Here is a 115,343-nt window from a genome sequence, read left to right as displayed (position 1 = left end):
CGACCTCTACTACCGCGACCGCTACGACGCCATCGGCATCGGCTACTACGGCCACCGCCCGATGCCGATCTCGGCCGACGACATCCTCTCGTTCGGCGAGGCGGACGCGGCCGGCGGAATGCCCTCGGTCCTGAAGTTCACCGAGGACGACTTCGCGGAAGCCTGGACGGAGACGCAGTCCCTGCTCCCCTCCACCAAGGACGCGAAGGTCGAGGAGGGCATCAACGGCCTGTTCTCCTTCACCACCGACAACTTCCCGCTGCTGGGCGAGTCCCCGGACGTCAAGGGCTTCTGGGTCGCCGAGGCGGTATGGGTGACCCACTCGGCGGGCGTGGGCCGGGCGATGGCCGAGCTGCTGGTCGACGGTTTCTGCTCGTCCTTCGACCTGCACGAGTGCGACCTCAACCGCTTCGAGCCGCACCAGCTCGCCCCCGAGTACGTCCTGGCCCGCGACTGCCAGAACTTCGTCGAGGTCTACGACATCCTGCATCCCCTCCAGCCGTCGGGGGACCCGCGCCCGATCCGCACCAGCCCCTTCCATACCCGGCAGAAGGAACTGGGCGCCTTCTTCCTGGAGGCGAACGGCTGGGAGCGCCCGCAGTGGTACGAGGCCAACGCGCCCCTGGTGGAAGGCCGTTCGGTCCCGACCCCCAACGACTGGGCGGCGCAGTACTGGTCGCCGATCGTCGGCGCCGAGGCCCAGGCGACCCGCGAGACGGTCGCGATGTACGACATGACGGCCCTGAAGCGCCTGGAGGTGGCCGGCCCCGGCGCCGGCGCGTTCCTCGAAGGCCTAACCACCAGCAAGGTCGCCAAGTCGGTCGGCTCGGTGACGTACACCCTGCTGCTCGACCACGACGGCGGCATCCGCAGCGACGTCACGGTGGCCCGCCTCGGCCGCGACCTCTTCCAGGTCGGCGCCAACGGCAACCTCGACCTCGACTGGTTCACCCGCCACCTCCCGGCCGACGGCACGGTCCAGGTCCGCGACATCACCCCCGGCACCTGCTGCATCGGCCTGTGGGGACCGCTGGCCCGCAAGGTCCTCCAGCCCCTGACGGACGAGGACTTCTCGAACGACGGCCTGAAGTACTTCCGCGCCAAGCGCGCCTACATCGGCAGCGTCCCGGTGACGGCGATGCGCCTGTCGTACGTCGGCGAACTCGGCTGGGAGCTCTACACCACCGCCGACCAGGGCCAGAAGCTGTGGGACACCCTGTGGCGGGCGGCGCAGCCGCTGGGCGGCATCGTGGCGGGCCGAGGCGCCTTCAACAGCCTCCGCCTGGAGAAGGGTTACCGCTCCTTCGGCACCGACATGACGTACGAGCACGACCCGTACGAGGCCGGCGTCGGCTTCGCGGTGAAGCTCGACAAGGGCGACTTCGTCGGCAAGGCGGCACTGGAACGCCGTAAGGACGATGTACGCCGGAAGCTCACCTGCCTGACCATCGAGGACCCGAGGTCGGTGGTGATGGGCAAGGAGCCGGTCTACGAGGGTGACCGTGCCGTCGGCTACGTCACCAGCGCCGCCTACGGCTACACGATCGGCAAGGGCATCGCCTACGCCTGGCTCCCGGCCGAACTGGCCACGCCTGGACGGGAGTTGCACATCGGCTACTTCGACCAGCGGGTGGCGGCAGTGGTCGCTGAGGAGCCCCTGTTCGACCCGACGATGTCCCGCCTCCGTGGGTAGGGCTGTTCCGACCTCCGGTCGACTCACCGCAGAAGACGTGGATGACGTAGAAGACGCAGAAGGCGGAGACGCGCGATGAGCCCCCGTAACCCCCGTACCCCCGGCGCCGAGTTGCCGGAGCATCCCGACTGGCTGTGGCGTACGCCCGAGCCGAAGCGGTCGTACGACGTGATCGTCGTGGGCGGCGGCGGACACGGGCTCGCCACCGCGCACTATCTGGCGAAGAACCACGGCATCACCAACGTCGCCGTGCTGGAGAAGGGGTGGCTGGCGGGCGGCAACATGGCCCGCAACACCACGATCATCCGTTCCAACTACCTGTGGGACGAGAGCGCCGGCATCTACGAGCACGCGCTGAAGCTGTGGGAGGGCCTGGAGGGGGAGCTGGACTACCCCATCCTCTTCTCCCAGCGCGGCGTGCTGAACCTCGCCCACAGTCTCCAGGACGTCCGCGACAGTGTGCGCCGGGTGGAGGCGAACCGCCTGAACGGCGTCGACGCGGAGTGGCTCGACGCGGACCGGGTCAAGGAGGTCTGCCCGATCGTCAACACCTCACCGGACGTGCGCTATCCGGTGCTGGGCGGCACCTACCAGCCGCGCGCGGGCATCGCCAAGCACGACCACGTGGCGTGGGGCCTGGCCCGCTCGGCGGACGCGGCGGGCATCGACATCATCCAGAACTGCGAGGTGACCGGCCTGGACGTGGTCGGCGGCCGGGTGGTCGGGGTCCAGACGACCCTGGGTCCGATCGCGGCGGGCAAGGTGGCCCTGTGCTCGGCGGGCCACACATCGGTCCTGGCGGCGATGGCGGGCATCGAACTCCCGCTCCAGAGCCACCCGTTGCAGGCGCTGGTCTCCGAACTCCTCGAACCCGTGCACCCGACCGTGGTGATGTCCAACGCGGTCCACGTGTACGTCAGCCAGGCGCACAAGGGCGAGTTGGTGATGGGCGCGGGCATCGACTCGTACAACTCGTACACGCAGCGCGGGGCGTTCCACATCATCGAGGAACAGATGTCGGCGGCCCTGGAACTCTTCCCGGTCTTCGCGCGGGCCCATGTGCTGCGTACGTGGGGAGGCATCGTGGACGTGAGCCCCGACGCCTCGCCCATCGTGGGCCTCTCCCCGGTGGACAACCTCTACCTCAACTGCGGCTGGGGGACCGGGGGCTTCAAAGCCACCCCGGGCGTCGGCTGGGTCTACGCCCACACCATCGCCCACGACAGCCCCCACCCCCTCAACGCCCCCTTCTCGCTCGACCGTTTCACCACCGGCGCGCTCGTCGACGAGCACGGCGCGGCCGCGGTGGCCCACTAGGGATCCCCAAGGGAGCCGAACGACATGCTGCTCATCCCCTGCCCGTGGTGCGGGCCCCGCGACGAGGCCGAGTTCCACTACGGCGGCCAGGCACATGTGCCGTACCCGCAGGACCCGTCGGCCCTCACCGACGAGGAGTGGGCCCGGTACCTGTTCTTCCGCGACAACCCGAAGGGCCCCTTCGCCGAACGCTGGAACCACGGCGCGGGCTGCCGCCGCTGGTTCAACGCGGTCCGGGACACGGGGACCAACGAGATCCTGGCGGTGTACCGGGCGGGTGAGGAACGCCCGGTCATAGAGGAGGCGCGGCGCACGCAAACTACGGCTTCGGCTGTTGCTTCGCCTCGGCCGGCACCCTCTGTGCCTACGGCAACTGTCGAACCCCGGCCGGCACCTCCAGCCCGTCCGGCGTTTGAGGACGAGGCCCCTTCAGGGCCGACCGGGGGCCTGGGGGCAGAGCCCCCAGAACTTTCGGGAAGGGGTGGGGTGGGGGAAGAGACCCAGCCGTTCCGCCTCCCCACAGCCGGCCGAATCAACAGAAACACCCACCTCACCTTCACCTTCGACGGCACCGAATACCAGGGCTACCAAGGCGACACCCTCGCCTCAGCCCTCCTCGCCAACGGCATCATCCAAACCGGCACCAGCATCAAACTCGGCCGCCCCCGAGGCATCTTCTCCGCAGGCCCGGAAGAGCCCAACGCCGTCATCCAGATCGAGGCCCCGTTCCCCGAGCCGATGCTCCCCGCCACCACCGTGGAGCTGTACGACGGCCTGGTGGCAACCAGCCTCCCCGGCCAGGGCCGCCTGGCGACCACGCCCGACCCCGCCCGCTACGACGCCGTACACGCCCACTGTGACCTGCTGATCGTCGGCGCGGGCCCCGCAGGCCTCGCAGCCGCGGCCGCCGCCGCCCGTACGGGTGCCCGGGTCATCCTCGCCGACGACCGCCCGGAGCCGGGCGGCAGCCTCCTGGGCACGGGCGAACACCTCGACTGGGTGGCGGAGACCACGGGCCGTCTCGAAGCGGCCCCGGACGTACGGGTCCTGTCCCGCACCACGGTCTTCGGCTACTACGACGACAACCACCTCCTCGCCGTGGAACGCCGCACCAACCACCTCGGCGCGGCCGCCCCCGAGAACGTCTCCCGCGAACGCGTCTGGCGCATCCGCGCCCGCCGGGTCGTCCTCGCGACCGGCGCCCACGAACGCTCCCTGGCCTTCGCGGACAACGACCGCCCCGGCGTGATGCTGGCCGCCTCGGCGCGTACGTACGTGAACCGGCACGGCGTCCTGCCCGGCCGCAGGGCGGTCGTGTTCACGACGAACGACAGCGCGTACGCGGCCGCACTCGACCTCGCTGCGGCGGGCGTCGAGGTGCCGGCGATCGTCGACACCCGCCCCTACCCGGGGGAGTGGGCCGAGCGGGCGAGGGCCGCCGGCATCGAGGTCCTGCCGGGCCACGCCGTGATCGGCACGAAAGCCGACACGACAGGCGACGCGACACCCGATGCGACAGCCGACACGCGCCTGACCGCCGTAAGGGTTGCCCCGTACGAGGGCGAGCCCACAGAGTCCGGCGGAAGCGCGGAGTCCGGCGCAAGCGCGGGCCGGCGGGAGTTCGCCGCCGACCTGCTCCTCGTCTCGGGCGGCTGGAACCCGGTGGCCCACCTGTTCAGCCAGGCGGGCGGCAAGCTCCGCTACGACAACGCGCTCGGCACCTTCGTCCCCGACAGCTGCCGTCAGGCCGTCGAGGTCGCGGGCAGCGCGGCCGGAGCCCTGGACCTGCCCTCGGTCCTCGCCCAGGGCGTGAGCGCGGCCTCCAACGCACTCGCGGCGGAGGGCTACACCCCCGAGGCATCCCACCTCCCCACCCCGGCCGCCGTACCGCCCACCACCCCGCCCATGCACGTGTACGCCATCCCCGACGCCTCCGACACGCACTCCTTCGTCGACCTCCAGCGTGACGTCAGCGTGGACGACCTGGCCCGGGCGACCGGCGCCGGTATGCGGTCGGTCGAGCACACCAAGCGCTACACGACCGCGGGCACCGCCAACGACCAGGGCAAGACGTCCGGCGTGCTGGCCAGCGGTATCGTCGCCGCGCTGCTCGGCGTCGACATCTCGGCGCTCGGCACGACCACGTTCCGGCCGCCGTACACGCCCGTCTCCTTCGCCACCCTCGCGGGCCGCGACCGGGGCGCGCTGCACGACCCGATCCGGACGACCGCACTGCACGCCTGGCACGTCGAGCACGGCGCGCTCTTCGAGAACGTCGGCCAGTGGAAGCGCCCCTGGTACTACCCCCGGGCCGGCGAGGACATGGAGGCGGCCGTCCTGCGCGAGTGCGCCGCCGCCCGCGACAGCGTCGCCTTCATGGACGCCTCCACCCTCGGCAAGATCGACGTCCAGGGCCCGGACGCGGGCGCCTTCCTCGACCTGCTCTACACCAACATGATGAGCACCCTGAAGGTCGGCATGATCCGCTACGGCGTGATGTGCCGCCCGGACGGCATGGTCTTCGACGACGGAACCGTCATCCGGGTCGCCCCCGACCGCTTCCTGGTCACCACGACGACGGGCAACGCCGCCGCCGTACTGGACTGGATGGAGGAGTGGTCCCAGACCGAGTGGCCGGACCTGCGCGTCCACTGCACGTCCGTCACCGAACAGTGGGCCACGGTGGCTCTCGTCGGCCCGCGCTCCCGGGACGTCCTCGGCTCCCTCGCGCCCCAACTGGCCGTGGAGAACGCCGACTTCCCGTTCATGGCGTGGCGCGAGACGCCGGTCGCGGGCATCGACGCCCGGGTCTGCAGGATCAGCTTCTCCGGCGAACTGGCCTACGAGATCAACGTGTCGCCGTGGGAGGCCCGCGCCCTCTGGGAAGCGCTGTACGAGGCCGGCGCCCCGTACGGCATCACCCCCTACGGCACGGAGACCATGCACGTCCTGCGCGCCGAGAAGGGCTACCCGATCATCGGCCAGGACACCGACGGCACCGTCACCCCGCAGGACCTCGGCATGAGCTGGGTGGTGTCGAAGAAGAAGCCCGACTTCATCGGCAAGCGGTCGTACGCCCGTGCCGACGCCGTCCGCCCCGACCGCAAGCACCTGGTCGGCCTGCTCCCGGACGACCCCGGCGCCTTCCTCCCCGAGGGCACACAGCTGGTTGCCGACAGCGAGCTGCCCGCGCCGCCCGTGCCGATGCTCGGCCATGTGACCTCCAGCTACCGCAGCGCGGCCCTCGGCCGGACCTTCGCGCTCGCCCTGATCAAGGGCGGCCGGGAACGCGTCGGCGAACGCCTGTACGCACCCGTGGGTGACCGGCTGGTCCCGGTGACCGTCGCGAGCCCTGTCCTCTACGACCCCGAGGGAGCCCGCCGAGATGGCTGACACCACCACCCTGAGCGCCGCCCGGCCCTCCTTGTCCGCCCCGTCCCCCCTGTCCGCCGTGTCGCCGGTGTCACCTCTGGCCGACGCCGCCGACCGGCTGGCTGCCGCGACCCGCGCCTCCGGGGGTGCGATCCGGCTGGCGGAACTCCCCTTCCTGACCCAGCTCGACGTGCGCCTCGACGCCAAGGGCGCGGCGGCGGACGCCATCGGGCTCGCGCTGGACCTCCCGCTGCCCCCTGCCCCCAACACCGTCGTCCACGCGGGGGAGTTGGTCGCCCTGTGGCTGGGCCCGGACGAGTGGCTGCTCGTGGGCCCGCCCGGCGGCGAACGGGACCTGGAGAGCCGTGTCAGAGAGGCGGCCGGAGACGAGCCGGTCTCCGTCGTCGACGTCTCCGCCCAGCGCACCACCCTCCTCGTCACGGGCCCCCGAGCCCGCGATCTGCTGGCCCATGGCTGCGCCCTGGACCTCCACCCGCGTGCCTTCGGACCCGGCCGCTGTGCCCAGACGACGCTGGGCCGCACCCAGGTGGTACTGGTCGCCCGGGACGAGGCCAGGGCCGGATTCTGGGTGCTGGTCCGCTCGTCCTTCGCCGGCTACCTGACGGACTGGCTGCTCGACGCGGCCATGGAGTACGTGGGGACGTAGTATGCGGGGCCGGTTCGTGGGGCCGGAGTTCATGGATCGACGCGGCGCACGCAGACCGCCGGGTGGCGCGGGGCGGGGCCCGCTGGCGTACCGCGGGCGGGCTGGGGCGTCGGAGCGGCGCGGTGGAGGCGGTGCCGTCGACGGCGGCGCCGATCGTCGCCGACCTGGCCTCGCGGGCACCGGAGTTGCAATACCAGGTGCGCCTCAGCTTGTTCTTGCGAGGAACCCCAGGGCTTCAGCCCTGGGAGGAACCGCATCCTCGTGTTCGCGGCGCGGAGCGCCGCGGTACCCGTGCATGTTTGGCGGCGAAGCGGCTGAGCATCGTGTCCGGCGGAGCCGGTACTGCGTCCATGTGGTGGCGGGTTCACTCGGTCGGGTGATGCATGGTGAACGCACGGTGGGCAGTCGTACACATATATAGATTAGTGATCGTGAAGCTGGTGGTGCAGATCAGGCTGTTGCCGACGCCGGGGCAGGCGGCGGCACCTGAGGCGACCCTGCGCGCCTGCAACGAGGCGGCCACCTGGGCCAGTGAAGTCGCGTTCGAGAAGGATGTGAAGCGGAACTTCGCGCTGCGTGAACACACCTACGGCGAGATCAAGGCTCGCTGGGGACTGGGCGCGCAGGCCGCCCAACACGTCGTGAAGAAGACGTGCGATGCGTATGCCACGCTCAAGGCCAACCTCAAGGCCGGGAACCTCGGCAGGCGCGGCTCGAAGCGCTACCGCCGGGCCACCGAGAAACCGATCGCCTTCCGTCCGGAAGGGGCGCAGCCGTACGACGACCGAATGCTGTCCTGGCAGGTTCCCGAGCGGCGGATCTCGATCTGGACCGTCTGCGGACGGGTCAAGGACGTCGCGTTCACCGCCTCACCGGAGCAGCTGGCCACCCTGGCCCTGTACCGCAAGGGCGAATCGGACCTGCTGTGCCGGGACGGCATGTGGTTCCTGAACGCCACCTGCGAGGTGCCCGAAGCCCCACCGAACACCGAACCGCATGACTTCCTCGGTATCGACCTGGGCATCGTCAACATCGCCACCACCAGTGACGGCGAGATCATGGCAGGGCGCGACCTCAACCGCATCCGCACCCGGGAGCGGAAGCTGCGCACCAAGCTGCAGAAGAAGAACACCCCGTCCGCCAGGCGCCGGCTGAAGAAACGGCGCCGCAAAGAGGCGCGGCGGGCACGGGACATCAACCACAAGATCGCGAAACATGTGGTGGCCGAGGCAGAACGCACCGGTCGCGGAATCGCCCTGGAGAACCTGACGGGCATCCACGAGCGGGTACGGCTTCGCAAGCCCCAACGGGCCACCCACTCCAGCTGGGCCTTCGCCCAGCTCGGCAGCTTCATCGCGTACAAGGCCCGCAAGGCCGGGGTGCCGGTGGTGCACGTCGATCCGGCGTACACCTCGCGCACCTGCGCCGAGTGCGGCCACATCGACAAGGCGAACCGGGTCTCCCAGGCCTGGTTCGCGTGCCGGTCCTGCGGATTCGTTGATCACGCGGACCGGAACGGCTCCCGCAACATCCGCGCGAGAGCGTGGGAGTTGTGGCGACGCGGGGCGCAGTCAACCGCCCCAGGCCCACCCCCGGAACCGAGGCGTGGGACAGGACGCAAACGCAGCGCCACAGCCAGTGACGCCCGTTGTGCAAGCCCCGGACTTTAGTCCTGGGTCGTTGACCAGTACCGGGACCTTCCCGGTCACCGTCTTCCGGCTGCCGTCGCTCGACGAGCGGGGGCAGCGGCGGCTGGCGGTGTCGCTCGACGACCAGCCGGTGACGGTCCTGTCCGGACAGTCCGTCGCCACCGGAAACCGGGGCGACGCCTGGGCCCGCAACGTGGAGGACGGCGTCGAGAGACTCACGGCCACGGTGACCGTCACCGAACCCGGCGAGCGCGAACTGCGCCTCTTCATGGTCGATGCGGCGATCGCCGTGGACCAGGTCGTCATCGACACGGGAGGCCTGCCGGTCAGCTATCTGGCTCCGCCGGAGAGCTGGCACCCTGTGTTCAGCCCCGGTCCGCGAGTGGAGTAGCCGGACAGCGAGCCGGGCAGCGGGCTGGCGTACATCGGATCTATCTTCGGCTTGACCTTTATATTGACGCACCCATGGTCTAGTCCTACGCTCCACCCGGAAGATAGATCCGATGAATCGCCATTCCCGGAAAGGTCATTTGGCATGCCCATGACCCCATCGAGGCGCACGGTTCTGACGGCCGGAGGCTTACTCGCCTCGGGCGCGTTCTGGTCGACGACCGGATCGACGGCCTCCGCGACTCCTGCGGCCGTCACTGCGTCCCCCACGGACGGCTGGACGAAGACGGCGTTCACGTACGCCATGCAGAAGCCGTGGAACCTGGACCTGAGCGACCGCTACAGCAACAGCGGCGGTGTCCACCGCATGTGGGTGTACGACACCGACGAGCCCCTCTCGCAGGGCAGTTCCACCGACCCGCGCACCGAGATGCGCTGGCAGCAGCAGTACACCTCCGGCCGGCACATGTGGGACGCCGACGTGTACCTCCCGGCCGGTACGAACGGCGCGACCTTCGTGCAGATCCTCCGCGTGATCCACCCCGACGGCACCCCGGCCACGGACTTCATGCTCAACGCGTACAGCGCGAACGGCGGCACCGTACGGGCGTACGACAGCACGGTCCTCAGGACCGGCGCGTACGACACCTGGTTCAACGTCAAGCTCGCGCACGACGCCTCGGCCGGCAGCGTCAAGGTCTACTTCGACGACGCGCTGGTGCTGACCCGGGATGATCGCGGCCCGGCCACCCGCCACTTCAAGAACGGCGTCTACCACCACGGCAGCGGCCGGGCCGAGGCCCGCTTCCGCAACATCACCTACTGGACCCGGTGAGTGCCGTGCGGAGACGAACGGCACTCACCGCGCTCGGCGGGCTCGGCCTCGCCGCCGTCCTGCCCGGGCAGGCCAGGGCCGCCGACGAGGTCCTCTTCCAGAACCGCGGCAGCGTCGAGGGCTGGGACTACGCCTACACCCAGAAGGCCGGCACCATCGAGACCGTCGACTCGCCCACGTACAAAGGCGCGAACGCGCTCGCGGCGACCCAGACCTACGTCGACGAGACCGGCGGCTACCACTCCGAGGTGATCCGGCGCGGCGCGCAGAGCGTCGGCGAGGACCGGTACTACGGCCAGGCGATCCGCCTCGGGTCCGGCTGGACCTTCCACGACCAGAACGTCACCTTCCAGCAGTGGTCGCCCGAAGACCCGGAAGGGCCCTGGCTGTTGATGTTCGTCATCGGCTCGGAGATCCGGTTCGGCGGTTCCGGGGGCATCAAGGGCACCGCCGGGTCGATCAGCGGCCTGCGGGACACCTGGATCCGCGTCGTCACCCGGCTGAAGCTCGACGGCGACGGCCGGGGCGCCTTCGAGGTGTGGCTGAACGGTACGAGGACGGTGAGCCGGACCGGCATCACCGTGCTGCCGTCCACCTCGCAGACGATCCGCTGGTCCAACGGGATCTACTGCACCGCCTGGCGCGACGGCACACCAAGCGGCCCGCGGACCCTGACGATCCTGCACGACAACCACCGGATCGCCTCGACCTACGCCCTGGCCGAACCGGCCAACTGGTCCTGACGCAGCCCCATCGCCCCACTCCTCCCTCCCTCCCCCACTCACCTTCTGGAGGTACCCGCATGACCTCTCGTAGAGCAGTGCTCGGCTCGGCACTGGGCGGTACGACGCTTGCCGCCCTGCCCGGAGTCGCCCAGGCCGGAGTCGCCCAAGCCGCTCCCGCCGGTCCGGCAGGGGCTGCCGCCGTCCGTCGCCCCTGGAAGCTCCGCAACCGCATGGACTCGGACACGGCCTGGTCCGGCTTCCTGCGCAAGCAGGACCTGCTGTGGCGCCGGCTGCCCACGCTGTGGCACGAGGGACCGTTCCTGGGGGACGGGCGCCTCGGCAGCATGGTGTACCAGGAGCCGGGCGTGAACGCGATCCGCTTCACCGTCCAGCACGGCGAAGTCCAGGACCACCGACCGGAGTTCGGCAGCGGCTGGGGCACCTGCCGGCTCCCCGTGGGACACCTGACCCTGGACCCGGTCGGCACCATCACCGCCGTGGACTGGCGGCTGAGCCTGTGGAACGCCGAACTGACCGGCACGATCTCCACGGACAAGGGCACCCTGACCCTCGCCGCCCTCATCCACGACGGCGTGCTGGCCGCCCGTGTCACGGCCGCCGGCGACGAGAAGGTCCACTGGACGTTCCACCCGGAGGAGGCGATCAGCCCCCGCAAGATCAGCGAGGCCCCACCGGCGGACTACGTCGCGAACCCGCCCTGGACCACCGGGACCACCGGCGGCGTCGAGCAGGTCCTCCAGCCCCTGACCGGCGGTGGCCAGACCGCCACGGCGTACCGACGCTCGGGCGACACCCTCCTGCTCACCGTCGCCCACAGCCACCCCTCGAACACCAGGGCGGGGGAGGACTCGCTGAAGAAGATCCAGAAGATTCCGACGATCCGGCAGGCCCTGGGAATCGCCCCGTACACAGCCCTGCGCACCTCGCACACCCGCGCCTGGCACGCGTACTACCGCAAGAGCTTCGTCTCGTTCCCCGACGAGCGGCTGCAGAGCTTCCACTGGATCCAGCTCTACAAGGTCGCGTCGGCGAGTGTCGCGGGCGGCCCGCCGATGGCCACCTGCGGCCCCTGGCTGGAGCCCACGCCCTGGCCGGCGGTGTGGTGGAACCTCAACATCCAGCTGGAGTACTGGCTGATCCACGGCTCCAACCACCTGGAACTCGACTCGCTGGCCACCACCGTCCGCCAGAACCAGGAACAGCTCACCACGAACGTGGCCGCCGCCTACCGCTCGGACAGCGCCGGAGTGGGCCGCAGCTCCGACATGTTCGCCAACCGGAGCGTGGGCAGGCCCGGCACGGGCGCCGAAGTGGGCGACCTGACCTGGGCCCTGCACAACGTGTGGCTGAGCTACCGCCACAGCATGGACGAGAAGCTGCTGCGCGACACCGTCTTCCCCGTGCTCCGCCGAGCGGTCAACTACTACCTGCACTTCCTTGAGCCAGGAGACGACGGCAAGCTGCACCTTCCGTCGACGCTCTCCCCGGAGTACCCGGTGGTCCCCCCGCAGGACACCAACTACGACCTGGCGCTCATCCGTTGGGGCTGCACCACACTCCTGGAGGCGGCCGAGCGCCTGGGCGTCGACGACCCCCTCGCCCCGCGCTGGCAGGAGACCCTGGCCAGGCTGACGCCGTACCCGGTGGACGGCAACGGCTTCATGATCGGCGCCGACACCCCGTACGCGCAGTCCCATCGCCACTACTCCCACCTGCTGATGGTGTACCCGCTGTACCAGGTCAACTGGGACCAGCCGGAGCAGCGCGAGCTGATCGAGAAGTCGGTCGTCCGCTGGCACGCGCTGACCGGCGCCCACCGCGGCTACAGCTACACGGGCGCCGCGTCGATCTACGCGATGATGGGCCGCGGCGACACGGCCCTGACCTACCTGAAGAAGTTCTTCGACCCCACGACGCGCTACCCGTGCCGGGCCAACACCCACTACACGGAGGCCGGCCCGGTCATCGAGACCCCGCTGTCGGCGTCCCAGTCCCTGCACGACATGCTCTGCCAGAGCTGGGGAGGCGTCGTACGGATCTTCCCGGCCGTCCCGCCCACCTGGCCGGACGTCACCCTCCACGACTTCCGCACCCAGGGCGCCTTCCTGGTCAGCGCGGCCCGTAAGGGGGGCGCCACGCGCTTCATCCGGATCCGGAGCCTGGCCGGGGAACCGCTGCGCCTGCGCCACGACCTGTCCGGCGGCCCGCTGACAGCCCTCCTGGACGACGGCACCCCGGCCCACACCCACACCTCGGAGGACGGCACCCTCACGATCGACCTGGCCAAGGGCCGGGAGGTCCTGCTGTACGCGGGTGAGCGCCCCGACCTGGTGATCGACGCGGTGCCGCTGGTGGAGCGGGGGGAGGCTTGGGGGCTGCCGTAGGCCCGGCACCGGCCCCGGCACCGGTGAGCCGCCGGTCCGTCCCTGTCATCGAGGAGTGCCAAGGCCCTCTCCTCGATGACAGGGACGTCGCTCACCGTCTGCCGGTGGCCCGACAGCCTGGCGTCACTTCAGGTGTCGGGTGAAGAACTGGGCCGCGGCGTCGCCCGCGAACTGCGGGACGCCGGTGTGCCCGCCCATGTTGGCGTGCAGCGTCTTCTCCTTGGAGCCGAAGGCGTCGAACAGGTCCAGGGCCGCCTGGCGCTCGTTGCCTTCGTCGTCCCACTGCAGCAGGACGTGCAGAGGAATGGTTACCTGCCGGGCCTCCTCGAACATGACGCGAGGGACGAAACTCCCGGCGAACAGAACAGCGGCCGAGATGCGCGGCTCGACCACCGCCAGCCGGGTCCCGATGGAGATCACTCCCCCCGAGTACCCGACCGGGCCGCTGACGTCGGGCAGAGCGAGGAGTGCGTCCAGGGCGGCCTGCCATTCCGGGACGGCCTTTTCGACCAGCGGGAGGACGAGGGCGTCGACGATCTCGTCGCTCACCCGCTCGCCGGCCTCCATCGCCCGGCGCAGGTCGGCGCGGGCCTCCTCGAGGGCGGGCCAACGGGGCCGGTCGCCGTTTCCCGGGAGCTCGATGGTCGCCGTGGCGAAGCCGTCCGCCGCGGCCTGCCGGGCGCGGGCCGACAGCCGGGGGTACATCTTGCGCAGCCCGAGAGGAGGGTGGCCGAGCAGGATCAGCGGCGCCGGTGCGGACGTGGATGCGGAGCCGGGCGTCCACAGGATGCCGGGAATCTCGCCGAGGGTGAATTCGCGTTCGAGGACACCGTCGTCGAGACGCTGTTCGGAAGTGAATCGCATGGTCGTGCCTTTCGGGAGTTCGCTTGAACGGCGCTCCCGGACGACGACCTATCGCCCGACCGTGACCCCGGAGGGGAGCACCCATGTAGATACAGCGTTCACGGGTACCACCTCCTCGTTCTCTCGCACGGCCACCGGAAAGGTAGCAGCGGCCACCGCGGCCCGCCAACGGGTTTTCGTCAGCTGACACGCGGCCCCGCACCGCGCCCCTCGTCCGGTCGCCTGGATTCCGTGACGGGCGCGGCGGGCGTGGCCGGTGTGGTGGGCGCGGTGGTGACCGGAGTGACCGTCTCGCCCTGGATGACTCGGGGAGCCGAGCCCGTCTCCGGCCCCTCCTCCTTCTCGTCGTCCTTCGCGGCGCGTGCCTCGGCCTTGAGGATCCGGGCCGACTTCCCTGCCGAGCGGGCCAGTTCAGGGAGTTTCTTCGCCGCGAGGACGGCTATGACGACGATGAGGATGACGGCCAGTTCGCTCAGTCCGAACACTGGGTTCCTGTTCCTGGGGAGGGCCGGAGGCGGGCGGCGAGTGCCGGCCTCGGTCAGATGCTGACGCCGAAGTCGGAGGCGATCCCGGCCAGTCCGGAGGCGTAACCCTGGCCGACCGCGCGGAACTTCCACTCGGCACCGTTGCGGTACAGCTCGCCGAAGACCATCGCGGTCTCGGAGGAGGCGTCCTCGGACAGGTCGTAACGCGCGATCTCCTGCCCGCCGGCCTGGTTGACGACCCGGATGAAGGCACCCCGGACCTGGCCGAAGCTCTGGCCGCGGTTGTCGGCGTCGTGGATGGAGACCGGGAAGACGATCCGGTCGACCTCGGAGGGTACGCCCGCCAGGTTCACCTTGATCGACTCGTCGTCGCCCTCGCCCTCACCCGTGAGGTTGTCCCCCGTGTGCTCGACGGACCCGTCCGGGCTGGTGAGGTTGTTGTAGAAGACGAAGTGCCGGTCCGAGAGGACCTTGCCGGAGGCGTCCAGGAGCAGGGCGGAGGCGTCGAGGTCGAAGTCGGTGCCGGTGGTCGTCCGGACGTCCCAGCCCAGGCCGACCAGTACGGCGGTCAAGCCCGGAGCCTCCTTGCTGAGCGAGACGTTGCCGCCCTTGGACAGGGAAACTCCCATGGTTTTCCTCCTGGTTGAGATCCTGGGGGTGCGGTCGCATGTGCGGTTGCCCCGGAACGCAATCTACATCACTGTAGAAACAGTGCGAGGTGCGATTGCGGGTGCGAGGCCCCGGGTGGCCTTGCGTCCTGGCGGCCTTACGCCCGGGTGTCCTTACGATGGAGCGCCCGTGAAGTACGCGGCAGCGGAAGGGAGACAGGGCGTGACGAATCACCGGCAGCCTCCCCGGCGACGGGGACAGGGTGAACTGGAGGCGTTGGTGCTGTCCGCGCTGCGCGAGGCGGACGGACCGGCGACGGCGGGCTGGGTGCGGGAGCGCCTGGGCAGTGGCCTCGCCTATACGACCGTCATCACGATCCTCACGCGGCTGCTGACCAAGGGGGCGGTCACCCGCGAACGGGCCGGCCGGTCCTTCGCCTGGCTGCCCGTGGCGGACCAGGCCGGCCTGGCCGCCCACAAGATGCGCCGGGTGCTGGACAACGAGGGCGACAGACAGGCCGTGCTGGCGAGTTTCGTCACCGGTCTCGGTCCCGACGACGAGCGACTGCTGCGCGAACTTCTGGGCCGGTCCCCTGACAGTCGGGGAGACTGACACTTCATGGGGGTCTTCGTCTTTCTGCCGTTGGTGCTGCCGCTGACGGCATGGCCGGTCGCCCGCCTCGCCGAGCAGCACCTCCATCCGCGTACCGCGACCCGGCTGCTGACCGGCGTGGCCGCAGTGATGGCCGTGTGCAGCACGGTGTGCCTGGCGCTGCTGATGGTGGTCGGCACCGCCCAACTCCCCGGCAACCCGCTGCCCGACGGCTGGTCGGACCCCGAGGTGCGCGAAGCCGTCCCCTACGACGAGGTCGTCGGCAAGGCGGCCATCCCCGCCCTGTGCGCGGTAGCTCTGGCCTGTACCCGGACCCTGTGGCGGCACCGCCGGACCCGCCGTCGAGCTCACCGTGCTCTGGCCGGGCTGCCGGCCACGGAGGTCGCGGTCCTGCCCGACACGGCTCCCTACGCGTACGCACTGCCCGGCGGCGGTCGCGACCGGATCGTCGTGACCACCGCGCTGCTCGACTCCCTGGAACCGGCCGAGCGCCGAGCCCTGTTCGCCCACGAGCGCGCCCACCTCGCCGCCCGCCACCACCGCCACCTGCTCGCCGTACAACTGGCCGCCCGCGCCAACCCGTTCCTGCAGCCCCTGCGTACGGCCGTGTCGTACACGGCGGAGCGATGGGCCGACGAGGACGCGGCACACGTGGTCGGCAGCCGTCGTGACGTGGCGCGGGCGATCGGCAAGGCCGCGCTGGTCGCCGGTTCCCGTGGCACACCTCTGGCCACGCTCGCCGGCTTCGCCGCGCCGGGGCCGGTGCCGCGCAGGGTGGCGGCCCTGCTCGGACCCGCACCAGTGGGGCGCCGCTGGCCGTCGGTGTTCACCACGGTCGGCCTGGCGACCTGGGGTGCTGCGGCGGGTACGGCCGTTTCGGCGATGTCGTCCGCGAACTCCGCCGTGACCATGATCTTCATCCTCCACGCGGCCACGCCCCTCTGACCCGCCGGGTGCGGGCCGTGCCGCTCGGAGGTGGAACCAGAGGTCGGATCAGAGGTCGAACTCGTGCGGCGGCAGGTCCAGGGAGAAGCACGCCTCGCGTACGACGGCCTGCTCGGTCTTGTCGAAGTCGCCGTCCGCGCCACCGATGACGATGCCGATCTGGATCACGGCACGAGCCTCGGCCGGCTTCTTCTTGGCCTTGGCGATCTCCTGGAGCACGCTCACCTTGCCGAACGCGAAGTCGGCGGTCAGCTTGTTGAGGTTCTCGTCGAAGCGCCGCTGCAGGTCCATCGCGTCGAAGTTCTGCAGCACCTCGTTGGTGGCGATCAGCTGAGCCACCCGCTGGCGCTCCGAGGGGTCGATGCTGCCGTCGGCGGCGGCGACCAGGGCGCACATCGCCATGCTCGCGTCGCGGAAGGCACCGCTCTTGAGGTCGTTCTTCTTCGCCACGAGCTGAGTCTGCATCGTCGACGCGGACTCCTTGAAGCGGTCCCACAGGGCCATGAGAACTCCAGGGTGTCAAAATGGATCAAGATCAACAGCACGGTATACAGCGCGGTTCTACAGCACGGTCTACAGCAACGTAGAAACTAACCGCCGGGCGGATAAGTTCCGCCGAGCCCCGTCATTTCTCCCGCTGCTCTTCCGGCTCCTCCCGCTCTCCTCCCTACCCCTCTTCCTCTTCCTCGTCGCCCTCGAAGAAGTCCCCGACCTCGTCCACGACTTCGGCCGCGACCATCCCGCCGACCACGCCGACGGCGAGGCCGGCCGCGCCCGCCGCGACGACGGTTCCCATGCCGGGGCCGGAACGGTGGCTGCCGTGATGGTCGTCGTAGCCGTGGTGTCCGCCGTGCTCGCCGTGACCGGCGTACGGGTCGCTGTGGCCGTAGGCGCCCTGAGAGCCGTACGACGCCCGGTGCTCGACCAACTGACGGATCCAGCCGTCGACTTCGGTGTTCCAGTCGCGGACGTCGTGATGGCCGACCGTGAACCGGGTGACCGCGTCATGGCCCTCGGAGAAGAAGCCGCCGCGCTTGTCGGCCTCCAGCACCACCTCCATGCCGCCCGGGCCCGCGAGGAAGGTCAGCTCGATCTCGTTGACCTGGTGGGCGTACTGCGGGGCCGGGGTGAGTTCGAGCTCCTGGTAGAAGGGGAGCTGCTGGCCGGTGCCGTGAACGCGCCCGTATTCGAGGTCGGCCGACTTGAAGCCGAACCCGAGTTGGCCGAGAGCTTCGAGGATTGCCTCCTGGGCCGGGAGCGGTGCGACGGTCAGCTGGTCCAGGTCGCCCTTGTCCTTGGCGCCGGCGACCGCCAGCTCGGTACGCGCGCCGAGGACGATGCCCAGGCCCTGCCCGTACAACTCGGTGACGGGGGTCTCCCACGGCAGCACCACGGTGAAGGGCACGCTGCGTGTTTCGCCCTCGCCGAGCCGGAAGCCGCCGCCGACGGTGAAACGGGAGAAGACGACGACGCCCTCGCTCTCGCCCTCCTCGTGCTCGGCCTCGACCCGTGCCACCAGCTCAAGGGTGATGTGGTCGATGTCGAAGTCGGCGTTGCCACCCTTGAGGTGGACCTGGCCGGTGAGAGTGGAGCCGGGCCGGGCGGGGGCGGGGTCGAGGACCGTGTCGACCGTGGGGCCGCCCACGCCGAGCGAGCCGAGCAGTCGTTTGAACACCATCGGGGCGTTCACTCCTTCACATGCGTTCGTTCGCTGGTTCGTTCCGGGCCCGAGGCCCTTCTACAGTCACGTAGAAGGATAGGGTCGGCGGCGCGAGGGGCGAGTGCGCTCAAGGTCCGAGACGTGGAAACGGCCGAAAACCGGTTCTCCGTATCGTGACCCTGGCGGACGCGGTCCCGCCGTGCCGGGGAACGCCGATGTGGTCAGAATCGTTGCCAAGGTGAACGTTCTAGTGAAGGAGCATCCTTGTCCGCCAGCTCGACGGACTCCGCGGGGCATGATCCCCGGCCACCCTCCCGCCAGGTCTGTCCTGAGCGCGGCGCGCAGTGGGGCGCTTACTCCGGGCTGAGGCGTCGATGAGCGCCCTGGAAGCCTGGCTCGGTCTGCTCGCCGTACTGCTGCTGACCGTGGGCACCGGCTATTTCGTCGCCCAGGAATTCGCGTACGTGTCCGTCGACCGGCTGGCCCTGGCCCGTGCGGCCGAGGCCGGTGACCGGTAGGCCGCCCGCGCGCTGAAGGTCCTGGAACGCCTGTCCTTCATGCTGTCCGGCGCCCAGCTCGGCATCACCGTCACCGGCCTGGTCGTCGGTTTCATCGCCGAGCCGTCGGTTTCCGCGCTGCTCAAGCCCGTCCTGACCGGCATCGGTGTCCCTGACGGGGCGGTCGGCGGCATCTCCGTCGTGCTCGCGTTCGTCCTGGCCACGGTCGTGCAGATGGTGATCGGCGAACTGGCCCCGAAGAACCTCGCCATCGCCGTCCCCGAACGACTGGCGAAGTCGCTGGCCTCCTCCACACTGGCGTACCTGAAGATCGTCGGCCCACTCGTGCGCGTTTTCGACGGCGCGGCCAACAAGCTCCTGCGCAAGGTCGGTATCGAGCCGGTCGAGGAGCTCCACCACGGCGCCACCCTGGAAGAACTCGGCCACCTGATCGGCGAGTCCCACGAGCAGGGCCAACTGCCCAAGGACACCGCCGCACTCCTCGACCACGCCCTGGAGTTCTCCGATCGCACCCTGGACGAAGTGATGGTGCCGCGCGTGGAGGCCGTTTTCGTCCGCAGCGACGCGAGCCTCGCCGATGCGGTCGAGCTGATCGCCAAGCACGGCCACTCCAACTACCCCGTCCTGGGCGACCATCCGGACGACGTCAGCGGAGTGCTCGGCGTCCGCGAGCTCATGGCCCTGCCCGCCGACGGCTTCACGGACACCACGGCCGCCCAGGCCGCCCGTCGGCCCCTTCTGCTGCCGGACACCCTCCCCCTGCCGGACGCGGTGGAACAGATGCGGTTCCCAGGGCGACGAGTTCGCGGTCGTCCTGGACGAACACGGAGGTGTGGCGGGCATCGTCACGTACGAGGACATCGCCGAGGAACTGGTGGGTGACATCGCCGACGAGTCCGACCTCATAACCGAGATCGCGGTCGCGGACGGCACCGGCTGGCTGGTGGACGCGGGCCGCCGCCTGGACGAGGTGGCCGAGGCCACCGGCGTAGACCTGCCCGCGGACGAGGACTACGACACCGTGGCCGGCCTGATCGTCGACCGGCTGAGCCGCTTCCCGACCATCGGGGACAGCCTCACGGTCGACCTGCCCGGCGGGGGCCGCGCACTGATCGACGTACGCACCCTCGACCGGCACGTGCCGGACCGCGTGCGCATGGAACGACTGGCCGAGCAGACGGAGGAGCAGGCATGAGTTTCCCCATGGCGCTCTTCGTCACCGTCCTGCTGCTCATCGGCAGCGGGTTCTTCGTCGCCGCCGAGTTCGCCCTCGTCGCCGCCAAACGGCACCGCATGGAGAAGGCCGCCGCCGAGGGACAGCGCGGCGCGGGCGCGGCCCTGGCCGGTATGCGTGAGCTGTCGCTGATGCTGGCCGGCGCCCAACTGGGCATCACCGTCTGCACACTGGGCCTGGGCTCGCTGTCCAAGCCCGCGATCTCCCACGAACTCGACCCGCTGCTGCACGACCTGGGCCTGCCCAGCGCGCTCAGCTACGGAGTCGCGTTCGCCGTGGCGATGATCGTCGTCGTGTTCCTGCACATGGTGGTCGGCGAGATGGCCCCCAAGTCCTGGGCGATCGCCCACCCCGAGCGTTCGGCGATGCTGCTCTCCCCGGCCTTCCGGGGCGTGGTCAAGGTGGTCCGCCCGCTGATCGCCGTACTCAACCGGATCAGCAACGCGCTCGTACGACTGTGCCGGGTCACCCCGCGCGACGAGCTGACCTCCGTCCACAACCGCGAGCAGCTCACCCACCTCGTCGAGGAGTCCGAACGGCTGGGCCTGATCAGCAAGGACGACTCCGAGTTGATCACCAACTCGCTCACCGAGCCCCAGACACCGGTCGGCGAACTCCAGGTGCCCGTCGAGCGGATCATCTCCGTGCCGGCCGAAGCGGGCGTGGCTCAGATCCTCGCGCTCGCGACCGAGCACGACCGCAGCCGCCTGCTGGTGCGCGACGGTGAGACGGTCGTCGGCTCCGTCCACGCCCGCGACGCCCTGGTCGCCAGGGCCCGGCGCCGAGCCGTCACTGCCCGGCACCTGGCGCGCCCGGTGCCCGAACTGACCGTGCGGAACACCGTCGGCGACGCCATCGAACAACTGCGCCGCCGCCGCGCCTCACTCGCCGTCGTCCGCGACGACACGGGCAGCCTCACGGGCCTGGTCACCCTGGACGACCTGCTCGCACGGCTCCTACATCCCCAGGCACCCTGAGCCGCCCAGTAGGGGACAGAGAACACGGGACGGAGAACACGGACCAGAGACCAGCGGTTCACCCGCGGCCTCTCAGTCGATACAGAACTCGTTGCCCTCGATGTCCAGCATCGGGATGCACGAATCATTGCCGTCATACAGCGTTTGCACGTGTACCGCGCCGAGCGGGACCAGCCGCGCGCATTCGGCCTCAAGTGCGGCGAGGCGCTCCTCGCCCACGAGTCCGGTGCCGACCCGCACATCAAGATGCACCCGGTTCTTGGCTGCCTTCCCCTCGGGGACGCGCTGGAAGTACAGCCGCGGGCCCACACCTGAAGGATCAATGCAGGCGAACCAGGAATCCCGCTGCTCAGGTGACTGAGAGTTCTGGAAATCGTCCCAGGTGGCAAACCCCTCCGGTGGCGGAGGTATGACGTATCCCAGCACCACGCACCAGAAACGAGCGAGCCGCTCAGGTTCTGCGCAGTCGAAGGTGACTTGGAACTTCTTGATCGACGTCATCGGGCAACTGTACGGGCGCCTGTACGGACGCCTGTTGGCACCGAGACTCCGGGCGCCGGCGTCGAGCAGGGCGTTCAGGGCGCTACAGGCGTTCACGCTCGTCGCGGTCTGTATCGCCTTCTCGATCATCGCCCACAGTTCCACGGACGTCCCGATCGCGCGTGCCTTCGACGTCGACGAACTCGTCGGCATCCCGGACAAGGACCAGCCCGGTACCGTCCCGCGAGAGGGGGGGTCGCCTTGACGCTCGTGCTTGACCTGGCCCACCCCTGTCCGACGGTGCGGGTCGACGGCGACGCCCAGGAGGCGGCGTGGCTGCTGGTACGCGAACGGCTGCCGGCCCTGCTGGTTCTCGACCAGGTGGAGTGCCCCTACGCGATCGTCCCCGCCGCCCAGCTGCCCACCGCACCGGTGCCCGAACACGACCGTCAGGATCTGCTGCCGGCCCTGATCGGTGATCGCTTCGACGACGACGTCCGAGGGGTACTGTCCGGACGGCCCGTGGCCGACTGGCTGCCCCGGCGCACGCTGCTCGGCGCGATCACCGCGGACGTCTTGTCGGAGCACTTCATCGGAGGACCTTGAACGACTGGCAGAGCTGGGCGGCGGTCGTCGTCTTCGTCGGCGCGTACGCCCTGATCATCAGCGAGAAGATCCACCGTGTCGCCGTCGCCCTCGGCGGTGCCGGGCTGATGCTGGCGATCGGGGCGACCGACGACAAGTCGGCGTTCTACTCCGAGCACAGCGGGATCGACTGGAACGTCATCTTCCTGCTCATGGGCATGATGATGATCGTCGGTGTGCTGAAGAAGACCGGAATGTTCGAGTATCTGGCGATCTGGTCGGTGAAGAGGGCCAGGGCGAAGCCCTGACGCAAGCACTGCGGCCCACAGCAGGGTCGTGTCCATGGAAGTGGCGTACGGGTTCGACCTGATCCGGGGGTTTGCTTCGGCGCCAGGGCGGGGCCGTCTGACGCCCCGTCACCCTTCCAAGGGGTGGCGGGGCGCCGCATGTCCTTGGCCGGGTCGGCGACGGCCGACCACAGATGTTGGTACGGCAGCCTGGTCAGGCTTGTGGGGCGGAGCCCATCTCGCCGCTGAAGGCCAACGGTTCGCTGTCGAAGCCTCGGATCGATTCGCGGAACTCCCAGGTCCCGGAGGCGTTCCTGGTGAACTCCGCGACCGTCGCGGCGGTGCATCCGGCGATCTGCGCGAAGTCGTCTTTCAGTAGCTCCGTGTACCCGTCGACGACCAGAACTCCGGCGTTCGAAATGTCCCCGAAGAACTTGGGTCCGGTGACCTGGTGGATCGCCACCCCCACGACCACCCGGGCGAACGAGGGCGCGAGACGATCGAGTTCGAGGGTCATCGCTTCGACGTAGCCGAACCCCTGGCCGGTCTGGCTGTGCCGGCTCATGTTGATGGTGCCGTCCGGTGAGCGGCTGTCGAAGTGGACCGTGTACACAGGCCGTCCGTAAGGGGCGTCCGCCGAGTAGGTCGTGGCGATGATGTCCAGGTGATGGGGCGGCTGACCCAGGGAACTGGGGTCCCATTTGAGCCGCACCTCGACCTTCCCCACTTCCTTATGACCGTTGCTCACCGGATTGCTGCCTCTCTCGTCGCCGAGCCGCCGCGGGGCGATCCCCGCATGTCAAGTATGGCTTGCCGGCGCTCCGGTGAAGAGTGCGGAACTCCGATTCGACTGTCGGCGGATTCTGTCCATGTCCTCGGGCTTCAGGGCGGCAGGCGGGCGCACGACGGCGTCGGATGCCGGCGGAAAGCACCATGCGCCGGTGCGGCGTAGCGGGACAACGCAGGCGTTCCGCGAGACGCTGCCGCCGGGACGGCGCGAAGGCGTCGTCTCCGCGCCCCTGTCCGATCTCCCTCCGGAGCCCGCCATGGCAGCACCGACCGCCTCGTCCCCTGATGACAGTTACCGCTTCGATGACTTGCGTGCACTCTTCATCAACTGCACGCTCAAGCCGTCCCCCCAGCTCAGCCACACCCAGGGACTCATCGACAAGAGCCGGGCGATCATGGAGGCGCGGGGAGTGACCACGGACGAGATCCGTGCCGTCGACCACGACATCGCGCCCGGCGTCTATCCGGACATGACCGAGCACGGCTTCGCCACAGATGCCTGGCCCGCACTGTACGAGCAGGTGATGGCCGCGGACATCCTGGTACTGGCCGGACCCATCTGGCTGGGCGACAACAGCTCGGTCACCAAACAGACCATTGAGCGGCTCTACAGCTGTTCCAGCCTCCTCAACTCCCAGGGCCAGTACGCCTATTACGGGCGTGTCGGCGGGTGTCTGATCACCGGCAACGAGGACGGCGTGAAGCACTGCGCCATGAACGTCCTCTACAGCCTCCAGCACCTCGGCTACACGATCCCGCCGCAGGCCGACGCGGGCTGGATCGGCCCCGCTGGGCCTGGTCCGTCGTACCTGGACCCCGGCTCCGGAGGCCCGGAGAACGACTTCACCAACCGCAACACCAGCTTCATGACCTGGAACCTCATGCACCTGGCAGCTCTGCTCAAACGCGCCGGAGGAATCCCCGCCCACGGCAACCAGCGCACGGAGTGGGACGCCGGCTGCCGGCCGGGGGCGGACAACCCCGAACACCGCTGAGCCGGACCGGTAATCCCGGGGCTCTTGCATTGCATGACCCGGTGGATGGTGTGCCCGGAGGCAGACCTTACGAGTGCCTGACGTGGTGGGGTCAGCTCTCGTGTCCCGCCCGTCCCGTAGGCAACTCTGGTGCTGCGCGCCGCCGTTCGGTGGCGGCGAAGGCCCGAGGAGCAACGCATGAGCAGGCACACCAGGCGCAGGTCGTCGCTGCAGGTCCGGCTGACCGTCGCCGGAGCCGGGATCCTTGCCGCGGTGGCGGCCGTCACCACGGTGAACTTCGCCTCGGCCGGGGAACCCCAGCGGTCCGGGCGCACGGCCAAGGCGGGCCACGCGGTCTTCGTGCAGGGCAACGAGCTCGCCGGTAACACCATCCACACCTTCGAGCGCGGTGACGACGGCGCGCTGAGTGCCGCGGGCAGCTTCGCGACCGGCGGCAAGGGAGGGGACCAGGTCGACGCGCCCACCGACTCGCTCGCGTCCCAGGACTCCCTCGTCTACGACGACAGGTCGGGCTTACTGCTGGCGGTCAACGCGGGCAGTGGCACCGTGACGTCGTTCCGGGTCCGGGGGCAGAAGTTGACAGACCGTCACATTGTTTCCTCCGGCGGGGACTTCCCCGCATCCATCGCCGTCTACGGCACGCTGGCGTACGTCATGAACGCGGGCGGGGAAGGCAGCGTCCAGGGATTCCGGATCACCGCGAAGGGCCTGGTGGCGTTGAGCGGTTCCCATCGCTCGCTGGGGCTGGACAACGAGAAGGTGCCGCTGTTCAGCAGCTCGCCCGGCCAGGTCGCGTTCACGCCGGACGGCCGTGCGCTGGTCGTCACCACCAAGTCGGCGAACACCGTCGAGGTCTTCCCGATGCGGCGCGACGGACGTCCCGCCCATCGGCCGGTGGTGAACGACTCGGCCGGCGGTGTGCCGTTCGCGATCACCTTCGACAAGGGCGGCCGGATGCTGGTGGCCGAGGCCGAGAAATCGACGGTCAGCACCTACAGGGTCCGCGCCGACGGAACCCTCAAGGTCGTCCAGCAGCCTCTGCCCAACGGCCAGAACACGCTGTGCTGGCTGGAGCGGGCCGGCGACTTCTTCTACGGCGGCAACACCGGCAACTCCACCGTCACTGGCTACCGCACCGACCGGCACGGACAGCTCGCGCTCACCAACGACGTCGGCATCGCCACCCCGCCCTCGGCCATGTCGCAGGGTGTGATCGACCTGGCGGTGACCCGGGACGAGAAGTTCCTGTACGTGCAGAACGCGGTCTCCGGCACGGTCGACGGCTTCCGCGTCGGCAGGAACGGCTCGCTCACCAAGATCACCACCGTCACAGGACTGCCCGCCTTCGCCGAGTCCGGCATGGAGGGCATCGTCGCGGTGTAAGAAAGCGGCCACCGCGGCCCGACGCCCCGGACGTCCTTGTCCGGGGCGTCACGCGTGCGAGCCTCCAGGCCGGCAGTCTCCGGCAAGCCCTGCTACCTGAGCACCGACGACAGGGGCGGCTACATGTCGCGCTTGGCCGACAACATCGAATCGGCGCAACTCGGGACGGCGGCCGAACTGCTGCAGCAGGCCGCGGAAACCCTTGGCGACGAGCACGCTTGCTTGGAGGATATGCAGCTTCTGAGCCTTTTCCAACCTCAGGCTGACGTCGCCAGACGCAGGGCGAGGACGGCCTTCACCAGGTCGGTGATGCGAGTGGTACCGCAGCGAAGCTCGCGCAGCAGGCGCCAGGACTTCAGGCTGGCCATCGCCTGCTCGCCGACCGCGCAGATCCTGGCGTGGGAGACGTTGACGGCTTGCCGGCCCGCGGAGATGTTCTCCCAGCGGGCACGGTAGGGGACGCGCACGGTGCCGCCGGCACCCTGGTATCCCCTTATCGGCCCAGCAGCGCACGCCGGCATCGGCCAGGGCATCGACGATGCCGTGGGTGCGGTAGCCGATATTCATCTTTTTCACTCCGCCTTCGGCTATCCTCCGAAGGATTCCCCAGGGCTGGGCAGGACCCGCCGGAGCTGGCTTCGCCCCAGGGCCCGGCGACAACTCGCCGGGCGGAGTCCCGTGTTCTCCTCCCCGTCCCCCGATCGTGCCCGACGGCCTTCCCGGATTCTCGAAGGAGCACGAAGTGCGTGTGAATGTGCGTGTTCGACGGCGCCCGCAACTGACGGGGTTTCGCGCGGTAGCAACAGTGGTGGTGTCCGCGGCCCTCGTCGTGCCCCTCGCTGCGACCCCGTCGAGTGCGAACACGGTCCACGAGAGTGCGGCGGTCCGCGAGAGTGCGGCCGTCGGCCCTCGGACGCTCTCGGCGGTCCGACAGGACGGCACTGCGGAGACACGCAATCACCTGCGGGAGTTAGCGCGGAAGTTGGTGGAAGAAGGAGTGCCCCTGGTGATCGTGCGGGTGGACGACGGTCACGGCAGGCCCATCGAGATCTCCGAGCAGGCCGCCTGGACGAAGAAGGACCACCGGCTCAGGGCGGACGACGAGGTGCGAGAAGCGTCCAACACCAAGACGGTGATGGCCACCCTCGTCCTGCAACTGGTCGCCGAGCACAGACTCGCCCTCACCGACCCGGTCGACAAGTGGCTGCCCGGCCAGGTGCGCAACGGCAGAGCGATCACCCTGCGCATGCTGCTCAACCACACCAGTGGGTTGTTCGACTACACCGAGGACCCCGCCCTCGCACCGGCCCTCACTGGCCGGGACTCCCACGTATGGACGTCGACGGAAATCCTGAGCCTGGTGAGCAGACACCCGGCACTGTTCGAGCCCGGCACCGAGTGGTCGTACAGCAACACCAACTACATCGCGATCGGCGCCGTCCTGGAGAAGGCCACCGGTAAGAACCTTGCGGCGCTGGTACGGGACCGGATCGCCGGACCCCTCGGGCTCCGGCACACCTTCTACGCCACCGGCTCCGCCTGGCACGACCGGCACGCGCACGGCTACGAACCTGACGCCGCCCACATGCCACCGGACGTCCCCGACGAGTTCAGGAACTACGCCGGACCGCAGCACGACGACCACGTGGACGTCACCGGCGACTACGTCACCGCGAGCGGAGCGGATGCCGCGATCGTGTCCACCGCCGGTGACTGGTCCCGTTTCTACGGCGCGCTGATGTCGGGCGGCCTGCTGCCCGCCGCCCAACTGGCCGAGATGCGCACCACCGTGCCGGAGGACGGGCCGGAGGACCCGGACGAGCTCGGCTACGGGTTGGGCATCGAGACGGCGAAGACCGACTGTGGCACGGTCTGGGACCACGTCGGCGTCGTCCCGGGCTATGCGACCTACAACGTCACCGACTCCACCGGCCATCGCACGGCCGCCTTCTTCTTTGCCACGTCCACTCTCAGCAGGCAGGCGCACCAGACCGGCGCGGCCCTGATGGACGCGGTCAACTGCGCCATGTTCGACTGACCAGCGCGTTTCCGTGGGAGCCGCCTCCGGATCACGACCTACCGTGCCCGCTGGGAGAACATCTCCGCGGGTCGGCAAGCCGTCAACGTCTCCCACGCCAGGATCCGCGCGGTCGGCGAGCAGGCGATGGCCACCCTGAAGGACTGGCGTCTCCTACGAAAGCTCCGTTGCAGCACCAACCGCATCACCGCGATCGTCCAAGCCGTCCTCATCCTTCAACACGCCTCCGCGTGAGGTTGGAAAGGGCTCACTGGCGAAGGAACTGACCGGAGCCCTGCGAGACGTCCTCCGCGTAGCCACCAGCCGTGGTCACCTCCTGGAGGTGAGCGAACCTCACTGCATCTGAGGAGGACGGCCGGCAAGCAGGTACCGGGGCAACCTTCCGTTCAACCCGCGCTGGGAGAGGGACTTGGACAAGGATCCGGGTCCCTCTGCCTGTTGCGTCATGTCGGTCGGGCTAACGACTTCGTGCCGTCCTCTCAGGTGTCTGCACCGTTGGTGGTACCTAGGAGTGCGGCCAATTCGGCGTCGTCCGGGCGGTGGACCGCCTTGGCCGCCTTACGCAGAATGGCGCGGTCGACCTTGTCCGCGTCGGCGATTAGATGAATCACCACGCCGCCGTCGGGCACCGCGTATTCGTGGCTGTCACCTGCCTTGCGATACCACGCGTCGCCGTCGTGCTCACAGGTGACAGCCTTGTCCGACACCTCGCCCAGCGGCTGCTTGGGGCAGCTCTCCGCTGTCAGCGTCCCGCGACCTACGAAGAGGCCGAACTTGGCGGCACCCTTCTCGGACCGATACGCGGCGGCGAACTCGTCTTCGTACTCGCCGACCGACTGCTGGAACACGGTGTAGCCGGAGACCTTGGTGACATAGACGAGTTCCGGCGCGACACCCCAGCCGCGCGCGGCGGCGTCAAGGTCGGCGCTGTCGGCGGCCGTCCCGCCGTTCTTGTCCGCGTCACATCCTGTGAGGAGAACTGGCAGCAGGAGAAGGGGGAACAGTGCACGCGCGGGTCGCATCATGCTCACATCCTTTCGCATGACCATGCCAAAGGCGTAAATGATAAGTGGGTGTCCGCCATTGTCATTCAATTAGACACTCACGGAAGACCACGTACACGGTGCGTTGGGTGGTTGCGGACAAGCGCTGGCGCGAACCCTTCGGCACCGTTGCGCTTGCCGAGGGCTTCCGCTCCGAGCGGATCCGGGCCACGGGGAAGGGCGAGGCCTTCGTCATCGCCACCGGGCTGCCGGTGTCCCACCGCTCCAAGTCGGCTTCCATGAGCGGGTACACGTTCGCCGTCGAGTACGTGGATGCCCGTTGGCCGGAGCTCGGCGGCAACAGCCGTAAGAACACCGCCAAGACCCTGACGGCGGTCTCCATCGCACTGCTGCGAGCCCAACCGACCCAGTTCGCCCCGGTGGCCGTGCGGACCGCTCTGCGCGAATGGGTGTTCAACGCGACCCGTCGTGCGGATGCCCCGCGAGACGTAGTGACCATCTTGAGGTGGGTGGAGCGCAACTCCCTGCCGGTCTCGGCCTGGGAGGAGGAAGAGAGGGTCGATGAGGTCCTATGAGCCGTCGACACGCGCCTCGACGGCAAGCAGGCGGCGGCCTGGTCGAAGAAGCGTCACCGCCGGATCCTCAACGTCGTCATGAAGCACGCGGTGCGGCGCCGCGTCCTGCGGACGAACCCCCTCCCCAAGGGGAAGGAGTCGACGGCTGTCACCAAGACCACCAACGCCGTGGACAAGCGGTCCTTGATGAATGCGGACCAGGCGGCGGCACTCCTCGACTGGATCCGGCGCCGGCCCCGTGGAGGAAAGCGGCTGCACGCGTGCTTCGCCACGCTGTACTACTGCGCTCTGTGACCGGAGGAAGCCATAGCCATGCGAGTCCAGGACGTGATGCTTCCCGGCCCCGACGCCGGGGGCCAATGGTGTGAGCTGCTGATCCGCACGGCGACCCCGGAGGTCGGCAAGCAGTGGACCGATACCGGAGAGATCCACGAGGAACGCGACCTGAAGGGCCGTGCCGAGGGCGGGACACGCACCGTGCCGGGGCATCCCGCCCTGACACGCATCCTGCGGCAGCACATCGAGGACGAAGAGCTCAAGCCCGGTGATCTGCTGTTCCAGGGGGAGGCGGGCGGCATCCTCGCGGGTTCGGTCATCCGCCGGGCCTGGCGCAGTGCACGTAAGGCGGTCCTGCCCCCGCACGTCTTCGAGTCGCCCACGGGCAGGCGGGTGTACGACAACCGGCACACGCGCCTCACGAAGTGGCTCAATGACGGGATCCCGCCCGCCCAGGTGGCCGAATGGGCCGGAAACAGCGTGCCGGTGCTGCTGGCCACTTACGCTCGGTGCGTCGAGGGGCAGTTGCCTGACCTGAAAAGGCGCCTGGAGGCTGCGGGGGATCTCCCCGAGCTGCCCGACGTCGGCTGAGGTTTCTCGCCGAGAACTTCGACACGTATTCGACACGGCCACCCGCGAAAACCCGGTGACAGCCGGACAGCCCCGGAACCTGCCCCTTGATCGTCGGGGGAGTGTCCGGGGCTGTGGCGTACGAGTGAAACCCGATCTGACCAGCAAAAAGGCCCTCCCAAAGGAGAGCTGAGACTTGCGCCCCCGGCAGGACTCGAACCTGCGGCCAAGCGCTTAGAAGGCGCCTGCTCTATCCACTGAGCTACGGGGGCCGGGTGTGGTGGCCTCAGTCGTGGTGGGCCCGGGTGTGGGCCGGTCCTTGACGTTGCCGGGGACAAGGATAGGGCTCCTGCGGCCTTGTCCTGGTTGCTTCACCTCCGTGGCTCAATGTGGAGGTTCAGTGAAGCGGTCCTGATAATCGCAGGCAGGTACGAATCGTGCACCGCTTTTGCCCTCTCGCGCATCGGGTGTTGTGCACTCGTTATGCCTGGACTGCGCCTACGTCCTAGACGTCCCTTCCGTCCCTTGTGTTCTGTCGGCGCGCAGACATGCTCATATGCTTCAGAATTCCCCTAAAATTGGGCATTCTTCACATGTGGTGACCTTGGACGTACGGCCTCAGCTGCTCGACGCACTCTCCGCCCTGCGCGACCGTGTCGCCGCCGCACGCTTCCCGCTGCCCCTGCCGGGAGCGCCACGCGCGCGTGCCAACCGCGACGAACTGCTCGCGCAACTCGACGACTACTTGGTGCCCCGACTGAGGGAACCTGAAGCGCCCTTGCTCGCCGTTGTGGGCGGGTCCACAGGGGCCGGCAAGTCGACCCTCGTCAACTCCCTTGTGGGGCGCCGGGTCAGCGAGGCCGGCGTACTGCGGCCCACGACCCGGACACCGGTGCTGGTCTGCCATCCCGAGGACCATCACTGGTTCAGCGGGATGCGGGTGCTGCCCGACCTCACGCGCGTGTGGGTGCCCCACCACGATCCGGGGCAGGACTCCGGCGACGATCTGCTGCTTCCCGGCGAGGACGGGGCACGGGTCCTGCGGGTCGAGACCGCCGAGAGCCTGCCGCGCGGACTCGCCCTCCTCGACGCCCCCGACGTGGACTCCCTCGTCGCCGACAACCGCGTCCTCGCCGCCGAACTGATCTGCGCCGCCGACATCTGGATCATGGTCACCACGGCCGCCCGGTACGCCGACGCCGTCCCCTGGCATCTCCTGCGTACCGCCAAGGACTACCAGGCCTCCCTGGTCACCGTCCTCGACCGGGTGCCCCACCAGGTGGTGTCCGAGGTGTCCCGGCAGTACGGCGCCCTCCTCACCAAGGCCGGCCTCGGCGACGTACCGCGCTTCACCGTGCCCGAACTGCCCGAGTCCGCCTGGGGCGGTGGGCTACTTCCGGCCACCGCCGTGGCGCCGCTGCGTGCCTGGCTCATCCAGCAGGCGCAGGACCCCGCCAGTCGGCAGCAAGCCATGGCCCGTACGGCGTACGGCGTCCTCGACTCCCTCAAGTCCCGTATGCCCGAGCTGGCCGGCGCCGCCGCGGCGCAGTACTCGGCCTCCCTGCGGCTCACCGCGGCCGTCGACGGGGCCTACGACAGCGAGCACGCGCGCGTGCGGGGGCGTTTGCAGGCCGGCGCCGTCCTCGCCGGTGACGCGTTGAAGCGGTGGCGCGCCTTCCCGCTCGACTGCTCCGCGGGCGAACTCCTCGACGCCCTCGTGGAGAGCCTCTGCGCCCTCCTGCTCTGCTCCGTCACCGCCGCCGACGAACGCGTGGACGACGCCTGGCGCCGCGAACCCGCCGCCGACGCCCCGGGACTGACGGGACGCGACCCGTCCCAGGAGACCGTCGAACACCGCGTCGGGATGGCCGTACGGCGATGGCGGCGCGAGCTGGAGGAGTACGCCGAGGAGGAGCTGCGCGACCTCGACCGGAGTGCCGCCCCGGACGTCGAGGCGGTCGCCGCGCTGGTCGCCACCGCACTGCTGGGCGGCCGACGGGCCCGCTCCGCCGGCGAGGGGCTGGCCGAGCGCATCGGCGCCCATGGCGCCCTGCGGTTGCGTGACCGCGGCGGACGGCTGCTCGCCGATCACCTGGACCGGGTCATGCACACCGAACGCGAGCGCCGCCTGGCCCCGCTCGACGCACTCGAAGTCCATCCGGAGCCCCAGGCCGAACTCATCGCCGCGCTGTCCGTACTGCAGAAGGAGAGGTGACCGCCGTGACCGCAGTCACTGACCACGACCACCACGACGCCTCGGCCGAAAACGCGCCTCCACAGGAGAGCCTTTCCGACCCCGACAAAGCCGAGAAGAACGACGAGAACGACACGAGGGAAGAGGTGAAGCAGGAAGCGGTAAAGCAGCAGGAGGACGAAAAGAAGGACGGTACGGAGAAGGACAGCGACGGCGGGGCGCCCGAAAGCGACACCCCCGGGGAGGCCCCTTCCGCCAGTGGTGATGGTGATTGCGACGGCGATTCCGCCCCTGCCCCTGCCTCCGCCTCTCCCGCCAGCCCCAAGAGCCCCTCCAAGAGCCCCCCTGAGGACACCCCCAAGAACACCCGCCCGGACCCCCGCCCGGAATCCGAGTCCTCCGGCGCCTGGGACGACGGCCTGATCGCTCGTCGCGTGTCCGAGACGGACCCCCCGCCCGCGCGCGAGACGGTCGTTGAGCCCCGGGTCTCCAGCAGCGTCCCCCAGCCCGTGATGCCCCTGGCGTACGACGGGCCGCTGCGCTCCCGGCTCGACGCGCTCCGGGAGCTCGTGGGGCTGTCCCGTACCCGGCTGGACAGCGGAACCCTCGCCGAGGCCGGCCGGGTGCTCGACGAGGCGGCTGCCCGGCGCAGGCTCTCCGGGCAGCACACCGTCGTCGCCATCGCGGGCGCCACCGGCAGCGGCAAGTCCCAGCTGTTCAACGCCCTCGCCGGAGTGGCCATTTCGGAGACCGGAGTACGCCGGCCGACCACCAGCGCGCCCATCGCCTGCAGCTGGAGCGACGGCGCGGCCACCCTCATCGACCGGCTCGGCATCCCCGGACGTCTGCGCCGGCGCCCCCTGCAGAGCGCGGAGGCGGAGGCCCAGCTGCGCGGTCTGGTCCTGGTCGATCTGCCCGACCACGACTCGGCGGCCGTTCAGCACCGCGAACAGGTGGACCGCGTACTGGCCCTGGTCGACGCGGTCATCTGGGTCGTCGATCCGGAGAAGTACGCGGACGCCGTGCTCCACGAGCGCTATCTGCGGCCCATGGCCGGGCACGCGGAGGTCATGTTCGTCGTCCTCAACCAGGTGGACCGCCTCCCCGGCGAGGCCGCCCACCAGGTCCTCGACGACCTGCGGCGACTGCTCGACGAGGACGGCATCGCCCTGGGGGAGTACGGCGAACCGGGCGCCACCGTACTGGCGCTGTCCGCGCTCACCGGGCACGGCATCGGCGAACTGCGTGAGGCGCTCGGACAGTTCGTGGGCGAGCGCGGGGCCGCGGCACGCCGGATCTCGGCCGACCTCGACGCCGCCGCATGGCAGCTGCGGCCCGTCTACGCGACCGGACGGCGCGCCGGGCTCAGCGAACGGGCCCGGGACGAGTTCTCCGACCGGCTCGCCGACGCGGTGGGCGCCACCGCCGCCGGCCAGGCCGCCGAACGGGTCTGGCTGCGCAACGCCAACCGTGCCTGCGGGACCCCGTGGCTGCGGCTGTGGCGGTGGTGTCAGGACCGGCGCGAACCCTCCACCGGCCGTTTCGCCGTACGCGAGCAACCGGACGAGGAGGCCACGGCCCGCCAACGTGTCGAGCAGGCGGTGCGTACGGTCGCGGAGCGGGCGTCCGCCGGACTTCCCGCGCCGTGGGCGCTGGCGGTGCGCGAGGCGGCCGTACGGGGGGCACAGGGCCTGTCCGAGGCGCTGGACGAGCTGGCGACCCGCGCCGGGACCCCGTCGGGACGGCCGCCCCGGCCGGGCTGGTGGCCGGTCGCGGTGCTCGCGCAGGCCTCCATGACGATCCTTCAGATCGTGGGCGGGCTGTGGCTGGTGGGTCAGATCGTCGGGGTCATGGCGCCGAACCTGGGTGTGCCGGTGCTGCTGATGTCGGTGGGCATCGTCGGCGGTCCGGGCGTGGAGTGGAGCTGCAGACTGGCGGCTCGCGGCCCGGCCCGCCGGTACGGCCTGGAGGCGGAACGGCGGCTGCGGGAAGCGGCGGCCGGCTGCGGCCGGGCCCGGGTCCTGGATCCGGTGGCGGCGGAACTGCTGCGGTATCGCGAGGTACGGGAGCAGTACGGGCGGGTCACGGGGGCTCGGGCGGTGGTCGGGTGAGCGCGCGACGGATGTTCGACCGGAGGGGCGTCGACCGGAGGGGTTGCGACTGGACGGGGTTTCGACCGAAGGGGTCCGGACGGGGCAGGAAGGGTGGGGAACCCGCAGGCCGCAAGGCCTGAACCCCGGATGAGTGACGGGCAAACGGGACAGCGGTCCCCCGGTCGGGTGACGGAGTTTTCCACAACCGGCCGGTAGTCCACAGGGCTCAGCGGGCTCGGACCGACGGATGCATTCTGGCTTCGCGGCGATCACGACGGATGTGATCGGCGCGCAGCGGCGACCGGAGCAGTTCTCGCGGTCGCCGTGTCGGAGACAGCCGTAACGGGACGGGCCCGTACGGGTATCCGCCCGGCGCGAGTGCGCCGGAGCCGGGAGGGGTGGTTCGCGTGAACGAGACGATGGTGTGCGCGGTGGGCAATGTGGCGACGCAGCCGGTGTACCGAGACCTGGCGTCGGGGGCGTCGGCGAGGTTCCGCCTCGCGGTGACCTCGCGCTACTGGGACCGCGAGAAGAACACGTGGACGGACGGACACACCAACTTCTTCACGGTGTGGGCGAATCGGGCCCTGGCGACGAACGTCGGGGCATCGCTGTCGCTGGGCGAACCGGTGATCGTGCAGGGCCGGTTGAGGGTGCGCACGGAGATGCGCGACGGGCAGAGCTGGACGTCGGCGGACATCGACGCCGTGGCGATCGGCCACGATCTCGCGCGGGGTACCTCGGCCTTCCGGCGCTCCGCCGGCCCGCTCAAGGGCGAGGCCTCGGCGACGCCACGTCCTGAACCCAGTTGGGAGACACCCGTGGCCGACGAGGGCGGAGGCGGGGCGCGACAACGGCGGGAGCCCGCGGCGGTGACGTGACACCGGTCCGGGGTCGGCGTCGACGCCGACCGAACTGAGGCTTATCGGTGAACTGACCGGCATACGGATGATCTTGGCGATAACGATTCCGAGTCGGATCGGTCACTCGATGACAGGACTGGAAAGTGCGGTCCGCCACGTCCCTAGGATGCCCGGCATAGCTCACTGGGCTTCTGATGCTGCTGGTGGGACCGCACCCCCCACGTCAACGGGTCCTGCTCGAAGGGGAATTCTGTGTTTTCTTCGTTCTCCGCGCTGTCCGGGCGCGGGCGAGCGGCGGCGGCCCGGCTCGCCGCCGCGACCATGGTGTCCGGTCTCGCCGTCACCGGCGCGCTGGTCACCGCGGGTACCGCCGTCGCGGACGCGACCCCGCAGCAGCAGGGCGGGGCGACCGCCACCATAGGCGGGCTGAAGACGTACGGCACGGCCGTCGTCCACGGGGACGACGGTGACCAGCAGCTGTCCGCCGGCCTGTTCGAGATGTCCGTCGACAACGGGGGCACGCTGCAGACGTACTGCGTCGACCTGAACAACCCGACACAGAAGGACGCCAAGTACCAGGAGACGTCCTGGAGCGGCACCTCGCTGAGCGGCAACAAGGACGCCGGCCGGATTCGCTGGATCCTGCAGAACTCCTATCCACAGGTGAACGACCTCGCGGCGCTGGCAGCCCGGGCGGGCGCCGCCGGACTCACCGAGCAGGACGCGGCGGCCGGCACCCAGGTGGCCATCTGGCGCTACTCGGACGGCGCCGACGTGGACGCGGTCGACCCGCAGGCCGAGAAGCTTGCGGACTATCTGGAGAAGAGCGCGCAGAACCTCGCGGAGCCCGACGCTTCGCTGACCCTCGACCCGCCCGCGGTCTCCGGCCACCCCGGGGAGCGGCTCGGGCCGGTCACGGTGCACACCGACGCGGACAGCGTCACGGTGATACCGCCCGCCGACGCCGCGACGAGCGGGGTACGGGTCGTCGACCAGGACGGCCGGGCCGTCACGTCCGTGGTCGACGGCGGCCAGATGTTCTTCGAGGTGCCCGGGAAGGCGCTGGACGGTTCGGCCGCGCTGAGCGTCCAGGCCTCGACCAGTGTGCCGGTCGGCCGCGCCTTCACCTCCGACAGCAGAAGCCAGACCCAGATCCTCGCCGGCTCCAGCGAGTCCACGGTCTCGGCGACGGCGACCGCGAACTGGGCCGCCACCGGTCCCGTCCCCGCGCTGTCGGCGCGGAAGAACTGCGCGAAGAACGGTGTGGACATCACGGCCGCCAACAAGGGCGACGAGGCGTTCACCTTCCAGCTGATGGGCTTCGAGCACACCGTCGCGGCCGGGGAGTCACGAACGGTGACGATCCCCCTGCAGGAGGACCAGCCGTACGACTTCACGATTCTGGGGCCGAACGGCTTCGGGCAGCGGTTCGCGGGCGTCCTCGACTGCGCGACCCAGAGCGGCGCCGGCGGGGACGAAGTGCAGACGCTCAGTGAACCGAGCCCGGCCCTGGCGGGCGACACCTCCGCCGACGGCGTCAACCTGGCCGAGACCGGCAGCTCCGGCGCGACGCCGATGATCGCCGGCGTAGCGATCGTCCTGCTGGCGATCGGCGGCGGCGTGGTGCTCCTCGTCGGCAAGAAGGAGCCGCACGGGGCAGGTCGTCGGAAGTGAGCGCGAGCGCGAGCGCGAGTGTGAGTGACATCGCACCTTGACAACTCAACAGTGTGTGACCGCACGGTGACCCACCGGACCACGCGGCCCCGGCCCCGCCCGCTTGGCGCCCGGGGCCGCTGACGTACTCGTTTCCCCGCAAGGGTGGCCGTACGGCAAGATGGGGTGTAACCCCACCACTGCCTGATTTCAAGCTGCCGGACGGTTTCTCTTGGCTGAGTACATTTACACGATGCGCAAGACGCGCAAGGCTCACGGCGACAAGGTCATCCTTGACGACGTGACGCTGAGCTTCCTGCCCGGCGCGAAGATCGGTGTGGTCGGCCCGAACGGTGCCGGTAAGTCCACCGTTCTCAAGATCATGGCGGGTCTGGAGCAGCCGTCCAACGGTGACGCGTTCCTGTCGCCGGGCTTCAGCGTCGGCATCCTCATGCAGGAGCCGAAGCTCGACGAGTCCAAGACCGTCCTGGAGAACGTCCAGGACGGCGCCGCCGAGATCATGGGCAAGCTCAAGCGCTTCAACGAGGTCGCCGAGCTCATGGCGACGGACTACTCGGACGCGCTGCTGGACGAGATGGGCAAGCTCCAGGAGGACCTGGACCACGCCAACGCCTGGGACCTGGACGCTCAGCTGGAGCAGGCCATGGAGGCGCTGGGCTGCCCGCCCGGCGACTGGCCCGTCACCAACCTCTCCGGTGGCGAGAAGCGCCGTGTCGCCCTCTGCAAGCTGCTGATCGAGGCCCCGGACCTGCTCCTCCTCGACGAGCCCACCAACCACCTCGACGCCGAGTCGGTGAACTGGCTGGAGCAGCACCTCTCGAAGTACCCGGGCGCTGTCGTCGCCGTCACTCACGACCGGTACTTCCTGAACAACGTCGCCGAGTGGATCCTCGAACTGGACCGCGGTCGCGCGATCCCCTACGAGGGCAACTACTCCACGTACCTGGAGAAGAAGGCCGCTCGTCTCAAGGTCGAGGGCCGCAAGGACGAGAAGCGCGCCAAGCGCCTCAAGGAAGAGCTGGAGTGGGTCCGCTCCAACGCCAAGGGCCGCCAGACCAAGTCCAAGGCCCGCCTGGCTCGCTACGAGGAAATGGCGGCCGAGGCGGACAAGATGCGGAAGCTGGACTTCGAGGAGATCCAGATCCCGCCGGGCCCGCGTCTGGGCTCGATCGTCGTCGAGGTCAGCAACCTGTCGAAGGCGTTCGGCGACAAGGTCCTGGTCGACGACCTCTCCTTCACGCTGCCGCGCAACGGCATCGTCGGCATCATCGGCCCGAACGGCGCGGGCAAGACCACGCTGTTCAAGATGATCCAGGGTCTCGAGCCCGCGGACTCGGGTTCGGTCAAGATCGGTGACACGGTCAAGATCAGCTACGTCGACCAGAGCCGCGCCAACATCGACCCCAAGAAGACCCTCTGGGCCGTGGTGTCGGACGAGCTGGACTACATCAACGTGGGCCAGGTCGAGATGCCGTCGCGGGCCTACGTCTCCGCCTTCGGCTTCAAGGGCCCGGACCAGCAGAAGCCGGCCGGCGTCCTGTCCGGTGGTGAGCGCAACCGCCTGAACCTGGCGCTCACGCTCAAGGAGGGCGGCAACCTGCTGCTCCTCGACGAGCCCACCAACGACCTCGACGTCGAGACCCTGTCGTCGCTCGAGAACGCCCTGCTCGAGTTCCCGGGCGCGGCTGTGGTCATCTCCCACGACCGCTGGTTCCTGGACCGGGTCGCGACCCACATCCTCGCGTACGAGGGTGACTCCAAGTGGTACTGGTTCGAGGGCAACTTCGAGTCGTACGAGAAGAACAAGGTCGAGCGGCTCGGTGCCGACGCGGCCCGTCCGCACCGCGCCACCTACAAGAAGCTGACCCGGGGCTGATCTTGCGGCACATCTACCGCTGCCCGCTGCGCTGGGCGGACATGGACGCGTACGGCCACGTCAACAACGTGGTCTTCCTCCGCTACCTGGAGGAAGCCCGTATCGACTTCCTGTTCCGCCCGGACAAGGATTTCCAGCAGGGGTCCGTGGTGGCGCGCCATGAGATCGACTACAAGCGGCAACTGGTCCACCGGCACACGCCCGTGGACATCGAGTTGTGGGTCACGCGGATAAGAGCGGCGTCGTTCACGCTCACCTACGAGGTCAAGGACCCGGACCAGGTGTACGTCCGGGCCTCGACCGTCGTCGTGCCGTTCGACTTCGCGACGCAGCGTCCGCGCCGCATCACCTCCGAGGAACGGGAGTTCCTGGAGGAGTACATGGACGCTGACAAAGCCGAAGCCAAGGCCGAGGTCAAGGTCGAAGCCACGGCCGACGAAGAGGGCGGGGCCGTCGCCGCATGACGGTCCTGCACCTCGCCGACGAGGGGGAGACGGCGGACCTCGCCGCCTTCCTCGCCCGGCTGCTCCACTACGACCGTGGGGCAGCGGTACGCCTCCAGGTGTCCGGGACCACGCTTGCCGTGTTCGGGCGGCCCCCGTCCTTCGAGGTCCTCGCCATCCGGACGGCCCGGCTCACCAAGCCCTACGAGAACGGGCTGGACGTCGCCCTCGACGTCACCGTGTCGGCCGGTGAACTCCTGGAGACGGCGGACGAGTCGGCCGCCACCCTCACCGTCCCCGGCGCCGTGACCGGCCCGCCCTGGGCCGGGGTGCTGCCCCCGCGCGGCGGCTGGCGACCGGAGCCCGGCCTGCCCGAACCGGACGCGCTGCGCGCCATGGTCGCCGCGGCGGTCGCCGAATTCCGGTCCCGTACGCAGGAGTTGCCGGACGAGCTGCGTACCCGCGCCGAACTCGACCGGATCGGACGCGAGATCTGGACCCGGACGGTGGGGGACACCCCCCTGCCGGTGCGGGCCGTCCACGCGGCGCAGTCCCTGGGCTTCCTGCGGCCGGCACAGGTCGGTCAGCCAGCCGCGGAGGCGCCGCTCGCGCTGGTCTCGGCGGGGGCCTGGCTGCGCCTGCGCACCCCGTACGGCTCGATCGCCGTACGCAGGGCTGGACTCGGGTCACTGGACGTCAGCGTCCGCTGAAGGCTCGCTCAGCCCCTCAGCCCCTCAGCCCGGTCAGTCCGTCAGCCCTCGGTGTTCACCATCGAGGCCGCCGCGTACGTCAGGTAGTTCCACAGCGTCCGCTCGTGCTCCTCCGAGAGGCCGAGCTCCTCGACGGCGACGCGCATGTGCTTGAGCCACGCGTCGTGCGCAGCCCGGTCGACGGCGAAGGGGGCGTGGCGCATCCGCAGCCGGGGATGGCCGCGGTTCTCGCTGTACGTCGTGGGGCCGCCCCAGTACTGGATCAGGAACAGTGTGAACCGCTCCTCGGCCGGGCCCAGGTCCTCCTCCGGATACATGGGCCGCAGCAGCGGGTCCTCGGCGACACCCTCGTAGAACCGGTGCACGAGGCGACGGAAGGTCTCGTCGCCGCCGACCTGCTCGTAGAAGGTCTGCTCCTGAAGCGTGCCGCGCGGAATCTCTTTCACGTCACCCATGGTCTCAGACTGACCGGCCGAGGACTCAAGGCCTAGGACCACCCCCTCGTGGCCACACCGGGCGCCCGGTTCCGCTTCGGCCGGGATCGGCGCTCGCGCCCCGGCCCCGGGCGCAGGACAGTGGACGTATGAGCGCGCACGCTGTCCACGAGGGCGGGGACGACGGCCTCGGCGATCTCGGTGATCTCGACGACCTGGCCGCTTCGGCGCGGGCGGAACTCGTGCGGGTGATCGAGGCGAGCGGGGCCTGGGCCGGTGATCCGGCCTGGCGGGAGGCGTTCGAGGCGGTGCCTCGGCATCTGTTCGTGCCGTACTACTACGCCGGTGCCGTGTCCGGACGGCAGCGGCTGTGGGGCGAGAGTCCTGACCGGCGGACACGTGAGCGCTGGTTGCGTGGCGCCTACGCGGACGTGCCGCTCGCGACCCGGGTACGCGACGGCGAGCTGGTCTCCTCCAGCAGTCAGCCCTCACTCATGGCCATGATGCTCACCGAGCTGGAGGTCGAGGACGGGCACCGTGTCCTGGAGATCGGCGCCGGTACGGGATACAACGCGGCGCTGCTCGCCCACCGCCTCGGCGACGCGTACGTCACGACGGTTGATCTGGACCCGGAGATCACCGAGTCGGCCCGGCGGCATCTGGCCGCCGCCGGTCACCATCCGGTCGTCGTCACCGGCGACGGCGCCCGCGGAGTGCCCGAGCGGGCTCCCTTCGACCGGATCATCGCGACCTGCACACTCAGCTCGGTCCCGCGCGCGTGGCTCGCCCAGTGCCGCCCCGGCGCCCGTGTTCTGACGCCGTTCGCCACCGGCCTGGCCGCCCTCACGGTCCTCGACGAGGAGCACGCCGAGGGTCGCTTCCTGCACACGTCCGCCTACTTCGTGCCGTTGCGCGGCGAGAGCCGGCCCGAGCCGGACATCCCGCACCTGGGCGCACTCCCGGCCCGGACGCGCGAGCACGAACTGTTCCGGTTCCTGCTGGCGCTCACCCGGGGCAGCCTCGACCCGCAGGAGGCCTACGCGCTGTGGGAACGCGAGGACCGTCCGGTACGGGAGCGGTACGGGATCACCGTCAGCGGCGACCAGGAGTGGGCCTGGCTCGACGAACCCACGGGTCCGTACGCCTGGCCCCTTCCCGTCTGACCGCGGCCGCTCCGCCCTGTTGCCGGCCTATCCCCGGCGGATCGTGATCGTCGTCCACGCGCCCACGTGCACCCGGTCGCCGTCCTGCAGCGGTACGGGGACGAAGGGCTGGATGGGCTCCTCGGAGTTGTTGACCGTCGTGCCGTTGGTCGAGTTCTGGTCGACGACCGCCCAGCTGCCGTCGGGTTGCTGGACCAGCACCGCGTGCTGGTGCGAGACGCCCGGGTCCTCCGGCGGCACCGCCAGGTCGATGTCCGGGGACTCGCCCGTGGAGTGACGGCGGCGGCCGATGGTGATCTGGTTGCCGGTGAGCGGGCGCTGCTGCTCCGGCGAGTACGCGGGCAGGTTCAGCCCCGCAGCCTCGGGGCCGGAGCGCTGCATCATCGCCATGAAGTACTCGCGGTCCGGGCCGATCGTCGCGGACCAGGTCAGCGGCCGCTGTTGTTGCTGCTGCCCGTAGCCGTAGCCGCCGCCCGGAGAGGGCGGGGCCTGGGTGGGGCCGGGCTGCGGATAGCCGTAGCCGCCGCCGGCCGGTGCGGGCGGGCCGGACTGTCCACCCGGGCCGCCGGAGGGCGGGGAGATCACCCAGTCGTCGTCACCGCCGCCGAAGCCGCCACCGGGACCGGACGGCGAACCGCCGGGCCGGCCCGTCTCCTGCGGGAACGCGGGCGGGAAGGGCGGACCGGACGGCTGGAAAGCCTGCGGAGCACCACCGGGCGGCTGGTATCCCTGGGGCCCGCCGGAGGTGGGTGCGGGACCGGACGGGGGGTATCCCTGCGATCCGCCGGGTCCGCCGGGCTGGTAACCCTGCGGGCCACCCGGGGACGTACTGCCGGGGCCGCCGGGGGTCGGGCCGGGCGGCGGGGGGACCGGGCGGGACGGGTCGCCGCCGAAGGGCGGGATCGGTTCGGCGGGGCGGTTGATCTGCGACGGGCGCGAGCTCTGGTAGTCGTACCCGTCACCGCCGCCGTAGGACGGTCCCGACTGGCTGGGCGGCGGAGGCTGGAAGCGCTGGCCGGGGCCCGCGCCACCGGGGCCCCCTCCGTACCCCTGGCCCGGTCCGGGCGCCGGCGGGCGCGGGGCGGCCGGGGTGTACGAGGTCGCCGTGTTCGTCAGGAAGTTCCACCGGCACTCCTCGCAGAACGGAGCGCCCCCCTCACGCGGGGTGCGGCACTGCGGGCACAGCTCCTGCTCGGCGTCCGGTACGGCGGACAGGTGCGAGCGGCTGCCGGGCGCCCCGGTGGCGGAACCGGGCGGCGGATAGGCGTAACCGGGCGCCGGTGGTGGCGGCGGGGGCGGGGGCACGGCACCGGCCATGCGGTGACCGCAGACCTCGCACCAGTCGTCGGAACCCGACTGGTGTCCGTTCGGGCAGGTCGGCATGTCGGCTCTTCCCCCTCTCCTCTTCGCTTCTTCTTCGCTGCGTTTTGTGCGGTTACTTCTTTACACGAACAGTCTTTGTGGACCGTGTTTCGAGTGTCATCTCGTCGGCCTCCTCGACCTTCGCCTTCAGTCGCACAGTACCTGCCGCGGCGTCGACCACGTCCACCACCTTCGCAAGCAGTTTCGCAGTATCCGCGTTTCCGGAGGCGCTGGCGAGCTGAACGGCTCGTCCCAGCTTGGCCGTTGCACCGTCGATATCCCCCGCTTTGCGGGCATCCAGACCCTGCTGGATGACTTCCGCCAGTTCGGCCTGACCTGTGTAGTGCGCGACCTGCGGATTGATCGACGTCGAGGCCGCCATGTCGTCGGTCCACACAGCCCGTACGAGGCCCTGTGCGCCGAGGTTCTGGGCGCTGCCGTCGGGCTGCGGGATCACCAGGGAGACACGGGCGGCCAGCATCTCCTGGCCAAGGCCGGCGGAGGGCACCTCGACGCACACGTGGTAGTCGCGCGACTCGTCCCCCCAGGAGCCGGTGGGGTAGTCACCGGCGCGCGGACCGGCCTCCGTGCGGCGGTCGGTCAACTCCTCGACGGTGGGCGCCACCTGCTTGACGAACTTGATCTCCGTGCCGACCGGGGTCCACAGCCGGAGGGCGACGTCCGCGACCTCCTTGCCCATCGCCGTCTCCATCATCTGCGTGAAGTCGGCGGCGAGGCCGGCCGGGTCGGCGACGATGTCGGAGGTGCCGAGCAGCGCGGAGGCGATCGCGGTGACCTCCTTGACCTCCCAGTCGGTGCCCACACCGCGTGCGTCACAGGTGAAGCGGCCGGCGCAGGAGTCCAGGGCGGCCTTCAGGTCCTCCGGCGACTCGTGCTCGTTGCGGCCGTCGGTGAGGAGGATGCCGTGCCGGATGGCGACCTCGGACGAGGACAGCAGCCGGTCGGCGAGGCGCAGCCAGGTGCCGATGGCCGTGCCGCCGCCCGCGGTCAGCCGGCGCAGCGCCTGCTTGGCCTGCTCACGGGTGGTGGCGTCGGCGATCGCGAGCCGCCCGCCGCCCGGATAGACCTCCCTGGCGACGTGTGTGCCGTCGATCACCGTGAAGTGCACACCGTCGCGTACCGCGTCGATCGCGGCGGCCGTCGCCTCCCGGGCGCCCCGCATCTTGGTCGGCGGGTAGTCCATCGAGCCGGAGCAGTCGACCATGATCGCCACGGCCGCGTCCGGGCTCTGGCCCGGTGAGTAGACGTGGGGTGCCGCAACCGCGGTGCCGACCGTGCCGCCACCGGTCGCGGTGACCGTCACGATCGCGCTGACCTCACGCCCGCCGTCGGGCAGGTACTCGTTCTGGTAGACGTCCACCGAGAACTGCGGCACGTTCGACTTCGAGAAATTGGCCATGCCTGCTTCGCTCCCCCTCGAAAACCCCACATCCGTGGAGCAGTGACTTTATGCGGACCGGTCCCCTCCGGTCCTTCTGGGGGCACCCCCGTGTCAGTGCCCTCAGGCCGATCCTGCCCCCTGCGAGGGGGCGGGGAACGGCACGACGGCCACTGTTACGTTGTCGTGGCCCCCACCGTCCAGGGCGTGGCCGAGCAGAACCCGGGCGGCGTGCAGCGGACGCGACGCGGCGTCCGGCGGGAGAACCTCGGCCAACTCGTCCGCGGCCTCCGCGTAGTTCCACAGCCCGTCCGTGCACACCACCACCACACCGGGCCGGTCCGGCTTGAAGGAAGCGGTGTGCGGCTCCAGTTCGTACGCGTCCGCGCCGAGCCAGCCCGTGATGGCGTGGGCACGCTCGTCGGCGTACGCCTCCGCCTCGTTCATCAGGCCCGCCGCGACCATCTGCGCGGCCCACGAGTCGTCCTCGGTGAGCCGGGCCGGGGCGGTGGAGCGGTCCAGCGGGACCCAGTAGGCGCGGCTGTCGCCGACCCAGCCGACGACCAGCAGGGACGGGGTGACGACGCAGCCCACCAGGGTGCAGGCCGGCGAGTTCTGGTGCGGGGCGTGCTCGCGGGCCCCGGCGGGCTCGTCCGCCAGCGCGTTCACGGCGTGCGAGGCGGCGAGGATCGCCTCGTGCATCGCCTGCTGCGGATGGGCGCCCTGGGGCAGGGCGGCCATCAGCGAGTCGCCGGCCGCCCGGGACGCGGCCAGCGAGGCCTCGTCGGGGCGGGTCGCCGAGGAGACGCCGTCGCAGACGATCGCGACCAGCGCGGGTGTGCGGTTCGGCAGCGTGGTGTGGGAGATCGCGTACGCGTCCTCGTTGCGATGGTGGCGCAGACCCCGGTCGGTGACCGCGGCGAGGGGACCGACCTCGTCCTCCATGTGGTCGCGCTCGCGCGGCTGGGCGTGCCCGCAGTTCTCGCAGTAGCCGTCGTTGTCGACCCGCCCCGCCCGGCAGGCCACGCACACCTTGGTGCCGGCCGGCGGGGTGGGGGCCTCCGCGGAGCGCGGGGCGGGCGCCTGGAGCGGGTACTCGTCGGGCTCACCGCCGGCGGCCCGGTCAAACCGGACGCCCGTGGCAGGCGAGACCGGCGACCCGGTGGGCGGCGGCCCGGGCATCGGCGGCCGGCCCGGAACCGGCGGGAGCGGGTTCTCGCCCGAGTCGATGCCCCGGAGGTCGGCCGCCAGGTGAACCGGCGCCGGCGTGCCGGAGCTGCTGGACTCGGGAGCGTGGGGCCAGTCCACGGAAGCGGCCTCCGGAGGCGGGTGCGGTGCGGACGCGAGGGCGCCGCTCAGGGTGAGCGTCGGAAAGTCACCGGGGCGCGGGGGCACGGCCGACAGGTCGTACCCGCACGCGCCACAGAACCGGTCGTCGGATTCGATCGGCTCCTCACAGCTCGGGCACCGGGTCAGGGCGGTCGGCCGGGGTGGCTCGGGCATCTGGGACATCAACTACACCCACGTCCGGGGGCGGTAACGGTTGGCACGTTCCACCAGGTCGATCCTCTCCTCGCCGCCCTGCGCGAGCCGGGCAAGCGTCCGGTACGAGCGCTCCAGCCCGAAACGCAGACCACGCTCGTCCAGGTCGCTGCCGAGCAGCACCCGCCCCCCGACGGCCGGGGGGGCGGAAACCTGGTCCTGGGAGAGTATCCAGTCCAGCGCGCAGCCGAGGACTTCCGCCGACAGCTGCTCCCGCCGGACCGCGTCCAGGCCGTATCCGGCGAGCGCTTCCACCTGCCCGGCGGACGCGATCAGATCGTCCAGGAACGGTGCGTCCGCGGCGACGGCCGTCCGCTGCCGCAACCGCGCCCGCACGGCGGCCACGCGGGCCGCCGTGTAGTGGATCGAGGACTCCGGAACCGACTCCAGCGTCTTCACGGCACTACGGCGGTCGCCCGCCGCCAACTGGACGCGGGCCAGCCCGAACGCGGCGCTCACATAGCTCGGGTCGGTCGTCCACACCAGCCGGTAGTACTCGGCGGCGTTGTCGAGCTGCCCCAGGACCTCCGCGCACAGCCCGAGGGCCAGCTTGGGCGGACTCTCGCCCGGGAAGGCGTCGTAGATCGCGTCGAAGGACAGCGCGGCACTCTCGTGATCGCCCGTCACCAGCGCGGCCACGCCCTGGTACCAGACCACCCGCCAGTCGTCGGGGCGCTCCTCCTCCAGCTGGACCAGCGACTCCAGGGCGGTCGCCGAGTCGCCGTTCTCCAGCCGGGCCCGCACCTCCCGCAGCCGGGTCTCCGTCGACTGCGCCGGCGCCACCGCGAGGGCGGCTATCAGCTCCCCGGCGGCCGACGCCAACAGCCCCGCCAGGAAGCCCGCGTTGGGGTCGGTCGGGTCGACGCGGGGCACGGGCAGCGCGAGCGCGGCGGCGGCGGCGTCGATGGCCTTCACGAGACGCGGGGTCCCGCCGAGCGCCCTGGTGGCGCCTTCGGGGGCGGAAGGGGCCTGCGCCGAGGATTTCTTCCGGGGCGCTGTCACTCGGGCCCCCAGCCGCGACACCTCCCCGTCCAGCGCGCCGAACAACTCCGCGTCCGTGACCTTCACCTCGGGCCCGAACAGCGTCGACAGCGCGGGCCTGGCCCGGCCCGTCTGGAGGGACACGACCTCGCGCAGTACGCCCGTCAGCTGCTCGGACATCTCCTGCGCGGACGCGAACCGGCGGGCCGGGTCGGGATCGGTGGCGCGGACCAGGAGCCGGTAGAACGACTCGTACTGGCGGAAGACCTCGATGTGGTCGGGGTCGGGCAGGGAGTCCACGAACACGTTCGTGTAGCCCTGGAAGTCGAACGTCATGACGGCGAGCGTGCGCGCGACCGTGTACAGGTCGGACGCCACCGACGGGCCGACCTCCGCGACCTCCGGCGCCTGGTAGCCGACCGTGCCGTAGATGGCCGACTCGTCGTCGTCCACTCTGCGGACCGCGCCCATGTCGATCAGCTTCAGCTGGTCCTCGGTCTGGATCGCGTTGTCGACCTTGAAGTCGCAGTACAGCAGGTTGCGGCTGTGCAGATAACCGAGCGCCTCAAGCGCCTCGATGCCGTACGCGCACGCCTGCTCCACCGGCAGTGGGTCCCGCTTGCCGTCCGGGGTACGGCGGTCGTTGGCGATCTCCTTCAGCGACTTGCCGCCGACGTACTCCATGACGATGTAGCCGTCGAGCGAGCCCGTGCGCTGGTCCAGGTGCTCGACGAAGTTGTAGATCCGCACGATGTTGGCGTGCACGGTCTCCGCGAGGAAGCGCCGCTCGGAGATCGCCGCCGCCATCGCGTCCTGGTCACCGGTGTCCAGCAGCCCCTTCAGGACCACCCACTGGTCCGACACCGCGCGGTCCACGGCGAGGTAGACCCAGCCGAGGCCGCCGTGCGCCAGACAGCCCACCACCTCGTACTGGCCGCGCACGATGTCACCGGTGTGCAGCTTGGGCGCGAACGAATACGGGTGCCCGCACTTCGTGCAGAAGCCCTCCGTACGCCCCGGCCGCCCCTCGCCGCGCGCCCGTCCCACCGGCACCCCGCAGTCGGAGCGCGAGCAGAACCGCTTGCGCTCGGGCACCTCCGGGTTCTCCAGCACCATCGACCGCGGATCGGGCCGCGGCACCCCCGGCACATCGACCAGGCCCGCACCGAGCCGGCCGCGCCCGGTCGACCCGGCGGTCGAACCCGAGCTGCGCACCGACACCGAGCGGCCCGTCGACTTCCCCGACAGGGACCGCGACAACCGGCCGGACACCGAGCGGCGGGACTGCGAGGAACGGGAGGTGCGGGACGTACGGGCGGAGGCACGCGAACTGTTCGAGGACGAACTCCCGCCCCCCGAGCCCCGTCTGCCGCTCCCGGCGACCCCGGTGGACGGTGAACCGACCATGCCGCCGGACACGACCGGCGCGAGTCCGCACGTGTCGCAGTACAGCTCACCGCCGCCCATGTCCTCGTAACTGCCCTCGCAGTCGGGCCGCTGGCACTTCTGCTGTTCGGACTCGGTCATCAGTAGTCCCCCCTCCGGTCACTGGGTCCGGCCTGGCCGGGCACCCGCGGGCCGCCGAAGAACTCGGCGGCGGCCTGCTGGTAACGCAGCACGGCCTGCTCCGCGACCCGCAGGTCGCAGGGCGCGCTCCACAGCATGCGGCGCGCGGCGTCGTACCGCTCGATCAGCAGCGGATCCTCCGCGAGGCCGTGCCGGGCGACCTTCGCCTTGTACGCGTCGAGCCGGCCGCGCAGCTCCGCGCGGACCGCCAGCGGCTGGGTGACAGCCGTCAACGACTCGCGGGCACGCATCAGTTCGTCCTCCGCCTTGGCCTCCAGCGACTCCAGGAGCGGCGAGAGCCGGTGCCACTGGGCATGTCTGCGGTACTCGGAGGCCATCGACAGCTGCTCCTGCAACGCCGTGGGCGGCCCGCTCACGGCAGGCACCTCCGACGCGGCGATCTTCGCCAGCACCTCACCGCGCGCGCTGCGCGCCTCGGCGAGGGTGCGGTCCGCCCGGGACAGCACGTCACGCAGCTTCACGAGCCGCGCCTCCGCGTCCTGGCGGACCGTCAGCACGGCGTCGATCTCCCTGCGTACGTCCTCCAGAGCGCGCGCCTCACGGTCGTACACCGTGGTGTCCGGACGGCCGCCGCCGGGCGCCGAACTGCCCTGCGCGGGCAGCCAGAACGCCAGGGGGTCGGAGATCACCCGCTCGCGCAGGGCGGTCAGGGTGCGGGTGATGCGCTCCAGGTCGTCGCCCGCCGGGTGCTCGCCGGGGCGTACGCCCACGGAGTGCGCCAGCTGGCGGGTGCGCTGCAGCTCCGCGGCCAGTAAATCTATCCGCGCGGGCAGGGCCGACCAGACCGCGTCGGAGGTGACGACCATGTCCAGCGACGTCGCGTACAGCTCGTTCATCCGCTCCACCAGGCCGGCCAGCGAGTACAGCTGGCTGAGCTTCCCGGTGCCGTGCAGGGTGGGCGCGTTGGCCGTCGCCGTGGCGCTGCCCGCGACCGTGACGCACTCGCCGCGCAGCAGCTCCGTCAGCTCCACCAGGTCCTCGCGGCTGGACCAGCGGCGACGCGAACGGATGTCACGGGCGGAGCGGAACGTGTCCGAGTACGCGTCGAAGTACGCCCACAGCAGCGTGATCGACGCGTCAGCGGCCGTCCAGCGCTCCTTGGTCGTGCCGGTGAGCTCGGCGCCTTCGAGGAGTCTGCGGCCCGCGTGGTCCTGAAGGGCGAGGAGCGAGGTCTCGATCGCCTCGTGCTCCGCGCCGAGCCGCGCCAGCGCACGGTCCACCTCGTCCCGGTCCATCACCGGCCCGGTGGCTCCCGTGACGCCCATCGATCACCTCGACTACTCGTGTGTTTGCTCGTTCGGTCGGCTCTTCGGTCAGCTTTTCGGTCGGTCGGTGAACGTCACTTGTAGCGGGGCACCGGCGGCTTCGCCGACTCCGAGCCGCTGCCCAGGGTCGGGGACAGCCACTTGTCGTACGACGCCTGCCAGCCGCCGTCCTGGCGGTACTGCTCCAGTATGCGATTGACCCGTGCGGCCAGGTCGTTCGCACCCTTCTTCACCGCCACGCCGTAGTAGTCGGTGGTGAACGTGCCGCCCTTCAGCTCCACCGTCGGGTCCTGTGCCGCCTGGCTCGCGGCGAGCGCGCCGTCGGTCACCACCGCGTCCACCTCGCCGAGTTGGAGACGGACGAGACAGTCGAGCTGGCTGGGGACGGTCGTCGAGATGTCGGCGGTGGCGACCGCGGCCTTCTTCGCCGCCTTGTCGTCCGTCAGCTTCTCGAGCGCGGTGGAGCCCTCCGCCGAGCAGATCCGCTTGCCGTCGAGCGTCTTGTCGTACCCCTTGATCGTGGAGATCTTGGGTGCGAGGACCTGCTGCCCGGTGAGGAAGTACGGCGCGGAGAACGACACGTCGTCCAGCCGCTTGCAGGTGATCGTCATCGTGCGGACGATCATGTCGACGCGGCCGTCCTGGATGGCCGGGATGCGCTGGTTGGTCGGGATGGCCTTGAACTGGACGGCGTCCTCGTTGCCGAGGATGTCCTTGGCGATCCGGTGGACCAGATCGATGTCGAAGCCCTCCAGCTCCGCCTTCGGGCCGCCGTTCGGATCGCGGTAGCCCCAGCGGTAGCTGTTCTGGTCGACGCCGACGATCAGCCGCCGGTCCTTGCGGGCCTTGATCTTCTCGATCGTCGTCCCGTCCAGCGAGGACGGTGCCGGGCTCCGGTCCTGCGGGTTCACGCAGTCCGCCGCGGCCCTCGCCTGAATGCCCTCGGCCACCCCCTGGCCGCCCGTGCCCGCACTGCCGTCGCCGTGCGACTGCGTCAACGGGAGCAGCAGTGCGAAGGCCACCGCGAGGGCGCAGACGGCCGCCATCGCCCCCACACCGCCCCAGCCCCGCAGTCCGGCCCGCAGAGTCCGGAGACCGGCCCGCAAGGCCTGGAGGCCGGTGCGCGCACCGCGCGCAAGCCACCGAGCGTTCATCGTCACGCCCCCTCTCTTCGCCCTCATCGCCCGAACTCCCTTGCCGCCGAACTCCCTTGTACCGCTTCGCACCGCATCAGCGGTACTCCGACAGCCTGCGCCCGATGCCGAGCACCGCGCCCGCCGCGCCCAGTACGGCGAGGCCCGCGGCGCCCCCCGGGAGGCCGGCCATCGCGTCCCGGCCGTTCACGGCCGCCTGTTGGAACTCCGTCTGCTCATGGCCGATGGCGGTCCTCAGCGCCTTGTCCACGCTGTCGAAGCACTCGCCGGTCGGCTTGTCCTTCTTGTCCCCTATGACACGGGCGAGCGCCTGCTGGAAGTCACCCGACTCGTACTCCTCCTGCGCCTCGTTGTGGCGGGTCTTCCACTCCTTCATACCGCCGACTGCCGACGTGACCGGCGTCTTGCCCGCCTGGTCGTCGGCGAGCCGCTCGGCCTGGGCCAGACCCTTGCCGAGCGCGCTCATGTCGCCCTCGAAGTCGTGGTCGTACGCGTCGACGACCTTGCCGTCGGAGAGTTCGACCGTCTCCGCGCCGCGCGCCACCAGCGTCAGGTTCTCGTTGCCGCGCGCCTTGAGGGAGGCGATCCGGGCGTCGTGCAGCACGTTCAGTGAGCGGATGCCGTGGTCGTAGGAGTCGTTGAGCCCGGAGCGGGCGAGGCTCTGCCCGGCGACCAGCCACAGCAGGACGATCGTCGCGGTGGCCGTCGCCGCGACCAGACCGTGGTTCAGTACCCGGTTCGTACGCCGGTAGTTGCGCCGCTGGGTCCACACGAGGGCGCCGAGCACGACGACGCCGAGACCGATCGCCGCCCATGGGTACGAGGTCGCGTCCGCGTAGTCGGAGCCGAGCCGCTGGTTCTCCTTGGCGTAGAGCTTCTCCGCCTGCGGGAGCATCTGGTCCTGCATCGTCTCGTTCGCCAGCCGCAGGTACGAGCCGCCGACCGGGAAGCCCAGCCGGTTGTTGGCGCGGGCCCGCTCGATGTACCCCGTGTACTCCGACAGGAGCTTGTTGAGGTTGGCGATCGTCGTCGCGGCCTCGGAGTCCGGCTCGGAGTTGGTCGCGGCGGCGGAGAGCTTGGCGGCGGCGTTGCTGATGTCCTCCTGGTAGCGCTTGCGGGAGGTCGCCGTCTCGTCACCACCGGCCAGGAAACCGCTGGAGGCGGCGGTGTTGGCGTCCGCGAGGGAGCTGTAGATGTCCGCCGCCGCGGAACTGAGGGGCTGGCTGTTGTGCAGCACGTCGTCCGCGGCGGACGACCGGTCGGTCATTTGCCAGGCGGTGACGGCACCGAACGCGACGACGAGCGCGGCGAGGAGGGCGCCGATGATCCGCAGCCGCCCGGGCTCGGTGGTCGCGGCGGCCCGCAACTGGTCGACGCCCTCGGCGAAGGCCGTGCGGCGCGGAGGCTGGGGGACGCCGGGAGCGGAACCCCTGCCTCCCTGCGAGGGGATGCCGGGCAGGGCCGAGGCCGCGGGCGTCCCGGACACGCCTGACGTGCCGGGTCCCCCCGGCGAGTCGGGCGTCGGTGGTGCCGCACTGCTCGTAGCTGTCACTGTGACCTCCCCCATGGTCATCCGTCACCGCCAGTATCGCCCCCGGCACTGACAATCCGCACCGACCTTGACTGGATCTTGATCGGATCGCAAAGCGGCAGCGTTGTGTCGCAGTGCGGTGGTGTGGTGCCGGGTCGCGCTGCCCTGCATTCGGACATACCCGCGCCCCCCGCACCACCCCTCTGCCCATGAATACGCCGGAGGAATCTGTTCGGTTCCCGTACGAAGCTGGTCAGACCTCGTAGAAGCGTCGTACGCGCGCGTGCGCCTCCGCCGGGGCGTCCGTGTGATCGAGGCCCAGCAGCGCCGCCCCCAGTACGGGCCGTGCCGTCACCACCTGGGCCACCGCCTTGGGCGCCCGGGCGGCGAGCAGCTCGGTGATGCGGTCCGTCAACCGGGCGTGCCGGGCCGCCAGTACACCCCCGCCGAGCAGCACCGGGGTCTCCTCTTCGAGGAGACCGAGGCGGCCGAGCGCGACCGTGGCCATGGCCACCACCTCGTCGGCCAGCCGGTCCACCAGCGCGCACGCCACCGGGTCACCGTCCGCCGCCGTGGCGAACAGCACCGGCGTCAGCTCGTGGCGCCGCGCGTTGTCGACGCCCCCCAGATGCAGGGCCTCGATGAGCGCGTACATGGAGGTGAGCCCGAAGTGGGCGGGCAGGGCGGACATCAGGGCCGTCGGACCGCCCCGACCGTCCTCCGCCCGTGCCGCGTGCCACATGGCCTCCTCCGCCAGACCCCAGCCCCCGCCCCAGTCGCCGGAGACCCGCCCCAGCGCGGGGAAGCGGGCGGTGCGGCCGTCCGGGGTCATCCCCACGCAGTTGATGCCGGCGCCGCAGACGACGGCGACCCCGCGCGGCTCGGTGATCCCGGCCCGCAGGATCGCGAAGGTGTCGTTGCGTACGTCGACACTCGCGCCCCACGCGCGCGCGTGCAGCGCGGCGGCGAACTGCCGCTCCTCCACGGGGAAGTCGGCGTTCGCCAGACACGCCGAGACCCGGTCGACGGCGGTGACCCCGGCGGCGGTGAAGGCCTCGGCGACGGCGGCGGCCAGCCCGGAGACCGCGACGTCCAGTCCGTCGGTCGGCGGCCGGAACCCCCCGCCCCGCGCGGTGGCCAGCACCTCCCCGTCGGCCGCGACCACCGCCACGTCGGTCTTGCTGTTGCCGGCGTCGACGGCGAGGACGTGTGCGGTCATGCCCACGCGAGATGCTCCCGGTTGTGCGCGATCAGGGTGTCGGTCAGGGTGTCGGCGTACTCGTACTGGCCGACCAGCGGATGCGCGAGCAGCGCCCGGAACACTCGGTTCCGCCCGCCGTGCAGCGCGGCCTCCAGGGCCAGTTCCTCGTAGGCGGTGACGTTGGCGATCAGCCCCGCGTACAGGGGGTCGACAGCCGGGACGGCCAGGGGAGTGGCCCCCGTCCGGCCCACCGCGGCCTGGGTCTCGATGACCGCGTCGTCCGGCAGGAAGGGCAGCGTTCCCCTGTTGTACGTGTTCACCACCTGGTAGGGACTGCCGCCCCCGCCCAGCAGCGACGCGGCGAGATCCACCGCCGCCTCCGAGTAGAAGGCGCCCCCGCGCTTGGCGAGCAGCTCCGGTTTCTCGTCCAGGGCCGGATCGCCGTACATGCGCAGCAGTTCCGCCTCCATCGCCGCGACCTCGGCCGCCCGGGAGGGCTTGGTGCGTAGTTCGCGTACGACGCTGTCGTGGGCGTAGTAGTAGCGCAGGTAGTAGGACGGGACCGTCTCCAGACGGTCGAGGACCGTACGCGGAAGACGGAGGTCGTCGGAGATCCGGTCGCCGTACTCGCCGAGCAGCCGGGGGAGGACGTCCTCGCCCTCGGGGCCGCCAAGCCGGACGCCTGTCTCCCAGGTGAGGTGGTTGAGGCCCACGTGGTCCAGGTGGATGTCGGCCGGGGTCACTCCCAGCAGCGCGGCGAACTTCCGCTGGAAGCCGATCGCCACGTTGCACAGGCCGACCGCCTTGTGGCCGGCCTCCAGGAGGGCGCGGGTGACGATGCCCACCGGGTTGGTGAAGTCGATGATCCAGGCGTTCGGGTTGGTCCGCCGGACGCGCTCGGCGATGTCCAGGACGACCGGCACCGTGCGCAGCGCCTTGGCGAGGCCGCCCGCGCCGGTCGTCTCCTGGCCCACGCAGCCGCACTCCAGCGGCCAGGTCTCGTCCTGCTGCCTGGCCGCCTGGCCGCCGACGCGCAGTTGCAGCAGGACGGCGTCGGCGCCCTCGACACCCGCGTCGAGGTCGTCGGTGGTGACGATCTTTCCGTTGTGACCCTGCTTGGCGAAGATCCGCCGGGCGAGCCCGCCGACCAGCTCCAGCCGTTCGGCGGCCGGGTCGACGAGCACCAGCTCCTCTATGGGCAGGGTGTCCCGCAACCGGGCGAAACCGTCGATGAGTTCGGGGGTGTAGGTCGAACCGCCGCCGACCACGGTGAGTTTCATATGCGGATCAACCCTTTACGCCGGTGAGAGTGACGCCTTCGACGAACGCCTTCTGGGCGAAGAAGAACACGATGAGCACGGGGGCCAGGACGAGCATGGTGGCCGCCATGGTGAGGTTCCAGTCGGTGTGGTGGGCGCCCTTGAAGGACTCCAGGCCGTAACTCAGCGTCCAGGCGCCCGGGTTCTCGGATGCGTAGATCTGGGGGCCGAAGTAGTCGTTCCAGGCGTTGAAGAACTGGAAGAGGGCGATGGCGGCGATCCCGGGCTTCGCCATCGGCAGGATGACCTTCAGCAGGGTCCGCAGATCCCCGCAGCCGTCCACCTTCGCCGCGTCCACGTACTCGTTCGGGATGGTCATCAGGAACTGGCGCAGCAGGAAGATCGAGAACGCGTCGCCGAACGCCAGCGGGATGATCATCGGCCACAGTGTGCCGGACAGGTCCAGCTGCTTCGCCCAGAACAGGTACATCGGGATGACGACCACCTGGGGAGGCAGCATCATCATCGAGATCACCAGCATGAGCGTCAGATTCCGGCCCCGGAAGCGGAACTTGGCGAGCGCGTACGCCACGGGGACCGACGACACGACGGTCAGGACGGTGCCCAGTCCGGCGTAGATCAGGGTGTTCTTCCACCAGGTGAGGAAGCCGGGGGTGTCGAAGACCTTGCGGTAGTTGGACCACTCCCAGGTGTGCGGGATCAGGTCCCGGCTGAGCGCCTGCGAGTCGCTCATCAGCGACGTCAGGAACACGAACACGAAGGGCAGGGTGAAGAAGAGGGCCGCCGCGACACCGAGGGAGTGGACCGCGATCCACTCCAGGAGTGCCCTGCGGCGGGCCGTGCGCTCGGCGGGGGAGGCGGGGGCCTTCAACTCCACCGGCCGTTCCAGTACTTGAGCCATGTCCTGGGCCATGTCAGTCACCTGCCTGGATGAGACCGCCCCGGCGCCGCATCAGCAGCGCGGTGAACGCCATCGACATGGCGAACAGCACCAGGGCGACAACGCACGCGGAGCCGTAGTCGAAGCGCTGGAAGCCGAGGTTGTAGACGAGTTGGGGGAGGGTGAGCGTGGAGTGCTCGGGATAGCCGGGCTCGAAGTTGGTGCCCGCGCCCTGGATCACGCCCGAGGCGACCTTCCCGGCCACCAGTGGCTGCGTGTAGTACTGCATCGCCCCGATGACGCCGGTCACGACGGCGAACATGATGATCGGCGAGATGTTCGGCAGCGTCACGTACCGGAACCGCTGCCAGGGCGTCGCGCCGTCCAGCTCGGCCGCCTCGTACTGCTCCCTCGGTACGTCGAGCAGCGCGGCCATGAAGATCACCATCAGGTCGCCGATGCCCCACAGGGCCAGCATGGTGAGCGCCGGCTTGGACCAGGTGGGGTCGTTGAACCAGCCCGGCGCCGGGATGCCGATCTTCTCCAGGATCGAGTTGACCGGTCCCGTACCGGGGTTGAGGAGGAACGCGAACGCCATGGTCGCGGCCACCGGCGGGGCGAGGTAGGGCAGGTAGAAGAGGGTGCGGAAGATCCCCGTACCCGTCTTGATCTTCGTGATGAGCATGCCGATCCCGAGTCCGAACAGGACACGGAGGGTCACCATGATCACGACCAGCCACAGGGTGTTGCGCAGGGCGGGCCAGAAGAAGGGATAGGACTCGAAGACGTACTTCCAGTTCTTCGTCCCGCTCCAGGTCGGCGGCTTGAAGCCGTCGTAGTGCATGAACGAGAAGTAGACCGTCGAGATCATCGGGTACGCGAAGAAGACCGTGAAACCGATCAGCCAGGGCGAGAGGAAGGCGAGGGTGCGCAGCCTCGAACGCCTGTGCTTCGCCCGCAGGGTGTAGATGGCGGCCATGGTCACTTCGCCTGCGCGATGTCCGTGTCGATCTGCGCCGCCGCCTTCTTCAGGCCCGCCTTCAGGTCGGTGACCTTGCCGCTCTCGTAGTCGTAGCCGAGCTGCTGGATGGTGGTGAGGTAGACGCCGCCGTTGATCGAGGCGGGCGAGGTGGTCGAGTTGGGGTTCGCGGCGATGTCGAGGAAGGTCTTGAAGCGCGGGTCGTACTTCAGCTTCGGGGACTTCAGCGCCGCGAGCGTCGAGGGCACGTTGTGGATCGCGTTGGAGAAGCCGACCACCGCGTCCGTGTCCGTGGTGATGTACTTGACCAGCTCCCAGGCCGCGTTCTGCTTCTTGCTGGTGGCGGCGATACCGGCGATGGTGCCGGTGATGTAGCCCTTGCCGTACTGGTCGGCCTGGTCGTCGGGCACGGGCAGCGGGGCGACGCCGATCTCGAAGTCGGGCTTCGCGTCCAGCGCCATCCCCAGACGCCACTCGCCGTCCATCTGCATGGCCACCTGGCCGGTCTGGAAGGGGTGCTTGGGGCCCCACTCGTCACCGAGCCCGGAGCGGAACTTCTCCAGCTTCCTGAAGCCGCCGAGGTCGTCGACGAGCTTCTTCTGCACGGCGAAGGCACCGGCGACGGCCGGGTCGGTGGCGATCGTCGACTTGCCGGACGCGTCGAAGTACGTCGGCCCGAACTGGCCCATGTAGTGCTCGGTGGTCGTCTCCCAGCCGTGGTAGTCCGGCATGAAACCGAGCTGCTTGTACGTGTCGCCCTGGGGGATCGTCAGCTTCTTGGCGTCGGCCTCGAACTCGGACCAGGTCTTTGGCGGAGTGGTGATCCCGGCCGTCTTGAAGGCGGTCTTGTTGTAGTAGAGGCCGTACGCGTCGCCGAGCAGCGGGACGGCGCAGCGGTTGCCGTCGTACTGGGTGTACTGGCTCATCGCCTTCGGGAAGGTCGCCGCCGGGTCGATGCCCGCCTTCTTGAAGAACGGGTTCAGGTCGACCAGCGCGCCCGACGAGCAGAACTTGCCGACGCCGTTGGTGGTGAACGACGAGATCACGTCGGGGGCCTTGCTGCCGCCCGCGCGCAGCGCCTGGTTCATCTTGTCGTCGGTCATGTTGCCGACGACGTTGACGTGGATGTTCGGGTGGGCCTTCTCGAAGCCGGCGACCAGCGCCTTCACTCCCGCCACCTCGTTCGGCGCGCTCCAGGCGTGCCAGAAGGTGATGGTGGTGTCCTTCGAGGCGTCGTCTTGGGTGCCGGCCGCCGATTCCGGCTGGCCGGTACAGGCCGTGGCGAGGAGGGCCGTCGAGGCGGAAACGGCGAGTGCGGCGACGACTTTTCTTGACATTCCGGGCATGGCGAGGTCTCCCAGGGAAGGGCGTGGCGGGGCAGGGGACTTGCGAGGGTGAATGAGGGCGAAATGTGCGGGTGAATCAGGGAGTGCGGGTGCTCAGCGGGAGGTGTCGAAGACCTCGTCGCGGGTGGTCGCGAGGGCGCTCTCCAACGCGCCCCGCAGCACGGGGTGTTCGCGTACGTCGCCCACGAGCAGCCGGGGCCGGGCCGCGGCCAGTTCCTCCAGCTCGGCCTGGACCAGACCGCGCAGGGGTTCGCCGCCCGCAGTCAGGGAGGCGCCGCTGAGGACGACGAGTTCGGGGTCGAGGACGGAGACGAGCGAGGCCAGACCGGTGGCCAGGCCGGTCGCGTACGTTTCGAGGAGCCGCCGGTGGGGGCCGGCGTTGATGTCGGCGGCCTGGGCGACGAGGGCGGCGGCGACCTCGGCGTACGGGCCCTCGGGGACGGGGCTGATGCCCAGCTCGCGGGCGAGCCGGGGGATGACCTGTGAACCGGCCAGCTCCTGGTAGCCGCCGCTGCCGGCCCTGCTGACCTGCCGGACGAGGGGTGTGCCCGGCACGGGCAGGAAGCCGACCTCGCCGGCGCCGCCGGTCCAGCCGCGGTGCAGTCGGCCGCCGAGGACGAGCGCGGCACCGAGTCCGCCCTCGTTCCACAGGAGCACGAAGTCGTCGTGCCCTCTGGCGGCGCCGAGGCGCTGCTCGGCGATGGCGGCGAGGTTCACGTCGTTCTCGTACTCCACCGGCATCGGGAGCGCGGCGGCGAGTTCGTCGAGGAGGGCCGGGGAGTGCCAGCCCGGGAGGTGGGAGGCGTAGCGCAGCCGGCCGGTGCCCGGGTCGAAGGCGCCCGGCGTCCCGATGACGAGCCGCCGGAGATCGGCGCGGGCCAGCCCCGCCGCCTTGACGGCACCGTCCAGGGCGTCGGTGACCTGCTGGACGACGGGCCGGGCGGGGCGCTTGCCGGGGGTGGGCAGTTCGTACTCGCCCACGGTCCGACCGGTGATGTCGGCGACCGCGGCCAGGACGCGTTCGGGGGTGACGTCGAGCCCGGCGGCGTACGCGGCGGTCGCGTTGACCTCGTACAGCTGGGCGTTCGGGCCGGGCCGGCCCTCGGTGGTGCCGGTCGCCAGCACGAGTCCGGCCGCTTCCAGACGGGCGAGCAGCTGTGAGGCGGTCGGCTTGGAGAGGCCGGTGAGTTTGCCGATCCGGGTGCGGGACAGGGGGCCGTGCTCCAGAAGGAGGTCCAGGGCCGCCCGGTCGTTCATGGCGCGCAGGACGCGGGGAGTGCCGGGCGTGCCTGCGGTTCCTGCGGTTCCTGCCATGAGTCTCTGCACCTGCCTTTCCGTGCCTTAGCTTTTCACAACGCGGATGACTGTTAGGAAGGTTTCCTATCGGATGGCGAGAAGATAGAACCGGACCAAGGGGGACGTCAAGGGGCAATGACGGGGCAACGAGAGAGACGGCGCCCCCGATTCGGGAACGCCGCCTCTCTCGTACAGGCCGCCGGGTGGCTCGTACGGCCTACCGGACCGGCCGTGCCGGTGCGATCGGGGACGCCGCCTCCACCTGGGGGGAGTCGGCGTTCGAGTACGCCGAGGGGGCCGCGACCGCCGCTGTCGGGCCCGCGTCCGGGTCCTCCTCCGGGATGACCGTGGTGCCGCCGACGACGCGGATGCCCGCCGCGTCCAGGGCCCGCTTGGCGCGCCAGCGCAGTTCGCGCTCCACCGTCAGGGACTTGCCCGGCATCGTCTTCGCCGTCAGGCGGACGACCATCGAGTCCAGCAGCACGCTGTCCAGGCCCAGGCTCTCGATCGGACCCCACAGCAGCTCGTTCCAGGGCTCTTCCCGGCTCATCTTCTCGCCGACCTCGTCGAGCGTCGCCTTCAGCCGCTCCAGGTCCACGTCCGCGCTCACGGTCACGTCCACGCCGGCCGTGGCCCAGCCCTGGGAGAGGTTGCCGATGCGCTTGACCTCGCCGTTTCGGACGTACCAGATCTCACCCTGGTCGCCGCGCAGCTTCGTCACCCGCAGGCCCACCTCGATCACCTCGCCCGACGCGACCCCCGCGTCGATCGTGTCCCCGACGCCGTACTGGTCCTCGAGGATCATGAACACGCCGGAGAGGAAGTCCGTCACCAGGTTGCGGGCGCCGAAACCGATCGCCACGCCCGCGACACCGGCGGAGGCGAGCAGCGGGGCCAGGTTGATCTGGAACGCGGAGAGCACCATCAGGGCCGCGGTGCCCAGGATGATGAAGCTTGCCACCGAGCGCAGCACCGAGCCGATCGCCTGGGAACGCTGACGCCGCCGCTCGACATTGACCAGCAGGCTGCCGAGGGCCGTGCCGCCGGACGGGCCGTCGGCCCCCTGGACCGTGCGGTTCATCCGGTCTATCAGCTTGGTGATGGCCCGCCGCACCACCGCTCTCAGCACGATCGCGATCACCAGGATCAGCAGAACCTTGAGGCCGATGGCCAGCCAGGTGGACCAGTTCTGCTCGACCCAGCTGGCGGCGTTCGTCGCACTCTCCTGGGCGTCCTGGAGCGACGGGACCAACGCGGTCGGTGACTCCGAGGGAGTCGGCGACGGCGACGGGCCGGCGGCGAGTAGGACGGCGGACAAGGACACGGGGGGTACCTCCAAAGCGGCCTGCCCCCGGTACGGATGGTTACGGCGTTCGGCTCGACGGTGAGCTCGTCATCAGGTCACGGAAAGGTCACCGGAAGGGCAGAACCACCACACTAACGGGGCAACGTGTGTGGATCGGCGCCATGTTCGAGGGAGAGACCGTGCTCACCTGGGGATGAAGAGGGTGTGGTCCCGGGGCATGAACGCAAGGTGTGGTCGAAAACACTCCCAGCCCGTTACCGGGACGTGGTGGCGCAGCCGCCGGGCGAGAGGGGAGACTGACTACAGATCGTCCCGGCGCGAGCCACGCGCCGCCGACGCCCAAGGAGGCATCCGTGCCGCATGTCCTGGTACTCAACGCGTCGTACGAGCCACTCGGCGTCGTACCGCTCCGACGCGCGCTCGTCCTCGTCCTGGAGAACAAGGCTGTCTCCCTCGAGGAATCGGGCGCCTTCCTGCACAGCGCGACCGTTACTGTCCCCGCACCCAGCGTGGTCCGGCTGAAGAGGTTCGTCCGGGTTCCCTACCGGGGGCCCGTTCCACTGACCCGTAGGGCGCTGTTCGCCCGCGACGGCGGCCGGTGCATGTACTGCGGCGCCGCCGCGACCAGCGTCGATCATGTCATCCCGCGTTCCCGTGGCGGTCAGCACCGCTGGGACAACGTGGTGGCGTCGTGCCGTCGCTGCAACCACACCAAGGCAGACCGCCATCTCATCGAGATCGGCTGGCGGCTGCGCCACAAACCCGCCCCGCCCACCGGTCTCGCCTGGCGCATCATCGGCACCGGGCACAGGGACCCGCGCTGGCTGCCGTACCTGCAGCCGTACGGCGCGGACGACGCGATGGCCCGGATCGACGGCATCTCAGCCTGACGTCCGGGCTTTCACATACCTGAATACACGTACGTGAATGCAACACGGATGCGATCCGGCCCTGGGAACCCCCGTTCCCCAGGGCCGGATCACTCATGCCCGGCCGCTCAGACGTACCTGAGCTCCGCCGGGCGCACCGAACGGCGCAGCAACGGCCAAGAGGTGGCGGCGGCGAGCAGGCAGGACACGTACACCGCCGGTGGCACCAGCAGCGTCGTGTACGGCACCGTGCGGCTGCCGTCCTGGGCGATGCCCCCGAACAGAACGCCGATCAGCAGCCCCCCGGCGCCCGCCAGCAGCATCGCCGGCGCGAGCGGCAGGGCCGTCTCCAGGAGCAGGGCCCGGCCGAGCACCGCGCGCGGCACCCCGGCGGCGGCCTGCGCGGCCAGCCCCCGGCGGCGGGCCGCCACCGACTCGGCGGTGCCCACACCGAGCCCGCAGAGCGTGATCACCAGGGCGACCAGCACGGCGGCACCGGTCAGGTCGACGCCGGTGGTGTAGAAGGACAGGGGCGCGGCCAGCATGTCCTCCCCGCGGTCGCGGAGCGACGTGAGGAGCACCTCCCGGACGCCGACGAACCCGGTGCCCACGGTGGTCACCAGCAGCACCGCCGCATGGGTGCGGGCGGCGGCCCACGGGTCGTCGCGCAGCCGTTCCGCCGCGATCAGCGTCGCCGGATCGGAGGTACGGGCCGCGAGGAACCGCCCCGTGATCCGGGCGGTGGCGCCGGTCAGCCACAGGGCACCCACCCCGGTGACGATCACCACGGAGAACACCAGCACGGGGGCGGTCTCGTACCCGCCGAACGTGTCCGGGGCCACCAGCAGCCCCACCAACAGCAGCCCCAGAGCCGCCGCCGGGACGGGCATCCGCGGGCCACGGCCCTCGCGCGGCGGCACCCGCCGGACCCGGCCCAGCGGCGAGGCGACGACGCGCCGCAGTGCCATGACGCTCACCAGCGCGCCCAGCACCGGCACGGCCACCGCGACCAGCGCCGTCCCGAACCAGACGAGAACCGGCGGCTGGTGCCACGCGCCCAGCAGGAGCAGCACGGAGACCGCAGTGGCGAGTACCGCCCCGAGCAGACAGGCGATCCCCGTCTCCAGCGCCGCGATCCGCCGCACCTGCGCCGGGCCGGCCCCCGCCAGCCGCAGCGCGGCCAGCCGCCGGTCCCGGTGGACCGCCCCGACCCGCGCGCACTGCCCGAGGAACCCGAGCACGGGCACGAGCAGCAGCACGAGGGCGAGGACGATGCCGGAGCGTTCCCCCTGGTGGTTCAGGAGTCCGGAGCCGAACGACACGTGGTACTGCCCGCGTATCGAGGCGACGGCCACGGCGGCCAGCGCGAACCCGGTGGCGAGCGCCGCGCCGACCACCGTGAGCCCGACCCGCCACCACTCCCGCCGGTCGGAACCCCGGGTGAGCAGCCAGGCGAGCCGCAGATCGGCCCGCAGGACGACCTTGCCGGCGGTCACGCCGTCACCTCCGCCGAGGTCACGGCGCCGTCGCTCAACCGCAGTTCGCGGTCCGCGTACGCCGCCACCTGGGCGTCGTGCGTGATCAGCAGGACCGCCGTGCCGGACTCGCGGGCCGTGTGTGTCAGGGCCACCATCACCTGCTCGCCCGCGAGGGAGTCCAGCGCGCCGGTCGGCTCGTCGGCGAAGACCACCTTCGGGCCGGTGACCAGGGCGCGGGCCAGTGAGACGCGCTGCGCCTGGCCGCCGCTCAGCTCGCCCGGTCGCAGCAGCTGCTGCCCGAGCACCCCGAACCGCTCCAGCCACTCGCCCGCCCGCTCGTGCGCCGCCGCGCGCGTGGTCCCGGCGAGCAGCAGGGGCAGTGCCACGTTGTCCAGGACGGTCAGCTCGGGAATCAGCTGGCCGAACTGGAAGACGACCCCGAACTCCGTGCGCCGCAGCTCGCTCAGCCGCCGCTCGGGCAGCGTGTCGAGCCGCTCCCCGGCGTACTCGACGATGCCCGCGTCCGGCCGGACGATCCCCGCCAGACAGTGCAGCAGCGTCGACTTCCCGCTGCCGCTCGCACCCGTGACGGCCAGGATCTCACCGGCCCGCAGCGCGACCGACGCACCGCGCAGCGCGGGCGTCCGGCCGTGCGCCTTGGACAGGCGGTGGGCCGAGAGCAACGGTGGCGCGGTGTCCCCGCTGGATGTGTCCCCGTTGGTGGTGGTCATGCCGTTTCGACCTCCGTGGTCAGTGTGGTGAGCCGGGCCATCGTCGTGGTCATCCAACGGAGGTCGGCGTCGAGGTGGTTGAGGGCGTAGTCCGCCGAGAGCACGGTCGAGAGGTCCGAGGCCGGCGAGGTCTTGACCGCCGTCAGCTCCCGCATCCGCGCCATGTGCGCGGCACGCTGGTCCAGCAGATACCCGGCCGGGTCCCCGCCGGTGAGGATCGCGACGACGACCTTGGCGAAGATCTCGTTGGTGACGTGCGGCGCGGGTGCGCTGATCTGCCGTACCCAGTCGGCGAGTTCACGCTCGCCGGCATCGGTCGCCCGGTACTTGGTCCGCTCCGGTCCGCCGTCCGCGTCGGTGCCGTCGACCTCCGCGAGTCCGTCGCGCACCAGGCGCTGCAGGGTCGTGTAGACCTGGCCATAGGCCAGCGGGCGGGCCTGCGGGAAGCGTTCGTCGTGCCGTCGCTTGAGGTCGTAGCCATGACTGGGCCCCCCGGCGAGCAGCCCCAGAAGGATGTGGCGGGTGCTCATGCCGAGCATTATGCACTGGGTACATGTACTGAGTGAATAGTGGAGCGGGGTGGGACGAGATCGGCGCAAGCAGTTGGACGGCTCGTGCAGCAGGCCCCGCCTCTCCACTGCTCCGACCGCATGGGTTCACCGGGTTGGTGTCTCCCGGGTTCCGCGACGTTTTCAGGGAGCGATCGTGGACGCCCAGGTTCGGAACAGGGTGAGGGCCTCGGCGAGGTTTCCGGGGCCGCACGCGGCGTGGAAGGTCCTCTCAGCGGTCCAGGCATGGCAGGAGATGTAAACGGGCGGCGCGGGGGCTCGGGCGCGGCAGCTTGTGCGCCGGCAGCAGCACCAGCTCGGTGCGCCACCGCCGCGCGACGATGCTGCCGGCGCCCGCCGGCGGGAATCGGATGCCGGTCATCGCCCAGCTCGTGGCGGCCGATGAGGTCAGTGCATCCAGTAGGAAGGTGGCTGTCCCCGCGGCCCCGTCGGGATCAGCCACCGTACGAGTTCCGGCCGGTGCAGGTCTCTGTCGCACCGCTCACTTGGCTAGCACAACAGGCTCGGCCAACCTGGGACGCATCCACGGGTACGGATCGGTGATCGCGGAACGCTTTGCGCGGACGTCGGCGCGGGCTTCCAGGATCGAGCCGGCGGCCGTGTAGTACCTTCCACGTCCCGACCCGTGTGCGGCCAGGAGACCGACGGCAACCAGGTGAGCAAGGTCTCGGGTGGCCATCTGGCCTTCGATCTCGGCGCGCTTCATGTAGCCGCTGCGTCGGATCCGGTAGCCGAGGACCGCGTCGAACAACAGGTCCATCACGCGCTCCGGAAGCGAGTGGCGCTCGACCAAGGCATCGAGATGGGCCCAATAACGGCTGGCATCCTCGAAGCGTCGGGCCATCGTCTGAGCCTGCATGTGATGGGCGCGCAGGCAGAACGAAAGCCAAAGGTGAGCGTCAGGACGTGGCGCCCACACACCATGCCCGGTGTGACCGAGTGCGGCGTAGTAGTCGAGCGTGTTCGCAGTGACCCCAAGCCACTCTTCGATGGAGGAAAAGGCCGGGTCTCCGATGTCCGAACGGGTCAGCACGAGCGTCGCGACGGCGCGAGCCATACGTCCGTTGCCGTCTCGGAACGGATGGATCATGACCAGGTTGAGGTGTGCCATCGCAGAGCGGACGACGGGGTCGTGATCGTGGGCAGTGCGGAGATGTTCGACCAGCACGTCTATGAGGTCGGGCACGAGCTCGTTGTCGGGCCCCTCGTACACCTGCTCGTCGGTGGCCTCGTTGTGGACGTAGATCGGCCCCTTGCGGAATCGCCCTGGAGACTTGGACGGCTCGTGCTGCAGCATCATGAAGTGCATGGCCCGCAGCTCAGTGGTGTCATACGTGGCGAGGCTGTCGCCGCCCACCGCGAGCACGTAGCTCATGGCTCGCTGGTAGCCCTTGATCTCCTCGAAGGTTTTCTCATCGGCGCTCATGGGCTCGTCGTCATCGAGTGCCGCGAGAGCGTCATCTTCTTCAACGACATAGCCCTCGATGCTGTTCGAGCCCTGGATGGCCTTGGCGAGGACAGAACGGCGCAGGCCGCCTTCCCAGCGTCGGGGGGTGCGCAGTGCGTGTCGCATGTCCTTGCGCATCCGGTGGATCTCGCCCAGGACGGCTTTGTCCTCGCTGCTCAGGGAGGGGACCGTGTAGAGATCGATGCGAGATGATTGCTTCATGTAGTCACGGTAACTGTTCTTTGACTACTTTAACTAGTCAAGCCTTCGCGCCGGTCAGTCCACACTGTTGGACTGGCAGCCGGTGTCTATGTCCGACCGCAGTCCTCGCTGTCTGCTGCTCGCCGGAGGCCGGATCCGAAGCGGGCCATGGCATCAAGCTGGGAGGTCTTGCGCGTGTGCGCTCTGCAACTGGCGCACTGCCACTACGGCGACACCCCGGGAAGCTGGTCCTCGAACGTGGTGGAGACCTACCAGCGGGCCGAGAAGGACGGGCTGCTTCCCGCCGGCGTCACCGCTGTCGCCAACGCCATCCACTACCGCCACGTCGAATCCCAATTCCCCGACAACGATCTGCCGACCACGGCCGAACTTTTCCAGATCATCGTCCTCGCCTACCGACTGGCCTGGCAGGCGCGCACCGTGGTCGAGTCCTACGTGGAGACCGGCAAGCCCCGCACGTAGCGGCTCGACCTGGTGCACCACGACGTACAGCCAACACAACGACACGGGCCCCGGCTCCCCCTCACCCGCACGCCCGACTTCTGCGCCACGCGCACTCGCGGGGCGGCAGTAAGGGGGAGTCGACCGGCGGCGCCGATCGCGTCACCGCACCAGACCAGCCTCACCCGCGTGATGGACCTCGACGAGCGCCGCCTCGCGATCCTCCTGCGCGCCATGATCAGCCTGTCAGGGGTCGACACACTCGCCGTGGGCACACGCCTCTGAACTCCCGCCCCTCGCGCGCGGCGCGACGAGAGTGGCCGATGTGCTGGATCTGCCCCAGCCTGGAGGGTGCCGTGCGTGGGGGAGAAGTGAGCGCAGAGAGACGGAAGGGGTACGGGAGGTGGCGGAAAGGCGGCGGATGTCGGCAGGGGGCGACGGAAGAATCGCGGAATGTGACCGGCGGTACCGTGGTTCGTCCTTTCATACACGTCTGCGGTCGCGTCCACTGGGTAGGGCTGCGGATGAAACCCGCCAACCGCCGTCAGCCGTCGTACGCGACAAGGAGGCCTCCGTGGCCGTACCGGCCCATATCTTCAGCGCCGAGAGTGCCGCCGCCGAGGCGCCGCTCACCAGCGAGCCGCCGCTGCCCGCCGCCGAGCCCCTCACCAGTGAGCCCCCGCTCGCCGACGCGGAGGCGATGACGAGCGAGCACGCCGACGTCGAGGCGGACCCCACGGGGCTGTACGAGGGTCCGGTCCCGGCGCTGTCGGACCTCGCGGGGCTGTAGATGTCCGTACCCGGGTCGGCCGAACCCGTCGAGGCCCACGAGAGCGGGGAGAGCCGGGCCGGGGAACGCCTCGCGCTCGCCCGTCTCGCCGAGCTGTACGGCGTCGCCCCCTCCTTCCGCCCCTCACCGGACCGTACGGTCGCCGCCTCCGACTCCGCGCTCGTCGCCGTCCTGGCCGCCCTCGGCGTCGACGCGACCACCCCGGAGACCGTCCGGGCCGCCCTCGCCGCCCGGGAACGGGAACTGGCGGCGCGGCTGCTGCCACCCACGGTGGTGTGCGGCGCCGACGGTACGGCGACCGCGCTGGCCCAGCTGCCCGAGGGCACCCGACTGCGGATCCGCACCGAACAGGGCGAGATCTGCGACTCCGTCGACCAACTCCCGCCCGGAATGCATGAGTTGGATGCCGTCGCGCCCGACGGGCGGGCCGCCCGCGCCCACCTCGTCGTCGCCCCGGCCCGGCTGCCCACGCCCACCGGACGCTCGTACGGACTCCTCGTCCAGCTGTACTCCCTTCTCTCCCGGCGCTCCTGGGGCATGGGCGACCTCGGTGATCTCGGCGAGCTGAGCGCCTGGGCCGGACGGGCGCTGGGTGCCGGATTCGTACAGGTCAACCCCCTGCACGCGGCCGTCCCCGGGGCGCCGACCGACCCGTCCCCGTACCGGCCGTCCTCCCGGCGCTTCCCCGATCCCGTGCATCTGCGGGTCGAGGCCGTCCCGGAGTTCGCGTACGTCCGGGCGGTCGAGGACCGTGAGCGGGTGCGCGGGCTGCTGGAGCGGGCCGGGCGGCTGCGGGAGTCGGTGCTGGACAAGGGTGAGCTCATCGACCGGGACGCCGTGTGGGAACTCAAGCGCGAGGCCCTGGAGCTGGTGTGTGCCGTACCGCTCGGGCCCGGGCGGCAGGCCGCGTACTCCGACTTCCTCGCCCGGGCCGGCGAGCCGCTGGAGGACCACGCCACCTGGTGCGCTCTGGCCGAGGCGCACGGCTCGGACTGGTCGCGCTGGCCGGCCGGCCTCCAGGACCCCCGGTCGGCCGAAACCGCCCGCGCCCGGGGCGAGTTGATGGACCGCGTCGACTTCCACTCCCGGCTCGCCTGGCTCACCGACACCCAGCTCGCCGACGCCCAGCGGGCGGCACGCGAGGCGGGCATGCCGGTCGGGATCGTGCACGACCTCGCCGTCGGGGTGCATCCCGGGGGCGCCGACGCCTGGGCGCAGCAGGAGTACTTCGCGGCCGGCATGTCGGTCGGCGCACCCCCGGACGCGTTCAACGCGCGCGGCCAGGACTGGGGCCTGCCGCCCTGGCGGCCGGACCGGCTGGCCGAGTCCGGCTACGCCCCGTACCGCCAGCTGCTGCGGTCCCTCTTCGGCTACGCGGGCGCCCTGCGCATCGACCACGTCATGGGCCTGTTCCGGCTCTGGTGGGTGCCCCAGGGGCTGGCGCCGACGGAGGGGGCGTACGTCCGGTACGACGCCGAGGCCATGCTCGCCGTCCTCGCGCTGGAGGCCTCGCGGGCCGGGGCGGTCGTGATCGGCGAGGACCTGGGGACCGTGGAGCCGGGGGTGCGGGAGACCCTGCACGAACGCGGGGTGCTCGGCACGTCCGTGCTGTGGTTCGAACGGGACTGGGACGGCGACGGACGCCCGCTGCCCCCCGACCACTGGCGCGCCGACTGTCTCGCCACCGTCACCACCCACGACCTGCCGCCCACCGCCGCCCGCCTCACCGGCGAGCACGTCGAACTCCGCGACCGGCTGGGCCTGTTGACCGTCCCGGCGGAGCAGGAGCGGGCCGTCGCCGCCGCCGACACGAACGAGTGGCTGACCCTGCTGGCCCGCCTCGGCCTGCTCCAGGGCGGCGGCGGTCCCTCGGGTACGGCGGAGGAGGCCGAGATCCAGGCCGTCCACCGCTATCTGCTGCGCACACCCGCCCGCATGATCGGCGTCTGGCTCCCGGACTGCGTCGGCGACCGGCGCCCGCAGAACCTCCCGGGTACGTGGGACCAGTACCCGAACTGGCGGCTGCCCGTCGCCGACGCGGAGGGTCGTCCGGTGACGCTGGAGGAGCTGGCGGGGTCGGCGCGGCTGTGGGCGCTGATGGGGGTGTTGCGGGAGGGCGGGTGAAGGCCGGGCCCTTCGTGGGGCGCCGAACCCCTCATACGGCACCCCGGGCGCGCGGCCCCGCCAGGCGTTCGCTACTTTTGCACCGTGGACAAGACGAACGCCCTGCGCGCCGGCGCCCTGGTGGCCGGTACGACGCTGATGATGCTGCTCATGACGTCTCCCGCGCTCGCGCTCACCCGCGACGACGGTGACGACCCCGGCCCCGGCCTGAGCGTCATCGAGACGCTGGGCCTCTATGTTGCCGCCCCGATCGGTCTGTTCGCGATCATCGCGGGTCTGGTGCTGATCCTGGACAAGTCCTCGGACCGCGCCCCCAAGTCCGTCAAGCCCAAGCCCGCCAAGGCGAAGGCCTGACCTGACCTGGGTTGACCTGGGTTGATCTGAGCAGTTGTTCCGAGGGCGCCGTTCGCACCCCCTGAGTCATGGGGTGCGAACGGCGCCCTCGGCGTGTTCTCAGCCGTCCGTCGCCGCCAGCAGTTCCCGCAGCAGGCCGGCCAGTTGCCCGGCCTGCTCGGCGTTGAGGGCGGCCAGGGCCTCCGTCTGCGCGGCGAGACCGACGCCGACCGCCTGGTCCACGCGGGTCAGCCCCTCCTCGGTCAGGGTGACCTGGAGGCCGCGCCGGTCATGGGGGTCGGGGGAGCGGCGTACCAGCCCGGCCCGCTCCAGCTTGTCGAGACGGCCGGTCATCCCGCCGGTGGTGAGCATCAGCGTCGACGACAGCTGACGCGGCGAGAGCGTGTACGGCTCGCCCGCCCGGCGCAGGGTCGCGAGCACGTCGAACTCGCCGCGTGCGATCCCGAACCGGGCGTACGCCTTCTCCGTGCGGTCGGCCATGGCACGCGCGAGCCGGTAGACGCGGCCGAACACCTCCATCGCGGCGGTGTCGAGATCGGGCCGCACCACCGCCCACTGGTCGATGATCGCGTCGACGGGGTCCCTGCGCTGCGGCGGCTGTGCGCTTGCACTCATGGGCCGAGTATCGCCGAAAAGGGAGCCGGAAGGTCACTCGCGAGAAAGCAGCTTGACGGAAAGTTGCTTAGCGCTAAGCTACTTATCGCTGACCTAATTCGCAGGAATCCGAAGGACCCCGAAGGGTGCGCTCATGCCCGCCAGCCGCTCGGCCCTCGTCCCCACCATCGCCCTCACCGCCCTGGCGCCCATCTCCTGGGGCACCACGTACGCGGTCACCACCGAGTTCCTCCCGCCCGACCGCCCCCTCTTCACCGCCCTCCTGCGCGCCCTGCCCGCCGGTCTCGTGCTGCTCGCGCTGACCCGGGTGCTGCCGCGCGGGGCCTGGTGGTGGAAGGCGACGGTCCTCGGCGCGCTCAACATCGGCGCCTTCTTCCCGCTGCTGTTCCTGTCCGCGTACCGGCTGCCGGGCGGTATGGCGGCGGTCGTCGGGTCGGTCGGCCCGCTGTTCGTCGCCGGGCTCGCGACGCTGCTCCTGGGTGAGCGTCCGACCGTACGCACCCTGCTCACCGGGATCGCGGCGGCGCTCGGCGTCAGTCTGGTCGTCCTGAAGGCGGCCGGGGCGCTGGACGCCGTGGGTGTGCTGGCCGCCCTCGCCTCCACCGCGTCGATGTCGACGGGCACCGTACTGACGAAGCGCTGGGGCCGCCCGGACGGCGTCGGCCCGCTCGCCCTCACCGGCTGGCAACTGACCGCCGGCGGGCTGCTCATCGCGCCGCTCGCCGTACTCGTCGAGGGTGCTCCGCCCGCGCTGGACGGCCGGGCCGCCGCCGGGTACCTCTACCTCGCCCTGGCGAACACGGCGGTGGCGTACTGGCTCTGGTTCCGCGGCATCGGCCGGCTCACCGCGACCCAGGTCACCTTCCTCGGCCCGCTGTCCCCGCTCACCGCCGCGATCGTCGGCTGGGCGGCCCTCGGCCAGGCGCTGACACCGCTCCAACTGGCAGGCATGGGCCTGGCGTTCGGGGCGACGGTGGCGGGGCAACTGGGGGCGCGTGGAGTGTCGGCCCCCGGGAGTCGTCCCGTGGCGAGGAAGGGGCGGCTTCCCGTCCTGGTGGCGCGCCGCTGATCGGTAGGCCGAAACGCCGAACGGCGCGCCCCGGCAGATCGGGGCGCGCCGTTCGACAGAGGCGCTCGGCAGGACGAGCCGGTGACCTACGAGGCCGCCGCGTCCGCCGCCTGCGCCTTGAGGGCGCGCTCGACACCGGAACGGGACTCCGAGACGAGCCGGCGCAGAGCGGCGTTCGGCTCGGCGGAGGTCAGCCAGGCGTCCGTCTTCGCCAGGGTCTCCTCGGACACCTGGACGGCCGGGTAGAAGCCGATGGCGATCTGCTGGGCGATCTCGTGCGAGCGCGAGTCCCAGACCTCCTTGACCGCCGCGAAGTACTTGTCGGTGTACGGCTCCAGGAGCTCGCGCTGGTCGGTCTGGACGAAGCCCCCGATCACCGCCTCCTGGACGGCGTTCGGCAGCTTGTCGGACTCGATGACCGACGCCCAGGCCTCCGCCTTGGCCTCCGGCGTCGGACGGGCGGCCCGGGCGGTGGCGGCGTGCCGTTCACCGGCGGCCGTCTTGTCGCGCGCGTACTCGCCCGCGATCTCCTCCTCGTCGAAGCGCCCGACGGCCGCCAGCCGCTGCACGAACGACCAGCGCAGCTCGGTGTCGACGGCGAGGCCCTCGATGGTCTGCGTGCCCTCCAGCAGGGCGTCCAGAAGGTCCAGCTGCTCCGGCGTACGGGCTGTCGCCGCGAACGCGCGGGCCCAGGCCAGCTGGTGGTCGGAGCCCGCCTCGGCCGCGCGGAGGTGGGCCAGCGTGGCGTCCGTCCAGCGGGTCAGCAGGGCCTCGCGGGCGGCCGGGTCGGCGTACAGGTCGATCGCCAGCTTCACCTGCCGGTGGAGCGACTGCACGACGCCGATGTCCGACTCCTTGCCGATGCCCGACAGGACGAGGGAGAGGTAGTCGCGGGCGGCCAGTTCGGCGTCGCGGGTCATGTCCCAGGCGGAGGCCCAGCACAGCGCGCGCGGGAGGGACGCCTCGAAGTCGCCCAGGTGTTCGGTGACGAAGGCGAGGGACGCCTCGTCGAGGCGGACCTTGGAGTACGACAGGTCGTCGTCGTTGAGCAGGATCACGGCCGGACGACGCCTGCCGACCAGCTGCGGTACGGCCGTCAGCTCGCCGTCGACGTCCAGCTCGATCCGACCGTTCTCGTCGTCGCGCAGCAGCTTGCCGCTCTCGTCGTCGAGGTCGTACAGGCCGACGGCGATCCGGTGCGGCCGGAGCGTCGACTCACCCTTGGCGCCGGCGGGCAGCGCCGGGGCCTCCTGGCGGATGGCGAAGGAGGTGATGACCCCGTCCGCGTCCGTCTCGATCTCGGGACGCAGGATGTTGATGCCGGCCGTCTCCAGCCACGACTTCGACCAGGCCTTCAGGTCGCGCCCGGAGGTCTTCTCCAGGGCGCCCAGCAGGTCGCTGAGCCGCGTGTTGCCGTACGCGTGCTGCTTGAAGTAGGCCTGCACGCCCGCGAAGAACGCGTCCATGCCGACATACGCGACGAGCTGCTTCAGTACGGAGGCGCCCTTGGCGTACGTGATGCCGTCGAAGTTGACGAGCACGTCGTCGAGGTCGCCGATGTCGGCCATGATCGGGTGGGTGGACGGCAGCTGGTCCTGGCGGTAGGCCCACGTCTTCATGGAGTTGGCGAACGTGGTCCAGCTGTGCGGCCAGCGCGACTGCGGGGCGTACGCCTGGCACGCGGCCTCGGCGTAGGTGGCGAACGACTCGTTCAGCCACAGGTCGTTCCACCACTCCATGGTGACCAGGTTGCCGAACCACATGTGGGCCAGCTCGTGCAGGATCGTGGCGGCCCGCGTCTCGTACGCGGCGTCGGTCACCTTCGAGCGGAACACGTACTGGTCGCGGAAGGTGACCGCGCCCGCGTTCTCCATGGCACCGGCGTTGAACTCGGGAACGAACAACTGGTCGTACTTCTTGAACGGGTACGCGTAGTCGAACTTCTCCTGGAACCACTCGAAGCCCTGCCGAGTGACCTCGAAGATGGCGTCCGAGTCGAGGAACTCGGCGAGCGAGGGCCGGCAGTAGATGCCGAGCGGGACCGACTGCCCGTCCTTCTCGTACACGCTGTGCACCGAGTGGTACGGGCCCAGGATGAGCGCCGTGATGTACGTGGAGATACGGGGCGTCGGCTCGAAGACCCAGATGTCGTCCTTGGGCTCCGGCGTCGGCGAGTTGGAGATGACGGTCCAGCCGGTGGGCGCCTTCACGGTGAACTGGAAGGTCGCCTTGAGGTCAGGCTGCTCGAACGAGGCGAACACGCGCCGGGCGTCCGGCACCTCGAACTGGGTGTAGAGGTAGGCCTGCTGGTCGACGGGGTCGACGAAGCGGTGCAGGCCCTCACCGGTGTTGGTGTAGGCGGCGTCGGCGACGACGCGGAGCACGTTGCGGCCGGACAGCAGTCCCGGCAGCGCGATCCGGGAATCCTTGAAGACCTCGTCGGGGTCGAGCGCGTCCCCGTTGAGGGTGACCTCCAGTACGGCCGGGGCCACCAGGTCGATGAAGGACTCCGCGCCGGTCTCGGCGGAGTCGAAGCGCACCGTGGTCACGGACCTGTAGGTGCCGCCCTCCTGTGCGCCGGAGAGATCGAGCTCGATCTCGTACGAGTCAACGGTGAGCAGCTTCGCCCGCGCTTGCGCCTCTTCGCGGGTCAGGTTTGTGCCAGGCACGCGGTCATCTCCTCGTATGTGTGGGTTGCGCCATCCTTCCATGGGACCCAGGGCCGACGCGATGCCCGGAACCCGCCGCTGAGCGGGGTGGACAGCCCGTCGACCCGATGATCCTCAAGTGGCCGCGTTGTGCTGACGATGGGCGGGCCGAGTTGGTTCCCCTCCAGCCCCGGCCGGCACCATCCAGCCCGTCCCCCGCACCCATCCAGCCCAGGCCCGCATCTTCAGCCCGTCCGGCGTTTGAGGACGAGGCCCCTTCAGGGCCGATGGGGGGGTCTGGGGGCGCAGCCCCCAGGTTCAGGATGGGACGGGTAGGGGCGGCGGGGGCGAGGAAACGACTGCCTACCGCTGCAACTCCACCGCCACCAACTCCGCAATCTGCACGGCGTTCAGCGCCGCACCCTTCCTCAGGTTGTCGTTGGAGACGAAGAACGCCAGCCCGTTCTCCACCGTCTCGTCCACCCGGATCCGCCCCACGAACGACGCGTCCTGACCGGCCGCCTCAAGAGGCGTCGGGATCTCGGAGAGGACGACACCCGGCGCCCCAGCCAGCAGCTCCGTCGCCCGCTCCACCGACAGCGGGCGCGCGAACCGCGCGTTCACCTGCAGCGAGTGCCCCGAGAACACCGGCACGCGGACACACGTACCGGAGACCTTCAGCTCCGGGATCTCCAGGATCTTGCGGGACTCGTTGCGGAGCTTCTGCTCCTCGTCCGTCTCGAACGAACCGTCGTCCACCACATTGCCCGCCAGCGGCAGCACGTTGAACGCGATCGGCCGCTTGTAGACCTGCGGCTCGGGGAAGTCGACCGCCGAACCGTCGTGCGTCAGCTTGTCCGCGTCGGCGACCACCTTCAGCGCCTGCCCGTGCAGCTCCGCCACACCCGCCACACCCGAACCGGACACCGCCTGGTACGTCGCGACGACCAGCGCGTCGAGGCCCGCCTCCGTGTGCAGCGGCCGCAGGACCGGCATCGCGGCCATCGTCGTGCAGTTCGGGTTGGCGATGATGCCCTTGGGACGGTCGACGATCGCGTGCGGGTTCACCTCGGAGACGACCAGGGGCACGTCCGGGTCCCGGCGCCACGCCGACGAGTTGTCGATCACTACGGCACCCTGCGAGGCGACCTTCTCCGCGAGCGCCTTCGAGGTCGCGCCGCCCGCCGAGAACAGCACGATGTCGAGGCCGGTGTAGTCGGCCGTCGCCGCGTCCTCCACCGTGACGCCGTCGAGGACCGACCCGGCGGACCGCGCCGACGCGAACAGTCGCAGCTCGGTGACCGGGAACTCGCGCTCGACGAGGATCCTGCGCATGACCGTGCCGACCTGCCCGGTGGCTCCGACGATTCCGACCCTCACGGCGACTCCTTCTGTATGGCGCTGTATCGCGCGACCGATTGCGTGACCGGCGCATTTCCATCATGCGTCTCACCCGGGGCAACATGTCCAATCCTTTGCCCGGCATGCCCGAGGACTGGGACAGGACACGCGCCGCGAACGGCCGCGATATTCCGGCGGCACCTCTGCCGAGCTGGAGAAACCGGCTTTACGGGGACGGCGCGGCGCAAGCTGTACGGGCCCGGCCGGACGGGGACGGGCGGGCCGATCGTCTCGCTTCGATAACGGTGTGACGTACGTCTCCGCCGAGGTCGAACGTTTCGGGCGCCCTCGGCGTCGTAGAGAAAACGCGGCGAGGGGGAGGGTGCTTGTGCTGCGCAGAAAGGCCCGGCGCGTCCAGGAGGACGAACACGGCGACCCGCTGGACCCGGCGCAGGAGCGCAGGGTCCGAGCGGTGCTCGCGCTCGGCGGCGTGCCGCAGGCGGACCTGCTGGACGGGGTACAGCAGGTCCGCCTGCGGCTGCTGGAACGCACCGCGAACGGACACGAGGCACCGCGTGACGTCTCGGCGTGGGCGGCGGTCGTCGCCTCCAACCTCGCCATGGACTGGCACCGGTCGAAGCGCCGCCAGGAACGGCTGGGGGAGCGGCTGGCCTCCCTGCGCCAGCCGGTGGCCCACCCCTCCGGCGAGGAGACGAGCCTGCTCTCCCTCGCCGTCGCCCGAGGACTCGACGACCTGCCCGACTCCCAGCGCCAGGTAGTGGTCCTGCGCTTCTTCGCCGACCTGCCGGTACGCGGGATCGCCGAGGAACTGGGCATCCCGGAGGGCACGGTCAAGAGCAGGCTGCACACGGCGGTACGGGCATTGCGTGCCCGCCTGCACGAGGACGAGGTGGTGTGACATGGCCGCCGAACACAACGGCGTGGACGCGCTGATGGCCGCGCTGACGGACGACCCGCTGCCCGAAGGGGCCTTGACGGACGCCGACTTCATGGCCGAGCACTGGTCGGCGGCAGCCGATGTGGCGCTGCTGCGCGAGCAGTTGGGGCTCATCGGGGACGCGCTGGCGACCCAGGAACACGGCACGGAGACCGCACAGGAGCCCGTGCGAAAGCCGGTCCGGGCTCCGGTGCGAGTTCCGGTACGGGAACGGCGGTACTGGCGTCCTCTGCGCACCCTCGCCCTCGGTGTCGCCGGTGTTACCGCGGCGGGGGCCATGGTCACGGGGTCGGTGTGGATCCTGTCGCAGGCCGGGAAGGGCGTCGAGGACTCGGGGACGGCCTCGTCGTCCGGCTCCGGCCCGCACGATGTCAGCGGCGGGGGCACCAAGGACGGGGGCGGCCCGGCCAAGCTGAGTCACGAGGGATATCTCGCCTGCGCCCGTCTGCTCGTCGAGGGCACGGTCACCGCGGTCGACCCCGGACCCGGCGCCGACCAGGACCGGATCACCCTGCGCGTGACTCGGTACTACAAGCCGGACAAGGGCCCGGCCGAGGTGACGTTCGTGATGGACCAGGAGGTCGACCCCCGGTTGGCCGTGGGCGACCACACGCTGATCGGGATCCCCACGGGCGCCGGGTCCCCCGACATCTGGAGCACCGACGAGCGGCAGATCGCCGCCGAACGGGCCTGGATCACGGCCACGCTGCCGGAGTCGCGCACCCTGCCGTGCCCGTGAACCAAAACGAGGCGGGCGTCCGGTACCAGGTACCGGACGCCCGCCCTGTTGGTCGTACCTACCGTTACGGCGTGACCTTCTCGATCTTCACGTTGCCGATACCGGCGGCCGTGCCGTGCGCGTTCACCAGGGCCACCTGGCCGAAGAACTCGCGGCCGGCGGGTGCCGGGGCGTTGGCGACGATGTTGCCGGAGACGGTCGCCGAGGCGCCCGTGCCGAGCTTCACCGGGGTGCCGGCGACCTGGATGGAGCCCAGGGCGGCCGAGTAGAAGACGTCCTGGTAGTCGTACGCGGTCGTACCGGCCGGGATCGCGTAGCCGATGACCTGGACGGTGTACGTGCCGGCGGCGGGCGAGGCGATGGAGACCGCCTCCTCCGAGTCGCCGTCGGCGGAGTTGGCGACCTCGTTGCCGGCCGCGTCGTACACGAACAGGTCGAGGTCGGCGGCGGTGTCCGAGACGTTGCCGATGGCGACGTCCAGGGACGCGGCGCCCGCGGGCACCTCGACCGTGGTCGTCTGGGTCTCACCGTTGGCGATGGTCGGACGGGCGTTCAGCGCAGAGCCGAGCGGACCGCCGGCCAGCTTGCCGTCGACCGGGGCCAGGTTGTTCGTCACCTTCCAGGAGGCGGCGATCGGCGTACCGACCTTGGCCTCGGGGACGGTCACGACATCCGGGTCGAAGGTCGCGCCCAGGACGGTGGCGTCCAGCTTGTACGGGTTGTCGAGCAGCGGCGACGTACGACGCGACTCGACCTCGACCTCCCAGACACCGGCCTGCGGGTTCGGGTACGAACGCACGTCGGGCGCACAGCCGTTGGTGTTCGGGTAGTTGCTGTAGCAGTACGGCGTGCCCGTGTCCTCGACCGGGACACCGTACGGGTGGATCGAGATGAACCGGGTCTGGCTGGTGGCGGCCAGTCCGCTGATCGCGACCTCAAGGGTCTTGGCGCCCTCGGGCACGGTCAGGAAGTAGGACCGGGTGCTGTTGCGCTGCACCGAACCCGACGCGGAGAACGTGTACTTGAGCGGCGTCGAGACCACGACAGTGGTCAGGATCTGCTTGTCGACGCCGTCGGTCCTCGGGTCGTCGACCTCAAGGATGGCGCTCTTGATGCCGGCCGTGTCCGACTCCGCGGTGACCTTGATGGTGACCGGCTTGTTCAGCTCCAGCTTGACGTGCTCGGAGCCGGCGATCTCGAAGGTGCCACCGGCGTTGTTCTTGAAGTGCAGATCGTGCCGGATCGCCTTGGCGGGACCGGACGTACGCGTCACGGTGATGTCGTACGACTTCTCGACGCCGGCCTTGAGGCCGCCCTCGCGGTCGTACAGGCCGGTGCCGAAGCCCGGGGTCTTCAGCGCGAAGTCGATCGCGGTGTCGACCGGGGCCTTGACCGTGTAGTCGTGGGCGGCGTCGTCGACCTTGGCGGAGCTGATCGCCCGCCACGCGTCCACGATGTTGATGAGGCCCGCGCCCTCCTCGTACGCCTGCACACCTGGGATGTGGTCGGCGTGCGTGACCAGGGCCGTGCGGAGGAGCGCCGGGGTGAGGGCGATGTGCCTCTGCTTGGCGGCCGAGAGCAGCAGCGCCGAGGCGCCGGCGGCCTGCGGGGACGCCATCGAGGTGCCCTGCAGCATCGAGTAGCCGGCCGGGAGGGTGTAGCCCGCCTGGGCGACCGGGGAGCCGGGCAGCCAGGTCTGCGTGGTGTTGATCGAGGCGCCGGGCGCGCTGAGCGTCGGCGTGAAGCCACCGTCCTCACGCGGACCGCGCGAGGAGAACGGCATCATCGCGTACTTCTTCGTCACGACGGAGCCGTAGTTGGACGCCCAGGTCTCCTTGGAGATGGCCGCGCCGACCGAGATGACCTTGTCGGCCAGACCGGGGTCACCGATCGTGTTGGCACCGGGGCCGGAGTTGCCCGCGGAGATCACGAGCTGCACGCCGTACGTGTCGATCAGCCGCGTGTACAGCTCGGCGCGCGCGTTGTTGCCGTCGTTCAGCGCCGGGAGGCCGCCGATCGACATGTTGACGATGTCGACGCCACGGTTGACGACGAGGTCGATCATGCCCTCGGTCAGCGCGATGTTGGTGCAGCCCGCGGCGAAGAGGCAGGCGCGGGACGACACGATCTTGGCGCCGGGCGCGGCACCGTTCATCTTGCCGCCGAACAGGCTGTTCGCCGAGGTGATACCGGCGACGTGGGTGCCGTGCTCGGACGAGATGATGCCGATGTTCGCGTAGTCGGCCTTGGCGCCGGCCGCGTTGTAGACGACGTCCTTGCGGATCTCGACGACGAACGGGATGCGCTCGACGACGTCGGTCGCCGGGTTGTCCGTCCCGAAGTAGCCGATCTGGTAGCCGTCCTTGTACGGCTTCATCGGGGTGTCGTCGGTGAAGTCGTGGTTGTCGTTCACGTCGACGGTGACCGTGCCGGCGGCGGCGTTGTACAGCACGCCCCAGACGTCGGTCTTGTCGCCGTCGCGGTTGACGTCGCCGGCCTCGTCACCACCGGCGGTGACGGCCTCGGAGAAGTAGCTGAACTTGTAGTCGCCGACCGGCGCCGTGAAGTTCTCGGTGCCCTGGCTGGCCGTGGTGATGGCGAAGGCCGGACCGGCGACCGCCCTCGTCTGCCGCAGCCAGCTGCCGTCGCCGTCGGAGACCGGGTCGGTGGACGTCACCCAGTCGACGACCTTGCGCTCGCCGGTGGTGGTCTTCTGCAGCGCGGGGTGCCCGAGGTCCACACCGGAGTCGAGGATGCCGATGGTGATGCCCCGGCCGTCCGCCTTCGGGTTCTTCTTCACGAAGTCGACGGCGCCCGTCTCGAAGGACGGGTTGTAGGGGTTCGCGGCGGGCGTGTTCTTGTCCGGCGCGGCGTAGGTCTTGGTGGCGGCACCCGCCTGGGGGGCGGAGGCGGTGTCGGCACTCGGGGTCGGGTCGTCCAGCGGGATGTCCTGGCGCAGGTCGATCCCCTGTACGGAGGAGAGCTTCGCGGCGGCCTTGATGGCCGCGTCGGCCTTCGCGGTCGGGACGGTGGCCCGGACGTAGCCGACCTTGTCGAAGGTCCGGCCCACGAGGCCGCCCTGGACCGCGTCCAGCTGCGCGGCGACCTGCTCGGTCTGGCCCGGAGCGGTGGCGATCATCATCGTGACGGTCTTGTCGCCGTCGGCCTTGGCCTCGGAGAGGAGCTCGGCGTCGTCGGAGCCGAGCTTGTCGTGCGCCGACTTGACGGTGCCGTCGGCCGGGGCCGCCTCCGTCGCAGTGTCCGCGGAGAAGGCCATGGGTATGGGCCCCGCCCCGGAGAGCGCGGCCACCAGTCCGGCGGCCACGGCTATGCGTGCCAGGCGTCTCGCGCTCGTTATCGGTTCGCGCTCGGGCGTGAAGGTCATCGGCATCCCTTGTAGGTAAAGGAACGTGCGTCGAGCGACCGGGTCGATCGACCCTGGTCGCGATCGTCCGGATACGACCCCGGATGATCGCCCAGCTTTACTCAAGGGGCAGATGTTTGGGGAAGGTTGACCGAAACGATATGGATGGATGGGGAAAACCCGCGATCTGCCATGAGGAGATATGGCCAAAAAGGTGAACTTTCACACCTTGTGTGGCCCGGTCGGGTAGGGGTGAAGCGAGGGGTGGGTTCTGCTGCGGCGCGGCACCGGTCCGCCGCCGCGAACGGCTCTCCGCCACCGCCCACGGCTCTCTGCCACTGCCCACGGCTCGATGCGGACCCTGGCCGGATAATCCGCCCACCGGTTCCAGCCGAGCACGTTAACTTCGTTGTGTGCGAACGACCTTGAGGGTGGCGGCCTACGCCGTCTGTGTCCGGAACGGCCAGATTCTGCTCGCCCGCAGCCCCGACGGCCGGGGCGGCCACGAGTGGGTACTGCCGGGCGGCGGCATGGAACACGGCGAGGACCCGTACGACACGGTCCGCCGCGAGCTCACGGAGGAGACGGGCTACCGCATCGACGTGACCGGCCTGCTGGGCATCGACTCCGTCCGCCACACGCTGACCCACCGCTGGCGGCGCCCGAGGGACCACCACGGCGTACGACTGGTGTACGAGGGTCTGATCACCGGCGGCGAACTCCGCCCGGAGACGAACGGCTCCACGGACCTGGCCGCCTGGCACGACCTGGGCGCGGTGGCGGGGCTGCAGAAGGTGCGGCTGGTGGATGTCGGGCTGGAACTGTGGCTGGAACGGCCGGTCACGGGACGCGCCTCGAAGGCCCGGCAGTAACCCTCGGGAAAGGGTTCAGTACCCCGGAAAGTGAACGCGGAGTGACCGGCTCCGGGCCGTTCGCCGTGCGGTCGTGAACGGGCGAGGTGGCCCAAGATCCACGTACGGAGATCGGCGTCGCGCGTTGCTGCCTCGTTCACGCGCAGGTCATCCCCGATGCCAAGCATCCAGAGTGAGCGGGACGTTCGCACTTGCGATGGCCCGTGACCACTTCCGACGCGTTCGCACTCGGGGAGACCGCGCCATGTCGCGCACACGCTCTGTCGCAAGCCCCACGCCGGGACTCAATCGACGTTCACTGCTCGCCACGGCCGGGGCGGTGTCCGTCTCGGCGGGCCTCGGCTACGGGCTGCGGCCCAGTGACAGCCAGGCCGCCACGGCAGCCGCCGCCGAGGCGCCGGCGGCCGGGTCCGGTCAGGCGCAGGCCGCGCCGGCCGCGCTCGCCCCCTTCACCCGGGGCACCACACTCAACACGGTCTCCGCGCCCCTCGGCTCGGGCGGCTACCGGCGCCTCGGCGAGGGCACGGCGTGGGGGCGGGTGGTTCGTGCGGAGCTGGCGTCGCCGAAGTCGGGCCGCGCCGCCCGCCGGACCACGATGGCGGCCTTCGTCCAGTTCACGGACCTGCACCTGACCGACGTACAGCACCCGCTGCGCCTGGAGTACATGCGTTCGGCCGACCGGCACGCCTGGCGCCCGCACGAGGCACTGACGGTGCAGGGCGCGACCTCGCTGGTCGAGCGGATCAACGCACTGCGCGGGGCGCCGGTCACCGGCTCGCCGCTGCACTTCGTGATGACCACGGGCGACAACACGGACAACAACGCGCACTCCGAGCTGGAGTGGTTCATGAAGGTGATGAGCGGCGGGCGCATGACGCCGAACACCGGTGACCCCCGCCACTACGAGGGCGTCCAGAACAGCGGCCTCCCGCTCTACTGGCAGCCGGACTCCGCCACCCGCGACTCCGACAAGCAGGACGGCTTCCCGCACATCGAGGGCTTCCTCGAGGCGGCGATCCGGGAGGTGCGCAGCCCCGGCCTGAACCTCCCCTGGTACTCGACGGTCGGCAACCACGACTCCCTGCCCCTCGGCTGCTACGCCTCCCACAGCGACCCCTTCCTCACCGACTTCGCGGTCGGCGGCAAGAAGCTGATGGATCTGCCGACGGCCCGCAGCAAGGCGCTCCAGGACCAGATCAGAAGCTCCGACGACCCGAGGGGCATCCGCTTCCGGGAGCTGATCCAGGCCCACACCCGCGACCTGCGCTCGGTCACCCCGGACGAGAAGAGGGCCCCGTTCACCCGGGCGGACTATCTGAAGGCGCACCTGGACCCGGCGTACGCGGGCGTGGGCCCGGTCGGTCACGGCTACTCGGCGGCCAACCTGGAATCCGGAACCCAGTACTACACCTTCCGGATCTCGGACGACGTCGTCGGCATCAGCATCGACACCACCGACCCGGGCGGCCACTACCAGGGCTCGATCGGCGCGGCCCAAGTGCGCTGGCTGGACCGGACGTTGAAGGAACACGCGAAGGCAGGCTCGTACGCCGTCGTCTTCAGCCACCACACCAGCGAGTCGATGACCAACACCCACCGCGACCCGGCCCACCCGGACGAACACCGCTACAACGGCGCGGACCTCGTGGCGCTGCTCGCCAGTCACCGCAATGTCCTCGCCTGGGTGAACGGCCACATCCACCGCAACGTCATCACCGCGCACTCGGCCCCGGACAACCGCTCGTTCTGGGAGATCTCGACCGCGTCACACGTCGACTTCCCCCAACTGGCCCGCATCATCGAGCTGGTGGACAACAACGACGGCACCCTCTCGCTGTTCACCACCCTGGTCGAATCGGCGGCCCCCCACCGCACGGACTACACGGACCTCTCCCAGACGGGCCTTGCGGCCCTGTACCGGGAGCTGTCGTTCAACGCGCCGGGGGCGAACATGGACCTTTCGGGGGACGCGGGGGACCGGAACGTGGAGCTGGTGCTGAAGAAGGGGTGAGCTCCGGGGACCCGGTTCGGAGCGCCACCGTATTTCCGGCGTCACCGTATTTCCACTAGGTACCTTCCAATAGCTGGATCACCGGCTTGGGGAGGCATCAGCACCATGGACGAGCGACAGCCGCTCACCGACGACTCACTGGACGAAGCCGCCGACGCGTTCCAACGGCTTCGTCCACGGCTGTTCGGCATCGCCTACCGCATCCTGGGCAGCGTGTCGGAGGCGGAGGACGTGGTCCAGGACGTCTGGGTGCGATGGCAGGGCGCGGACCGGGGCGCGGTGCTGGATCCCGGGGCCTTCCTGGCGAAGATCGCCACCCGCCTGGCGATCAACGTGGCTCAGTCGGCGCGGGTTCGCCGTGAGGCCTACGTGGGACCGTGGCTGCCGGAGCCCGTCGACACAAGCCTGGATCCGCAGGTCGGCGCGGAGCGCGGCGAGGCGCTGGAGCTGGCCGTGCTGCTGGTCCTGGAAAGGCTGAATCCCGTGGAGCGGGCGGCCTACGTGCTCCGGGAGGCGTTCGACTACACGTACCCCGAGATCGCGAGCATGCTCCAGCTGAACCAGGCGAATGTGCGTCAGCTCGTCAGCAGGGCCCGCAAGCACCTGTCCACCGAGCGTCGTGAACCCGTCGACACGGCACAGCACCGGCGCCTGCTCGAGGCCTTCGTCGCCGCCGCGCGGCTCGGTGACGTCGCCGCACTGGAGAACGTGCTGTCGGACGACGTCGTCGCCTACGCGGACGGGAACGGCATGCGCGGCGTGGCACGACTGGCGGTCATGGGGGCCGGCCGGGTGGCCCGGATCACTGCCTTCGCCAGGAAGGTCTTCCCCGGCGCGGAGTACGACGTGGTCGAGGCCAACGGACGGCCCGGCCTGATGCTGGTCAAGGACGGTGTCGCTGTCGCCCTGGTGAACGTCACGGCGGGGCCGGACGGTATCGACGGGCTCTACTGGATCCTGGCCCCGGACAAGCTGAGGGCGTACGAGCGTTCGACACGCAGGCTCACCGGCCGCCCGTAAGCCCGTAGGGCCGTAGCGAGGAGAGGGCGCCTGCCCGCAGCGCAGAGTGCTCTCTCCTCGCTCACCCGGTCGGTCAGTTCTGCCTGAGCCAGTCCTCGTAGCGGGTGGACGCGATGTACGCCGTGTCGTCGCCGACGAGAACCCCGTCGGGCCAGCCCGCGAACAGCCCGGCGACGTCGTCGGTGACGACGGAACGGCCGTCCGGCTTCGCCGCCAGGGTGATCTCGCCGAGCCGGTCGAGTCGGTGGACCTCGGGGCCCGCGATGTTGCGCACGCCGTTCGACGGTTCACCCTGAGCCGCGTCGGCGACGGCGGCGGCGACCTCGGCGGAGGCGATCGGACGCAGCAGCGTGGAAGCCATGTGCACCTCCGCACCCTGGGTGGACATGCCCATCACCGGGGCGATGAACTCGAAGAACTGGGTGGCGCGCACGATGCTGTAGGGAACGCCGCCGCCGCGCACGCCTTCCTCCTGGGCGACCTTGGCCAGGTAGTAACCGTAGTCGGGTACCTGGTCGACGCCGACGATGGAGAGCGCGACGTGGTGACGCACCCCCGCCTCCTTCTCGGCCGCAGTCATGTTCCGCCCCGAGCGGGTGAAGAAGTCCAGCGCCGCCTCGGTTTCGAAGGACGGGGAGTTCGTCACGTCCACCACCACGTCCGCGCCCTTGAAGGCCTGTGCCAGGCCCTCGCCCGTGAGGGTGTCGACGCCCGTGGAGGGAGAGGCCGCCACGGCGTCGTGACCGCTGCCCCGCAGCAGCGCGACCACTTGCGAGCCGATGAGCCCCGTACCTCCGACGACCACGATCTTCATCACTGTCTCCATTCGCTGGTCCGGCTTCCCGACGGGCCCGACGACACTCCGCCCGACCCGGTGCGCCAAGGCGCACAACTACAGGACAGGACAGCTGCGGGATCTGTGACTCACTCCCCGGACTGACTGAAACACGCCCAACCATCACCCCCCTCTCAACCTCCCGCTCATCCGTCGTGTCACTCCTGCCGACGCTCATGAACAGGACGAGCAAGGTCGAGCAATTGACTAGCAAGGACACGCAAGGTCGAGCAGGGAAGAACAAGGGGGAATGGATGTCAGTCAGCAAGAGGCTGGTCGGGATGGCTGCGGCGCTCGCCGTCGCGGCAGGCGCGTTCGCCGCACCCGCTGTGGCGTCGGCGGCTGCGCCGGCCGAACGGGGCGGCGGTCACGAAGGCACCCGTGCCGCCATGAACGCCGCCGTCCAGGACGGCGTACCCGGCGTGGCCCTCCAGACCAAGGACGGCCACGGCGTCTGGAAGGCGACCGCCGGTGTCGGTAACCGCAGGACCGGTGCGCCGCGCAGCGCCCAGGACAACTTCCGGGCCGGCAGCATCACGAAGACGTTCATCGCGACCGTCCTGCTCCAGCTGGAGGCCGAGGGGCGGGTGTCGCTCGACGACACGGTCGACAAGTGGCTGCCGGGAGTCGTCAGCGGCAACGGCCACGACGGACGGAAGATCACCCTCCGCCAGCTCCTCAACCACACCAGCGGCATCTTCAACTACACCGAGGACGAGGACTTCCAGCGCGAGGTCTTCCTCGCGGAGGGCTTCTTCAAGAACCGGTACCGCACCTGGACCCCGAAGGAGATCGTCGGGATCGCCATGGCTCACCAGCCCGAGTTCGCCCCGGGCGCGGGCTGGAGCTACTCCAACACCAACTACACGATCGCCGGGATGGTCATCAAGAAGGTGACCGGCAACTCGTACGGCGACGAGGTCCGGCGGCGCGTCATCGAGCCGCTGGGCCTGCACGGCACGTACATGCCGGGTACGAGCGCCAAGGTGCCGCAGACCAGCAGCCGCGCCTACTCGACGCTCGCAGCCACCCCCACCGGAAGGATCTACGACGTCACCGAGCTCAACCCCTCCGTCGCCAACTCCGCCGGCGAGATCATCTCCAACTCCGGTGACCTGAACCGGTTCTACTCGGCGCTCCTGCGCGGCAAGGTGCTGCCCGCGAAGCAACTCGCCGAGATGAAGACGACCGTCCCCGCCGGCCAGGTCGACGGGCGTTACGGACTCGGGCTCATCGAGAACGAGCTGAGCTGCGGGGTCACCGTCTGGGGCCACAGCGGTGGCATCCACGGCTCCACCTCCATGGCCGTCACCACGGCCGACGGCAAGCACTCCCTCTCCTTCAACTTCAACGGCGACTGGAGCGGCGACTCGGCGAAGATCGTCGAGGCGGAGTACTGCGGGACCGAGTAGCGAGGCGCCAGGAAACGCGAGCAGACACGAGGAGGGGCCCCCGGTCGCCCGGCGGCCCCTCCTCTCCCCTCCCGGTGCTGCCCGGTCCGTCACTACCTGGGCAGAACCACGACATACGCCGCCGGCTCGCGGTCCCCCGACGCCATCAGAGCCGTGCGTACGACAGTTGCCTGCTGCGCGATCGCCTCGCGCAGCTTGCGCGGCGTGATGTGGACGACCGTGATGCCCAGCCGCTCCAGATGCTCCCGCTTACGGGCGTACTCCGACCAGAGCGCGTCGTCCTCCTGCCGGTGGCCCGGGCGCGGGGCGCGCGTGTCGAGCTCCACCGCCACCGCCTGGTCGGGCCAGTAGGCGTCGAGGCCGCCGAGGCACGGGCCGCCCGGCAGGCGCAGATCGACGTTCCAGACGGGTTCCGGAAGGCCGTGGTCGCGGACCATCCGGTACAGCTGGTCCTCCGCGATCGCCCGGCCCTCCGCAAGCAGGGAGTCGACGGCGTCCACGACATGCGGTCGGCCCAGCAGCCGCCCTTGGCTCAGCTCCCGTACCACCGACGCCGGTTCACAGTGGCCGCCGCGCACCGCGTCGGTCAGCAGCCGGCGTACGGCGTCGGCGTCCGTGAGTCCGGCCACCGCGTCGGCGAGGGCGCGGGGAACCGGCGCGACCGGGAGCCCTTCGATCAGCTCGGGCGTGGGCAGGGCCGAGGAGCGGACAATGCGGACGCAGCCCGTCGACCGGAGCCGGCGCAGCCGGGGGACCAGGACGTCGACGGTGCCGAGGGACAGCAGCGGAGGTGCGGACGAGAAGCCGTGCAGGGCGAGCGCGGCGAGGCCGGTGATCATGGCCTCGGCGTAGACCGGGCGGCCTCGCTCCCGGTAGGGCTCCTCGGAGTCGGGCTGGGCCGGGATCCCCGTCGCCGGCCGCTCCTTCGCCGCGTACAGAAGTGCTGCGTGCAGCCGCTCCTCGCTGGTGGGCGGGCCCGGGTGCAGCAGGAACACGCCCGGCAGGATCTGCTGCCAGGGTCCGCCGGACCGGCACTGCTCGTTGGCCTCGGCGGGCGCGACGCCGTTCGCCCGCAGTTGCGCGGCGGTCAGTACCCGGCGCTGTACGTGGGACAGGCGGCGGAGGGGGCGGGTGCTCGGGGAGAGCGGGGTGTTGTGGGTCATGACTCCGGCATTCCCGTGTCCGATCCGCCCCCTAACCGCTGTTACAGGCCTGTCGACAATTCCGGACAAGCTCGCCCTAAAGTGCAAGCGTTCGAGTGCCGAAACACGCTGGTCCCTCCGGGGGTTACGGGGGCGAGTGACCGGGTTCGGTAACGGTGGGCCGGTGACGGGGTGGGGTGCGTTGTCGGGTGCGGGCCCGTGGGGCTTCTCGCGCAGTTCCCCGCGCCCCTGACAGACACGGCCCTGCGGCCCGAAAAGCACGGGGCGCAGCCCCTGCTTTTCAGGGGCGCGGGGAACTGCGCGACCAGCCACGACGCACCCGCACCCGACAACGCACCCGGAGCCCTTACCTCGCCGCCGCTCCGTCGCAGGCCTGCGCCCGCAGCGCCCGTGCCAGGTCGTCCCGGGACTCCAGGACCAGGCGCCGCAGGGCCGGCGCCGCGTCCGCGTGGGTCGTCAGCCACGCGTCGGTCGCCGCCAACGTCTCCGGCGAGTCCTGCAACGACGGGAACAGGCCCCGTACGACGTCCATCCCGATCTGGATCGAGCGGTCGGCCCACGTCCGCTCGATCACCTCGAAGTACTTCTCCGCGTACGGCGCGAGAAGCTCCCGCTGCGAAGCCTGCACGAAGCCCGAGATGGTGGCCTCGACAAGGGCGTTGGACAGCGCGTCCGACTCGACGACCTGGGCCCACGCCTGCGCCTTGACGGCGGCCGACGGGCGCCCGGCGAGACAGCGGACCTGGTGGCGCTTGCCGGACGCCGTGTCGTCGCGGGCGAGTTCGGCCGCGAGGGCCTTCTCGTCGGCGACGCCGTGCGAGGTGAGCGGTTCCAGGAACGCCCACCGCAGCTCCTGGTCGACGTCGAGGCCGTCGATCTTCGCCGTGCCCTCCAACAGCCCCTGGAGCAGCTGGAGATCGGCCTCGCTGCTCGCCACGGCCGCGAGGAAGCGGGCCCACGTCAACTGGTGCTGGCTGCCCGGCTCGGCGAGCCGCAGTTCCTTCAACGCGCCCTCGGCGAGCAGCCGTTCACCGGTCGCCCGCCAGTCGGGAGCCGCGTAGTGGGTGAGCGCGGAGCCGGCCCACGCGTGCAGCATCTGCAGCACGCCGATGTCCGACTCGCGCCCAGCGAACCGCAGCACCAGGTCGACGAAGTCCCGGGCCGGCATCAGCGCGTCCCGCGTGAGGTTCCACAGCGCGGACCAGCACAGGGCGCGGGCGAGCGGGTCGGTGATCTCGCCGAGGTGTGCCCGCAGCGTCGCCAACGAGCCTTCGTCGAACCGGATCTTGCAGTACGTCAGGTCGTCGTCGTTGACGAGCACGAGGTCGGGGGCCTCGCTCCCGACCAGCTCACCGACGATGGTGCGGGGCCCGTCGACATCGACCTCGGCACGCGCGTACCGCTCCAACACCCCGTCCACGGAACGCCGGTAGAGGCCGACGGCCACCCGGTGCGGGCGCAGTTCGGGGTGCGACTCGGCGGCCTCCTGGATCACGGCCAGCTCGGTGATCAGCCCGTCCGCGCTCAACAGCACAGCCGGGGTGAGGGAGTTGACCCCGGCGGTCTGCAGCCACGCCCGCGACCAGGACGCCATGTCCCGCCCGCTGGTCTCCTCCAGCACCGACAGCAGATCGCCGAGGCGCGTGTTGCCGTACGCGTGCCGCTTGAAGTACCGCTGCGCACCTTCGAGGAACGCCTCCGGACCCACGTAGGCGACGAGCTGCTTGAGTACGGAGGCGCCCTTGGCGTAGGTGATGCCGTCGAAGTTGAGCTTGGCGTCCTCCAGGTCACGGATGTCGGCCGTGACGGGGTGCGTGGAGGGGAGCTGGTCGGCGCGGTAGGCCCAGGCCTTGCGGTTGTTGGCGAAGGTGACCCAGCCGCTGGTGAAACGGGTCGCCTCGACGAGCGAGAAGGAGCCCATGAAGTCGGCGAAGGACTCCTTGAGCCACAGGTCGTCCCACCACTCCATGGTGACGAGGTCGCCGAACCACATGTGGGCCATCTCGTGCAGGACGACGTTCGCCCGCCGCTCGTACGCCGCCTGCGTCACCTTCCCGCGGAAGATGAACTCCTCACGGAAGGTGACCAGCCCCGGGTTCTCCATCGCGCCGAGGTTGTACTCGGGCACGAACGCCTGGTCGTACTTCCCGAAGGGGTACGGGTAGTCGAAGTGGTCGTGGAAGAAGTCCAGCCCCTGCTTGGTGACGAGGAAGACGTCGTCGGAGTCGAAGTAGGGGGCGAGACCCTTGCGGCACATGGCGCCGAGGGGGATGTCGAGGGTCGTACCGTCGGCGAACGTACGGGAGTACGAGTCGGTGACGTAGTGGTAGGGCCCCGCGAGGATGGTGGTGATGTAGGTGGAGATGGGCTTGGTCTCGGCGAACCGCCACACACCGTCGACGAGCTCCCCGACCCCGTTGCTCCACGCGACCCACTCCTCGGGCGCCCGCACCTCGAAGCGGAAGGGGGCCTTCAGGTCGGGCTGCTCGAAGTTGGCGAAGACACGGCGGGAGTCGGCGGGCTCGTACTGCGTGTACAGGTACACCTCGCCGTCCTCGGGGTCGACGAAGCGGTGCAGGCCCTCGCCGGTACGGGAGTAGGCGCACTGGGCGTCGACCACCAGCTCGTTGTCGGCGGCGAGGTCCTCCAGCAGGATGCGCGTGCCGTCGAAGACGGCCCCCGGGTCGAGGTCCCGGCCGTTGAGGGAGACGGCGGTCACACTCGGCGCGATGAGATCCGCGAAGCTGGCGGCACCGGGCTCGGCACACCGGAACCGGATCGTGGTCACGGACCGAAAGGTCCGGGCCTCGGTCCCGCTACCTTTGTCGCCCAGGGCGGACCGCACGTCGAGGAACACCTCGTACCCGTCGACGGACAGCAGGGCGGCCCGCTCCCGGGCCTCGTCGCGGGACAGATTCTCACCGGGCACGGAGCACTCCCTCGATTGTCATCAGTACGGCCGACCAGCACCGATCCTGCCACGCGCCACTGACACCGGGCACCCGGGAATGCGACGCTGCCGGGGATGTGTTCCATGTTTAAAGTGCATCTTTCTCTAGGAGACCCATGTCCGAGACGAGTTCGACCAAGACCCCCGTCGACTTCTGGTTCGACCCGCTCTGTCCCTGGGCCTGGATGACCTCCCGGTGGGTCCTGGAGGTCGAGAAGGTCCGTGACATCGAGGTCCGCTGGCACGTCATGAGCCTGGCGGTGCTCAACGAGGACAAGCTCGACCAGCTGCCCGACGAGTACCGCGAGATGCTCGCGGTGAAGGCGTGGCTGGGCGTGAAGGTCGTGACGGCGGCCGCGCAGAAGCACGGCGCCGACGTCCTCGGCCCCCTCTACACGGCCCTGGGCACGCGCATCCACAACAAGGACGAGGGCCTGACCCTGGAGTCGATCGCCGGCGCCCTGTCCGACGTCGGCCTCCCCGCCGACCTGATCGACTACGCCGAGCAGCAGGACTTCGAGTTCGAGGCCGAGCTGCGCGCCTCCCACAAGGAGGGCATCAGCAAGGTCGGCCAGGACGTCGGCACCCCCGTGATCGCGGTCCCCGGCGCCGACGGCGAGCAGATCGCCTTCTTCGGCCCGGTCGTCACCCCGGCCCCGAAGGGCGAGGAGGCCGCCAAGCTGTGGGACGGCACTCTGCTCGTCGCCTCGGTCCCCGGCTTCTACGAGATCAAGCGCTCGCGGACGGCCGGCCCGGACTTCAGCAACCTGTAGAACGACCGGCCCTTCAGCCCTTGGCTTCCAGCTCGGATTCCTTGCTGGAAGCCTCGGTCTCCGGCTTGGGGAAGGAGCCGCCGTCCTTGTGGTTCCCCAGCCGCTGGAAGCGCAGGCAGCCGTCGCGGGCGCAGCGGTAGTAGGCGCCCAGGCGGGTGTGTTTCGGCTTCTGCCCCGCGACGTACGTCTTCTCGTCGTCGGTGAGTCTGCGGAAATCCTGGACCGTGCCTGCGCAGTTCACGCACCGCATCGACAGCATGTGATCCTCCCGGTGTGGCGGGCTCCGGTGGACTGATGTCCCGGACCCACGAGAGTAGGTCCGCGCGGGGGACGTAGGGAATGGGGCGGCCCCCGCGAGTCATGTCGGTAACGTCCTCGCGGGGGACCGGGCGGTCTACGACTGGGCGACAGGCGTGTAGTGCGAGGCGTCCCCCGCGATCGAGTAGCTCTCCTTGCCCTCGATGCCGACCGGGATGTCACCAGCGATGGTCACCCGGTGCAGACGGCGCGGCAGGCCGTTGTAGTTGTCGATGGCGTAGTGCTGGGTGATGCGGTTGTCGAAGAGGACGAGCTGGTTCGGCGACCAGCGGTGGCGCAGGATGTTCTCCGGGCGGGTGACGTACGCCTGGAGCAGATCCAGGATCTTGCGGGACTCGGCGACCGACAGACCGACGATCCGCTGCGCGAACCCGCCGATGAACAGCCCGCGTTCGCCGGTCAACGGGTGGACACGGACGACCGGGTGGGCCGTACGGAACGTGATGGACGTGAACTGGGCTCGCTGGGCGGCCAGTTCCTCGTCGAGGGTCTCGTCCGCAACCGCGTAGTCGTAGTCGTTGGTGTGCTCGGCCCACAGGTTGTCGGCCAACTTCCGCAGGGGTTCGGGCAGATCACGGTAGGCGGCGGCCGAACTGGCGATCAGGGTCTCGCCGCCGTGCGGCGGGACCGTGATGCTGCGCAGGGTGCTGGCCTGCGGCGGGTTGAGGACGAAGGTGACGTCCGTGTGCCAGTGGTTGGCGGCGCGGCCCCGCTCGCTGTCGACGGGCAGGACGTTCGCGGCGCCGTCGATGGACGGCACGGTCGGATGGGCGGTGGTCAGTTCGCCGAAGTGGCGTACGAAGGCCTGCTGGCCCTCGTCGTCGAGGTTCACGTCGTCGAAGACCAGCGCCTTGTGGACGCCCAGAGCCTCGCGGAGCGTGGCGACCTGCTCCTCGTCGAGCGGCTTGGAGATGTCCACGCCGGACACTCGGGCGCCGATGTTCGCGGTGACCTTCTGGATTTCGATGCCGGACATGTGCGGGTTCCCTTCGGGGTTCGTCAGACGAGGGCGGGTGCGGATGCGGGGCTGACGTGCTGGTTGGCGGGGCGCGGGAGGCCGTATCTCTCGCGCAGGGTCTGGCGCGGCCCGTACTCACCGCGGAGCAGACCGCGGGCGCGCAGGATCGGGACGACGTGGTCGACGAAGGCTTCGAGACCGGACGGCAGGACCGCGGGCATGATGTTGAAGCCGTCGGCGGCACCCCGCGTGAACCAGGTCTCGATCTCGTCGGCGACCTGCTCTGGCGTACCGGCGAAGGTGAGATGCCCGCGCCCGCCGCCGAGCCGCCCGATGAGCTGTCGCACGGTGAGGCGCTCGCGCCGGGCCAGCTCGACGACGAGCGTGTAGCGGCTCTTGGCGCCCTCGATGGCGCTCTCGGGCGGCAGATCAGCCGGCAACTGGGCATCCAACTCCAGTGTCCCAGCGGGGAGTTTGAGCAGGTTCTCCAGATTGCCCACGCCGTGCGTGTACACGATGTGGTCCTCCAGGATCTGCTCGTTCGCCAGGGCCTCGGCCTCCGTGGAGCCGAGCACCGGGACGATGCCGGGCAGCACCTTGATGTGCTCGGGGTCCCGACCGCCCGCCGCTGTACGGGACTTGAGGTCCGCGTAGAAGGCCTGCGCGTCCTCGATGGTCTGCTGGGCGGTGAACACGGCTTCCGCGTACCGGGCCGCGAACGCCTTGCCGTCCTCGCTCGATCCCGCCTGCACCAGCAGCGGGTAACCCTGGGGCGAGCGCGGCACGTTGAGGGCGCCCTCGACGCTGAAGTACGTCCCCTGGTGGCGCGGCGGATGGACCTTCGTGTCGTCGCCCCAGACACCGGCCGCCTTGTCGGCGACGATCGCGTCGTCCTCCCAGCTGTCCCAGAGCTTGAGAGCCACGTCGAGGAACTCGGCGGCCCGGGCGTACCGCTGGGCATGGGCGGGCTCCGCGTCGAGCCCGAAGTTACGGGCGGCCTCGGCGCCGGCGGTGGTGACGATGTTCCAGCCGGCCCGGCCCCCGCTGATGATGTCGAGCGAGGCGAACTTGCGGGCCAGGTTGTAGGGGGAGTTGTAGGACGTGGAGGCGGTGGCGATCAGCCCGATGTGCGTGGTCGCCGTCGCCAGGGCGGTCAACAGGGTGAGCGGTTCCAGGGCACCCGCGGGACGCTGCGCCACACTGCCCCACAACTGGGGGCTGTCGGCCAGAAACAGTGAGTCGAAGGTCCCACGCTCGGCGATCCGGGCGAGCCGCACGTAGTGGTCCAGCTCGACGTGCGCGTACGGGTCGCTTTCGGGGAGCCGCCACGAGGCTTCGTGATGTCCGGTGGTCATGAGGAAGGCGTTGAGGTGGAGTTGGCGGGTCATGGGTGTTTCCTTTGCTTGCGAGTGCCGGTGCGGAATCCCGGTCTGTAGCTTCTGGGCGGTGCTTTTTGTCGCCGGTCAGGGGGCATCTCCAGCCCGTCCGGCGATTGAGGACGAGGCCCCTTCAGGGCCGAAGCGGGGGCCTGGGGGCGGCAGCCCCCAGCAGACGGTCACCCCCACCGACGCTCACCGGACGTCCGACGTCACGCCCAACGCCCCGAGCAACAACCCCCTGTACTCACCACGAGCCGCCGCCTCCCGATCGATCGCCAGGTCGAGCCCGATCCGCCCCTCCTCCAGCACCAGCACCCGCTCGGCCAGAGCCACCGCCTCGTCCACGTCATGCGTGACGAGGAGAACGGACGGCCGATGCCGCTCCCACAGCTCCCGCAGCAGACCGTGCATCCTGATCCGCGTGAGCGCGTCCAACGCCCCGAACGGCTCGTCGGCAAGCAGTAGTTCGGGCTCTCGGACCAACGACCGTGCCAGCGCGGCCCGTTGCGCCTCGCCGCCGGACAGCTCGTTGGGCCAGGCACGCTCGCGCCCCTTCAGCCCCACCTCGGCGAGAGCCTCCCGGCCCTTCGCCGCCGCCTCCCTGCCTTCGGTCCCCAGGAGTACGTTGTCCAGCACCCGGCGCCACGGCAGCAGCCGCGAGTCCTGGAAGACCACCGACACCCGCTCGGGGGCGGTGAGTCGACCGCTGCCCTCGACCTCGTGATCGAGGCCCGCGACCGCCCGCAGCAAGGTGCTCTTGCCGGAGCCGCTGTGCCCGAGCAGGGCCGTGAACTGTCCGGCCGGAATGTCGAGGTCGATGCCGTCGAGGACCTTGCGCCCGCCGAACGACCGGGTCAGGTCCCGGAGCCGGACTGCGGACCGGGTCAGTTGCTCAGTGTGCGTCGCCATGACAGCACCCTCCGTTCGATGAGACGGACCGCGCTGTCGGACACCAGGCCGAAGATTCCGTAGACGACCAGGCCGACGAGGATGACGTCGCTCTGGCCGTAGTTCTGGGCCTGGAACATCATGTAGCCGAGTCCGCTGGTGGCGTTGATCTGCTCCAGGACGACCAGTCCGAGCCAGGAGCCGGTCACGCCGAGCCGGAGTCCCACGAAGAATCCGGGCAGCGCACCGGGAACGACGATCTGCCGGACGAACTGGAACCTCGACAGCCCCTGCACCTCGGCGAGTTCGACGAAGCGGCTGTCGATTCCGGACAGCGCGGCGTGCGTGTTGAGGTAGATCGGGATGTAGACGACGATGGCGATGATCGCGATCTTGAACGTCTCGCCGATGCCCAGCCAGAGGATGAACAGCGGGATCAGCCCCAGGGCCGGGATGGCCCGGTTGAGTTGGACCGTCCCGTCGATCAGGGCCTCACCGACCCGGCTGAGCCCGGCGGCCAGGGCGAGAAGGACGCCGCCGACCAGCCCGATCGCGAAGCCGGAGGCGGCCCGCCGCAGCGAGGTCAGGATGTCGGACGGCAGGGTCCCGTCGGTCCACAGCCGCCCACCGGTCCTGAGCACGGTCCAGGGCGCCGGGATCGCGGCCGGGTCCAACTGCCCGGCGGCGGAGGCGCCGGCCCACAGGGCGATGACGAGGGCCGGGCCGATGAGTGGAGCCGCGGGCAGCCGCTTGCCGGGGGAGAGCCGACGGCGCCTGCGAACCTGGGATCCGCTCTCCTCGGCGACGACGGACGCGGGGACCTCGGCGGCGGCATCAGCGACGCCGGAGGCGCTTGTGGTCACGGCGGTCACGGCGGTCACCTCCGGTATTCCGCAGCTACGGACTTCGCGGCGATGCCCTCGAAGCGGTGGTCGAAGAGCGAGCTCACGTCGAACTTCTTCACGAAGCCGCCCTCCGCGAGCAGATCGGCGGTCTCCTGCTCCCACTTGATGGCCTCGGCCCAACTCGGCGGGAACAGCGGCTTGTTGGCGAGCTTGGTGATCGCCTGCGCCTGGGGGAGGGTCAGGTTCTGCGTCTTGACGTAGAACTCCTCGTTCCAGCTGTCGGGGTTCTCGTACGCCCACACCAGGCCCTTGGCCCAGTACGGGATGTACGCGGCGACCGCGGCGGCCTTCGCGGGGTCGTTCAGCACGGAGACCGGCGCCCACAGCACGCTGAGCAGGTCGACCACGTCCGTGTCGATACTGCGGGCGCCCTTACCTCCGTACTGCTGGAAGTACGCGGGCGCCTGGGCGATGGCCAGTGGCGCGACGTCCACCTGGCCCGACTGCAGGGCGGTGAAGAACTGGTTGCTGGTCAGCGGGACGAGCTTGACCTCGTCGTACGCGAGCCCGGCCTTCTGCAGCGCCCGCAGGAGTACGACGCCCTGGGCCTGCCCCTGCGAGAAGGCGAGCCTCTTGCCCTTGAAGTCCGCGACCGTCCGGATGTCGCTGCCGGGCTTGGTGGCGAAGAGATAGTTCGGTTTGCGGGTGACGTTGATCGCGACGATTTTCGCGTCGTAACCCTGGAAGTGCGCCTGGATCGGCGGAATGCCCGCGTTGTTGGCGAGGTCCAGAGAGCCCGAACGGAAGGCGTTGATGACATCGGGTCCGGCGGCGATGTTCTCCCAGCTCGACACCTTGAAGGGCAGCTCGCCCAACTTGGCCAGTTTGAACTGGAGTTGCTGAGTGCCCGAATACGAGGAGATCTTCAGGCTCGTACCGGTCGGGATCCTGTCGGCGAGCGGAGCGGTCGAGGCGCCCTTGGAGTCGGCGGCGGCACTGCTGTTCGCGCAGCCGCTCAACCCGGCGATGCCGGCGGCGGCGCCGAGCAGGGAGGTGAGGAAGAGCCGTCGGTCGACACCCGGCACGGGAGAAGAAGGCATGGCAGGACTCCGTGAGTTCGGAAGGCGGAAACGCATGCGGAATTCACGGCACGAGGCGGCCCGGGAAGCAGAATTCACGCAAGAAAGAACAGAGAGCGCAGAGTCGCGCAGAATCGTGCAGAAAGAAATGAGCACTTCACACGCGGCAACGTGTCAGCAACAGGGGCGACGTGTCAGCAACAAAGGGTGCGACAGCTCACGAACGGGCTCATGAACAGGATGTTCCCGGTCATGCACGGCCCCTGTCAACATTCGGAGTTTCTGAATTAAGTACCCTCAGGTCAAGCAGCCAGCGGATCCCGGTACACCACGTCGAGTGCCACCGAACCACCCGCCACGGCGAGTACGGAATCCGGGAAACTCGTCGGCACGACAGAGTCCGCGCGATCGGCGCCGACCCCGTCGCGCAATGCGGTGAGGCAGTCATCGCGGTAGATGACCCCGATCTCGGTCACCACCACGGTCTCCGGATTCAGCACGTCGAGCAGCAGTCGCGCGGCCCGCCCCACGGCACCCGCCCGCCGCACCAGCAGCCCTACGGCGACCGGATCGCCCCCGGCCGCCGCCGCGACCACGTGCATGGGGTTCGTGCCCTTGCCGATGCCCGCCTCCCGGGCTCGCCGGCACAGCGTCCGCTCGCTCAACTCGGCCTGGAGGCAGCCCGTACGCCCGCACTCGCAGACCTCACTACCGCCCGGCACCGGCAGATGGGCGATGTCGCCGGCCCGGGAGCGCGGCCCGTGGTGCACCTCGTCGTTGGTGGCGAACGCCGCGTCGACCATGTTGCCGACGAACAGATGCAGCACGCTTCCGCTGCCCCGCGCCGGCCCGAACAGCCGTTCAGCGTTGACCAACGCCCGCGCGTGTCCGTCCACATGGACCGGCAGCCCGGTGCGGGCACCGAGGATCTCGCGCACCGCCACGTCCCGCCAGCCCAGCATGGGGTGCTCGACGACGGTCCCGGACTCCCGGTCCACCCAGCCGCCCACCGCCACGCCGACACCGAGGGCCCGGCAGCCGGGCAGGTCGTCCAACAACGCCTGCAGCCCGTCCGCGGCCCGGGCCAGCACCCACCCCGGATCGGTGTGTTCGTGCTTCAGCTCACGCCGGGCGACCACCCGGCCGCGCAGATCCAGCAGCGCGACCGTCGTGTACGGCACGGCTACATGCACCCCGGCGACCACGAACCGCGAGGCGTCCAGGACGACGGGGACGTGCGGGCGCCCCACCCCGTTCGACTGCCGGGGCGCGGCCTCCTCGCGGATCAGACCGAGTTCCGCGAACCGCGCGCAGTAGTCCGTCACCGACGCCGGCGACAGCCCGGTCAGCCGGGCGATGGTGCTGCGCGCCACGGGTCCGTGCTCGAGCACGGACCGCAGGACGACACTCGCGCTCGTCCTGCGCCGATCGGAATCGGCGGCACGAGGCACCCGCGACGACGAGAGACGGGAAGGAGAAGCGGTGGGAGAGGGAGAAGGAGAGAGGGAAAGGGAGGGAGAGGTAAGGGTGGGTGCCGCGGCACGGGGCATGGCGATCATCCTCGGGGAACGGGTCCGACACTGCGCCGTCTCATGAGGACTCGGGGAGCCGTGAAGACTCGGGAGTCCTGTGGAGCGAGACGCGCCGGAGCCGCCTCACCCGGGGCGGCGACAGGTGGCCGTGCCCACGCGTCGCAGGTCGACATAGCGACGCGACGAGAAGTACCGGGACTGGGCGACCATGTGCTCGAAGCTAGCAAAACGGCCCGCCCCTGCACAGATGGCGACCGACGGGCGAGACGGCACCCGTCCAGCGTCGTCTCCGCGCGCCGGCCCGATTGGCGGAACCATACAGAGCGCGCCCTCCGCGCCTCCGTAGCCCACACCACCTCACCACCGTGACCGGCATCACGCTGTACCAGGTGTATCGCCCACCGTTTGTCCGGAGCCCACCAAGTCGCCGCCGCCCCCTTTGTCGAGCGCTGACGGTGATCGGCCCGAGGACGCTGGGATAGCGTCGCGATGTCCCTTGCCGCCCACATCCTCGCGGAGTCCCCATGGCAACCGCCGTCGCCCTCGCCCGCCCCGGCCAGGTCCTTGCCGACCTGCTCCCCGCCTCCCGCGTCCGGGACGCCGCGCTCGTGCTCGGCGGTGCCGCGCTCACCGGGATCGCCGCCCAGATCGCCGTCCCCGTGCCCGGCTCGCCGGTACCGGTGACCGGCCAGACCTTCGCCGCGCTCCTCGTCGGCACCGCACTCGGCGCCGGCCGCGGCCTCGCCGCCCTCGTCGTCTACGCCCTGGCCGGTCTCGCGGGCGTGCCGTGGTTCGCGGAGGGCGGCTCGGGCACGTCGGTGTCCTTCGGCTACATCCTCGGCATGCTGCTCGCGTCGGCCGCCGTGGGCGCGCTGGCCCGCCGCGGCGCGGACCGCTCGATGCCGCGCATGGCGGGCGCGATGCTCCTCGGCGAGGCGATCATCTACGCGATCGGCGTCCCGTACCTCGCGCTGGCCGCCGACATGAGCATGAGCGCGGCGATCGCCGCCGGCCTCACGCCGTTCCTGATCGGCGACGCCCTGAAGGCGGCCCTGGCAATGGGCATCCTGCCGACGGCCTGGAAGCTCGTGGACAAGGACTGAGCCGGGAGACTGATCCGAGAGAGGGTGAGGGGAGGGAAGCACGGATTCCGTGCTTCCCTCCCCTCACCCGTTCCCCGGTTGCCGGTCAGGGCTCGGCGATCAGCCCCGCTGCTGCTGGGGCCGCCGCTGCGACCACCACATGCCCGCCGCCCCGGCGGACAGCAGCGCCGCGCCGACCGCGCCGAGCGGGAGCAGCTCGCGCGCAGGGCCGGTCCTCGGCAGTTCGTCGCCGCCGGGCGCCACCGGCTTGTTGTCGGTACCGAGCAGCAACGGCGTGGCCGGAGCGTTCGGCGCCGGGTTGGTCGTACCGAACGGGACCGGGCCCTGCTGCCAGAACGTCTTCGACCCGTCGGCGGTCTGGACGGGCAGGCAGATCTTGCCGGTCTTGCCCAGATCGAACGTCGCGTCGACGTCGTACGACTTCGACTTGCCGGCCGCGAGATTTCCGACGGCGCAGCTGAAACCGCTGTTCGATCCCGCCGGTAGATCTCCTTCGGCGATTTCCGAGCAGCCCTGAACGTTCTTGACCGTCAGGCCGTCGAATCCCACGACCAAAAGCCTGATGTCACCGCTGTCCTTGCTCCCCTCGTTCTTTACGGTGGCGGTGAGCGCCGTTTCCTTCGAACTGTTGTCGACCGAGATGCTTTCGGGCAACTGTGTGGTCAACTTGACGCCTGCCGGCGCCGCGTCAACGGCCTTTCCCCCCTTGCTGCTTCCGGGCCCCTGGTCATCCGCGCTGGCGGTGAAGGAAAGGATCATCACGGCCGAGAAAGATGCCGTGAGCAGCGATCCCGCGATGACCGTCGTGCGACCAGAACTCATGTTCGTCCCCCTTGGATCCCCCTGGACTGCGCCTGAATTCGCAGTCCATGAAGAGGTACCACAAGATTTCTCGCCACTATGCTGGTACGGCACGAAGTGTGACCATTGTGGTTCTGGTGGGGCGTGCGTTGAGGGGGTGCAGGGGATTGCCGGGGAATATGGGCGGCGGGGTTCCGGGGCTGGTGGTGACGGGTCGATATCGGCTGGTCGAAAGTATCGGTCAGGGGGGAATGGGGCGGGTGTGGCGGGCCGTCGACGAAATGCTCGACAGGCCGGTGGCGGTCAAGGAAATGCGCATTGACGGACTCGACGCGGAGGACACCCGTACCCGTCGCGAACGCACGCTCCGCGAGGCCAGGGCGGCGGCCCGGATCGACCACCCGAACGTCGTGCGGGTGTACGACGTCGTGGACGAGGGCGAGCGGCTGTGGATCGTCATGGAACTGGTCGACGGCCGCTCACTCGAACAACTTCTTGTCACGGACGGCCCGTTGGGCCCGGGTGACACGGCTCGCCTCGGCCTCAGCCTGGTCTCGGCGCTGCGCCAGGTGCATGCCGGGGGCGTACTGCACCGCGACATCAAACCCGGCAACGTCCTCCTGGAACGACGCGACGGGCGAGTCGTCCTCACCGACTTCGGTATCGCCGCCATCCAGGACGCGAAGGCCCTCACCATGGTCGGGATGCTCGTGGGATCCCCCGACTACATGGCACCGGAGCGGGTGTCGGGCCAGCACCAGGGCCCGCCGTCCGACGTGTGGTCCCTCGGCGCGACACTCTGCGCGGCGCTGGGAGGCCGCTCCCCGTTCTCCCGCGAAACCACCCTGGCGACCCTGCACGCGGTCCTGTACGAGGACCCCGAACTCCCCGCCGCCGCAGGCCCGTTGCACGACACCCTGGCCGCCCTCCTGGAGAAGGAACCCTCGGCCAGGCCCGCACTGGAGGACGTGGAACGGGCACTGAGGCCGGTGGCGTTCCCGGAGCCGGAGCCGGAGCCGGAGCCGACCACGGAAGGGGAGCAGGGGGAAGGAACGGCGGGGAGTGAGCCGGCGCCCCCAACTCCCGTACAGGCGACCGCGGATGCGCCGACCCCCGCATACCTGGACGCGTCCCTCGTACGGGCTGTACGACCGAGAGACGCGATACCCGTAGCGCGCACGATCGCCACCCCGGTCCTGGGAACCCCGTCCCCCGAGGCGTCCAACGCCTCCACCGAGGTCCCCTCCGAGATACGGTCCGAGGCCGGTTCGGCGATCCCCACGCACAGCGCAGGGGTCTCACTGATCCGAGCCAAGACGCACACGCAAGCGGTGGCCCAAGCACAGGCACAGGCGTTGACGGAGAAGCGACCGCCGGAACAGCCCCCGCAAACCCCGCACCCAGGTCGCCGCCGTCTGGGCATGCTGGCCGCCGGGGTGGTCACCGTGGGGGCGGTGGTGGGGTTGGTCCTGGCAGCGACGGCAGGCTCACCCGACGACAAGAACACAGCGAGCCCCGGGTCGTCGAGTGATACCTCGCCCTCGCCCTCACCGTCGGCCTCGCCCACGCAGCCCGCCACCCCCACCGAGACCTCCCCCGAACCCACCGTCGAAGGCACCTCCCGCCCGCGCAGCCTGCCGCCCGGCGCGCACGAGGAGGCGGGCGGATACGCGTGGGCGCCGCCCAGGGGCTGGCGCCGGGACGTGAAGACGGGCGCCGAGGTGCACTACACGTCTCCCGACGGCCGGCAGGAGCTGCTGGCCAAGTCCTCCCTCGCGCGGGGCGAGTTGCTGGAGACCTGGGAGCAGTCGGAACGCAACGCCCGGCAGGGCCAGGACTACACGAAGATCAGCCTGGGGGAGACGACGTACCAGGATCACCCGGCCGTCGTCTGGGAGTACACCTTCACCCTGGACGGCACCCCCTGGCACGCCAGGCTGCTCGGCTTCGACGTGGAGGGGAAGTCGTACCAGATCAGCACCTGGTACCACCCGGAGATCGAGGAGCAGGCGGTACGGACGTACGAACGGGTGAAGGGTTCGTTCACAGTGCTGTGAACGAACCCTTCACTCAACGAGGGCCAACGCGGATCAGTCCTGAACTAGCCGACCTTGACGACGTCCTCGACATCGTCGCCGTCATCGACGACACGCGTGTCCGGGCCACCGTCGACGACCACGGACCCGCGCCCGGTCTTCTGCCGGACGACGGCGATGGCGAGCACAACGGCCGCGACCAGCAGCGAGAGCAGTACCGTCTCGCGGCCGTCGTGCTCGGTGTCGGTGAGCATGTAGCCGAGGACGAACACGATGAGGGCGGCGGTCGCCCAGGTCAGATACGGGTACAGCCACATCCGCACGACGAGCTTCTCGGGGGACTCGCGCTCGATGATCTTCCGCATGCGCAGCTGCGAGAAGCAGATGACCAGCCAGACGAACAGGGCGACGGCGCCGGAGGAGTTGACGAGGAAGAGGAAGACCGAGTCGGGGAACTTGTAGTTGAAGAAGACGGCGACGAAGCCGAAGACGACCGAGGCGACGATCGCCGTGAGCGGCACACCGCGGGACGTGGTTCGCGCGAAGGCCTTGGGCGCGTCACCGCGCTGCCCGAGCGAGAACGCCATGCGGGAGGCCGTGTAGAGGCCGGAGTTGAGGCAGGACAGCACCGAGGTCAGCACGATGAAGTTCATGATCTGACCGGCGTGCGCGATACCCAGGGAGTCGAGGGCGGCGACGTACGAGCCCTTCTCCTTGATCGAGGGATCGTTCCACGGCAGCAGCGTGACGACGACGAAGATCGACCCGAGATAGAAGACGCCGACTCGCCAGATGATGCTGTTGGTGGACTTGGTGACGGCCCGCTGCGGGTCCTCGGACTCCCCGGCGGCCAGCGTGGCGATCTCGCTCCCCATGAAGGAGAAGACGACGAGCAGCACGCCGGTGAGAATGGCGCCGGGCCCGTTGGGCAGGAACCCGCCGGAGTCGGTGAGATTGGAGAGCCCGGCCTTGTCGCTGTCGACCCCGGGAAGCACACCGAACACGGCAAGCCCACCAATGATCACGAAAGCACTGATGGCGACGACCTTGATACCGGCGAACCAGAACTCGAACTCGCCGTAGGAACCGACCGAGACGAGGTTGGTCGCGGTCAGCACCATCATCACGATGAGCGCCCAGGCCCACTGGGGTACGGAGGGAATCCACCCTTCGAGGATGGTGGCCCCGGCGGTCGCCTCGACGGCGAGCACGACGACCCAGAAGAACCAGTACAGCCACCCGATGGAGAACCCGGCCCAGCGCCCGAGTGCCCGGTCGGCGTGCGCGGAGAACGAACCGGAGGTCGGATTGGCGGCGGACATCTCGCCGAGCATCCGCATCACCAGCACGACGAGCGTGCCGACGAGGGCGTACGAGAGAAGGATGCCCGGGCCGGCGGTACGGATACCGGAGCTGGACCCGACGAAGAGTCCGGCGCCGATGACACCGCCGATGGCGATCATCGACAGATGTCGGTTCTTGAGCCCGGCCTGAAGACCGGAGGACGGCTGCGAGGTCATGGGGGAATTCCTTTGCGCCGGGTGAACGGGGATAGCGCGCCGGTTGGGGACGGCGTTAAACGTTCGGTCCAGTGAATCGGAGGTGAAGGGATTCTTGAACCTTTGAATCCAGATCGTTACTTGAGGTTTTCTTGAGGTTTCGCAGGATTGCCATATGATTTCGGGATCAGCCCCCGGCGCTGCTTCCCCGAAACAGACATGTCACACTCGGACCATGCGCGTGTATCTCGGCTCCGACCATGCGGGCTTCGAACTCAAGAACCACCTCGTCGAGTGGCTCAGGGAGGCCGGCCACGACCCCGTGGACTGCGGCCCCCACATCTATGACGCCGTCGACGACTACCCGCCCTTCTGCCTCCGCGCCGCGGAGCGCACGGCTGCGGACCCCGGCGCCCTCGGCATCGTGATCGGCGGCTCCGGCAACGGCGAGCAGATCGCGGCGAACAAGGTGAAGGGCGTGCGCGCGGCGCTGGCCTGGAGCGAGGAGACCGCGTCGCTGGGCCGCCAGCACAACAACGCCAACGTGGTCGCGGTGGGCTCCCGCATGCACACGCAGGACGAGGCGACGAAGTTCGTGGAGACCTTCCTGGCGACGCCGTTCTCGGAGGACACCCGCCACATCCGCCGCATCGACATGCTGACGGCGTACGAGACGACGGGCGAACTCCCGGAAATCCCGCCCCACCACCCGCAGAGCTAGCACCGACCCGCATCTCCAGCCCGTCCGGCGTTTGAGGACGAGGCCGTTCAGGCCGATGGGGGGTCTGGGGGCACAGCCCCCAGAACGAGGGTGCCTCCTCAACAGGCCGAGACGGGCGGGCGGGTGGGCAAAACACCACGAAAGGAACCCGCACCGTGCCGGAAGGGCACACGATCCACCGCCTGGCCCAGGACTACGCCGCCCGCTTCGCCGGCCGACCCGCCACCGTAAGCAGCCCGCAGGGCAAGTTCACCGACGCCGCAGCCCTCCTCACCGGCGCCCCCCTCAACGCCGCCGACGCCCACGGCAAACACCTCTTCCTCCGCTTCCGCGAAGCCGACTGGGTCCACATCCACCTGGGCCTCTTCGGCAAGGTCAACTTCGGCGACGCCCCCGCCCCGCCTCCCACGGACACGGTCCGTCTGCGCCTCGCCAACAGCACCTCGTACGTGGACCTCCGGGGCCCCACCACCTGTGCGCTCATCACGGACACCGAGAAGCAGGCGATACACGACCGCCTGGGCCCCGACCCCCTGCGCCCGGACGCCGACCACCAGGCCGCCTACGCCCGCGTCAGCCGCAGTCGTACGACCATCGCCGCCCTGCTCATGGACCAGAAACTCATCGCGGGCGTGGGCAACGTCTACCGGGCCGAGGTCCTGTTCCGGCACGGCATCGACCCGTACCGCCCCGGCAGGGACATCACGCCCGCCGAGTGGGACGCCCTCTGGAAGGACCTGGTCGCCCTCATGCGCGAGGGCGTACGACACAACCGCATCGACACCGTCCGCCCGGAACACACCCCGGAGGCAATGGGCCGCCCGCCGCGCGTCGACGACCACGGCGGCGAGGTCTACGTCTACCGCAGGGCCAACCTGCCCTGCCACCTCTGTGGCGGCGAGATCCGCACCGCCGACCTCGCCGCCCGCAACCTCTTCTGGTGCCCCACCTGCCAACGCGCCTGAAAAGCGACCAGGCACCCCGGACGCAGAACCCGCGGACTAGAACCCGTGGGACAACCAGGGCTCCACCACTGACCCGAACGCCACCGAGGCCTCGGCCAACGCCCCCTGCCGGATCTCCCGCACCCGCCCGGCAGCCGCCAGCCCGGCCAACGGCACACCGCCCAGATAGGCGGCCCCCAACTCCCGTACGGACAGGGCGAGATCAGCCGCGTCCTCGGTACGCCGGCACACGGCCCCCTTGGCGTCGCCCGTCAGCCGCCACCGCCCGGAGTTCCACGGACAGAACGCGTCCTCGACATCGAGCACGACATCCACGGGCGTCTGATAGGTCCGCGCCTCCAACGCGGCCCCCACGTCCACCAGTCGTACGTACAGCGCGTCCCGTCTGCGCAGCGCGCACCGCCGGATGTCCGTCACCATGTGATGCCATGGCTCCTCGACCGGCCGCCCGCGCGAGACGATCTTCGACGTCAGGTCGATGCCGAACAGGAACCGCCACAACGCGCCCTGGGAAGCCGCATCGAGAGCCTCCACGTCCTCGACGACGACCGCGCTGTTGGATCCGGTGAAATCCCAGTCGGGCTTGATCCGGAACCGCGCGAACCCCACCACCTCCGCGCCCCGCTCGGCGACCACGCACTGCAACGGCGACGCCCCGTCCCGCTCGCTCTCCGGATCGAGCACCACGACCCGCTCCCAGCCGGGCATCCGCGCCAGCATCCCGGGCCGCTCCGGCACCCGCCGCGCGTACACCGCCTCGCAGACATCAAGGGCCTCGGCCGGTACGGCATACCGCAGCCGTACGTCGTCGGCGCCGGCCGGCGCCTCCAGGCGTACCCGCGTCGTGTCGATCTCGAAGGTCAGCGAGTGAGTGGCGGCCCCGTACCCGAACCGCCCGTAGATGGCGGGCTCGGACGCCGTGAGCACGGCCAGCGGCTCGCCCCAGCTGCGTACGTCGTCCAGCTGGCGCCGCATCATCGACGTCAGCACCCCGCGCCTACGGTGCGTGCCGGCGACGCCCACCATCGTGACGCCCGCCGCCCGCACGGAGGCACCACCCGGTACGGTTACCTGGAAAGTGAAGGCACCCGCACTGCCCACACACGCCTCACCGTCCCAGACGCCCACAAATCGGTCGTACTCGGTGAGTGATTTCCACAACTCCCGTTCCTCGGCGGACTCCGGCATCCCACCGAAGGCGCGGATCAGGTTGTCGTACCACTGATCCCAGTCTTCGGGCCGCAGCACACGCAGGTCGGTCGTGCCGGAGGTCCTGGAGGTCGTCATGGACCATGAGTACCAGGGCAGTGCGGGACGAGCGAGGGAATTTTCCCCTCGGGGCCTCGGACCGGCCCTCGGTGGGTTTCACTGTGAAGTTGAACCTCGGACGGGGGACAAGTGGGACCTCCCGTGCCAAGCAGCTGGTCCGATGGATAGGGTCCCGAACTAATGGCAGCAGGACGAGAGCGGCGCGCGGAAGCCGAGACGTTCACGGCCCGGTTGAAGAAGCAGGCTCACCGGGTCCGCACCGGCCTGCGCAGATCCGCCGTGGACTACTTCCGGGGCGACGGCTCGGACTGGATCGCGCTCGCCGGACTGCTCATCATGATCCCGGTCATCGCGGCCATGACCCTCGCCAACTCGGTGTGGTGCTCCCCGGCCCTGCTCGTCCTCCCGATCGTCGCCGGCGGTCTCCTCCTGCGCCCGGCCAGCCTGCTCGGCCTGTACGCGGCGTCGGCGACGGCACTGATCGTGGAGTCGGTGAAACTGGGCCCGTACACGGAGGGCCCCTCCAGGGTCACCCCGGGTGTGGTCCTCGTCGTGGCGGCCTGCGGGTTCTTCGGCCTGCTCATCGCCCAGTTCCGCAGCAGGGTGGGCGTGCCCTGGCGGCGCGGCGGCACGATGCTGTTCGACCTGCGTGAACGCATCCGCGTCCAGAGCAAGTTGCCCCAGCTGCCGCAGGGCTGGCACCGGGAGATGGCGCTGCGTCCGGCGGGCGGCCAGTCGTTCTCGGGCGACTTCGTGGTTGCGGCCCGTACGAACGGGGGCCGCACGATGGAGGTCGTCCTGACGGACGTCTCCGGCAAGGGCATGGACGCGGGCTCAAGAGCCCTGTTGCTCTCAGGAGCCTTCGGCGGCCTGCTGGGCTCACTTCCGCCGCACGCCTTCCTCCCGGCGGCGAACGGCTACCTCCTGCGCCAGGACTGGGACGAGGGCTTCGCGACCTCGATCCACCTGGTCCTGGACCTGGACTCCGGCGACTACGAACTCTTCTCGGCAGGACACCCGCCGGGCCTCCAGCTCAGCGCGGGCACCGGCCGCTGGGAGGAAAAGGCGGCGGAGGGACCGCTGTTGGGCGTGTACGACGGAGCCCAGTTCGACCCCGTGAAGGGATCACTGCGCCCGGGAGACGTCCTGATGCTGTTCACGGACGGCCTGGTGGAAACGTCGGAACGGGACATCGTCGAAGGCATCGACCGCCTGACCGGCGAGGCCGACCGCTATGTGGCCGGCGGCTTCCACGGCGCGGCCTGGCACCTCATCGAGGCGGTCGCCAAGGACGTCAACGACGACAGGGCCCTCCTCCTGGTCTGCCGAGAGGGCCCCACAGCCCAGGCGACGATCTGACCGGTCTTCGCCAATACTGGGCAGGTGAACGAAACCCCCGCACACCCCCCGGCCTCCCCAACTCCCCTGACCCTGGCCGAAGTAGAGACCATGGCCCGAGCCGCACACGCGGCGCAGACGGACAAGGCGGGCCGCCCCTACGCGGAGCACCTCCAGGCCGTCGCGGAGGGCGTACGCGCGCGTGGGGGCGACGACGAGCAGATCGCGGCGGCCTGGCTGCACGACGCCGTGGAGGACGACGTACTGCCCGAACGCGACCTGGAGGAGGCCGCGTTGACCCGCCGTACGAAGGACATCGTGCTGGCCGTCACCAAGCGTGCGGGGGAGGCCCCCGAGGAGTACGCCCGGCGCATCCTCGACACCTCGGGCGCGCTGCTGGTCAAGGAAGCGGACCTCGCGCACAACGCGGACCCGGCCCGCCTGGCCGTACTGGACGACCCGACCCGCGCTCGCCTCGCCCGGAAATACGCCAGGATGCGGACGCTTCTCGGCCTCCGGAGAGGTGAATATCAGCGCAAGCACCCATAAGGAACGCATTTCTGTGCCCTTTGTCTATCTATGGCGACAAAACGATCCGCTGGGACCGATGATGCGTCACCGGCCGCATACGGTGGCCTCGTTGGTGGCACGATGGATCTGGCGGGGGTGCGAGGGAAAGCATCCCTGGGCCGGTAGTGCGAACCGACCATAGGGTGTGATCAGTGTGGCCATTTCGTTGTCAGTGGTGCTGATGTTGGGAATCATCCTCGTGGTGCTGATTCGCGGAGGCACGATCAAGGCGGGTCCGGCGGTCGTCGCCATCCTCTTCGGCTTCTTCCTCGCCTCGACCGGCATGGCCGACGACATCCAACGCTTCCTGAACTCGATAGCGGACACGATCAACGAGATCCAGTTCTGACCGGGCCACCCGGCCGGGCCGTCCGGCCACAGGGTCCGACCGCCGGGGGGAAACGCGACCGGCCCGGTTCCAGGGAACCGGGCCGGCGGCGAGAACAGAGCGGGCGACGGGAATCGAACCCGCGTAGCTAGTTTGGAAGACTAGGGCTCTACCATTGAGCTACGCCCGCACACGTGCGCCGCAGGTCAGCTGACCGCGGCACAGAAACCATCGTAGCGGTTCGGGGCCCCTCGACGCACACCGCGTTTCCAGTCCTGAAATGCGGCAACCCCACGGCCTGCGGGCATGTACCCTACGTGTCGCACCAGACGGGGTGTGGCGCAGCTTGGTAGCGCGTCCGCTTTGGGAGCGGAAGGCCGTGGGTTCAAATCCCGCCACCCCGACCATCGTGCCGGACCACCGGCAGGATCATCTTCAACATCACCTTTTGGGGCGTGTACCGCCTGCGGCTACTATGCAGACTGCGCGCCCGTGTGTCTGCGTTGTTTACGTCCCTCAAGGGCCGCGAATCCGCTGAGGCTCCGCCGCGTCCCACGCAGGACAATCAGCAGAACCCGCAGCAGAACCCCAAGAAGTCAGCCCCCAAGGAGACCGAACCGTGAAGAGCGCCGTGGAGACCCTGAACCCGACCCGGGTTCGGCTCAGCATCGAGGTGCCCTTCGAGGAGCTCAAGGACAGCCTCGACGCGGCGTACAAGAAGATCAACCAGCAGGTCACGGTGAAGGGCTTCCGGAAGGGCAAGATCCCGGCGCGCATCATCGACCAGCGGTTCGGCCGCGGTGCGGTCCTGGAGGAGGCGGTCAACGACGCGCTCCCGAAGTTCTACACCGAAGCGGTCAACGAGGCCGAGCTCAACGTCCTGGGCCAGCCCGAGGTCGACATCACGGAGCTGAAGGACGGCGAGACGCTGAACTTCACCGCCGAGGTCGACGTCCGCCCGACCATCGAGATCCCGGACTACTCCGGCATCGAGGTCGAGGTCGACGCCATCGAGGTCAGCGACGAGGACATCGACAAGGCCGTCGAGGAGCTGCGCGAGCGCTTCGCCTCCACCTCCCCGGTCGAGCGTGCCGCCACTGACGGCGACGTCGTGACGCTGGACCTGGAGGCCAAGGTCGACGGCGAGGTGCTGGAGGACGGCATCGCGACCGGCCTGTCCTACACCATCGGCTCCGGCGAGCTGCTGGACGGCGTCGACGAGGCCGTGACGGGCGTGGAGGCCGGTGGCGAGGCCACCTTCACCTCCGAGCTCAAGGGCGGCTCGGCGGCCGGCAAGGAGGCCGAGGTCACCGTCAAGGTCACCCAGGTCGCCGCCCGCGAACTCCCGGCCCTGGACGACGAGTTCGCCCAGCTCGCCTCCGAGTTCGACACCCTGGAGGAGCTGCGCGCGGACAGCCGCAAGCGCCTCGAGAACATGAAGCAGTACGACCAGGCCACGCAGGCCCAGGAGCGCGTCCTGGAGAAGCTGCTGGAGCTCGTCGAGGTGCCCGTCCCCGAGAAGCTTCTCGAGGAAGAGGTCAACACCCGCAAGCACAACCTGGAGCACCACCAGCTCGGCCAGATGGGCCTCGACCTCGAGAAGTACCTCGAGATCCAGGGCAAGACGGCCGAGGAGTTCGACACCGAGACCAAGGAAGCCGCGGTCAAGGGCATCAAGACCCAGTTCGTCCTCGACGAGCTGGTCAACAAGGAGAAGCTGAACGTCAACCAGGAGGAGCTCACCGAGCACCTCATGCGGCGCGCGGCCTCCTCCGGCATGTCCCCCGACCAGTTCGCCCAGGCGGTCGTCGAGGGCGGTCAGGTCCCGATGCTGGTCGGCGAGGTCGCCCGCGGCAAGGCCCTCGCGGTCGTCGTCGAGGCCGCCACGGTCAAGGACACCAACGGCGAGATCATCGACCTCGACGACGAGGAAGAGGACGAGACCACGGAGGCCACCTCCGAGGAGACCCCGGCCGCAGAGGCCGAGGCCACCGAGGCCTGACAGCCCCGGCACCTCTGATTCGCACATAAGCACACCGAACAGGCCCCCGGGGACTCAGATCCCCGGGGGCCTGTCCGCGCCCGGAAGAGGCGCCCCAAAGGGGCGCCCCTTTGGGGGCGCGGGGAACTGCGCGAACGGCCCCCACGCACCCGCAGGGCCTCACCCTCCGGCGGACCCACGGCGAAGATCCGGGGGCCCGGGGCACAGCCCCGCGACGCCCACCCCGACCCCGCCCCCGCACCCACCCGCCCCGCCCCGGAAACCCTGCTCAACCCAGCGGAGCGCATGCGCTCACAGCGAACAGTTCCCTTCCCGGGATTCCCCGGAGGGACCCGCGCGTTAGGGTCCATGAGAGCGAGGGCAGGGGAGTCCCCGATAACCGTCGGGCGGCTCCACGCCCCGGCAGAACACGTGAGACGGCCCGGCGCCGTCGCAAGACGAGCAGGTGGACACGACGTGACGAATCTGATGCCTTCCGCCGCCGGCGAGCCTTCCATCGGCGGTGGCCTCGGCGACCAGGTCTACAACCGGCTGCTCAACGAGCGGATCATCTTCCTCGGCCAGCCGGTCGACGACGACATCGCGAACAAGATCACCGCGCAGCTGCTGCTCCTCGCGGCGGCTGACCCGGACAAGGACATCAACCTCTACATCAACAGCCCCGGCGGCTCGATCACGGCCGGCATGGCGATCTACGACACCATGCAGTTCATCAAGAACGACGTGATGACCATCGCCATGGGTCTCGCCGCTTCCATGGGCCAGTTCCTGCTCAGCGCGGGTACGCCCGGCAAGCGCTTCGCCCTGCCGAACGCCGAGATCCTGATCCACCAGCCCTCCGCGGGCCTCGCGGGTTCGGCCTCGGACATCAAGATCCACGCCGAGCGGCTGCTGCACACCAAGAAGCGTATGGCCGAGCTCACGGCGCAGCACACGGGCCAGACCGTCGAGCAGGTCACCCGGGACTCGGACCGCGACCGCTGGTTCGACCCCGAGGAGGCCAAGGCGTACGGCCTCATCGACGACGTCATCGCCACGGCCGCAGGCATCCCGGGCGGCGGCGGCACAGGGGCGTAAGTGCCCTCAACGCCCTTCAGCCCCCGCCTAAGCCCCTTTCAGGAGACACCGTGAACGACTTCCCCGGCAGCGGCCTCTACGACCGCACGAGGGCCGCCCAGGCCGCTCAGGCCCAGTACACCGGCCCCGCCGCCGAATCCCGCTACGTCATCCCGCGCTTCGTCGAGCGCACCTCGCAGGGCGTGCGTGAGTACGACCCGTACGCGAAGCTCTTCGAGGAGCGCGTGATCTTCCTCGGCGTGCAGATCGACGACGCCTCCGCCAACGACGTCATGGCACAGCTGCTGTGCCTGGAGTCGATGGACCCCGACCGGGACATCTCGGTCTACATCAACAGCCCCGGCGGCTCCTTCACGGCGCTCACTGCGATTTACGACACGATGCAGTTCGTGAAGCCGGACGTCCAGACGGTCTGCATGGGCCAGGCGGCCTCCGCCGCCGCGATCCTCCTCGCGGCCGGTACGCCGGGCAAGCGCATGGCGCTGCCCAACGCGCGCGTGCTGATCCACCAGCCGTACAGCGAGACCGGTCGCGGGCAGGTCTCCGACCTGGAGATCGCGGCCAACGAGATCCTCCGGATGCGTGCCCAGCTGGAGGACATGCTGGCCAAGCACTCCACCACGCCGATCGAGAAGATCCGCGAGGACATCGAGCGCGACAAGATCCTCACGGCCGAGGACGCCCTGTCGTACGGACTGATCGACCAGATCATTTCCACCCGGAAGATGAACAACGCCAGCGTCCGCTGACGTACTCGTAGGCGTACTGGTAGGCGGAGAAGCTGTATCGTCTGCCGCCCCTTGGCACGGTTCGACTCGGCGCACGTCGAAGTGAACCGCGCCAAGGGGGGCCCGAACGAGGGGCCCGGCAAGGTACCGTCGACATAAGGCAGCACCAGGAGCCGCTGTACCTAGGCGTCTCCCAGGCGAAGGGGAAGCACACCGTGGCACGCATCGGTGACGGCGGCGATCTGCTCAAGTGCTCGTTCTGTGGCAAGAGCCAGAAGCAGGTCAAGAAGCTCATCGCAGGCCCCGGTGTGTACATCTGCGACGAGTGCATCGATCTCTGCAACGAGATCATCGAGGAAGAGCTCGCCGAGACGAGTGAGGTCCGGTGGGAGGAACTCCCCAAGCCTCGCGAGATCTACGAGTTCCTCGAGGGGTACGTAGTCGGTCAGGAGTCGGCCAAGAAGGCCCTGTCCGTCGCGGTGTACAACCACTACAAGCGGGTCCAGGCCGGTGAGAACGGCGGCGGTCAAAGCCGTGACGACGCCATCGAGTTGGCGAAGTCGAACATCCTGCTGCTGGGCCCCACGGGCTCCGGCAAGACCCTCCTCGCGCAGACCCTGGCGCGCATGCTGAACGTCCCGTTCGCCATCGCCGACGCGACGGCGCTGACGGAGGCCGGGTATGTCGGCGAGGACGTCGAGAACATCCTGTTGAAGCTGATCCAGGCGGCGGACTACGACGTCAAGAAGGCCGAAACCGGAATCATCTACATCGACGAGATCGACAAGGTCGCGCGGAAGAGTGAAAACCCGTCGATCACGCGTGACGTGTCCGGCGAGGGCGTCCAGCAGGCACTGCTGAAGATCCTCGAAGGCACGACGGCCTCCGTCCCGCCGCAGGGCGGACGCAAGCACCCGCACCAGGAGTTCATCCAGATCGACACGACGAACGTGCTGTTCATCGTGGGCGGTGCCTTCGCGGGCCTGGAGAAGCTGGTGGAGTCCCGCGCGGGTGCCAAGGGCATCGGCTTCGGCGCCACGATCCGCTCCAAGAAGGAGCTGGAGGCGAAGGACCGCTTCGAGGACGTCATGCCCGAGGACCTGGTGAAGTTCGGCATGATCCCCGAGTTCATCGGCCGCCTCCCGGTCATCACCTCGGTCCACAACCTCGACCGTGAGGCCCTCCTCCAGATCCTGGTGGAGCCGCGCAACGCCCTCGTCAAGCAGTACCAGCGCCTCTTCGAACTGGACGGCGTGGAGCTGGACTTCGAGCGCGAGGCCCTGGAGGCCATCGCCGACCAGGCGATCCTGCGCCAGACCGGCGCGCGTGGCCTGCGCGCCATCATGGAAGAGGTCCTCCAGGCGGTGATGTACGAGGTCCCGTCCCGCAAGGACGTGGCCCGCGTCGTCATCACGGTGGACGTCGTCCTGAAGAACGTGAACCCGACCCTGATCCCGAGGGACGCGCGCGGCCGCGGCCCGGGCGAGCAGAAGACGGCGTAACGGCCGACCAGTTACGTACGACGGCGGAGGGGCCCCGGTCAACAGACCGGGGCCCCTCCGCCGTTGAGGTTCAGTCGAGGCGTGTCAGGCCTTGACGCGCACGTCGTTGCGCAGCTTGGCCGCGAGCGCGGACGCGTCCTCCAGCGAACCGCCCCCGCCTGTGGCCAGGGCGGCGAGGTCGTACGAGACGACGTAGCTGACGGTGCTGTGGTCACCCCAGACGCAGAACGGCATCCGCGTCGTCTTCCCGGCGTCGGTGCTCTCGACGAACTGGCACTTCATGACGCCGTTGTCGAAACCCGAGGGCGTGAACTCCTCAGGGCTGCCCACGAGTTTGCCGTCGCCGGAGGTGTCCTTGGCGGACTCCGACTTCATCTTGGCGAACATGGCGTCGACGACCTTCTCCGGGTCGTCGATCGTGCCGTACACACCGGAGAACGTGATGTTCTTGGTGGTGAATCCCGACCCCGCGACATAACTCGCGCTGACGTCCTTGGGGTTCCGCACCCCCCACGACTCGGCGTCCTTGATGTCGCTCGCGCTCATCCCGCCGGTCTCGGAGTCCCCGCTCTTCTTGTACGTGCCGTCGAGCACGGTCGCCGGGGTCGCCAGCTTGTGCGCGCCGTCGTCGGTGACGCCGGAGCTGCTCCCACCGCTGAGCGCGAAGTACGCGCCCACGGCGATGGCGGCCACGACAGCCACCGCCCCGATGACGATCCCCGTCTTCTTCCCGCCCCCGCTCGGCGCCGGCGGCTGCGGAACCCCGTACGGGGCCTGGCCGTACGCGTCGGGCTGCTGCGGATAGCCGTAGCCGGGTTGCGGGGGAGGAGCCTGCTGGGGGTAGCCGTAGCCGGGCTGGGGAGCCGTCGGAGGGGCCTGGGGCGGCTGACCGTACGGACCGGGCTGACCGTACGGAGCCGGCTGGCCGTAGGGACCCGGCTGACCGTACGGGCCGGGCTGGGCCGGCGGTCCGTACGGTCCGGGCTGCTGCGGTGGTCCGCCGTACGGGCCCGGCTGGTTGTGGCTCATCTCTGGGTTCCCCTCCAGATACTTATGTGTTCCTGACATCCTCGCGCAGGCCAGGAGCCCGAGTTGCCCCGCGTGTGCCACCG

Annotated in this window: 99 protein-coding genes, 3 tRNA genes and 5 pseudogenes (1 of these 107 cut by a window edge); 58 read left to right on the top strand and 49 right to left on the bottom strand. The window is 70.0% G+C overall.

The features are described 5' to 3' along the window. The 10 genes from OG241_RS19945 to OG241_RS19900 form a co-directional block, all read left to right on the top strand. A protein-coding gene (locus tag OG241_RS19945) for an FAD-dependent oxidoreductase (protein ID WP_405816891.1) crosses the window boundary here: on the top strand, positions 1 to 1,693 show its 3' portion. Its footprint begins 755 nt before the window's first position; 1,693 of the gene's 2,448 nt are visible here — the last part of the coding sequence; its start codon lies beyond the left edge, outside the window; its stop codon occupies positions 1,691 to 1,693. A 75-nt stretch (positions 1,694 to 1,768) separates the two neighbouring features. Continuing rightward, positions 1,769 to 3,010 carry a sarcosine oxidase subunit beta family protein gene (locus OG241_RS19940; RefSeq protein WP_405816890.1) on the top strand — a complete coding sequence of 414 codons (1,242 nt, stop codon included), beginning with the start codon at positions 1,769 to 1,771 and terminating at the stop codon, positions 3,008 to 3,010. Between the two features lie 24 nt (positions 3,011 to 3,034). Next, positions 3,035 to 6,403 carry a sarcosine oxidase subunit delta family protein gene (locus tag OG241_RS19935; protein WP_405816889.1) on the top strand — a complete coding sequence of 1,123 codons (3,369 nt, stop codon included), beginning with the start codon at positions 3,035 to 3,037 and terminating at the stop codon, positions 6,401 to 6,403. Next, positions 6,396 to 7,049, top strand: a complete 654-nt coding sequence (locus OG241_RS19930; protein WP_405816888.1) for a sarcosine oxidase subunit gamma — start codon at positions 6,396 to 6,398, stop codon at positions 7,047 to 7,049. The genes OG241_RS19935 and OG241_RS19930 overlap by 8 nt, the downstream gene beginning before the upstream one ends. Then, complete coding sequence (locus OG241_RS19925; RefSeq protein ID WP_405826316.1) at positions 6,965 to 7,429, top strand: hypothetical protein; 465 nt, start codon at positions 6,965 to 6,967, stop codon at positions 7,427 to 7,429. Before OG241_RS19930 ends, OG241_RS19925 begins: the two co-directional genes overlap by 85 nt. Positions 7,430 to 7,480: 51 nt before the next feature. Beyond that, the gene (locus OG241_RS19920; RefSeq protein WP_405816887.1) at positions 7,481 to 8,719 is read left to right on the top strand and encodes an RNA-guided endonuclease InsQ/TnpB family protein; all 1,239 of its coding nucleotides are present in this window, start codon (positions 7,481 to 7,483) and stop codon (positions 8,717 to 8,719) included. Positions 8,720 to 8,729: 10 nt separating this feature from the next. Continuing rightward, positions 8,730 to 9,089 (top strand): hypothetical protein, encoded by a 360-nt coding sequence (locus OG241_RS19915; protein WP_405816886.1) that lies wholly within the window; start codon positions 8,730 to 8,732, stop codon positions 9,087 to 9,089. Positions 9,090 to 9,233: 144 nt separating this feature from the next. After that, the gene (locus OG241_RS19910) at positions 9,234 to 9,923 is read left to right on the top strand and encodes a polysaccharide lyase family 7 protein (RefSeq protein ID WP_405816885.1); all 690 of its coding nucleotides are present in this window, start codon (positions 9,234 to 9,236) and stop codon (positions 9,921 to 9,923) included. A 5-nt stretch (positions 9,924 to 9,928) separates the two neighbouring features. After that, positions 9,929 to 10,666, top strand: coding sequence for a heparin lyase I family protein (locus tag OG241_RS19905; protein ID WP_405816884.1), 738 nt, complete (start codon positions 9,929 to 9,931; stop codon positions 10,664 to 10,666). Between the two features lie 59 nt (positions 10,667 to 10,725). Next, positions 10,726 to 13,053, top strand: a complete 2,328-nt coding sequence (locus OG241_RS19900; protein WP_405816883.1) for a glycosyl hydrolase family 95 catalytic domain-containing protein — start codon at positions 10,726 to 10,728, stop codon at positions 13,051 to 13,053. 123 nt (positions 13,054 to 13,176) lie between these two features. Here OG241_RS19900 and OG241_RS19895 read toward each other — a convergent pair whose 3' ends face one another. The 3 genes from OG241_RS19895 to OG241_RS19885 all read right to left on the bottom strand — a co-directional run bounded on the left by OG241_RS19895 (position 13,177) and on the right by OG241_RS19885 (position 15,031). Next, positions 13,177 to 13,917, bottom strand: a complete 741-nt coding sequence (locus OG241_RS19895) for an alpha/beta hydrolase (protein WP_405816882.1) — start codon at positions 13,915 to 13,917, stop codon at positions 13,177 to 13,179. 179 nt (positions 13,918 to 14,096) lie between these two features. Beyond that, positions 14,097 to 14,402: a twin-arginine translocase TatA/TatE family subunit gene (locus OG241_RS19890; protein ID WP_405816881.1), complete on the bottom strand. Its 306-nt coding sequence runs from the start codon at positions 14,400 to 14,402 to the stop codon at positions 14,097 to 14,099. A gap of 53 nt (positions 14,403 to 14,455) precedes the next feature. Continuing rightward, a complete protein-coding gene (locus tag OG241_RS19885) occupies positions 14,456 to 15,031 on the bottom strand; it encodes a TerD family protein (protein ID WP_405816880.1) in 576 nt (191 codons plus the stop codon). A 202-nt stretch (positions 15,032 to 15,233) separates the two neighbouring features. On the opposite strand from OG241_RS19885, the gene OG241_RS19880 reads away from it, so the two are divergent. Together OG241_RS19880 and OG241_RS19875 are read left to right on the top strand one after the other, a co-directional pair. Next, positions 15,234 to 15,623: a BlaI/MecI/CopY family transcriptional regulator gene (locus tag OG241_RS19880; protein ID WP_319090065.1), complete on the top strand. Its 390-nt coding sequence runs from the start codon at positions 15,234 to 15,236 to the stop codon at positions 15,621 to 15,623. Between the two features lie 6 nt (positions 15,624 to 15,629). Next, the gene (locus tag OG241_RS19875; protein WP_405816879.1) at positions 15,630 to 16,568 is read left to right on the top strand and encodes a M56 family metallopeptidase; all 939 of its coding nucleotides are present in this window, start codon (positions 15,630 to 15,632) and stop codon (positions 16,566 to 16,568) included. Positions 16,569 to 16,616: 48 nt separating this feature from the next. Here the strand turns inward: OG241_RS19875 and OG241_RS19870 are convergent, their stop codons facing one another. Then, positions 16,617 to 17,072 (bottom strand): tellurite resistance TerB family protein, encoded by a 456-nt coding sequence (locus OG241_RS19870; RefSeq protein WP_405816878.1) that lies wholly within the window; start codon positions 17,070 to 17,072, stop codon positions 16,617 to 16,619. A 163-nt stretch (positions 17,073 to 17,235) separates the two neighbouring features. After that, positions 17,236 to 18,246, bottom strand: coding sequence for a sporulation protein (locus OG241_RS19865; RefSeq protein WP_405816877.1), 1,011 nt, complete (start codon positions 18,244 to 18,246; stop codon positions 17,236 to 17,238). Between the two features lie 356 nt (positions 18,247 to 18,602). On the opposite strand from OG241_RS19865, the pseudogene OG241_RS19860 reads away from it, so the two are divergent. Next, a pseudogene (locus OG241_RS19860) lies at positions 18,603 to 19,941 on the top strand (hemolysin family protein). Continuing rightward, the gene (locus OG241_RS19855) at positions 19,938 to 20,957 is read left to right on the top strand and encodes a hemolysin family protein (RefSeq protein WP_405816876.1); all 1,020 of its coding nucleotides are present in this window, start codon (positions 19,938 to 19,940) and stop codon (positions 20,955 to 20,957) included. Before OG241_RS19860 ends, OG241_RS19855 begins: the two are co-directional and overlap by 4 nt. 72 nt (positions 20,958 to 21,029) lie before the next feature. On the opposite strand, the gene OG241_RS19850 is transcribed toward OG241_RS19855, so the two are convergent. Beyond that, positions 21,030 to 21,458 (bottom strand): VOC family protein, encoded by a 429-nt coding sequence (locus OG241_RS19850; RefSeq protein ID WP_405816875.1) that lies wholly within the window; start codon positions 21,456 to 21,458, stop codon positions 21,030 to 21,032. Positions 21,459 to 21,492: 34 nt separating this feature from the next. Here OG241_RS19850 and OG241_RS19845 point away from each other — a divergent pair, with 34 nt between their 5' ends. The 3 genes and pseudogenes from OG241_RS19845 to OG241_RS19835 form a co-directional block, all read left to right on the top strand. After that, on the top strand, positions 21,493 to 21,702 hold the full coding sequence (locus OG241_RS19845) for a hypothetical protein (protein WP_405826909.1): 210 nt from the start codon (positions 21,493 to 21,495) through the stop codon (positions 21,700 to 21,702). Continuing rightward, positions 21,699 to 22,043 carry a hypothetical protein gene (locus OG241_RS19840; protein ID WP_405816874.1) on the top strand — a complete coding sequence of 115 codons (345 nt, stop codon included), beginning with the start codon at positions 21,699 to 21,701 and terminating at the stop codon, positions 22,041 to 22,043. Before OG241_RS19845 ends, OG241_RS19840 begins: the two co-directional genes overlap by 4 nt. Continuing rightward, positions 22,040 to 22,327, top strand: a pseudogene (locus tag OG241_RS19835) (SLC13 family permease); the annotation flags it as partial. The gene OG241_RS19840 and the pseudogene OG241_RS19835, both read left to right, overlap by 4 nt. Before the next feature lie 196 nt (positions 22,328 to 22,523). Here the strand turns inward: OG241_RS19835 and OG241_RS19830 are convergent. Then, complete coding sequence (locus tag OG241_RS19830; RefSeq protein ID WP_405816873.1) at positions 22,524 to 23,057, bottom strand: TerD family protein; 534 nt, start codon at positions 23,055 to 23,057, stop codon at positions 22,524 to 22,526. A gap of 298 nt (positions 23,058 to 23,355) precedes the next feature. On the opposite strand from OG241_RS19830, the gene OG241_RS19825 reads away from it, so the two are divergent. From OG241_RS19825 to OG241_RS19815, 3 genes and pseudogenes are all read left to right on the top strand, one after another. After that, positions 23,356 to 24,093, top strand: coding sequence for a flavodoxin family protein (locus tag OG241_RS19825; protein ID WP_405816872.1), 738 nt, complete (start codon positions 23,356 to 23,358; stop codon positions 24,091 to 24,093). Between the two features lie 177 nt (positions 24,094 to 24,270). Then, entirely contained in the window at positions 24,271 to 25,476 is a 1,206-nt protein-coding gene (locus OG241_RS19820; RefSeq protein WP_405816871.1) for a lactonase family protein, read from the top strand. A 36-nt stretch (positions 25,477 to 25,512) separates the two neighbouring features. After that, positions 25,513 to 25,719 (top strand): annotated as a pseudogene (locus OG241_RS19815) (hypothetical protein); the annotation flags it as partial. A 14-nt stretch (positions 25,720 to 25,733) separates the two neighbouring features. Here OG241_RS19815 and OG241_RS19810 read toward each other — a convergent pair. Then, positions 25,734 to 26,028 (bottom strand): annotated as a pseudogene (locus OG241_RS19810) (transposase family protein); the annotation flags it as partial. Positions 26,029 to 26,482: 454 nt separating this feature from the next. Between OG241_RS19810 and OG241_RS19805 the strand changes: the two are divergent. Together OG241_RS19805 and OG241_RS19800 are read left to right on the top strand one after the other, a co-directional pair. After that, complete coding sequence (locus OG241_RS19805) at positions 26,483 to 27,514, top strand: serine hydrolase domain-containing protein (RefSeq protein ID WP_405816870.1); 1,032 nt, start codon at positions 26,483 to 26,485, stop codon at positions 27,512 to 27,514. Between the two features lie 9 nt (positions 27,515 to 27,523). After that, positions 27,524 to 27,748: pseudogene (locus OG241_RS19800) on the top strand (transposase family protein); the annotation flags it as partial. A 245-nt stretch (positions 27,749 to 27,993) separates the two neighbouring features. Here the strand turns inward: OG241_RS19800 and OG241_RS19795 are convergent. After that, a complete protein-coding gene (locus OG241_RS19795) occupies positions 27,994 to 28,539 on the bottom strand; it encodes a hypothetical protein (RefSeq protein WP_405816869.1) in 546 nt (181 codons plus the stop codon). A 107-nt stretch (positions 28,540 to 28,646) separates the two neighbouring features. Between OG241_RS19795 and OG241_RS19790 the strand changes: the two genes are divergently transcribed. The 3 genes from OG241_RS19790 to OG241_RS19780 all read left to right on the top strand — a co-directional run bounded on the left by OG241_RS19790 (position 28,647) and on the right by OG241_RS19780 (position 29,960). Next, the gene (locus OG241_RS19790; protein ID WP_405816868.1) at positions 28,647 to 29,093 is read left to right on the top strand and encodes a hypothetical protein; all 447 of its coding nucleotides are present in this window, start codon (positions 28,647 to 28,649) and stop codon (positions 29,091 to 29,093) included. A gap of 78 nt (positions 29,094 to 29,171) precedes the next feature. Continuing rightward, positions 29,172 to 29,387: a hypothetical protein gene (locus OG241_RS19785; protein WP_405816867.1), complete on the top strand. Its 216-nt coding sequence runs from the start codon at positions 29,172 to 29,174 to the stop codon at positions 29,385 to 29,387. Positions 29,388 to 29,405: 18 nt separating this feature from the next. After that, entirely contained in the window at positions 29,406 to 29,960 is a 555-nt protein-coding gene (locus tag OG241_RS19780; RefSeq protein ID WP_405816866.1) for a hypothetical protein, read from the top strand. Between the two features lie 178 nt (positions 29,961 to 30,138). On the opposite strand, the gene OG241_RS19775 is transcribed toward OG241_RS19780, so the two are convergent. Next, positions 30,139 to 30,211, bottom strand: a tRNA-Arg gene (locus OG241_RS19775). A gap of 323 nt (positions 30,212 to 30,534) precedes the next feature. Between OG241_RS19775 and OG241_RS19770 the strand changes: the two genes are divergently transcribed. The 7 genes from OG241_RS19770 (at position 30,535) to OG241_RS19740 (ending at position 39,792) form a co-directional block, all read left to right on the top strand. Continuing rightward, the gene (locus tag OG241_RS19770; RefSeq protein WP_405816865.1) at positions 30,535 to 32,154 is read left to right on the top strand and encodes a dynamin family protein; all 1,620 of its coding nucleotides are present in this window, start codon (positions 30,535 to 30,537) and stop codon (positions 32,152 to 32,154) included. Positions 32,155 to 32,159: 5 nt separating this feature from the next. Further along, on the top strand, positions 32,160 to 34,244 hold the full coding sequence (locus tag OG241_RS19765; RefSeq protein WP_405816864.1) for a GTPase: 2,085 nt from the start codon (positions 32,160 to 32,162) through the stop codon (positions 34,242 to 34,244). Positions 34,245 to 34,633: 389 nt separating this feature from the next. Then, positions 34,634 to 35,107: a single-stranded DNA-binding protein gene (locus OG241_RS19760; protein ID WP_405816863.1), complete on the top strand. Its 474-nt coding sequence runs from the start codon at positions 34,634 to 34,636 to the stop codon at positions 35,105 to 35,107. A gap of 234 nt (positions 35,108 to 35,341) precedes the next feature. Further along, the gene (locus OG241_RS19755; protein WP_405816862.1) at positions 35,342 to 36,763 is read left to right on the top strand and encodes a TQXA domain-containing protein; all 1,422 of its coding nucleotides are present in this window, start codon (positions 35,342 to 35,344) and stop codon (positions 36,761 to 36,763) included. A gap of 211 nt (positions 36,764 to 36,974) precedes the next feature. Continuing rightward, positions 36,975 to 38,639, top strand: coding sequence for an energy-dependent translational throttle protein EttA (ettA, locus tag OG241_RS19750; RefSeq protein WP_405816861.1), 1,665 nt, complete (start codon positions 36,975 to 36,977; stop codon positions 38,637 to 38,639). Between the two features lie 2 nt (positions 38,640 to 38,641). Then, a complete protein-coding gene (locus tag OG241_RS19745) occupies positions 38,642 to 39,103 on the top strand; it encodes an acyl-CoA thioesterase (RefSeq protein WP_405816860.1) in 462 nt (153 codons plus the stop codon). Next, positions 39,100 to 39,792 carry a hypothetical protein gene (locus OG241_RS19740; protein ID WP_405816859.1) on the top strand — a complete coding sequence of 231 codons (693 nt, stop codon included), beginning with the start codon at positions 39,100 to 39,102 and terminating at the stop codon, positions 39,790 to 39,792. Before OG241_RS19745 ends, OG241_RS19740 begins: the two co-directional genes overlap by 4 nt. A gap of 41 nt (positions 39,793 to 39,833) precedes the next feature. Here OG241_RS19740 and OG241_RS19735 read toward each other — a convergent pair whose 3' ends face one another. Further along, positions 39,834 to 40,247, bottom strand: coding sequence for a globin (locus OG241_RS19735; RefSeq protein WP_006378001.1), 414 nt, complete (start codon positions 40,245 to 40,247; stop codon positions 39,834 to 39,836). 128 nt (positions 40,248 to 40,375) lie between these two features. On the opposite strand from OG241_RS19735, the gene OG241_RS19730 reads away from it, so the two are divergent. Next, entirely contained in the window at positions 40,376 to 41,389 is a 1,014-nt protein-coding gene (locus tag OG241_RS19730) for a methyltransferase domain-containing protein (protein ID WP_405816858.1), read from the top strand. A 27-nt stretch (positions 41,390 to 41,416) separates the two neighbouring features. Here OG241_RS19730 and OG241_RS19725 read toward each other — a convergent pair whose 3' ends face one another. The 14 genes from OG241_RS19725 to OG241_RS19660 all read right to left on the bottom strand — a co-directional run bounded on the left by OG241_RS19725 (position 41,417) and on the right by OG241_RS19660 (position 60,516). Continuing rightward, positions 41,417 to 42,772 (bottom strand): FHA domain-containing protein, encoded by a 1,356-nt coding sequence (locus OG241_RS19725; RefSeq protein WP_405816857.1) that lies wholly within the window; start codon positions 42,770 to 42,772, stop codon positions 41,417 to 41,419. Between the two features lie 52 nt (positions 42,773 to 42,824). Further along, entirely contained in the window at positions 42,825 to 44,171 is a 1,347-nt protein-coding gene (locus OG241_RS19720) for a vWA domain-containing protein (protein ID WP_405816856.1), read from the bottom strand. A gap of 102 nt (positions 44,172 to 44,273) precedes the next feature. Beyond that, positions 44,274 to 45,665: a PP2C family serine/threonine-protein phosphatase gene (locus OG241_RS19715; protein ID WP_405816855.1), complete on the bottom strand. Its 1,392-nt coding sequence runs from the start codon at positions 45,663 to 45,665 to the stop codon at positions 44,274 to 44,276. Continuing rightward, positions 45,666 to 48,200: a tetratricopeptide repeat protein gene (locus OG241_RS19710; RefSeq protein ID WP_405816854.1), complete on the bottom strand. Its 2,535-nt coding sequence runs from the start codon at positions 48,198 to 48,200 to the stop codon at positions 45,666 to 45,668. Continuing rightward, on the bottom strand, positions 48,200 to 49,525 hold the full coding sequence (locus tag OG241_RS19705) for a hypothetical protein (RefSeq protein ID WP_405816853.1): 1,326 nt from the start codon (positions 49,523 to 49,525) through the stop codon (positions 48,200 to 48,202). Before OG241_RS19705 ends, OG241_RS19710 begins: the two co-directional genes overlap by 1 nt. A gap of 74 nt (positions 49,526 to 49,599) precedes the next feature. Further along, a complete protein-coding gene (locus OG241_RS19700; protein ID WP_405826315.1) occupies positions 49,600 to 50,679 on the bottom strand; it encodes a glutamate ABC transporter substrate-binding protein in 1,080 nt (359 codons plus the stop codon). Between the two features lie 76 nt (positions 50,680 to 50,755). Further along, positions 50,756 to 52,246: a hypothetical protein gene (locus OG241_RS19695; RefSeq protein WP_405816852.1), complete on the bottom strand. Its 1,491-nt coding sequence runs from the start codon at positions 52,244 to 52,246 to the stop codon at positions 50,756 to 50,758. A 217-nt stretch (positions 52,247 to 52,463) separates the two neighbouring features. Continuing rightward, positions 52,464 to 53,435: an N-acetylglucosamine kinase gene (locus OG241_RS19690; RefSeq protein WP_405816851.1), complete on the bottom strand. Its 972-nt coding sequence runs from the start codon at positions 53,433 to 53,435 to the stop codon at positions 52,464 to 52,466. Then, positions 53,426 to 54,691, bottom strand: a complete 1,266-nt coding sequence (locus OG241_RS19685) for a 6-phospho-beta-glucosidase (RefSeq protein WP_405816850.1) — start codon at positions 54,689 to 54,691, stop codon at positions 53,426 to 53,428. The genes OG241_RS19690 and OG241_RS19685 overlap by 10 nt, the downstream gene beginning before the upstream one ends. A 7-nt stretch (positions 54,692 to 54,698) precedes the next feature. Next, on the bottom strand, positions 54,699 to 55,592 hold the full coding sequence (locus OG241_RS19680) for a carbohydrate ABC transporter permease (RefSeq protein ID WP_405826313.1): 894 nt from the start codon (positions 55,590 to 55,592) through the stop codon (positions 54,699 to 54,701). A gap of 13 nt (positions 55,593 to 55,605) precedes the next feature. Next, a complete protein-coding gene (locus OG241_RS19675) occupies positions 55,606 to 56,550 on the bottom strand; it encodes a carbohydrate ABC transporter permease (protein ID WP_405816849.1) in 945 nt (314 codons plus the stop codon). A 2-nt stretch (positions 56,551 to 56,552) separates the two neighbouring features. Then, on the bottom strand, positions 56,553 to 57,896 hold the full coding sequence (locus OG241_RS19670; protein ID WP_405816848.1) for an ABC transporter substrate-binding protein: 1,344 nt from the start codon (positions 57,894 to 57,896) through the stop codon (positions 56,553 to 56,555). Between the two features lie 93 nt (positions 57,897 to 57,989). After that, entirely contained in the window at positions 57,990 to 59,210 is a 1,221-nt protein-coding gene (locus OG241_RS19665; protein ID WP_405816847.1) for an ROK family protein, read from the bottom strand. A gap of 199 nt (positions 59,211 to 59,409) precedes the next feature. Beyond that, positions 59,410 to 60,516 carry a mechanosensitive ion channel family protein gene (locus tag OG241_RS19660; RefSeq protein WP_405816846.1) on the bottom strand — a complete coding sequence of 369 codons (1,107 nt, stop codon included), beginning with the start codon at positions 60,514 to 60,516 and terminating at the stop codon, positions 59,410 to 59,412. 335 nt (positions 60,517 to 60,851) lie between these two features. On the opposite strand from OG241_RS19660, the gene OG241_RS19655 reads away from it, so the two are divergent. Then, positions 60,852 to 61,388, top strand: coding sequence for an HNH endonuclease (locus OG241_RS19655; protein WP_405816845.1), 537 nt, complete (start codon positions 60,852 to 60,854; stop codon positions 61,386 to 61,388). Positions 61,389 to 61,495: 107 nt separating this feature from the next. Here OG241_RS19655 and OG241_RS19650 read toward each other — a convergent pair whose 3' ends face one another. The 5 genes from OG241_RS19650 to OG241_RS19630 form a co-directional block, all read right to left on the bottom strand. Continuing rightward, positions 61,496 to 62,863, bottom strand: coding sequence for an ABC transporter permease (locus tag OG241_RS19650; protein WP_405816844.1), 1,368 nt, complete (start codon positions 62,861 to 62,863; stop codon positions 61,496 to 61,498). Next, positions 62,860 to 63,576, bottom strand: coding sequence for an ABC transporter ATP-binding protein (locus OG241_RS19645; RefSeq protein ID WP_405816843.1), 717 nt, complete (start codon positions 63,574 to 63,576; stop codon positions 62,860 to 62,862). The genes OG241_RS19650 and OG241_RS19645 overlap by 4 nt, the downstream gene beginning before the upstream one ends. Then, positions 63,573 to 64,106, bottom strand: a complete 534-nt coding sequence (locus OG241_RS19640; RefSeq protein WP_405816842.1) for a PadR family transcriptional regulator — start codon at positions 64,104 to 64,106, stop codon at positions 63,573 to 63,575. Before OG241_RS19640 ends, OG241_RS19645 begins: the two co-directional genes overlap by 4 nt. Before the next feature lie 250 nt (positions 64,107 to 64,356). Next, positions 64,357 to 64,587 (bottom strand): hypothetical protein, encoded by a 231-nt coding sequence (locus OG241_RS19635; RefSeq protein ID WP_405816841.1) that lies wholly within the window; start codon positions 64,585 to 64,587, stop codon positions 64,357 to 64,359. A gap of 39 nt (positions 64,588 to 64,626) precedes the next feature. Then, positions 64,627 to 65,814 carry a Fic family protein gene (locus tag OG241_RS19630; RefSeq protein ID WP_405816840.1) on the bottom strand — a complete coding sequence of 396 codons (1,188 nt, stop codon included), beginning with the start codon at positions 65,812 to 65,814 and terminating at the stop codon, positions 64,627 to 64,629. A gap of 174 nt (positions 65,815 to 65,988) precedes the next feature. On the opposite strand from OG241_RS19630, the gene OG241_RS19625 reads away from it, so the two are divergent. The 4 genes from OG241_RS19625 to OG241_RS19610 all read left to right on the top strand — a co-directional run bounded on the left by OG241_RS19625 (position 65,989) and on the right by OG241_RS19610 (position 69,523). Further along, a complete protein-coding gene (locus OG241_RS19625; protein ID WP_405816839.1) occupies positions 65,989 to 66,276 on the top strand; it encodes a hypothetical protein in 288 nt (95 codons plus the stop codon). Between the two features lie 553 nt (positions 66,277 to 66,829). After that, a complete protein-coding gene (locus OG241_RS19620; RefSeq protein ID WP_405816838.1) occupies positions 66,830 to 67,045 on the top strand; it encodes a hypothetical protein in 216 nt (71 codons plus the stop codon). Next, positions 67,046 to 69,169: a 4-alpha-glucanotransferase gene (malQ, locus tag OG241_RS19615; protein ID WP_405816837.1), complete on the top strand. Its 2,124-nt coding sequence runs from the start codon at positions 67,046 to 67,048 to the stop codon at positions 69,167 to 69,169. Positions 69,170 to 69,253: 84 nt separating this feature from the next. Beyond that, positions 69,254 to 69,523, top strand: coding sequence for a hypothetical protein (locus tag OG241_RS19610; protein WP_405816836.1), 270 nt, complete (start codon positions 69,254 to 69,256; stop codon positions 69,521 to 69,523). 99 nt (positions 69,524 to 69,622) lie between these two features. On the opposite strand, the gene OG241_RS19605 is transcribed toward OG241_RS19610, so the two are convergent. After that, complete coding sequence (locus OG241_RS19605) at positions 69,623 to 70,138, bottom strand: MarR family winged helix-turn-helix transcriptional regulator (RefSeq protein WP_405816835.1); 516 nt, start codon at positions 70,136 to 70,138, stop codon at positions 69,623 to 69,625. Between the two features lie 133 nt (positions 70,139 to 70,271). Between OG241_RS19605 and OG241_RS19600 the strand changes: the two genes are divergently transcribed. Then, positions 70,272 to 71,207 (top strand): EamA family transporter, encoded by a 936-nt coding sequence (locus tag OG241_RS19600; protein WP_405816834.1) that lies wholly within the window; start codon positions 70,272 to 70,274, stop codon positions 71,205 to 71,207. An 86-nt stretch (positions 71,208 to 71,293) separates the two neighbouring features. Here OG241_RS19600 and pepN (OG241_RS19595) read toward each other — a convergent pair whose 3' ends face one another. After that, the gene (pepN, locus tag OG241_RS19595) at positions 71,294 to 73,876 is read right to left on the bottom strand and encodes an aminopeptidase N (RefSeq protein WP_405816833.1); all 2,583 of its coding nucleotides are present in this window, start codon (positions 73,874 to 73,876) and stop codon (positions 71,294 to 71,296) included. A gap of 342 nt (positions 73,877 to 74,218) precedes the next feature. Continuing rightward, on the bottom strand, positions 74,219 to 75,235 hold the full coding sequence (locus OG241_RS19590; protein ID WP_405816832.1) for an aspartate-semialdehyde dehydrogenase: 1,017 nt from the start codon (positions 75,233 to 75,235) through the stop codon (positions 74,219 to 74,221). 343 nt (positions 75,236 to 75,578) lie between these two features. Here OG241_RS19590 and OG241_RS19585 point away from each other — a divergent pair, with 343 nt between their 5' ends. Further along, on the top strand, positions 75,579 to 76,115 hold the full coding sequence (locus tag OG241_RS19585; protein ID WP_405816831.1) for a sigma-70 family RNA polymerase sigma factor: 537 nt from the start codon (positions 75,579 to 75,581) through the stop codon (positions 76,113 to 76,115). A gap of 1 nt (position 76,116) precedes the next feature. Further along, positions 76,117 to 76,893 carry a hypothetical protein gene (locus OG241_RS19580; protein WP_405816830.1) on the top strand — a complete coding sequence of 259 codons (777 nt, stop codon included), beginning with the start codon at positions 76,117 to 76,119 and terminating at the stop codon, positions 76,891 to 76,893. A 64-nt stretch (positions 76,894 to 76,957) separates the two neighbouring features. Here OG241_RS19580 and OG241_RS19575 read toward each other — a convergent pair whose 3' ends face one another. Then, positions 76,958 to 80,278, bottom strand: coding sequence for a S8 family serine peptidase (locus tag OG241_RS19575; RefSeq protein WP_405816829.1), 3,321 nt, complete (start codon positions 80,276 to 80,278; stop codon positions 76,958 to 76,960). 392 nt (positions 80,279 to 80,670) lie between these two features. Between OG241_RS19575 and OG241_RS19570 the strand changes: the two genes are divergently transcribed. The 3 genes from OG241_RS19570 (at position 80,671) to OG241_RS19560 (ending at position 84,160) form a co-directional block, all read left to right on the top strand. Next, a complete protein-coding gene (locus OG241_RS19570; RefSeq protein WP_405816828.1) occupies positions 80,671 to 81,129 on the top strand; it encodes an NUDIX hydrolase in 459 nt (152 codons plus the stop codon). Positions 81,130 to 81,373: 244 nt separating this feature from the next. Then, positions 81,374 to 83,140: a TIGR03767 family metallophosphoesterase gene (locus OG241_RS19565; RefSeq protein WP_405816827.1), complete on the top strand. Its 1,767-nt coding sequence runs from the start codon at positions 81,374 to 81,376 to the stop codon at positions 83,138 to 83,140. Positions 83,141 to 83,245: 105 nt separating this feature from the next. After that, positions 83,246 to 84,160, top strand: coding sequence for an RNA polymerase sigma-70 factor (locus OG241_RS19560; protein WP_405816826.1), 915 nt, complete (start codon positions 83,246 to 83,248; stop codon positions 84,158 to 84,160). A gap of 73 nt (positions 84,161 to 84,233) precedes the next feature. Here the strand turns inward: OG241_RS19560 and OG241_RS19555 are convergent, their stop codons facing one another. Then, positions 84,234 to 84,974: an SDR family oxidoreductase gene (locus OG241_RS19555; RefSeq protein WP_405816825.1), complete on the bottom strand. Its 741-nt coding sequence runs from the start codon at positions 84,972 to 84,974 to the stop codon at positions 84,234 to 84,236. Between the two features lie 275 nt (positions 84,975 to 85,249). Between OG241_RS19555 and OG241_RS19550 the strand changes: the two genes are divergently transcribed. Then, positions 85,250 to 86,407, top strand: a complete 1,158-nt coding sequence (locus OG241_RS19550) for a serine hydrolase domain-containing protein (protein ID WP_405816824.1) — start codon at positions 85,250 to 85,252, stop codon at positions 86,405 to 86,407. Between the two features lie 92 nt (positions 86,408 to 86,499). Here OG241_RS19550 and OG241_RS19545 read toward each other — a convergent pair whose 3' ends face one another. Both OG241_RS19545 and pepN (OG241_RS19540) read right to left on the bottom strand, forming a co-directional pair. After that, positions 86,500 to 87,570 carry a hypothetical protein gene (locus OG241_RS19545; protein ID WP_405816823.1) on the bottom strand — a complete coding sequence of 357 codons (1,071 nt, stop codon included), beginning with the start codon at positions 87,568 to 87,570 and terminating at the stop codon, positions 86,500 to 86,502. A gap of 346 nt (positions 87,571 to 87,916) precedes the next feature. Next, positions 87,917 to 90,499 (bottom strand): aminopeptidase N, encoded by a 2,583-nt coding sequence (gene pepN / locus OG241_RS19540; protein WP_405816822.1) that lies wholly within the window; start codon positions 90,497 to 90,499, stop codon positions 87,917 to 87,919. A 137-nt stretch (positions 90,500 to 90,636) separates the two neighbouring features. Here pepN (OG241_RS19540) and OG241_RS19535 point away from each other — a divergent pair, with 137 nt between their 5' ends. After that, positions 90,637 to 91,293 (top strand): DsbA family protein, encoded by a 657-nt coding sequence (locus OG241_RS19535; protein ID WP_405816821.1) that lies wholly within the window; start codon positions 90,637 to 90,639, stop codon positions 91,291 to 91,293. A 13-nt stretch (positions 91,294 to 91,306) separates the two neighbouring features. Here OG241_RS19535 and OG241_RS19530 read toward each other — a convergent pair whose 3' ends face one another. The 7 genes from OG241_RS19530 to OG241_RS19500 form a co-directional block, all read right to left on the bottom strand. Next, the gene (locus OG241_RS19530) at positions 91,307 to 91,552 is read right to left on the bottom strand and encodes a hypothetical protein (RefSeq protein ID WP_405816820.1); all 246 of its coding nucleotides are present in this window, start codon (positions 91,550 to 91,552) and stop codon (positions 91,307 to 91,309) included. Positions 91,553 to 91,687: 135 nt separating this feature from the next. Next, positions 91,688 to 92,587 (bottom strand): TauD/TfdA dioxygenase family protein, encoded by a 900-nt coding sequence (locus OG241_RS19525; RefSeq protein WP_405816819.1) that lies wholly within the window; start codon positions 92,585 to 92,587, stop codon positions 91,688 to 91,690. A 23-nt stretch (positions 92,588 to 92,610) separates the two neighbouring features. Further along, entirely contained in the window at positions 92,611 to 93,957 is a 1,347-nt protein-coding gene (locus OG241_RS19520) for an LLM class flavin-dependent oxidoreductase (RefSeq protein WP_405816818.1), read from the bottom strand. A gap of 183 nt (positions 93,958 to 94,140) precedes the next feature. Next, positions 94,141 to 94,857, bottom strand: a complete 717-nt coding sequence (locus tag OG241_RS19515) for an ABC transporter ATP-binding protein (protein ID WP_405816817.1) — start codon at positions 94,855 to 94,857, stop codon at positions 94,141 to 94,143. Beyond that, the gene (locus tag OG241_RS19510; protein WP_405816816.1) at positions 94,833 to 95,717 is read right to left on the bottom strand and encodes an ABC transporter permease; all 885 of its coding nucleotides are present in this window, start codon (positions 95,715 to 95,717) and stop codon (positions 94,833 to 94,835) included. The genes OG241_RS19515 and OG241_RS19510 overlap by 25 nt, the downstream gene beginning before the upstream one ends. Next, on the bottom strand, positions 95,714 to 96,781 hold the full coding sequence (locus OG241_RS19505) for an ABC transporter substrate-binding protein (RefSeq protein ID WP_405816815.1): 1,068 nt from the start codon (positions 96,779 to 96,781) through the stop codon (positions 95,714 to 95,716). Before OG241_RS19505 ends, OG241_RS19510 begins: the two co-directional genes overlap by 4 nt. A gap of 281 nt (positions 96,782 to 97,062) precedes the next feature. Then, the gene (locus tag OG241_RS19500) at positions 97,063 to 98,310 is read right to left on the bottom strand and encodes an ROK family protein (protein WP_405816814.1); all 1,248 of its coding nucleotides are present in this window, start codon (positions 98,308 to 98,310) and stop codon (positions 97,063 to 97,065) included. 506 nt (positions 98,311 to 98,816) lie between these two features. Here OG241_RS19500 and OG241_RS19495 point away from each other — a divergent pair. Continuing rightward, complete coding sequence (locus OG241_RS19495; RefSeq protein WP_405816813.1) at positions 98,817 to 99,395, top strand: biotin transporter BioY; 579 nt, start codon at positions 98,817 to 98,819, stop codon at positions 99,393 to 99,395. Between the two features lie 99 nt (positions 99,396 to 99,494). Here the strand turns inward: OG241_RS19495 and OG241_RS19490 are convergent, their stop codons facing one another. Then, a complete protein-coding gene (locus tag OG241_RS19490; protein ID WP_405816812.1) occupies positions 99,495 to 100,217 on the bottom strand; it encodes a hypothetical protein in 723 nt (240 codons plus the stop codon). Positions 100,218 to 100,375: 158 nt separating this feature from the next. Between OG241_RS19490 and OG241_RS19485 the strand changes: the two genes are divergently transcribed. Beyond that, positions 100,376 to 102,253: a protein kinase domain-containing protein gene (locus tag OG241_RS19485; RefSeq protein WP_405816811.1), complete on the top strand. Its 1,878-nt coding sequence runs from the start codon at positions 100,376 to 100,378 to the stop codon at positions 102,251 to 102,253. A gap of 44 nt (positions 102,254 to 102,297) precedes the next feature. Here the strand turns inward: OG241_RS19485 and OG241_RS19480 are convergent, their stop codons facing one another. Continuing rightward, positions 102,298 to 103,752, bottom strand: coding sequence for an amino acid permease (locus OG241_RS19480; RefSeq protein ID WP_405816810.1), 1,455 nt, complete (start codon positions 103,750 to 103,752; stop codon positions 102,298 to 102,300). A gap of 214 nt (positions 103,753 to 103,966) precedes the next feature. Between OG241_RS19480 and OG241_RS19475 the strand changes: the two genes are divergently transcribed. Further along, positions 103,967 to 104,452, top strand: coding sequence for a ribose-5-phosphate isomerase (locus OG241_RS19475; RefSeq protein WP_405816809.1), 486 nt, complete (start codon positions 103,967 to 103,969; stop codon positions 104,450 to 104,452). A 155-nt stretch (positions 104,453 to 104,607) separates the two neighbouring features. After that, positions 104,608 to 105,417, top strand: a complete 810-nt coding sequence (locus OG241_RS19470) for an Fpg/Nei family DNA glycosylase (protein ID WP_405816808.1) — start codon at positions 104,608 to 104,610, stop codon at positions 105,415 to 105,417. A 36-nt stretch (positions 105,418 to 105,453) separates the two neighbouring features. Here OG241_RS19470 and OG241_RS19465 read toward each other — a convergent pair whose 3' ends face one another. Next, positions 105,454 to 106,704 (bottom strand): GNAT family N-acetyltransferase, encoded by a 1,251-nt coding sequence (locus tag OG241_RS19465; protein ID WP_405816807.1) that lies wholly within the window; start codon positions 106,702 to 106,704, stop codon positions 105,454 to 105,456. A 162-nt stretch (positions 106,705 to 106,866) separates the two neighbouring features. Between OG241_RS19465 and OG241_RS19460 the strand changes: the two genes are divergently transcribed. The 3 genes from OG241_RS19460 to OG241_RS19450 all read left to right on the top strand — a co-directional run bounded on the left by OG241_RS19460 (position 106,867) and on the right by OG241_RS19450 (position 108,943). Continuing rightward, positions 106,867 to 108,045: a PP2C family protein-serine/threonine phosphatase gene (locus OG241_RS19460; RefSeq protein WP_405816806.1), complete on the top strand. Its 1,179-nt coding sequence runs from the start codon at positions 106,867 to 106,869 to the stop codon at positions 108,043 to 108,045. Positions 108,046 to 108,135: 90 nt separating this feature from the next. Further along, the gene (locus OG241_RS19455; protein WP_405826311.1) at positions 108,136 to 108,573 is read left to right on the top strand and encodes an HD domain-containing protein; all 438 of its coding nucleotides are present in this window, start codon (positions 108,136 to 108,138) and stop codon (positions 108,571 to 108,573) included. Positions 108,574 to 108,748: 175 nt separating this feature from the next. Then, complete coding sequence (locus OG241_RS19450) at positions 108,749 to 108,943, top strand: hypothetical protein (RefSeq protein WP_006383514.1); 195 nt, start codon at positions 108,749 to 108,751, stop codon at positions 108,941 to 108,943. 98 nt (positions 108,944 to 109,041) lie between these two features. On the opposite strand, the gene OG241_RS19445 is transcribed toward OG241_RS19450, so the two are convergent. Further along, positions 109,042 to 109,112: transfer RNA gene (locus OG241_RS19445), tRNA-Gly, on the bottom strand. Positions 109,113 to 109,252: 140 nt separating this feature from the next. On the opposite strand from OG241_RS19445, the gene OG241_RS19440 reads away from it, so the two are divergent. From OG241_RS19440 to clpX, 5 genes are all read left to right on the top strand, one after another. Beyond that, positions 109,253 to 109,329: transfer RNA gene (locus OG241_RS19440), tRNA-Pro, on the top strand. A 212-nt stretch (positions 109,330 to 109,541) separates the two neighbouring features. Continuing rightward, positions 109,542 to 110,924: a trigger factor gene (tig, locus tag OG241_RS19435; protein ID WP_405816805.1), complete on the top strand. Its 1,383-nt coding sequence runs from the start codon at positions 109,542 to 109,544 to the stop codon at positions 110,922 to 110,924. Positions 110,925 to 111,392: 468 nt separating this feature from the next. Continuing rightward, complete coding sequence (locus OG241_RS19430; RefSeq protein ID WP_062043785.1) at positions 111,393 to 112,001, top strand: ATP-dependent Clp protease proteolytic subunit; 609 nt, start codon at positions 111,393 to 111,395, stop codon at positions 111,999 to 112,001. A gap of 50 nt (positions 112,002 to 112,051) precedes the next feature. Then, positions 112,052 to 112,750: an ATP-dependent Clp protease proteolytic subunit gene (locus OG241_RS19425; RefSeq protein WP_405816804.1), complete on the top strand. Its 699-nt coding sequence runs from the start codon at positions 112,052 to 112,054 to the stop codon at positions 112,748 to 112,750. 194 nt (positions 112,751 to 112,944) lie between these two features. After that, the gene (clpX, locus tag OG241_RS19420; RefSeq protein ID WP_319089989.1) at positions 112,945 to 114,231 is read left to right on the top strand and encodes an ATP-dependent Clp protease ATP-binding subunit ClpX; all 1,287 of its coding nucleotides are present in this window, start codon (positions 112,945 to 112,947) and stop codon (positions 114,229 to 114,231) included. Between the two features lie 84 nt (positions 114,232 to 114,315). Here the strand turns inward: clpX and OG241_RS19415 are convergent, their stop codons facing one another. Further along, on the bottom strand, positions 114,316 to 115,260 hold the full coding sequence (locus tag OG241_RS19415) for a hypothetical protein (RefSeq protein ID WP_405816803.1): 945 nt from the start codon (positions 115,258 to 115,260) through the stop codon (positions 114,316 to 114,318). Positions 115,261 to 115,343: the final 83 nt, after the last annotated feature.

Source organism: Streptomyces sp. NBC_01390, assembly GCF_045040105.1.
Lineage (GTDB): Bacteria > Actinomycetota > Actinomycetes > Streptomycetales > Streptomycetaceae > Streptomyces.
The sequence above is the reverse complement of the archived record's forward strand: the minus strand, read 5'-3'. Positions and strand labels throughout refer to the sequence as shown.

Coding starts and splice junctions, on each gene's coding strand:
- malQ (WP_405816837.1), top strand. CDS start 67,046: ATGTCCGTACCCGGGTCGGCCGAACCCGTCGAGGCCCACGAGAGCGGG.
- OG241_RS19480 (WP_405816810.1), bottom strand. CDS start 103,752: ATGACCTCGCAGCCGTCCTCCGGTCTTCAGGCCGGGCTCAAGAACCGA.
- OG241_RS19730 (WP_405816858.1), top strand. CDS start 40,376: ATGAGCGCGCACGCTGTCCACGAGGGCGGGGACGACGGCCTCGGCGAT.
- OG241_RS19820 (WP_405816871.1), top strand. CDS start 24,271: ATGAGCAGGCACACCAGGCGCAGGTCGTCGCTGCAGGTCCGGCTGACC.
- OG241_RS19740 (WP_405816859.1), top strand. CDS start 39,100: ATGACGGTCCTGCACCTCGCCGACGAGGGGGAGACGGCGGACCTCGCC.
- OG241_RS19780 (WP_405816866.1), top strand. CDS start 29,406: ATGCGAGTCCAGGACGTGATGCTTCCCGGCCCCGACGCCGGGGGCCAA.
- OG241_RS19700 (WP_405826315.1), bottom strand. CDS start 50,679: ATGAACGCTCGGTGGCTTGCGCGCGGTGCGCGCACCGGCCTCCAGGCC.
- OG241_RS19605 (WP_405816835.1), bottom strand. CDS start 70,138: ATGAGTGCAAGCGCACAGCCGCCGCAGCGCAGGGACCCCGTCGACGCG.
- OG241_RS19555 (WP_405816825.1), bottom strand. CDS start 84,974: ATGAAGATCGTGGTCGTCGGAGGTACGGGGCTCATCGGCTCGCAAGTG.
- OG241_RS19710 (WP_405816854.1), bottom strand. CDS start 48,200: ATGACCGAGTCCGAACAGCAGAAGTGCCAGCGGCCCGACTGCGAGGGC.
- OG241_RS19460 (WP_405816806.1), top strand. CDS start 106,867: ATGGCAGCAGGACGAGAGCGGCGCGCGGAAGCCGAGACGTTCACGGCC.
- OG241_RS19705 (WP_405816853.1), bottom strand. CDS start 49,525: ATGGGCGTCACGGGAGCCACCGGGCCGGTGATGGACCGGGACGAGGTG.
- OG241_RS19795 (WP_405816869.1), bottom strand. CDS start 28,539: ATGATGCGACCCGCGCGTGCACTGTTCCCCCTTCTCCTGCTGCCAGTT.
- OG241_RS19675 (WP_405816849.1), bottom strand. CDS start 56,550: ATGGCCGCCATCTACACCCTGCGGGCGAAGCACAGGCGTTCGAGGCTG.
- OG241_RS19910 (WP_405816885.1), top strand. CDS start 9,234: ATGCCCATGACCCCATCGAGGCGCACGGTTCTGACGGCCGGAGGCTTA.
- OG241_RS19935 (WP_405816889.1), top strand. CDS start 3,035: ATGCTGCTCATCCCCTGCCCGTGGTGCGGGCCCCGCGACGAGGCCGAG.
- OG241_RS19550 (WP_405816824.1), top strand. CDS start 85,250: ATGTCAGTCAGCAAGAGGCTGGTCGGGATGGCTGCGGCGCTCGCCGTC.
- OG241_RS19475 (WP_405816809.1), top strand. CDS start 103,967: ATGCGCGTGTATCTCGGCTCCGACCATGCGGGCTTCGAACTCAAGAAC.
- OG241_RS19565 (WP_405816827.1), top strand. CDS start 81,374: ATGTCGCGCACACGCTCTGTCGCAAGCCCCACGCCGGGACTCAATCGA.
- OG241_RS19560 (WP_405816826.1), top strand. CDS start 83,246: ATGGACGAGCGACAGCCGCTCACCGACGACTCACTGGACGAAGCCGCC.
- OG241_RS19850 (WP_405816875.1), bottom strand. CDS start 21,458: ATGACGTCGATCAAGAAGTTCCAAGTCACCTTCGACTGCGCAGAACCT.
- OG241_RS19530 (WP_405816820.1), bottom strand. CDS start 91,552: ATGCTGTCGATGCGGTGCGTGAACTGCGCAGGCACGGTCCAGGATTTC.
- OG241_RS19930 (WP_405816888.1), top strand. CDS start 6,396: ATGGCTGACACCACCACCCTGAGCGCCGCCCGGCCCTCCTTGTCCGCC.
- OG241_RS19735 (WP_006378001.1), bottom strand. CDS start 40,247: ATGGGTGACGTGAAAGAGATTCCGCGCGGCACGCTTCAGGAGCAGACC.
- OG241_RS19430 (WP_062043785.1), top strand. CDS start 111,393: ATGCCTTCCGCCGCCGGCGAGCCTTCCATCGGCGGTGGCCTCGGCGAC.
- OG241_RS19665 (WP_405816847.1), bottom strand. CDS start 59,210: ATGGCAGGAACCGCAGGAACCGCAGGCACGCCCGGCACTCCCCGCGTC.
- OG241_RS19520 (WP_405816818.1), bottom strand. CDS start 93,957: ATGACCCGCCAACTCCACCTCAACGCCTTCCTCATGACCACCGGACAT.
- OG241_RS19685 (WP_405816850.1), bottom strand. CDS start 54,691: ATGAAACTCACCGTGGTCGGCGGCGGTTCGACCTACACCCCCGAACTC.
- OG241_RS19670 (WP_405816848.1), bottom strand. CDS start 57,896: ATGCCCGGAATGTCAAGAAAAGTCGTCGCCGCACTCGCCGTTTCCGCC.
- OG241_RS19640 (WP_405816842.1), bottom strand. CDS start 64,106: ATGAGCACCCGCCACATCCTTCTGGGGCTGCTCGCCGGGGGGCCCAGT.
- OG241_RS19865 (WP_405816877.1), bottom strand. CDS start 18,246: ATGGTGTTCAAACGACTGCTCGGCTCGCTCGGCGTGGGCGGCCCCACG.
- OG241_RS19455 (WP_405826311.1), top strand. CDS start 108,136: ATGGCCCGAGCCGCACACGCGGCGCAGACGGACAAGGCGGGCCGCCCC.
- OG241_RS19495 (WP_405816813.1), top strand. CDS start 98,817: ATGGCAACCGCCGTCGCCCTCGCCCGCCCCGGCCAGGTCCTTGCCGAC.
- OG241_RS19600 (WP_405816834.1), top strand. CDS start 70,272: ATGCCCGCCAGCCGCTCGGCCCTCGTCCCCACCATCGCCCTCACCGCC.
- OG241_RS19465 (WP_405816807.1), bottom strand. CDS start 106,704: ATGACGACCTCCAGGACCTCCGGCACGACCGACCTGCGTGTGCTGCGG.
- OG241_RS19505 (WP_405816815.1), bottom strand. CDS start 96,781: ATGCCTTCTTCTCCCGTGCCGGGTGTCGACCGACGGCTCTTCCTCACC.
- OG241_RS19940 (WP_405816890.1), top strand. CDS start 1,769: ATGAGCCCCCGTAACCCCCGTACCCCCGGCGCCGAGTTGCCGGAGCAT.
- OG241_RS19415 (WP_405816803.1), bottom strand. CDS start 115,260: ATGAGCCACAACCAGCCGGGCCCGTACGGCGGACCACCGCAGCAGCCC.
- OG241_RS19725 (WP_405816857.1), bottom strand. CDS start 42,772: ATGCCGACCTGCCCGAACGGACACCAGTCGGGTTCCGACGACTGGTGC.
- OG241_RS19580 (WP_405816830.1), top strand. CDS start 76,117: ATGGCCGCCGAACACAACGGCGTGGACGCGCTGATGGCCGCGCTGACG.
- OG241_RS19535 (WP_405816821.1), top strand. CDS start 90,637: ATGTCCGAGACGAGTTCGACCAAGACCCCCGTCGACTTCTGGTTCGAC.
- OG241_RS19695 (WP_405816852.1), bottom strand. CDS start 52,246: ATGGGGGAGGTCACAGTGACAGCTACGAGCAGTGCGGCACCACCGACG.
- OG241_RS19490 (WP_405816812.1), bottom strand. CDS start 100,217: ATGAGTTCTGGTCGCACGACGGTCATCGCGGGATCGCTGCTCACGGCA.
- OG241_RS19680 (WP_405826313.1), bottom strand. CDS start 55,592: ATGGCTCAAGTACTGGAACGGCCGGTGGAGTTGAAGGCCCCCGCCTCC.
- OG241_RS19630 (WP_405816840.1), bottom strand. CDS start 65,814: ATGAAGCAATCATCTCGCATCGATCTCTACACGGTCCCCTCCCTGAGC.
- OG241_RS19575 (WP_405816829.1), bottom strand. CDS start 80,278: ATGACCTTCACGCCCGAGCGCGAACCGATAACGAGCGCGAGACGCCTG.
- OG241_RS19900 (WP_405816883.1), top strand. CDS start 10,726: ATGACCTCTCGTAGAGCAGTGCTCGGCTCGGCACTGGGCGGTACGACG.
- OG241_RS19500 (WP_405816814.1), bottom strand. CDS start 98,310: ATGCCCCGTGCCGCGGCACCCACCCTTACCTCTCCCTCCCTTTCCCTC.
- OG241_RS19895 (WP_405816882.1), bottom strand. CDS start 13,917: ATGCGATTCACTTCCGAACAGCGTCTCGACGACGGTGTCCTCGAACGC.
- OG241_RS19855 (WP_405816876.1), top strand. CDS start 19,938: ATGAGTTTCCCCATGGCGCTCTTCGTCACCGTCCTGCTGCTCATCGGC.
- OG241_RS19870 (WP_405816878.1), bottom strand. CDS start 17,072: ATGGCCCTGTGGGACCGCTTCAAGGAGTCCGCGTCGACGATGCAGACT.
- OG241_RS19825 (WP_405816872.1), top strand. CDS start 23,356: ATGGCAGCACCGACCGCCTCGTCCCCTGATGACAGTTACCGCTTCGAT.
- OG241_RS19515 (WP_405816817.1), bottom strand. CDS start 94,857: ATGGCGACGCACACTGAGCAACTGACCCGGTCCGCAGTCCGGCTCCGG.
- OG241_RS19525 (WP_405816819.1), bottom strand. CDS start 92,587: ATGTCCGGCATCGAAATCCAGAAGGTCACCGCGAACATCGGCGCCCGA.
- OG241_RS19645 (WP_405816843.1), bottom strand. CDS start 63,576: ATGACCACCACCAACGGGGACACATCCAGCGGGGACACCGCGCCACCG.
- OG241_RS19485 (WP_405816811.1), top strand. CDS start 100,376: ATGGGCGGCGGGGTTCCGGGGCTGGTGGTGACGGGTCGATATCGGCTG.
- OG241_RS19785 (WP_405816867.1), top strand. CDS start 29,172: ATGAAGCACGCGGTGCGGCGCCGCGTCCTGCGGACGAACCCCCTCCCC.
- OG241_RS19720 (WP_405816856.1), bottom strand. CDS start 44,171: ATGGCCAATTTCTCGAAGTCGAACGTGCCGCAGTTCTCGGTGGACGTC.
- OG241_RS19885 (WP_405816880.1), bottom strand. CDS start 15,031: ATGGGAGTTTCCCTGTCCAAGGGCGGCAACGTCTCGCTCAGCAAGGAG.
- OG241_RS19875 (WP_405816879.1), top strand. CDS start 15,630: ATGGGGGTCTTCGTCTTTCTGCCGTTGGTGCTGCCGCTGACGGCATGG.
- OG241_RS19545 (WP_405816823.1), bottom strand. CDS start 87,570: ATGACCCACAACACCCCGCTCTCCCCGAGCACCCGCCCCCTCCGCCGC.